This window comes from Peribacillus sp. TE19612 (assembly GCF_056279465.1).
In genome coordinates, this window is record NZ_JBWCCL010000007.1 from 115,344 (window position 1) to 230,686 (window position 115,343).

General features: G+C 38.5%; 97 protein-coding genes and 3 pseudogenes (2 of these 100 cut by a window edge). 75 read left to right on the forward strand and 25 right to left on the reverse strand.

The annotated features are described in order from the left end of the window. Both ACZ9AO_RS14125 and ACZ9AO_RS14130 read left to right on the forward strand, forming a co-directional pair. Positions 1–231: the 3' end of a glycosyltransferase gene (locus ACZ9AO_RS14125; protein ID WP_476109283.1), read on the forward strand. The gene continues 570 nt to the left of window position 1, outside the view; the window shows 231 of its 801 coding nt (coding positions 571–801); its start codon lies off the left edge, out of view; it ends in the stop codon at positions 229–231. A 51-nt stretch (positions 232–282) separates the two neighbouring features. Continuing rightward, positions 283–1,164 carry a GT-D fold domain-containing glycosyltransferase gene (locus ACZ9AO_RS14130; RefSeq protein WP_476109284.1) on the forward strand — a complete coding sequence of 294 codons (882 nt, stop codon included), beginning with the start codon at positions 283–285 and terminating at the stop codon, positions 1,162–1,164. Positions 1,165–1,745: 581 nt separating this feature from the next. On the opposite strand, the gene ACZ9AO_RS14135 is transcribed toward ACZ9AO_RS14130, so the two are convergent. Continuing rightward, complete coding sequence (locus tag ACZ9AO_RS14135) at positions 1,746–2,546, reverse strand: hypothetical protein (RefSeq protein ID WP_476109285.1); 801 nt, start codon at positions 2,544–2,546, stop codon at positions 1,746–1,748. A gap of 616 nt (positions 2,547–3,162) precedes the next feature. On the opposite strand from ACZ9AO_RS14135, the pseudogene ACZ9AO_RS14140 reads away from it, so the two are divergent. The 6 genes and pseudogenes from ACZ9AO_RS14140 to ACZ9AO_RS14165 form a co-directional block, all read left to right on the forward strand. Next, positions 3,163–3,645, forward strand: a pseudogene (locus ACZ9AO_RS14140) (transposase); the annotation flags it as partial. Positions 3,646–3,917: 272 nt separating this feature from the next. Next, entirely contained in the window at positions 3,918–4,361 is a 444-nt protein-coding gene (locus ACZ9AO_RS14145; RefSeq protein ID WP_476109286.1) for a CoxG family protein, read from the forward strand. A gap of 167 nt (positions 4,362–4,528) precedes the next feature. Further along, on the forward strand, positions 4,529–4,792 hold the full coding sequence (locus ACZ9AO_RS14150) for a metal-sensitive transcriptional regulator (protein ID WP_034307218.1): 264 nt from the start codon (positions 4,529–4,531) through the stop codon (positions 4,790–4,792). A gap of 229 nt (positions 4,793–5,021) precedes the next feature. Beyond that, a complete protein-coding gene (cls, locus tag ACZ9AO_RS14155; RefSeq protein WP_476109287.1) occupies positions 5,022–6,479 on the forward strand; it encodes a cardiolipin synthase in 1,458 nt (485 codons plus the stop codon). Positions 6,480–6,920: 441 nt separating this feature from the next. Next, entirely contained in the window at positions 6,921–7,670 is a 750-nt protein-coding gene (locus tag ACZ9AO_RS14160; protein WP_476109288.1) for a (S)-benzoin forming benzil reductase, read from the forward strand. 184 nt (positions 7,671–7,854) lie between these two features. Then, positions 7,855–9,117, forward strand: coding sequence for a LysM peptidoglycan-binding domain-containing protein (locus ACZ9AO_RS14165; protein WP_476109289.1), 1,263 nt, complete (start codon positions 7,855–7,857; stop codon positions 9,115–9,117). A gap of 339 nt (positions 9,118–9,456) precedes the next feature. Here ACZ9AO_RS14165 and ACZ9AO_RS14170 read toward each other — a convergent pair whose 3' ends face one another. After that, complete coding sequence (locus ACZ9AO_RS14170) at positions 9,457–10,539, reverse strand: MFS transporter (protein WP_476109290.1); 1,083 nt, start codon at positions 10,537–10,539, stop codon at positions 9,457–9,459. 217 nt (positions 10,540–10,756) lie between these two features. Here ACZ9AO_RS14170 and ACZ9AO_RS14175 point away from each other — a divergent pair, with 217 nt between their 5' ends. The 3 genes and pseudogenes from ACZ9AO_RS14175 to sat all read left to right on the forward strand — a co-directional run. Beyond that, a complete protein-coding gene (locus ACZ9AO_RS14175) occupies positions 10,757–12,466 on the forward strand; it encodes an ABC transporter ATP-binding protein (RefSeq protein ID WP_476109291.1) in 1,710 nt (569 codons plus the stop codon). A 554-nt stretch (positions 12,467–13,020) separates the two neighbouring features. Beyond that, positions 13,021–13,206 (forward strand): annotated as a pseudogene (locus ACZ9AO_RS14180) (UDP-N-acetylglucosamine 2-epimerase (non-hydrolyzing)); the annotation flags it as partial. Continuing rightward, a pseudogene (gene sat / locus ACZ9AO_RS14185) lies at positions 13,189–13,542 on the forward strand (sulfate adenylyltransferase); the annotation flags it as partial. The pseudogenes ACZ9AO_RS14180 and sat, both read left to right, overlap by 18 nt. 755 nt (positions 13,543–14,297) lie before the next feature. On the opposite strand, the gene ACZ9AO_RS14190 reads toward sat, so the two are convergent. Both ACZ9AO_RS14190 and ACZ9AO_RS14195 read right to left on the reverse strand, forming a co-directional pair. Next, positions 14,298–15,185, reverse strand: coding sequence for a glycosyltransferase family 2 protein (locus ACZ9AO_RS14190; RefSeq protein WP_476109354.1), 888 nt, complete (start codon positions 15,183–15,185; stop codon positions 14,298–14,300). Between the two features lie 172 nt (positions 15,186–15,357). Beyond that, the gene (locus ACZ9AO_RS14195; protein ID WP_476109292.1) at positions 15,358–19,899 is read right to left on the reverse strand and encodes a hypothetical protein; all 4,542 of its coding nucleotides are present in this window, start codon (positions 19,897–19,899) and stop codon (positions 15,358–15,360) included. A gap of 649 nt (positions 19,900–20,548) precedes the next feature. Here ACZ9AO_RS14195 and ACZ9AO_RS14200 point away from each other — a divergent pair. Both ACZ9AO_RS14200 and ACZ9AO_RS14205 read left to right on the forward strand, forming a co-directional pair. After that, a complete protein-coding gene (locus tag ACZ9AO_RS14200) occupies positions 20,549–21,790 on the forward strand; it encodes a hypothetical protein (protein ID WP_476109293.1) in 1,242 nt (413 codons plus the stop codon). Between the two features lie 43 nt (positions 21,791–21,833). Further along, the gene (locus ACZ9AO_RS14205; protein ID WP_476109294.1) at positions 21,834–22,577 is read left to right on the forward strand and encodes a GT-D fold domain-containing protein; all 744 of its coding nucleotides are present in this window, start codon (positions 21,834–21,836) and stop codon (positions 22,575–22,577) included. Between the two features lie 101 nt (positions 22,578–22,678). On the opposite strand, the gene ACZ9AO_RS14210 is transcribed toward ACZ9AO_RS14205, so the two are convergent. From ACZ9AO_RS14210 to ACZ9AO_RS14220, 3 genes are all read right to left on the reverse strand, one after another. Beyond that, positions 22,679–23,113, reverse strand: coding sequence for a M67 family metallopeptidase (locus tag ACZ9AO_RS14210; protein ID WP_476109295.1), 435 nt, complete (start codon positions 23,111–23,113; stop codon positions 22,679–22,681). After that, positions 23,097–23,240 carry a hypothetical protein gene (locus ACZ9AO_RS14215; RefSeq protein WP_476109296.1) on the reverse strand — a complete coding sequence of 48 codons (144 nt, stop codon included), beginning with the start codon at positions 23,238–23,240 and terminating at the stop codon, positions 23,097–23,099. Before ACZ9AO_RS14215 ends, ACZ9AO_RS14210 begins: the two co-directional genes overlap by 17 nt. Positions 23,241–23,433: 193 nt before the next feature. After that, positions 23,434–24,588, reverse strand: coding sequence for a BMQ_0737 family morphogenetic spore coat protein (locus ACZ9AO_RS14220; RefSeq protein WP_476109297.1), 1,155 nt, complete (start codon positions 24,586–24,588; stop codon positions 23,434–23,436). 180 nt (positions 24,589–24,768) lie between these two features. Here ACZ9AO_RS14220 and ACZ9AO_RS14225 point away from each other — a divergent pair, with 180 nt between their 5' ends. The 4 genes from ACZ9AO_RS14225 to ACZ9AO_RS14240 all read left to right on the forward strand — a co-directional run bounded on the left by ACZ9AO_RS14225 (position 24,769) and on the right by ACZ9AO_RS14240 (position 28,289). Then, entirely contained in the window at positions 24,769–25,107 is a 339-nt protein-coding gene (locus tag ACZ9AO_RS14225) for a DUF1360 domain-containing protein (RefSeq protein WP_476109298.1), read from the forward strand. Between the two features lie 767 nt (positions 25,108–25,874). Next, positions 25,875–26,861: an NAD(P)-dependent alcohol dehydrogenase gene (locus tag ACZ9AO_RS14230; protein WP_476109299.1), complete on the forward strand. Its 987-nt coding sequence runs from the start codon at positions 25,875–25,877 to the stop codon at positions 26,859–26,861. Between the two features lie 147 nt (positions 26,862–27,008). Continuing rightward, positions 27,009–27,533, forward strand: coding sequence for a GNAT family N-acetyltransferase (locus ACZ9AO_RS14235; protein WP_476109300.1), 525 nt, complete (start codon positions 27,009–27,011; stop codon positions 27,531–27,533). A 195-nt stretch (positions 27,534–27,728) separates the two neighbouring features. Next, positions 27,729–28,289 (forward strand): HPP family protein, encoded by a 561-nt coding sequence (locus ACZ9AO_RS14240; protein ID WP_476109301.1) that lies wholly within the window; start codon positions 27,729–27,731, stop codon positions 28,287–28,289. 412 nt (positions 28,290–28,701) lie between these two features. Here ACZ9AO_RS14240 and ACZ9AO_RS14245 read toward each other — a convergent pair whose 3' ends face one another. Then, entirely contained in the window at positions 28,702–29,118 is a 417-nt protein-coding gene (locus ACZ9AO_RS14245) for a DUF2690 domain-containing protein (RefSeq protein ID WP_063594989.1), read from the reverse strand. 411 nt (positions 29,119–29,529) lie between these two features. Between ACZ9AO_RS14245 and ACZ9AO_RS14250 the strand changes: the two genes are divergently transcribed. From ACZ9AO_RS14250 to ACZ9AO_RS14270, 5 genes are all read left to right on the forward strand, one after another. Beyond that, on the forward strand, positions 29,530–31,788 hold the full coding sequence (locus tag ACZ9AO_RS14250) for a metallophosphoesterase (RefSeq protein ID WP_476109302.1): 2,259 nt from the start codon (positions 29,530–29,532) through the stop codon (positions 31,786–31,788). An 893-nt stretch (positions 31,789–32,681) separates the two neighbouring features. Beyond that, positions 32,682–34,130, forward strand: coding sequence for a sensor histidine kinase (locus ACZ9AO_RS14255; protein ID WP_476109303.1), 1,449 nt, complete (start codon positions 32,682–32,684; stop codon positions 34,128–34,130). Beyond that, on the forward strand, positions 34,127–34,813 hold the full coding sequence (locus tag ACZ9AO_RS14260; RefSeq protein WP_476109304.1) for a response regulator transcription factor: 687 nt from the start codon (positions 34,127–34,129) through the stop codon (positions 34,811–34,813). The genes ACZ9AO_RS14255 and ACZ9AO_RS14260 overlap by 4 nt, the downstream gene beginning before the upstream one ends. Positions 34,814–35,080: 267 nt before the next feature. Continuing rightward, a complete protein-coding gene (locus tag ACZ9AO_RS14265; protein ID WP_476109305.1) occupies positions 35,081–35,785 on the forward strand; it encodes an ankyrin repeat domain-containing protein in 705 nt (234 codons plus the stop codon). A gap of 79 nt (positions 35,786–35,864) precedes the next feature. Further along, entirely contained in the window at positions 35,865–36,824 is a 960-nt protein-coding gene (locus tag ACZ9AO_RS14270) for a DUF4822 domain-containing protein (protein ID WP_430114282.1), read from the forward strand. 76 nt (positions 36,825–36,900) lie between these two features. Here the strand turns inward: ACZ9AO_RS14270 and ACZ9AO_RS14275 are convergent, their stop codons facing one another. Together ACZ9AO_RS14275 and ACZ9AO_RS14280 are read right to left on the reverse strand one after the other, a co-directional pair. Beyond that, on the reverse strand, positions 36,901–37,686 hold the full coding sequence (locus ACZ9AO_RS14275; protein ID WP_476109306.1) for a methyl-accepting chemotaxis protein: 786 nt from the start codon (positions 37,684–37,686) through the stop codon (positions 36,901–36,903). A gap of 414 nt (positions 37,687–38,100) precedes the next feature. Further along, on the reverse strand, positions 38,101–39,018 hold the full coding sequence (locus ACZ9AO_RS14280; RefSeq protein WP_034307115.1) for a DMT family transporter: 918 nt from the start codon (positions 39,016–39,018) through the stop codon (positions 38,101–38,103). Positions 39,019–39,404: 386 nt separating this feature from the next. Between ACZ9AO_RS14280 and ACZ9AO_RS14285 the strand changes: the two genes are divergently transcribed. The 8 genes from ACZ9AO_RS14285 to ACZ9AO_RS14320 all read left to right on the forward strand — a co-directional run bounded on the left by ACZ9AO_RS14285 (position 39,405) and on the right by ACZ9AO_RS14320 (position 47,541). After that, positions 39,405–40,361, forward strand: a complete 957-nt coding sequence (locus ACZ9AO_RS14285; RefSeq protein WP_476109307.1) for a sugar kinase — start codon at positions 39,405–39,407, stop codon at positions 40,359–40,361. 26 nt (positions 40,362–40,387) lie between these two features. Beyond that, complete coding sequence (allD, locus tag ACZ9AO_RS14290) at positions 40,388–41,398, forward strand: ureidoglycolate dehydrogenase (RefSeq protein WP_251539919.1); 1,011 nt, start codon at positions 40,388–40,390, stop codon at positions 41,396–41,398. Between the two features lie 9 nt (positions 41,399–41,407). Then, the gene (locus tag ACZ9AO_RS14295; protein ID WP_476109308.1) at positions 41,408–42,427 is read left to right on the forward strand and encodes a zinc-binding alcohol dehydrogenase family protein; all 1,020 of its coding nucleotides are present in this window, start codon (positions 41,408–41,410) and stop codon (positions 42,425–42,427) included. Between the two features lie 13 nt (positions 42,428–42,440). Continuing rightward, complete coding sequence (locus tag ACZ9AO_RS14300) at positions 42,441–43,061, forward strand: bifunctional 2-keto-4-hydroxyglutarate aldolase/2-keto-3-deoxy-6-phosphogluconate aldolase (RefSeq protein WP_057277499.1); 621 nt, start codon at positions 42,441–42,443, stop codon at positions 43,059–43,061. A 12-nt stretch (positions 43,062–43,073) separates the two neighbouring features. Beyond that, a complete protein-coding gene (gene uxuA / locus ACZ9AO_RS14305) occupies positions 43,074–44,150 on the forward strand; it encodes a mannonate dehydratase (RefSeq protein WP_476109309.1) in 1,077 nt (358 codons plus the stop codon). Next, positions 44,147–44,983: an SDR family oxidoreductase gene (locus ACZ9AO_RS14310; RefSeq protein WP_476109310.1), complete on the forward strand. Its 837-nt coding sequence runs from the start codon at positions 44,147–44,149 to the stop codon at positions 44,981–44,983. The genes uxuA and ACZ9AO_RS14310 overlap by 4 nt, the downstream gene beginning before the upstream one ends. A gap of 159 nt (positions 44,984–45,142) precedes the next feature. Then, positions 45,143–46,144 (forward strand): LacI family DNA-binding transcriptional regulator, encoded by a 1,002-nt coding sequence (locus ACZ9AO_RS14315; protein WP_476109311.1) that lies wholly within the window; start codon positions 45,143–45,145, stop codon positions 46,142–46,144. A gap of 155 nt (positions 46,145–46,299) precedes the next feature. Continuing rightward, on the forward strand, positions 46,300–47,541 hold the full coding sequence (locus ACZ9AO_RS14320; protein ID WP_476109312.1) for an MFS transporter: 1,242 nt from the start codon (positions 46,300–46,302) through the stop codon (positions 47,539–47,541). Positions 47,542–47,609: 68 nt separating this feature from the next. Here ACZ9AO_RS14320 and ACZ9AO_RS14325 read toward each other — a convergent pair whose 3' ends face one another. After that, positions 47,610–48,479, reverse strand: coding sequence for an AraC family transcriptional regulator (locus ACZ9AO_RS14325; RefSeq protein ID WP_251539914.1), 870 nt, complete (start codon positions 48,477–48,479; stop codon positions 47,610–47,612). Between the two features lie 194 nt (positions 48,480–48,673). On the opposite strand from ACZ9AO_RS14325, the gene ACZ9AO_RS14330 reads away from it, so the two are divergent. The 4 genes from ACZ9AO_RS14330 (at position 48,674) to ACZ9AO_RS14345 (ending at position 53,822) form a co-directional block, all read left to right on the forward strand. Further along, on the forward strand, positions 48,674–50,179 hold the full coding sequence (locus tag ACZ9AO_RS14330; RefSeq protein ID WP_476109313.1) for a UxaA family hydrolase: 1,506 nt from the start codon (positions 48,674–48,676) through the stop codon (positions 50,177–50,179). Positions 50,180–50,224: 45 nt separating this feature from the next. After that, positions 50,225–51,238 (forward strand): zinc-binding alcohol dehydrogenase family protein, encoded by a 1,014-nt coding sequence (locus tag ACZ9AO_RS14335; RefSeq protein ID WP_251539912.1) that lies wholly within the window; start codon positions 50,225–50,227, stop codon positions 51,236–51,238. Between the two features lie 67 nt (positions 51,239–51,305). Next, positions 51,306–52,793: a tagaturonate reductase gene (locus ACZ9AO_RS14340; RefSeq protein ID WP_476109314.1), complete on the forward strand. Its 1,488-nt coding sequence runs from the start codon at positions 51,306–51,308 to the stop codon at positions 52,791–52,793. 324 nt (positions 52,794–53,117) lie between these two features. Further along, positions 53,118–53,822: a TerC family protein gene (locus tag ACZ9AO_RS14345; protein ID WP_053535188.1), complete on the forward strand. Its 705-nt coding sequence runs from the start codon at positions 53,118–53,120 to the stop codon at positions 53,820–53,822. Positions 53,823–54,013: 191 nt separating this feature from the next. Here the strand turns inward: ACZ9AO_RS14345 and ACZ9AO_RS14350 are convergent, their stop codons facing one another. Beyond that, positions 54,014–55,495, reverse strand: a complete 1,482-nt coding sequence (locus ACZ9AO_RS14350; RefSeq protein ID WP_251539910.1) for an aldehyde dehydrogenase family protein — start codon at positions 55,493–55,495, stop codon at positions 54,014–54,016. A gap of 493 nt (positions 55,496–55,988) precedes the next feature. Here ACZ9AO_RS14350 and ACZ9AO_RS14355 point away from each other — a divergent pair, with 493 nt between their 5' ends. The 8 genes from ACZ9AO_RS14355 to ACZ9AO_RS14390 all read left to right on the forward strand — a co-directional run bounded on the left by ACZ9AO_RS14355 (position 55,989) and on the right by ACZ9AO_RS14390 (position 69,114). After that, the gene (locus tag ACZ9AO_RS14355) at positions 55,989–57,821 is read left to right on the forward strand and encodes a sigma-54-dependent Fis family transcriptional regulator (protein WP_063593683.1); all 1,833 of its coding nucleotides are present in this window, start codon (positions 55,989–55,991) and stop codon (positions 57,819–57,821) included. Between the two features lie 240 nt (positions 57,822–58,061). Further along, on the forward strand, positions 58,062–59,207 hold the full coding sequence (locus ACZ9AO_RS14360) for a histidine kinase N-terminal domain-containing protein (protein ID WP_251539908.1): 1,146 nt from the start codon (positions 58,062–58,064) through the stop codon (positions 59,205–59,207). A gap of 799 nt (positions 59,208–60,006) precedes the next feature. Next, positions 60,007–61,425, forward strand: a complete 1,419-nt coding sequence (locus ACZ9AO_RS14365) for an amino acid permease (RefSeq protein WP_251540202.1) — start codon at positions 60,007–60,009, stop codon at positions 61,423–61,425. Between the two features lie 779 nt (positions 61,426–62,204). After that, entirely contained in the window at positions 62,205–62,957 is a 753-nt protein-coding gene (locus ACZ9AO_RS14370; protein WP_318292483.1) for a hypothetical protein, read from the forward strand. A gap of 265 nt (positions 62,958–63,222) precedes the next feature. Further along, a complete protein-coding gene (locus ACZ9AO_RS14375; protein WP_048679638.1) occupies positions 63,223–64,218 on the forward strand; it encodes a cation diffusion facilitator family transporter in 996 nt (331 codons plus the stop codon). A 167-nt stretch (positions 64,219–64,385) separates the two neighbouring features. Further along, positions 64,386–65,129, forward strand: a complete 744-nt coding sequence (locus ACZ9AO_RS14380; protein WP_176474892.1) for a Cof-type HAD-IIB family hydrolase — start codon at positions 64,386–64,388, stop codon at positions 65,127–65,129. 172 nt (positions 65,130–65,301) lie between these two features. Next, a complete protein-coding gene (locus tag ACZ9AO_RS14385) occupies positions 65,302–66,300 on the forward strand; it encodes an NAD(P)H-dependent flavin oxidoreductase (RefSeq protein WP_054395689.1) in 999 nt (332 codons plus the stop codon). 417 nt (positions 66,301–66,717) lie between these two features. Further along, on the forward strand, positions 66,718–69,114 hold the full coding sequence (locus ACZ9AO_RS14390) for a YhgE/Pip family protein (RefSeq protein ID WP_476109315.1): 2,397 nt from the start codon (positions 66,718–66,720) through the stop codon (positions 69,112–69,114). A 532-nt stretch (positions 69,115–69,646) separates the two neighbouring features. On the opposite strand, the gene ACZ9AO_RS14395 is transcribed toward ACZ9AO_RS14390, so the two are convergent. The 3 genes from ACZ9AO_RS14395 to ACZ9AO_RS14405 form a co-directional block, all read right to left on the reverse strand. Next, positions 69,647–70,246 (reverse strand): exonuclease domain-containing protein, encoded by a 600-nt coding sequence (locus ACZ9AO_RS14395; RefSeq protein WP_251539903.1) that lies wholly within the window; start codon positions 70,244–70,246, stop codon positions 69,647–69,649. 423 nt (positions 70,247–70,669) lie between these two features. Beyond that, on the reverse strand, positions 70,670–71,551 hold the full coding sequence (locus ACZ9AO_RS14400) for a helix-turn-helix domain-containing protein (protein ID WP_476109316.1): 882 nt from the start codon (positions 71,549–71,551) through the stop codon (positions 70,670–70,672). Between the two features lie 287 nt (positions 71,552–71,838). Further along, positions 71,839–72,468: a CAP domain-containing protein gene (locus tag ACZ9AO_RS14405; RefSeq protein ID WP_476109317.1), complete on the reverse strand. Its 630-nt coding sequence runs from the start codon at positions 72,466–72,468 to the stop codon at positions 71,839–71,841. A 337-nt stretch (positions 72,469–72,805) separates the two neighbouring features. On the opposite strand from ACZ9AO_RS14405, the gene ACZ9AO_RS14410 reads away from it, so the two are divergent. The 10 genes from ACZ9AO_RS14410 to ACZ9AO_RS14455 all read left to right on the forward strand — a co-directional run bounded on the left by ACZ9AO_RS14410 (position 72,806) and on the right by ACZ9AO_RS14455 (position 82,706). Next, positions 72,806–73,129 carry an FAD-dependent oxidoreductase gene (locus ACZ9AO_RS14410; protein WP_251539900.1) on the forward strand — a complete coding sequence of 108 codons (324 nt, stop codon included), beginning with the start codon at positions 72,806–72,808 and terminating at the stop codon, positions 73,127–73,129. 242 nt (positions 73,130–73,371) lie between these two features. Further along, positions 73,372–74,031, forward strand: a complete 660-nt coding sequence (locus ACZ9AO_RS14415; protein ID WP_476109318.1) for an NAD(P)/FAD-dependent oxidoreductase — start codon at positions 73,372–73,374, stop codon at positions 74,029–74,031. Between the two features lie 64 nt (positions 74,032–74,095). After that, entirely contained in the window at positions 74,096–74,674 is a 579-nt protein-coding gene (locus ACZ9AO_RS14420) for a GNAT family N-acetyltransferase (RefSeq protein ID WP_251539898.1), read from the forward strand. A 155-nt stretch (positions 74,675–74,829) separates the two neighbouring features. Next, complete coding sequence (locus ACZ9AO_RS14425) at positions 74,830–75,264, forward strand: DMT family transporter (RefSeq protein WP_098865135.1); 435 nt, start codon at positions 74,830–74,832, stop codon at positions 75,262–75,264. A gap of 686 nt (positions 75,265–75,950) precedes the next feature. Beyond that, on the forward strand, positions 75,951–77,585 hold the full coding sequence (locus ACZ9AO_RS14430; RefSeq protein WP_251539897.1) for a peptide ABC transporter substrate-binding protein: 1,635 nt from the start codon (positions 75,951–75,953) through the stop codon (positions 77,583–77,585). Positions 77,586–77,718: 133 nt separating this feature from the next. Further along, positions 77,719–78,648: an ABC transporter permease gene (locus ACZ9AO_RS14435; protein ID WP_048679446.1), complete on the forward strand. Its 930-nt coding sequence runs from the start codon at positions 77,719–77,721 to the stop codon at positions 78,646–78,648. Next, positions 78,648–79,577: an ABC transporter permease gene (locus ACZ9AO_RS14440; RefSeq protein ID WP_048679430.1), complete on the forward strand. Its 930-nt coding sequence runs from the start codon at positions 78,648–78,650 to the stop codon at positions 79,575–79,577. The genes ACZ9AO_RS14435 and ACZ9AO_RS14440 overlap by 1 nt, the downstream gene beginning before the upstream one ends. A 49-nt stretch (positions 79,578–79,626) precedes the next feature. Further along, entirely contained in the window at positions 79,627–80,640 is a 1,014-nt protein-coding gene (locus tag ACZ9AO_RS14445; RefSeq protein WP_476109319.1) for an ABC transporter ATP-binding protein, read from the forward strand. A gap of 13 nt (positions 80,641–80,653) precedes the next feature. After that, positions 80,654–81,646, forward strand: a complete 993-nt coding sequence (locus ACZ9AO_RS14450) for an ABC transporter ATP-binding protein (protein ID WP_048679436.1) — start codon at positions 80,654–80,656, stop codon at positions 81,644–81,646. A gap of 205 nt (positions 81,647–81,851) precedes the next feature. After that, entirely contained in the window at positions 81,852–82,706 is an 855-nt protein-coding gene (locus ACZ9AO_RS14455; RefSeq protein ID WP_197281826.1) for a crotonase/enoyl-CoA hydratase family protein, read from the forward strand. A 220-nt stretch (positions 82,707–82,926) separates the two neighbouring features. Here the strand turns inward: ACZ9AO_RS14455 and ACZ9AO_RS14460 are convergent, their stop codons facing one another. Further along, on the reverse strand, positions 82,927–83,127 hold the full coding sequence (locus tag ACZ9AO_RS14460; protein WP_029714163.1) for a cold-shock protein: 201 nt from the start codon (positions 83,125–83,127) through the stop codon (positions 82,927–82,929). Between the two features lie 184 nt (positions 83,128–83,311). Next, positions 83,312–84,268 carry a D-2-hydroxyacid dehydrogenase gene (locus ACZ9AO_RS14465; protein ID WP_251539895.1) on the reverse strand — a complete coding sequence of 319 codons (957 nt, stop codon included), beginning with the start codon at positions 84,266–84,268 and terminating at the stop codon, positions 83,312–83,314. Between the two features lie 120 nt (positions 84,269–84,388). Here ACZ9AO_RS14465 and ACZ9AO_RS14470 point away from each other — a divergent pair, with 120 nt between their 5' ends. The 5 genes from ACZ9AO_RS14470 to ACZ9AO_RS14490 all read left to right on the forward strand — a co-directional run bounded on the left by ACZ9AO_RS14470 (position 84,389) and on the right by ACZ9AO_RS14490 (position 89,821). Continuing rightward, entirely contained in the window at positions 84,389–84,937 is a 549-nt protein-coding gene (locus ACZ9AO_RS14470; protein ID WP_476109320.1) for a GNAT family N-acetyltransferase, read from the forward strand. A 221-nt stretch (positions 84,938–85,158) separates the two neighbouring features. Continuing rightward, complete coding sequence (locus ACZ9AO_RS14475; RefSeq protein ID WP_048687107.1) at positions 85,159–86,616, forward strand: CoA-acylating methylmalonate-semialdehyde dehydrogenase; 1,458 nt, start codon at positions 85,159–85,161, stop codon at positions 86,614–86,616. A 71-nt stretch (positions 86,617–86,687) separates the two neighbouring features. Beyond that, positions 86,688–88,028 carry an aminotransferase gene (locus tag ACZ9AO_RS14480; protein ID WP_476109321.1) on the forward strand — a complete coding sequence of 447 codons (1,341 nt, stop codon included), beginning with the start codon at positions 86,688–86,690 and terminating at the stop codon, positions 88,026–88,028. A gap of 286 nt (positions 88,029–88,314) precedes the next feature. Next, on the forward strand, positions 88,315–88,929 hold the full coding sequence (locus ACZ9AO_RS14485) for an NUDIX hydrolase (RefSeq protein ID WP_053535163.1): 615 nt from the start codon (positions 88,315–88,317) through the stop codon (positions 88,927–88,929). 94 nt (positions 88,930–89,023) lie between these two features. After that, positions 89,024–89,821: an endonuclease I family protein gene (locus ACZ9AO_RS14490; protein WP_476109322.1), complete on the forward strand. Its 798-nt coding sequence runs from the start codon at positions 89,024–89,026 to the stop codon at positions 89,819–89,821. Positions 89,822–89,883: 62 nt separating this feature from the next. On the opposite strand, the gene ACZ9AO_RS14495 is transcribed toward ACZ9AO_RS14490, so the two are convergent. The 3 genes from ACZ9AO_RS14495 to ACZ9AO_RS14505 form a co-directional block, all read right to left on the reverse strand. Next, positions 89,884–90,942, reverse strand: coding sequence for a lactonase family protein (locus tag ACZ9AO_RS14495; protein ID WP_476109323.1), 1,059 nt, complete (start codon positions 90,940–90,942; stop codon positions 89,884–89,886). Between the two features lie 142 nt (positions 90,943–91,084). Next, positions 91,085–92,848 (reverse strand): adenine deaminase, encoded by a 1,764-nt coding sequence (ade, locus tag ACZ9AO_RS14500; RefSeq protein WP_476109324.1) that lies wholly within the window; start codon positions 92,846–92,848, stop codon positions 91,085–91,087. Positions 92,849–92,873: 25 nt separating this feature from the next. Next, positions 92,874–93,326 (reverse strand): nucleoside deaminase, encoded by a 453-nt coding sequence (locus ACZ9AO_RS14505; RefSeq protein WP_057277922.1) that lies wholly within the window; start codon positions 93,324–93,326, stop codon positions 92,874–92,876. Between the two features lie 258 nt (positions 93,327–93,584). On the opposite strand from ACZ9AO_RS14505, the gene ACZ9AO_RS14510 reads away from it, so the two are divergent. From ACZ9AO_RS14510 to ACZ9AO_RS14555, 10 genes are all read left to right on the forward strand, one after another. Further along, complete coding sequence (locus ACZ9AO_RS14510; RefSeq protein ID WP_034307016.1) at positions 93,585–94,487, forward strand: AEC family transporter; 903 nt, start codon at positions 93,585–93,587, stop codon at positions 94,485–94,487. A 251-nt stretch (positions 94,488–94,738) separates the two neighbouring features. After that, the gene (locus ACZ9AO_RS14515; protein WP_081088609.1) at positions 94,739–95,149 is read left to right on the forward strand and encodes a hypothetical protein; all 411 of its coding nucleotides are present in this window, start codon (positions 94,739–94,741) and stop codon (positions 95,147–95,149) included. 424 nt (positions 95,150–95,573) lie between these two features. Next, a complete protein-coding gene (locus tag ACZ9AO_RS14520) occupies positions 95,574–96,302 on the forward strand; it encodes an amino acid ABC transporter ATP-binding protein (protein ID WP_048687119.1) in 729 nt (242 codons plus the stop codon). Positions 96,303–96,321: 19 nt separating this feature from the next. Continuing rightward, positions 96,322–97,149 carry a transporter substrate-binding domain-containing protein gene (locus ACZ9AO_RS14525; RefSeq protein WP_251539890.1) on the forward strand — a complete coding sequence of 276 codons (828 nt, stop codon included), beginning with the start codon at positions 96,322–96,324 and terminating at the stop codon, positions 97,147–97,149. A 107-nt stretch (positions 97,150–97,256) separates the two neighbouring features. After that, positions 97,257–97,895, forward strand: coding sequence for an amino acid ABC transporter permease (locus ACZ9AO_RS14530; RefSeq protein ID WP_057277535.1), 639 nt, complete (start codon positions 97,257–97,259; stop codon positions 97,893–97,895). 14 nt (positions 97,896–97,909) lie between these two features. Then, on the forward strand, positions 97,910–98,560 hold the full coding sequence (locus ACZ9AO_RS14535) for an amino acid ABC transporter permease (RefSeq protein WP_034307000.1): 651 nt from the start codon (positions 97,910–97,912) through the stop codon (positions 98,558–98,560). A 654-nt stretch (positions 98,561–99,214) separates the two neighbouring features. Continuing rightward, positions 99,215–99,496, forward strand: coding sequence for a DUF4190 domain-containing protein (locus ACZ9AO_RS14540; RefSeq protein WP_063577730.1), 282 nt, complete (start codon positions 99,215–99,217; stop codon positions 99,494–99,496). Positions 99,497–99,606: 110 nt separating this feature from the next. Further along, on the forward strand, positions 99,607–99,927 hold the full coding sequence (locus tag ACZ9AO_RS14545) for a hypothetical protein (protein ID WP_137020179.1): 321 nt from the start codon (positions 99,607–99,609) through the stop codon (positions 99,925–99,927). Between the two features lie 286 nt (positions 99,928–100,213). Then, the gene (locus ACZ9AO_RS14550) at positions 100,214–100,657 is read left to right on the forward strand and encodes a nucleoside 2-deoxyribosyltransferase (protein WP_260088850.1); all 444 of its coding nucleotides are present in this window, start codon (positions 100,214–100,216) and stop codon (positions 100,655–100,657) included. A 111-nt stretch (positions 100,658–100,768) separates the two neighbouring features. Beyond that, entirely contained in the window at positions 100,769–100,897 is a 129-nt protein-coding gene (locus tag ACZ9AO_RS14555; RefSeq protein ID WP_255256757.1) for a hypothetical protein, read from the forward strand. Positions 100,898–101,291: 394 nt separating this feature from the next. Here the strand turns inward: ACZ9AO_RS14555 and ACZ9AO_RS14560 are convergent, their stop codons facing one another. Further along, entirely contained in the window at positions 101,292–102,035 is a 744-nt protein-coding gene (locus ACZ9AO_RS14560; protein ID WP_476109325.1) for a L,D-transpeptidase family protein, read from the reverse strand. A gap of 225 nt (positions 102,036–102,260) precedes the next feature. On the opposite strand from ACZ9AO_RS14560, the gene ACZ9AO_RS14565 reads away from it, so the two are divergent. Further along, positions 102,261–102,713 (forward strand): YueI family protein, encoded by a 453-nt coding sequence (locus ACZ9AO_RS14565; RefSeq protein WP_251539888.1) that lies wholly within the window; start codon positions 102,261–102,263, stop codon positions 102,711–102,713. Positions 102,714–102,963: 250 nt separating this feature from the next. On the opposite strand, the gene ACZ9AO_RS14570 is transcribed toward ACZ9AO_RS14565, so the two are convergent. Continuing rightward, a complete protein-coding gene (locus ACZ9AO_RS14570; protein WP_476109326.1) occupies positions 102,964–104,031 on the reverse strand; it encodes an AI-2E family transporter in 1,068 nt (355 codons plus the stop codon). A gap of 550 nt (positions 104,032–104,581) precedes the next feature. After that, on the reverse strand, positions 104,582–105,850 hold the full coding sequence (locus tag ACZ9AO_RS14575) for an L-lactate MFS transporter (RefSeq protein WP_251539886.1): 1,269 nt from the start codon (positions 105,848–105,850) through the stop codon (positions 104,582–104,584). Between the two features lie 596 nt (positions 105,851–106,446). On the opposite strand from ACZ9AO_RS14575, the gene ACZ9AO_RS14580 reads away from it, so the two are divergent. Further along, on the forward strand, positions 106,447–107,535 hold the full coding sequence (locus ACZ9AO_RS14580; RefSeq protein ID WP_251539885.1) for a branched-chain amino acid aminotransferase: 1,089 nt from the start codon (positions 106,447–106,449) through the stop codon (positions 107,533–107,535). 38 nt (positions 107,536–107,573) lie between these two features. On the opposite strand, the gene ACZ9AO_RS14585 is transcribed toward ACZ9AO_RS14580, so the two are convergent. Next, positions 107,574–108,260 (reverse strand): response regulator transcription factor, encoded by a 687-nt coding sequence (locus ACZ9AO_RS14585; RefSeq protein WP_251539884.1) that lies wholly within the window; start codon positions 108,258–108,260, stop codon positions 107,574–107,576. A 138-nt stretch (positions 108,261–108,398) separates the two neighbouring features. On the opposite strand from ACZ9AO_RS14585, the gene ACZ9AO_RS14590 reads away from it, so the two are divergent. Together ACZ9AO_RS14590 and ACZ9AO_RS14595 are read left to right on the forward strand one after the other, a co-directional pair. After that, on the forward strand, positions 108,399–109,286 hold the full coding sequence (locus ACZ9AO_RS14590; protein WP_251539883.1) for a R2-like ligand-binding oxidase: 888 nt from the start codon (positions 108,399–108,401) through the stop codon (positions 109,284–109,286). A 121-nt stretch (positions 109,287–109,407) separates the two neighbouring features. Continuing rightward, positions 109,408–110,619, forward strand: coding sequence for an iron-containing alcohol dehydrogenase (locus tag ACZ9AO_RS14595; RefSeq protein ID WP_251539882.1), 1,212 nt, complete (start codon positions 109,408–109,410; stop codon positions 110,617–110,619). A gap of 123 nt (positions 110,620–110,742) precedes the next feature. Here the strand turns inward: ACZ9AO_RS14595 and ACZ9AO_RS14600 are convergent, their stop codons facing one another. Further along, positions 110,743–110,997 (reverse strand): alpha/beta-type small acid-soluble spore protein, encoded by a 255-nt coding sequence (locus ACZ9AO_RS14600; RefSeq protein WP_054395714.1) that lies wholly within the window; start codon positions 110,995–110,997, stop codon positions 110,743–110,745. A 135-nt stretch (positions 110,998–111,132) separates the two neighbouring features. Between ACZ9AO_RS14600 and ACZ9AO_RS14605 the strand changes: the two genes are divergently transcribed. The 4 genes from ACZ9AO_RS14605 to ACZ9AO_RS14620 all read left to right on the forward strand — a co-directional run. Next, positions 111,133–111,867: a YqcI/YcgG family protein gene (locus ACZ9AO_RS14605; protein WP_251540199.1), complete on the forward strand. Its 735-nt coding sequence runs from the start codon at positions 111,133–111,135 to the stop codon at positions 111,865–111,867. 172 nt (positions 111,868–112,039) lie between these two features. Then, a complete protein-coding gene (locus tag ACZ9AO_RS14610; protein WP_251539881.1) occupies positions 112,040–112,666 on the forward strand; it encodes an FMN-dependent NADH-azoreductase in 627 nt (208 codons plus the stop codon). Between the two features lie 117 nt (positions 112,667–112,783). Beyond that, a complete protein-coding gene (gene pepF / locus ACZ9AO_RS14615) occupies positions 112,784–114,580 on the forward strand; it encodes an oligoendopeptidase F (protein ID WP_251540198.1) in 1,797 nt (598 codons plus the stop codon). 232 nt (positions 114,581–114,812) lie between these two features. Continuing rightward, positions 114,813–115,343 carry the 5' end (the start) of an AAA domain-containing protein gene (locus ACZ9AO_RS14620; protein WP_476109327.1) on the forward strand. The gene runs 1,716 nt beyond the window's last position, so 531 of the gene's 2,247 nt are visible here — the first part of the coding sequence; the start codon lies at positions 114,813–114,815; its stop codon lies beyond the right edge, outside the window.

The following is a 115,343-nucleotide window of genomic DNA, read 5'->3' on the forward strand; positions in this document are numbered from 1 at the left end:
GAGGCAAAATCACTAGTTGGAAAATATTTTTCCATGGAGATTAATAAGGCGAAAATGTTTTTTACCGATGATTCTAGATATAAGTTTCCCATTGCCAAGTATTTTGAAGTTCCAGCAAGCAAAACGCTTTTGTTGGCGAGTGGATCAAGAGAACTGGAGGATTTAGGGTTTATTGAGGGAGAAACATTTGTCGAAATCAACGAGGATAATTACCTAGAAAAAGCCCTTTAGTATTTAGAGCATGAAGAAGAAAGAAATGCTATTACAGAACGAGGCTATCAAATGGTGAGGGAAAAACATACATCTACCATTAGAGCCGGGCAATTCATTGAGTATATCAAAGATTATTTAATGGATATTGAGTGGAGCTATGAGGAAAGTCGAATTAGTTTGCGCACACAAATGCTAACCAGCGGGGAAGTATTGGATAAGGTTTCATTTGCTTTGAAAAATAAAATTCCTTATTCCGTCATATCAGTCGGTGCGACAGAGGCATTTGTTATGGCTCAATATCATCTATTGTCACAAGCAGAAATAATGAGAAATCCAGAAGTGATAACCTCACGTGCTAGAATTGGGAGGGGGCATTACCATCGAGGTATCATCTTCCCGAATACGGATGCCCGGGATATGGCTATCGATGCAGTCAATGTGTCTGATATCGTTGGATATAATACTATTTTATGGGAAAATGATGCAGGTGAGTTTACAGAAAAGGTCTTTGATACGCTTGATATTTGGAGGAAGTATTGTTTTGAAGCATATACCCGGAGAGTAGTTATGTTTTCACAAAGAGAAAAATTCCGCAAAATGTTAGAAGGGAAGAAGTTATTGATTGTTTGCGGTTATGCAGACGAAGTGAAGGAAGCACTTAATAGTAGCTTAAAAGCCGAGCTAAACTTTGAAGTGGCTGGATCCGTAATCGTCAACCAATTTGAAGATATACCACGAGCAAAGGATGAGATCGCGAATTATGATTTTGACTTAGCTTTATTAGCAGCTGGAACAAATGCGATCATATTAGCTGGTTACATTAAAGAGATGCTAGGAAAAGTCGCTTTTGATTTAGGTCATGGTATGGAGAGTCTAGCAAGAGGATATTTTTTTGATGAAGGTGATTTTTTAAAGAAATACGTGGGACTTGATAAATTGATGGGGATGTAGAAAATAGAAAAAGGAGCCCGTTCATATTCTTGTTTAGCTGATTTTGAAACAAGCAATTTTCCTTTCAAGAAAGGATTGTTCTCAATTTTTTCAACAACGGCATGATGTTTTTTATAATTTTGCCTTAAGCACGCTGCACGAACTTTATCCTGGACTTCATTTGGATGTGGAAGAATTTTTTATAAAGAACTAGCATTAAAGATTGCAAAGGCAGGTAAAAAGGCTGCTAAAGAGTTGGGGGCAGTACCCAATAAGAAGCCTCACAAGTAAATATAGTAGTATCTTAGAGTCAGAATACTATAATTCCATAACCACAATCAAAATAGCACCTGAAGTAAGGGTGCTTTTCCACTGATCATCCTTATTTTTCTCTAGATTTTCCAATAAGTTTCAATATGAGCTCTTCCGGCATAAAGACTCACTTGTGCTCTACAGACGTCAAAACAATCGACTAAATCTTGCTCATCACAATTAGCCGATTTTTAAAACTCCTGAAAAATTCTAATACTCAACTTTAATTAACAAATATGATATCTAGGTGCTCAATGTAAGAATTAAGCAAATAAAAGCAAAAAAGATCTTTACATTGGAGAGGGAAATCTAGCAGCTTGAAAATTTGTTAGAAGTGTCTCTGCTAAAATTTCTCCGTTTGCATCTGCGCTAAATATTACTTGTACCCAATCTCCTGCTTGTAACTGAAGGATTGTAGTAACCGATAGTCCAATAGGTCTTGATTTACCAAAGAAGTCATTTACAATATCTAAATCATCTCCGTTTACGTTAATTGCAATGGATGCGACATATCCTTCTTTTAAAAAGTGCTTTTTTTTGTCTTTTGAAGAATGATTTTTTTTACAATAATCACATTTGCAATTAGCTTTTTTGTTTTTTGAGGAATCATTGCTTTTACTTTTTGACGGACAAAACGAGACTTTTGCTGTTATCTCATAAATTCCATCCTTAGTTGGAATAAATGTTGATATGTGCGGATTATATTCATCTGCTAAATCAAACTGTTCAGTTTGGAATAAAACTTTTACAGAGGGAGTTAACGCTGCTTCGTAAAGTTGTGGTGTGTTCTTATTAGCCCTGAACGCAGATGCTCTTACTAGATTATGTTTCTTATCGTCACAGTGACAGTCATTATGTTTCTTATGGCACAAATTACAGTCATCGGTTTTCTTTTGATCACAAATACAGTCATTGTGTTTCTTATGACAAGAATGGCAATCATCCGGTTTCTTTTGATTACAAATACAGTCACTGTGTTTCTTATGACAACAATGACAATCATCCGGTTTCTTTTGATCACATTTCTTATAAAGATATGTGGTGTCTACAAAGGAATTACAATGTGAAATAGGATAACGATTTTTAATCATAATCACCTTTTTCTTTTTTTATTTTCGGGTTATTTTATTCATTAAAAGAAAAGATGTTTGTACAATATGGTACAAAAGTGAAAATAAATCTAACTCAAACAGCAAAAATCTATGGGTTTATAAACCGTTTTTAAGAAGGTTGGTTGTTAACAAAAAGGAAAAATTAACTTCTCAAATTTTTTTAACACTAAATAGCGGGTAAGCTACTTCATTAAGAAACACTAAAGAAGAACATAATAAGTGGTCTCTTTTATTTGTTCAAAAGTCAACATCAATATTAACAAAGCCAAAAAAAGAATTGCTGACCCTAATTAGCACTTACCTAGCATGTGTTGACCCTTGAGACCGTATTTTTTATAAGAGATGAATCGTTAGACGGCTTAGACTTCTCAGAGGTTGACTCAGGGATTCAACCTCTAGTGTGCTTGCCTTGCTCTATGGGTGTTTAGATTGTGTAGACCCTTTTCAGTTTCTCTTACCTGACGTAAACAATGTTACCTTGCTGTACTCGACGTTCAATGTATTTATAAGGAAGATATCCAAATGTCGATAAGCTTCAATTCGATTACTAATGAGGAAATGTTCATTCAAAAAAAACATTCTATACAAAGAAATTAAACCGGTTTTAACTTATACACTCCCTCGCACAAAAGAAGGATTCTTCCGCAAACAGGACTATGTATACGATGAACATTTTGATTGTTACCTTTGCCCAACGGGTTAGCTATTAAAGTACTCAACAACAAATAAAGAGGGCTATCGAGAGTACAAATCGCCCAAACACATTTGTACAACTTGCTCATTTTTATCTCAGTGTACAGAAAGTCTGGGTGTCAAAAAGTGGTAACACGTCATATCTGGCAAACACATGTGTAAGAAGCAGATCATCTGCGTCATCATCAAGATGTAAAACCTATATATGCGAAGCGTAAAGAAGCGATTGAGCGTGTATTCGCAGATGCAAAAGAAAAGTATGGTATGCGTTGGACTACTTTAAGGGGACTTAAAGAATTGTAGATGCAAGGCGATGCTTACTTTCGCTGCCATGAATGTAAAGAAGATGGCCAATTGGACATGGCAAGGTCCGAAAATGGCCTAACATGGTGGGCTCGTAGAGCCCCCATCTCTTAACTTTAGGCGAAAAATCAAAGGGAATTTCAAAAGGGGTTCGGAATTTTATAATTCCGAGCCCCTTTTGTCTACATACTGGATCGTCCCTTTTTTACAGGGGCGATTCTTTGCTGTTATTATCTTTAAATGGTTTCTTACACCGGTAGACTTTTGTTAAAGAATCTAATCTTACCGTTCTATTCAAAATTGTTCAGCCATACATTACAAAGATGTAAATAGAATGTTTAAGGGGGAACTGCTTTGTCAGAAGGTGTGCATAGTATTATATTACCTGTTTCCAAAAAAACGGTATGGGGTTTTGTAAGTGTCATAGATCGTTGGGCACCTCTAGTCCCAGGATATATCAATCATGAGATGTTAAATGAGCGGACTCTTATTTGGGAGTTTAAAAGCGATTTGGGATTAATGAAGAAGAAAATTAAACTGGAAGTGAATATATTGGAATGGATTGAACCCGATAAGGTAACATTTAAGCTTAATGGATTAAATGAAAAATTTGATGGGCATGGCTATTTTTTAGCGGAAGAGTGCGGAATTGGACAGACTAAAATGACTGGCTGCCTGGCGATTACGGCAAAAGGCGCCAAAGCCCCTATCGTCAATGCTTTGTTAAAAAATTACGTTCCCCAAATGACGATTGAGTTCTCAGAGTCAGTTGCACAAAGTCTCATTGTACAAAAATAGGAATTACATATTGGCGTTTTATTGGATATTGGCACTTGACAATTATACCTAATTGGTATGTATTATAAATTGTAAGATTTTTATCAAACCTTCATTTCGACTGAAAGGGTTTTATGATGGATATCTGGATAGGATACATAAGTAATAGGCAGGGTAGGAGGCCTCACATGGAATACGATAAGCAGGTTAAAAATAGAGTGAAGCGAATTGAAGGACAGCTTCGTGGGATTTTGAAAATGATGGAGGATAATAAAGATTGCAGGGATGTAGTTACGCAGTTATCTGCGACAAGATCTGCAATCGATCGGACAATTGGGGTAATAGTAAGTTCCAATCTTGTTGAATGCGTCCGGGAGGCTAATGAATCCGGAGAAAAGAATCCCGAAGAGCTAGTGAAAGAAGCTGTGAATTTATTAGTGAAAAGCCGGTAAGCAATTATATTATTGTTAAATAGGAATTTTTAAGACAAAAAATTATTAAACTGCCTGGCCAATCTGAGGAATTTTAGTGTCCGGGGTGGATGGATTTTTTAAAATGGGCCTCTACAAGAAGAGGTCCATTTTTGTGAATTCTCTGTTTTCATTTCTGATAAGCAAATCCTTTGATATAAAGAATTTGCATGGTATCCTTAAAGGGATAAAAATTTAGTGAGGGTATGCTATGGAATTTACGCATGTTACATCGGTTTTGCTCGGCCTCGTCATCATTCTAAATATTTTATTTGCAACGATTGTCATATTTTTCGAAAGAAGGGAAGCGAGCACGACCTGGGCTTGGTTATTGGTTTTATATTTTTTGCCTGTAGTCGGTTTTATTTTATACCTACTTTTTGGAACAAGTTTAAGGCACGCACACTTATTCCAATGGGAGGATAAGAAAAAGATCGGGATCGAAGAAATCATTGATAAACAGATGGACGAGCTTTCAACGAATCATTTTCCTTTTCGTAATGCTTCTTCGAGTAATTATCGTGATTTGATTTATATGCATCTCCGAAACAATGATGCCGTACTTACTGAAGATAATCACGTCGATATTTTTACGGAAGGGAAAAATAAGTTTGACCAGCTTTTTAAAGATATCGAAGCGGCCGAAAACCATATACATATACAATATTACATCATTCAAAGGGACGGCCTGGGTAAACGATTCATTGAAGCTTTGACTAAAAAAGCGAATGAAGGCGTTAAAGTTCGGCTGCTTTATGACGAACTGGGATCTAGAGGGATGACTAAACGTTTCTTCAGGGAATTTAGGCAGGCTGGAGGACGGGTGGAGGCATTCTTTCCATCCAAATTAAAATTTATAAATTTACGACTGAATTTCCGTAACCATCGAAAGCTCGTGATCATAGATGGAAAAGTAGGGTATGTTGGAGGCTTTAATGTTGGTGATGAATATTTAGGGCTTAATCCAAAATTCGGTTATTGGCGTGATACACACCTTCGTATAGAGGGTTCGGCTGTCAAAGCCATTCAAACTCGGTTTATCCTGGATTGGAATCAGGCATCAAAGCATCATGATATAACTTATCAGCCTCATTATTTCCCTATTGTAGAGACTCAAGGGAATATAGATTTGCAAATAGTGACAAGTGGGCCGGATTCAGAATGGGAACAAATTAAAAATGGCTATATTAAATTAATTTCATCAGCAAAGAAATCGATTCTCATTCAAACACCTTACTTCATACCGGATGCCAGTTTATTGGATGCACTCAGGATTGCCAGCTTATCAGGGGTAGATGTGAAAATCATGATTCCGAATAAACCTGATCATCTTTTTGTTTATTGGGCAACGACTTTCAATGCAGGGCAGTTATTAAGAGCGGGTGCTAAGGTATACATCTATGATAACGGCTTTATTCATGCGAAGATGATCGTGGTGGACGAAGAGGTCTCCTCGGTGGGGACAGCAAACATTGATGTCCGTAGTTTTAAATTGAACTTTGAAGTCAATGCCTTCATTTATGATGAAGGAATGGCCGAAACACTGACCAGGATTTTTTATAAGGATGTCGAAGTATGCAGGCAGCTTACAATTGAAGAGTTTGAAAAGCGATCAAAGTGGATTCGTTTTAAAGAGTCCATTGCAAGGCTGGTATCACCGATATTATAATATTTTAAATAAGCGAACCATTACTACATGGTCTGTTCAGACTGTAGACAAATTCGAAAAATCGAGTTTGCCTGCAGTTTTTTTCCTTGAAAAATAGTACGGAGCTTGATTTCAGAAATCCATTCCCTTTCAGTTTTAGACCATTGTTATTCATTGAGTTTGCAAAATCGTTGACTTCCTCTCCAGGCACTCGCTTTCCGCTGCGGGGTCTCCCTAGGACGCGCTTTTCCCGCAGGAGTCCCGCACACCCACTCCAATCAACTTTGCTTTATTTTAGATGGAATTTCTTTTGTTTCAATTGAGGCTTCCTGCATGTTTAAAACAAGTACGGAGCTTGATTTCATAAAACAGTAGTCTTATCTTAAAACCACGGTATGTGGTGAGACCATTCCGAACTCGATTTTGATACAATAGTTTATATCCAGAAAAGGGGGAAAAGCCGTGAAAACGTTTATAATCACAGGAGCTTCAAAAGGTTTAGGTGCTGCCATCGCCAAAGGGTGTTTGCAGACGAGTGATCATTGCATTTTAGTTTCCCGTACGGTCCATCCTGAAATGCAGCGGATGGCTGACCGTTCCGGGACGAAACTTACATTTATTTCGCTGGACTTGAATGAAACAGAAAAGTTACCTTCCTTAGTCAATGAGATTCTTACTGCCGTCGATGATACAAGTGACATTTATTTCATTAATAATGCAGGTGTCATTGAACCTATTAAGCCGGTAGGAAACCTTGGTATAGTAAATTTGGAAACGAGCATGCGGGTGAATTTCATGGCACCCATCGTATTGGCTGATGAATTCGTTAAACAGACAAAGCACTGGAACAGAAAGAAGGTATTGGTCAACATATCTTCAGGAGCAGCAAAAAATCCTTATCATGGCTGGGCAGCCTATTGCAGTACTAAGGCGGGGTTGGAAATGTTTACACGGGTTGCAGGGTTGGAACAGGATAAAACGTCTTTTCCTACGTCTCTCATTTCTTTTTCACCAGGTGTAATGGATACGGAGATGCAAGGGACAATCCGATCAGCAGACGAACGGGACTTTGCCGATCGAGACAAATTTCATGAATATAAAGAGAAGGGCATATTAAGAAGCCCCGAATTTGTGGCAGATAAACTTTTGCAGCTGCTTGAAGCAGAAGATTTGGAGAATGGGAAGTTCTACGACATTAAGAATTTACTTTGATGTATAGGAGAATATGGCTTATAGCGTGGGGGTGTCCCTTTGGACAGCCTCTTTTTTTGTGATCCTTTATTCCATTAAAAAACGACTGTAAAACCAGAATATCTTCATTAGGAAATGTGATAATTCGTTCTATCCAAATACCTGAATAACATAAACTTTTTTTAGGGAGTTTGGAGGGTTTTGAATGACGATCATTATTGTGAAAAAAGGTGACAGCCTTTGGGAAATTGCCTCGAAAAATAAAGTTACCCCATCGAGGATAATTGAAGTCAACGGATTGGAATCAACAACTTTGGTTCCTGGTCTGGCATTGTATATACCTAATGAAAAAGCGGTGAATCGAAGGTATCTAATTAAAAGTCAGGATACCCTTACTAAAATCGGCAGTCGTTTTGGTACGAGTGCAGCGGCAATCAAGGAGGCAAACCCAGGAATCTCTGAAAACTCGCTAAAAGTCGGTACGGAAATTTTGATACCATCTCCTTACAAAAATCAATTGATTACGCTGGGTTTTGCCTTCCCGACTTCAGGTGGAGTCGTATTTGAAACACTTGAGCAGAATGGTGATAAATTATCCTATTTAGCCATTGTCGCTTATTCGTTTACAAGGGAAGGAAATGCGTACGTTGATGGAGATGATCTCCCGCTTATCGCGAAATGCGAACAGACAGGGGTGAAGCCGCTACTGATGATCCGAAACTTTCAAGATGGTGATTTTGATGCTGATTTGGCTGGTGATGTCCTTGCTAGTTCAGTATACAGAGCGAATTTAATTAATAGTATGCTGACTTTCGTTAGGGAGAAAGGCTATGGGGGTGTCAGCATGGACATCGAATTCATCCCACCTGCCAGGCGTTCCGATTATGTGCTTTTTTTAAAAGAATTAAAGGAGGGGTTGAACGAACTGATCCTGCATGTGAACGTACATGCAAAAACAGCGGATAATCCTGATAATCGAATTGTAGGCGGGCATGATTATCGGGGGATCGGAGAGGCAGCTGACCTTGTTGCCGTGATGACCATTGACTATGGGTATCCGACTGGACCGCCTGAACCCATTTCCCCACTTTGGTGGATGGGAGAGGTTCTTCGTTATGCTTTGTTGAATATTCCTGAGTATAAACTGCAGTCGGCATTTCCTATGTATGGATACGATTGGATAGTACCAAGCCACGAGACGAAAGCTTTATCAGCTCAAAATGCCCAAAATCTTGCCATTGCAACTGGTGCTGAAATAACTTTTGATACCTCAGCCGCTTCACCTTCCTATTCCTATCGAAGAGAGAATTCGAATCATGTCGTTTGGTTTGAAGATATACGATCGATAAGTGCAAAATATGAAATGATTGATGCATATGAACTGATAGGTGCAACTTATTGGCAGATTGGTTTGGAATTCCCGCAGAATTGGGAGTTTATAGATAATAATATCTGGATTATCAAATAGAATGAATGGGTGCAGGCGGTTTATATATTTACTTCCCTTGTTTGGTTGTACAGCTTTTAACAGAGGCAAGCCAATCATACCGAGCAAGATTTTAAAGAGAGGCAATATTGTTAGACGGGTCTTGAAACGATAAAAAAGGAGCCATGGAAAAACCAAGGCTCCTTTTTTTCGTGAATCGAAATCATCTAGGAAGATTAGATGACTTACTTGACAGCGATTGATCACATTGCTTCCATTTTAAGTCGTTCCTTTTAAAAGTTGCATAAAGAAAGGCAAGGAATATCAGGGTGGAGGAAAATTGGAACGTTGTTTTGACACTGTATGTTTCCGTTATAAAGCCTAATAGTAAGACAGAGCCGGCAAATGTAAGATTGATGACTGCTCCCCAAACGGCATGAATTTTTGCAAGAGTCTTTTCCGTAGATGGTCTTGGAATAGCTTGGTATAGATCACTTCCCGGATTTGTTCTGGGAGACCGTACAGGCATGCCAGCAGCAAAGCTAATGCAGGAATACTGGTAGTTCCAAAAAACAGGATCAGCAGTGAACTGAGAAATAGCCCGAAAGTGATGAAGAATCCAATATATTTTTCTAGTAACTTGGCAAAACGGATGACGATCAATCCACTGAAAATCATGCCGACAAAGTAGCTTGTGTTAATGTACCCCCACCATTCCTCACCCAGTTGCAGGTTCTGTTCTACATACATATAGATAACGGCAGCCACCCATACGCTTGAAGCTAAAGTGGTTATGAAATCAATGGGAATGAGGGTACGGATAGTTGGGATTTGACGAATCGCAACCCATCCGGATTTAATCGAACCCCAGTTTGATGGAGCAACAGGGTCCGTCGTTTGTTCTGGGACTTTGATTCTCCCTGTATAGATCGTTGAAACGGCATAAAGCATGACCGTAAGCCAAATGATGAAACTGCTGTTGGTACCTATCAATAAGACGGAACCTAGTGGCCATCCTGCTACAAAGATGGTCTGGGTGATCACATTCAAGAAACCATTCGCTTTCATCCGCTCTTCTTTTGGAACTAATTGAGGAACTAAAGCTGCACTAACCGGGGCAGCGACTCCGTCCAATAATGAAATCAAGGCAATGAAGAAAATGACGGCAACAGAAAAACCATGATCGAAACTTATTATAAAGATTCCAAGGCAAACGAGTAAGATCGTTTTCCACCATTGAGATTGTACAAGGATTCTTTTTAAAGGAAACTTGTCGATGACAAGGGGGGCAAGTAAACTGCTGATGAACCGAAAAATCGTTGTAATGAACGGGAGCAAACTCAAATAGAAGGCAGACCCCGTCAAGTTATATAATAGTGAAATCAACCCGACTACATAAAAAAAATCCCCTAGATTTGCAAATGCCTGACCAATCCAAAGGCATCGAAACGATGTGTTTTTCATGAATACCATCCTTTACGAAAATAAAGTTCATGGATATTTAGAATGGTTATTTTTTTACACTGGATTCACTTCCTTAATTCAATAGATTGCATGTGCCGGGTAGGGGTGTTTTATATGATGAATTTACCAAATATGATTATGGGGGTTCTGAAATGCTTGCCGAATAATGAATATGGAATTATACTCCTTAATATATGTAAAAAAGGAGAAAAATTTGATGATTCGACGTTTTGCTTCATATTACCTGCCGCATAAGCGGTTATTCATTATTGATTTCTTCAGTGCAGTGGTCGTGGCTGTACTTGAACTTGCATTTCCGCTAGCTGTTCAGTGGTTTATTGATACACTGCTGCCTGGCGACGATTGGTCTGCCATAGTTTCGGTAAGTGCCGGTTTGTTCCTGCTTTATATCATTAGTACCTTCTTACAGTTCATAGTAGGGTACTGGGGCCACAAATTGGGTATAAATATCGAGACTGATATGCGTGAGGAATTATTTGAGCATGTGCAGAAACAATCTTTTCGTTTTTTTGATAACACGAAAACCGGCCATATCATGAGCCGCATAACCAATGATCTGTTCGATATTGGTGAACTTGCTCACCATGGTCCCGAAGATTTATTCATTGCCTTCATGACTTTTATAGGTGCATTTTGGATTATGTTGACAATCAATGTGAAACTGGCACTCGTATCGGTTTGTATTTTACCGTTCCTCGTGCTATTGATTGTCATAAGTAATTTAAAGATGAATAAAGCTTGGAAGAAAATGTATACAGAGGTTGCGGATGTAAATGCCCGTGTGGAAGATAGCGTCTCAGGAGTGAGGGTTGTACAATCCTTTACGAATGAAACATATGAAATGAAAAGATTTGCTACTAATAATCGCAGATTCCGTAAAGCGAAACTACTAGGATATAAGGTTATGTCCTTTAGCTTATCAGGCATTTACATGATGACGAGATTTATGACCCTTGCCGTGTTGGTGATTGGAGCTTGGCTAACTTTTCATGGGCAGCTCTCTTATGGGGAACTGGTTGCATTCGTCTTATATGTTAACGTATTATTTAAGCCGATCGACAAAATCAGTGCGTTGATGGAACTCTATCCAAAAGGGATGGCCGGTTTTAAGCGTTTTACGGAACTATTGGATGTCGCGCCTGATGTAGTGGATAAAAAGGATGCAATTGAGGTGACCACCCTATTAGGGGATATTTCCTTTAAAGATGTTTCTTTTAACTATGAAGACAAAAAGCCAGTTTTAAAAGGAATTGATCTAACAATTAAAGCTGGTGAAACCATCGCTTTTGTCGGGCCTTCAGGAGCTGGGAAAACGACCATATGTTCATTGATCCCACGTTTTTATGATGTTAAGGCCGGTTCAATATCCATTGATGGAATTGATATTCGTGAAATGACGAAAAAGTCATTGCGCTCACAAATTGGCATAGTCCAGCAAGATGTATTCCTTTTCACAGGAACAGTAAAAGAGAATATTGCGTACGGAATGCTTGGAGCATCGGATGAACAAATTCAAGAAGCCGCAAGGAAAGCCCATTTGGAGACTTTCATTGAAGGACTTCCAGAAGGCTATGAAACTCAAATAGGTGAACGAGGCTTGAAATTATCCGGAGGACAAAAACAACGAATTGCCATAGCGAGGATGTTTTTGAAGAATCCGCCAATATTAATTCTCGATGAGGCAACCTCTGCACTCGATACGGAGACGGAAAGAATAATCCAGCAGGCTCTTACGGAACTAGCTGAAAACAGAACGACGTTAATCATCGCACACCGATTGGCAACCATTCGTAACGCTGACAAGATCGTGGTTGTTACGGAAGAAGGAATTGCTGAAGAAGGCGGTCACGATGACTTACTTAAGCAGGGGGGCATTTTTGCCAATCTGCATCAATTACAATTCTAAAAATGATAAAAAGCTATTTGTCCTAACAAGGAAAGCTGAGTTTGTTGACTAAAGGGGTTTTACCTAAAATTTCAAAACAATGTTGATTGTAGCGGGTGTGCGAGACTCCTGCGGGAAAAGCGCGTCAAGGGGAGACCCCGCAGGCGCAAGGAGCCGAGGGAGGACCGCCCGCGGAAAGCGAGTGCCTGAAGTGGAAATCGACGTTTGAGGTTTTATAAAACCACTTAAAAAACTGAGACAAACTTGATTTCATCTAGTTTGTCTACAGTCTGAGCTATATGTCCTTACAAGGACATATAGCTTTTTTAATAGCATGGAAAGGAGTTCAATCAATATTAAGTTCGATATAACATCATGTCTGATTAATATTTCAATAAGGAATAAAAGTCTTTTAATTAAATCCGGGTTGAGGGGGAATGGCGGCTTATTAATCGGTTATTCGTTCAAATTGAGGCGAAATCTAATAGGTTAGCCTATAACAATAGAATTGGCTGTGCATACAATAAGGGTAGACGGTGAGGCCATAAACCAGAAAAGATTAAGGAGTGTAAATCGTGAAAGTAATGACTATTTTAGGGACTCGACCTGAAATTATTAGATTAAGTCTAATCATAAAGAAACTGGATCAATATGCCAATTCACATATTCTAGTGCACACTGGACAAAATTTCACCGCATCCTTAAGTGAAATATTCTTCCAACAGCTAAAGGTACGAACCCCTGATTATGTCTTGCTGAATCTCACTGCCGCTATGCGTTATGCAGGTCCAAGGAAAGCGGTATTTCATGCGCTTGTTCGAAAGAATTATGGTTGTACACACTTTATTGTCGGCCGTGATCATGCTGGGGTAGGGAAATATTATGGAACGTATGATGCGTAAAAAATATTCAGCCAGTTTGACCCTAAAGATATAGGTATTAAACCATTGTTTTTTTAACATAGCTTATATGGCTTCTTTGAAGACATGCCCTCATTCTGCTGACGAAAGGTTCATTTTAAGTGGAACGAAAGTCAAGGAAATTGCTGCCCACCGGAATTTACTCGCCCTGAGGTGGCAGAAGTACTTATTAATTAAGGGCATGAAGCTAAAAGGGAGGGTTAACCAAAAGGCACAACTACTATCCTAACGGGTATCATAAGTGGAAGCCCCTACAAGGGGGTTATTAAGCCTTTGTTACAGTGCTTATCCAGCTTTAAGTCTGAAAAGCCGACTTTATTTAAAATATCCACACCATCCCGGCTAACCTCATTATACAAATGACTTTGTACAACCTGTATCTTTGATTTCTTGGGAAATTTGATATATATCCCCTTTTTTAGGCATAATAAGATCTATTCAAGTAGTAGTTTAACATCATGTTATTTAAATGGACTTTTTATTTAGTCTAACTAAGGTGATAATATCATGTGCAAGCGGAAGTAGAGCAATATATGTTAAAAATTGATGATATCCAAATCCCATATAACTAGTGATTTATCAGTATAGTTGTTACTGCGGCAGGTAAACTTTTCTAATGTCCATATGAAAAAACTGTACATTGTTTAGTGGATATTCTTCTTTATCTCTTTTTATTTTCTCATCGACGATATCAATCCCCATATTTAATTCTGTATTTTTGGATATTTCCTTCATTACCACATGGTATATCTATCCTTTTTTATCTGAAGTTGTTTTTATTATGCCTTGGTAATTCCTGAAATGTGTGTTTTGGTTTGAGTAAGTGATGAACCCGTACCAGATACAGACTCCGTGTTTCCCCATGTTGTTTATTTAGAAAGGAATTTTAAAAACGACATGATTTTCTTAAGGGGATGGGGGATCTGTAAAATCTAGAAATCTATATTGAATTTGTCAAAGTACCAATCATCATCATATTTTCGTTTTTGAAAGTAGGCCCGTCGCTGCTTTTTAACTCCATCAAGGAGCACTTGGGATTCAATCGGGTTTGCTTTTACATGTATCATGAGTTTTTTGCACTTTTGTATGCGATGAGTATTAAAATGAGAGTAGGCCATCCTTAATAAATTATAATAAACTTCATCATAGCTAACTTCATACGGGTGAGCTTTTCTGAACAAGTGGATTATTTTAACATTAGGCAGGGCGTGGCAGCGGAATCCAAATAGCCATAGCTTAATAGAAAGCTCTACATCTTCATGTCCCCAAGTTTTAAATCCCGTCTCAAATCCGCCCACATCTTCAAACACTTTTTTTGAGATAATAAAACATCCTCCGGGTAATACGGCAGTTTCAAAGAGGCCATTTTGTTTAGAGTTCCATTTAATTCTGAGGTTTGATTTTAAGGTCTGACCATAGCCAATGAAATCGGAATTGCCAAACGAAGCGATTGCTGGGGTTACTGCATCAGATTTTCCTGTAAGCAGGGGTTCTACAATATGATCGATCCACAAATCTTCAAACTGTAAATGGGCATCGCAAAAAATCAGGAATTCTCCAGAAGCTTTTGCTGCTCCTAAATTTCGTGCGCTGGCAGCTCCTATGCCATCTGTTTCAAAAAGCTTAACCCGGTTTGCATGATTATAGGCATTAAGAAAATCGCAGCAATCATCTGATGATCCATCGTTTATAATAATCACTTCAAAGGAATAATTTGTATCAACAGAAAATAGGGAATCGAGAGTGTTTTTCACATTTTCCCCTTCATTTTTAGCTGGAAAAATTATTGAAATTAAAGGATGAGTTTTCACTTCATTTATCTCTCCTTTTGTAACGATTTTTCATTATTAAGAAAGATGCAAGGACTGTGATATTGTTTTTAATGGAGGATTATCACAATCCTTGATCATAGGTTGAAAGTGGTAATTAAGTTTCAGTTTGTAGTTCAATGAGTTAAAGTGAGGGTACATATTCTCTAAATAATGGTCATTATTAATGCTTTCTAAAATTCTTAAAGGGATCTATCGCTGTTTTTTGCGCTCCAGAATGCAAATTATATAAAGGATGGTTTTTATAAAACATATCTAATGAAAATGAATCTGCATTATTGTTTTTAAATTTAGTATTTTGGTAATCTTTTTTCTGATACGATGACATGATCCCGGAATTATAATTTTGTTGTGTTCTATCAATTTCTGTGTAACTCGGTTTACTTAGGGTAAAGTGTGTTTGACAATGTGATGTTTGCATATTAAAATTTTGGGTTGTATTTTTTTGTTGGTTTGTTTCTTTCGTGAATCGAAACGCACTTGGTTGATTAATTACTTCTTTGTTATTTGGCGAATTGAAATTTCCCATATTAACACGAGTATTTTCAACTTGCTGTTGTTTTCCATTATTATTAAAAGGTTTTTCCATTTTTCCTGTTGCTTGCAAATGATTTTTTTCTCGTTGTTTAATATATTTTGTTCGTTCATCTTTACCATGTATTTCATTTGCTTTTTGATCATTTACCGTTTCACTTGTAGTTTCCATTTTTTTCAAATAATTAATTTCTTTATCTTTTAAATCTATTATGGAACCGGTTAAGTCCCTAATTTCCTGTTGATGTTGACTTTCATTTTCCATTAAATTGATAATCGTCTTTTTTAAATGATCAATCTCCACTTTATATTTATTTTCTTGCTCTGAAACAAGAGCAATCGATTGATTCAAATGATCGATTTCTTGTTGATGTTGATTTTCATTTTCCTTAAAATTTATAATCATTTGCTCTAGGTTTTCAATTTCGGCTTTATATTTATTTTCTTGCTCCGAAACAAAAGCGATCGTTTGATTTAACTGATCGATTTCCTGTTGACGTTGATTTTCATTTTCCTTTAGATTGTTAATCGTCTTTTCTAAATTATCAATCTCAGTTTTATATTTATTTTCTTGCTCCGAAACAAGAGCAATCGATTGATTTAACTGATCGATTTCTTGTTGTTGTTGAATTTGATTTTCCTTTAAATTGATAATCGTCTGTTCTAAATTATCAATCTCGGCTTTATATTCATTTTCTTGCTCTGAAACACGAGCAATCGTTTGATTTAATTGATCGATTTCTTGTTGATGGTTATCTTCATTTTTCTTAAAATTAATAAGCATTTGCTCCAGGTTTTCAATCTCGGCTTTATATTTATGTTCTTGCCCTGAAAAAAGAGTAATCGATTGATTTAATTGTTCGATTTCTTGTTGATGGTTATCTTCATTTTCTTTAAAATCAATAATCATTTGCCCTAGGTTTTCAATCTCGGCTTTATATTTATTTTCCTGTTCGGATAGGTGGTCGATGGTTTGGGTATAATTTTCAATTTCCTGGTTAAATTTGTCGATAACTTGTATATGATGATTTTCCTTTTCGGAAAGTTCAATCATGGCTTTTTCTAATTTTTCAATCTCCACTTTATATTTATTTTCTTGTTGGGATACAACGCTAATCGTTTGATTTAACTGATCGATTTCTTGTTGATGGTAGTTCTCTTTTTCCTTTAAATCTATAATCATCTGTTCTAGATTTGTAATTTCCACCTTATATTGACTTTCCTGTTCCGATAGTTGGCCGATCATTTGAGTATAATTTTCAATTTCCTGTTTAAAGTTGTCGATAACTTGTTTTTGCTTTTCTTCCTTTTCGGAAAGTTCGATCATGGCTTTTTCTAAACTTTCAATCTCGGCTTTATATTTATTTTCTTGTTGGGATACAACGGCAATCGATTGATTTAACTGATCGATTTCTTGTTGATGGTAGTTTTCTTTTTCCTTTAGGTTGGAAATCATCTGTTCCAAATTCTCAATGTTCACTTTGTAATGACTTTCCTGTTCGGATAGGTGGTCGATCGTTTGATTATATTTTTCCATTTCCTGTTTAAAGTTTTCGATAACTTGTATATGATGATTTTCCTTTTCGGAAAGTTCGATCATGGCTTTTTCTAAGCTTTCAATCTCCACTTTATATTTATTTTCTTGTTGGGGTACAACGCTAATCGATCGATTTAACTGATCGATTTCTTGTTGATGGTAATTCTCTTTTTCCTTTAAATCTATAATCATCAGTTCTAAATTTGCAATTTCCACCTTATATTGACTTTGCTGTTCGGATAGTTGGCCGATCATTTGAGTATAATTTTCATTTTCCTGTTTAAAGTTGCCGATAACTTTTTTCTGCTGCTCTTCCTTTTCGGAAAGTTCGATCATGACTTTTTCTAAACTTTCAATCTCGGCTTTATATTTATTTTCTTGTTGGGATACAACGCTAATCGTTTGATTTAACTGATCGATTTCTTGCTGATGGTAGTTCTCTTTTTCCCTTAGATCGGTAATCATCTGTTCCAAACTCTCAATGTTCACTTTATATTGTCTTTCCTGTTCGGATAGGTGGCCGATTATTAGAGTATAATTTTCAATTTTATGTTTAAAGCTTTCGATAATTTGCTTATGATGATTTTCCTTTTCGGAAAGTTCAATCATGGATTTCTCTAAATTCTCAATTTCGGCTTTATATTTATTTTCTTGTTGGGATACAACGCTAATCGTTTGATTTAACTGATCGTTTTCTTGTTGATGGTAGGACTCTTTTTCCCTTAGATCGGAAATCATCTGTTCTAAATTTGCAATGTCCACCTTATATTGACTTTGCTGTTCCGCTAGTTGATCGATCATTTGAATATAATTTTCATTTTCCTGTTTAAAGTTTTCGATAACTTGTTTCTGCTGCTCTTCCTTTTCGGAAAGTTCGATCATAGATTTCTCTAAATTTTCAATCTCCGCTTTATATTTAGTTTCTTGTTGGGATACAACGCTAATCGTTTGATTTAACTGATCGATTTCATGTTGATGGTAGTTTTCTTTTTCCTTTAGATCGGAAATCATCTGGTTTAAATTTGCAATGTCCACCTTATATTGACTTTCCTGTTCGGATAGGTGGCCAATCATTTGTGTATAATTTTCAATTTCCTGTTTAAAGTTTTCGATAACTTTTTTCTGCTGCTCTTCCTTTTCGGAAAGTTCGATCATAGCCTTTTCTAAACTTTCAATGTCCAATTTATATTTATTTTCTTGTTGGGATGCATCGCTAATCGTTTGATTTAACTGTTCGATTTCTTGTTGATGGTAGTTCTCTTTTTCCTTTAAATCGATAATCATCTGCTCTAAATTTGCAATGTCCACCTTAAATTGACTTTCCTGTTCCGATAGGGTGCCGATCATTTGAGTATAATTTTCAATTTCATATTTAAAGTTTTCGATAACTTTTTTCTGCTGCTCTTCCTTTTCGGAAAGTTCGATTATAGCCTTTTCTAAACTTTCAATGTCCAATTTATATTTATTTTCTTGTTGGGATGCATCGCTAATCGTTTGATTTAACTGATCGATTTCTTGTTGATGGTAGTTCTCTTTTTCCTTTAAATCGATAATCATCTGTTCTAAATTTGCAATGTCCACCTTAAATTGACTTTCCTGCTCCGATAGGTGGTCGATCATTTGAGTATAATTTTCAATTTCATGTTTAAAGTTTTCGATAACTTGTTTCTGCTGCTCTTCCTTTTCGGAAAGTTCGATCAGGGCTTCTTCTAAACGTTCAATCTCCAATTTATATTGACTTTCCTGTTCGGATAGGTGGCTAATCTTTGAAATGTAATGATCAATTTCATTCTTATATTTTTTTATATCTTTTTTATGATGCTCTTCCTTATCTGAAAGTGCTTTTTCTAAATGATTCATCTCCACTTTATATTGCTTTTCTTGATCGTATAAAAGATCAATGGTTTTAGTAAGCTGATTCATTTCATTTTTATAATTCATTTCTTTTTCGTTGAGAGAATGAATGGTTCCTTTTAACTCTTGAATTTCATTTTTGAAAATATTTTGCTCGTGAAAATAAAACATAACTTTTTCAACTAATTTCTCAATCTCTAAATTTATGCTTTGTACATCTAAATTAGTTAGTTTTTTATTGACTGGAGCAAGAAGGGATTTCACCTCTGTAAGCCCATCCGCCATTTTTTGAAAACCATCATGGCTTTTAAATTCCTCATTTTTAACATATTGTTTTTGAGCAGACTCATAATCTTTAACTTTCTTTTGGAGAGAAGCAATTTCACTTTGTAATAATTTATTCTTATCTCCAAGAGTTTTTATGTCGTTATTTTTCTTTTCGTCGTTTGTTTTGGTTTCTTTAAAGTACTGTAGTTCAGCCTTGTATTTCTTAATTTCTTCTTCCAATTTCTGAACCTTGGTTTCTGCACTTTTTCTTTCATGTTCCTTCCGATTGATTAGTTCTTGATATGTTCTTTGTTCATTTACCATTTCTTCATTGTGTTTTATTAGTTTTCTTATTTTCTTTTTACTATAATCGACTTCGTATTCATTAACTTTTGATTTGTATAGGGAAAGTTCAGATCTAAGATGAATGATCATTTGCTGAAGTTGAACTGGAGTTATTTTATTCAATTTACTTTTTTGTATTTCATTGCCTTTTTCATCATCTGTGTACAAAATAACCACTCCTTATTTTTGATCACGTGTGACAGGCGGCAATCTCCGGCCAGTACTAATAAGAAATCAATTAGACAGGATGAGATTGAGCGACTGTAAATGACCAAGAAGTTCCTATGCGGAGATGTTTATCAAGATTTTTATGGGTGTGGAGTACCGTTTATGAGAGTGTTCGTGTTGCTTCATATTAGGAACACAGCGACATCCAAATCATTGAAGGGGTAGGGTAGACAAAAGAAAATTCTTCCTCATAAAATGATCATCTTGACCGAAAAATCTTTGATTTCAATTTTTCAATATTCATGTGACTGGTTTTAATCAAATACTGATCCCTTTATAAATGATTCCATAATAGTTATATGTACCGTATTTCAAATTGGTGATTATATTTATCCCCTTTTTGAATCCCTCATAAAATCCTTAAGAATTTAAATGGATGGAGGCACTGCATTTCCTTTTAATATTGTATATACAAATTTACATAAGCAATTAGAGACTGCTAAGTGTATTCTTTATCATTTCTTCATTTCTCTTACATATTATAAATATTGGGTGGTATAAGGGTTGTGAGAAAAGAGCCATATGGTATTATTTAATCCTTTTGAATAGTAAATCTGTAACCAGGATTAATATAGAGGGGGATACATAAATGGATATTAACGTAGAAGTTGGAGATAAAAGGGCAGGAGCCATCCCCTATGAGTCTCTCCCGGCATTTACTTATCTTTTCAGGGAATTGGGTTTTGATGTGCAGCCAGACACTGAAAATAAGAAGGTACACTTAAGTTCTGCATTGCATGGTAAAAGAATTGTCATTTCTTCCGACTATGATGTTAAATATAACACCTTTAGAAAGCACCTTCTAGAAAGGAAGGTGCTGGAGTATATTCAAACTTTCCTATCTGCATGTGGGGCAAAGGTGATACTTATAGATGAAAAGAAGGAATCAGAAAGGGCTGATTTTCATGTATGCTTTTCACTCTTTGAAATTCCAAGAATAAAAGAGCCCATTCTTGAATTAGTTCATAATTCGAAATCAGCTAATAAAAAGTTATTGGATATTTTTCATTATGAATGTGCCAGAACTGGAACAAAATTTAAATCTAATGAGGTAGTCAGAAGCTCAAGTAACCCTTTTATTAATATACAGATTATGTATCCTGTTATTACGGATGAAGATTTTTGGAAAAAACTTGGTGAGAAATATGCGATGTCCATAACAATAGGAATATTGGCTAGATTTCACGAAAGTTCACCTTTATCTGTTTTGTCATTAGTTCCAATTGAAATTTTCTCAAACATGTTTGTTCATTCTGAAAATACTGGGATAAATTTAGAGCCTGTCATGGAAAAAGAAAAAAGTTTACCAGAAAAGAAAAAGTTTTTATTAAAGAAACCAACTATTACTAAAAGAAAAGAAGCAGAAGTGTTTTTAGATTATCATATTTTTATTGAAGAACTTGAAGAACGTAACAAAATCAAGCTTATTGGAAATCTTCATATTAAAAATATAGGTACGGAAGTTTTGCGGAATCCCGTTATCTGTCTGCGTTCCACCCCTTCAGAAAGTATAAAAATATCTGGGCAAATATTGCCGCCGAATGTTGCCGAAACGTTGGGGGTCATGAAAAATGAAGAAACAAAAGGGTGGAAATATATGAATGATGAATGGTTTGAAGAAATGGAGAATGGAGAAACCTGGATATGTCCAATTCAAACTAAAAATATTAACCCTAGGCAAACAGAATCTTTAACTAACTTACAAATAAGCGTCCTTCAACCTGTAGAAAACAGCAATATTCGTGTAGAAGCTTTTGTGTTTTTTAAAGAACAAGATCTGGAAATCAGTTCAAGTAATCAAATTTCCTTATTATTAACGAAGAAACAATAGTGTAAAAGGGTAAATGGCAGAGCATATTGGGGGTGGGAGTGAGGTGTTTGAAGGGAATTATCACTTTGAGAACCAGTTATTAGATAATATGAAAGTGATAAAATTATTGGACCAAGCGATAAAACAGAAAAAGGGCTTTTCTCTTGCCCGTTTTGGAATAGGTGAAATAAGCTATTTAAGCTGGCCTGCCAATGGATTATTGGTTCAGGAGTTTAAACGATATGAGTCTTATGCGGGAGTATCCAATTCACCAGAGATAATGAGGAGGGAATTGGTCAGGTCATTGCGGGATACAGACATTGCTGGTTTGATAGCTCCTTGGCGACTGGAACCTTGGGCAAAACAAACCCGAACTGTACTTAAACAACTGAAGTTCATGCCTCCGAAAGCTTGTTGTGCTTGGATCATGCAGAGCCTCTTGGATGAGGGGACATTATGGCCATGGCTGTGGGATAAGAAGGTATTTCTTGTTGGACGCCGTTCAAAAGAAGCAGAAATCGTTTTTAAAAAACAAGGCGTACAAATTACTGGCAGTATAGATTTAAATGGTTATGAAGAATTAAATAAAGTACAAAATGAGCTAAAGTCTAAACGGAAATGGGAAATAGTGTTAATTTCTGCCGGAATTCCGGCAACCATTTTAGCTCCAAGAATTGCAAAATTCACCCAGAAGGTTGCCATTGATTTCGGGCATGCCCTTGATATGATTCTTGATGGAAAAGAATACAAACATTCCGACCTAGTAAAAAAGTGGAATGATCAGTTTAAAGAAGACAACAAAAATTAAAAATATAAACATTGTAGGGAAATAAAGGATATAAAAGAATACTCGCAGATTCAACCTTGAATGCATAAGGAAGAGGTGCGAGTATCGTAGTTACACTAAATTCAGTTTACGAATTTTAATTGAATCGGAAATGCTTTTTTTCCTGTTAGTTGGAAACATTTTATATCAGGGGTCGAGTTTGCAAACGAAATAATAAGGTGGCCTACCTCTGGGTAGTTATTTAAGGTAATATCTCCTTCTGACGGATAAGCACTATCTGTTGGGTGGGAATGGTAGATACCAATAAAATCTTCATTCCTCCTATCGATAAGTTCAAATACATGACGAATTTGATCTAAATCCATCGAGTAAGAAAAGGAGCTTCTATTGACATTTTCCATTGGCCAAAATGTTTCAGCGACCCCATTGCCCCCTGAAAGCAGTCCACAGGCTTCATAAGGAAGTTCGCTTTTGCAATGGGAAATCAATTTTTGCCTAACATTATTTGTGATGTAAAAAGTACCGGATGTTAAACCTGGATCATTTGTTTTTACCACAGCAGCCTTTTGCTCGTACTGGCCGAACCTGGAGGGCAGAGGGAGTGATTTGTTGTTTTTGAGCGGGTTGCAGGTTTGACATTCCTAATTTTCTTCTTACTTTACGTCTTAGCTTATCAGATGCCATTTTTTTCTCTCCTTTTATAGGTATGCTCTATAAATATGAAAACATGAATCTTTATGTAACCTAATAATTAATAAATGGGTCGCCTAAAATGTGGGATACATTTACTAAGTGTTGAAGTAAATAATGGAAATGGACTTTCCAAGTTTCTTTACAAAAAAAAACCGAGAGATTAATATCCCTCGGGTTTTTAGTATTATACAGGGAAACGATCGCAATCTCCTACTTCAACCTCTAATCCAGGGTTAGCTAATTCTGTCAGAGCAATTCTAACTGTTATAGTTGCACCATTTATCGTGAGGGTAGCAGTATCTACACCCGGGTCACCATCAACTAAGTCTAGAGTGAAATCAGCATTTTCTGGAACGCCCCCGGCAGGTGTTAAAATACCAGTACCTGTTACTGTAAGCCCAGTTACTAATCCAGCAGCATTTGTTCTACATTCAGGCTGTCTAAAATCATTGGCTGTAAACGTAAAGCTTTGGTCAAGATCATCATCTGGTGTTCCGATAGGTGTCGGTCCTAGTGTATCGATGAAGGTAACTTGTATTCTGCTTCCAGAAAGGGTACATTGGTCACAAACTATAGCCGTGAGATCCAATCGTCCTGTTGCATTAGGCCTAAGAACTCCGATTAAAGGACTTTCTACTACACTAATAGTTGCTTCGCCACTAAAGTCAGCTGCACCTTGGCAGTCGCAGTTCAATGTCGGGAAGAAGGTTGGGCATTGTTGAGGGAATCGTGGTGTTGGGCAAATGAACCCATCTTCTTCAATTGGAATGACAGGACGTGGTCCACAGAACTTAGCTTCGACTTCTAACTTAACCTCAGCCTCAACTTGAACATCTTTACACATGGTCACATCAAGTACAACCATATCACCAAGCATTTGATTTAAAACAACTGTACATTGAACATCGAAAATATTACAGTTGATTTCTGTTCCCTCTGGGAAACATAGGATTACTTCATCCATGAAACTAACAGGTACTACGAAATTACACCCTGGAATTGGTTCTCCATTGCAAAAGAATTGAACCCGGATATGGACATGGAAGGCAAGAGAAACAATTTGGGCCCCTGGAACAGTAGGAATGTTAGCTGGAATGGCTCCGATAAAATCACAGCTTCGTGTACCAACTACTTCCGAACAAGTAGCGGTTATTGTGTTACCATCATGACGTGCATCTTCAATTGCCGCAAAGCATTCCTCAGGTATTTGAACTTTATTGCGGTCACGATTTGTTAGAACAACCCAGTCATATACTTTAGTAACTCGAATACATTCAGGTCCGATGGGGTTCGGTACCACTTGTCGGCCCTGAATAGATTTGACGTTCCTTTTTTTCATCAAACATCTTTCCCTTCAGTATCAGGTTTTGAACACATTAACATACTATGGGGATATCTTTTTATGGGTACATTTTTCTTAGAAAATGGGCTAATAAATTATTATGAATTTATAAATGTATATTTATATAATCAAAATTCTAATCATAAAATCTTAAAAGAAAGATTAGGAGGTGAATAGGTGTTGGCTATTGAATGGCTTGATTTTTTTATTTTAATATTGGCTACCTTCCGGTTAACTCATTTAATTGTATTTGACGAAATTACTTCATTCATCAGAAAACCTTTCTTGACTGCCACCATCCAAGAAAATGCCTCTGGACAACTGGAGGAAATCATTGAAATAAAAGGATCGGGACTTCGTTATTTCATAGGTTCGCTTTTAAGTTGCTATTGGTGTGTAGGGTTTTGGTGTTCCGTCATTACTGTACTTATTTATTATTATTTACCAGCCGCTTTTCCACTCCTATTGGTCTTTGCTGTTGCGGGAGCTGCCGCTTTTATTGAATCAAAATCATGAAAGCATAATGGTGTAGGTGGTAGAAGCATAATGAACTTTATGTATCGATATTCAGACTAAAAGTATATGCTGAACATCAAATAAGTGCTTAATGGACAGAGAGGCTTATATATTCTTGGGTTTTAGATCAAAATTAATCCAAAACTGTTTTAGATTGATAGCAAGTACGAGAGAGACATTAAACTTTATTATTAACTATCAGGGAGCAAGCGATTGATTAAAATCCATTCGGTACGAATGGATTTTTTCTTATAATAATAGGAATTGAAATGGAAATATAAATTGGAGTAAAACTTCATTAAAAATGCATGTTGGCCGAGATCATGGGGGTGAGCCGATTATTAGGCATATGATGCCGAAGAAATCCTTAGCCAGTTTGACCCGCTAAAAATAGGAATAAAACCTGTTCTTAGAACACAGTTTCTCCTGCAAAAATGTAAGAACTCAAAGATGAAGATAGATTAATATGTACGGAATTAAGCCAGGAAATGCTCAGGGAGGTACTTATCGCGACTTGAGTTTACTCGTCCTAAGGTGGCTGAGTTCTTATTAGAGGCATGAAGATAAATGAAGGCGAGTAAGCTAATGTATACGCGTTTAGATTATTCAAAAATTGATTGCTTTTTTGGGAGTATGTATCCGGAATTATCAATTTTCCATTTCTGCAATTCGGTATTCTTTATTCAACGAATGGAGCAGGATAGTTCAAGTACAGTTATTGATGGTTAATAAATTTTAAGTGAATATAACGAATTGAAGGAGGATTAATGAAAGCAATCGTGTACACTAAGTACGGTCCCCCTGACGTTCTTCATTTGAAAGAGGTAGAAAAACCGGATCCTAAGGAGAATGAAATACTGATAAAAGTAAAAGCGGCAACGGTAACAATGGGGGATATTCGGTCACGGAGCTTTACAGTTCCCCTCTCTGTTTGGCTGCCAGCTCGGATTATTATGGGATTAATACGTCCCAAGAAAACCATATTGGGCTTGGAGTTATCTGGAGAAGTTGAATCAGTGGGCAAAGATGTCAAGCTGTTTAAAGCAGGTGACCAGATTTTTGCAGCTTCCCAAGTGGGTTATGGTGCTTATGCCGAGTATAAGTGCTTGCGTGAAGACGGGCCCGTTTCCATAAAACCTAATAATTTATCTTTTGAGGAAGCCGCAGCCATTCCAATCGGGGCACGTACAGCATTGTTTTATCTTAGAAAAGCTGACGTTCAGAGTGGTCAAAAGGTTCTTGTCTATGGTGCTTCAGGGAGTGTAGGAAGTTATGCAGTACAAATTGCCAAGTATTTCGGAGCAAAAGTTACAGGGGTTTGCAGTACCGCGAATGTAGAATTGGTAAAATCTCTTGGAGCCGATAAGGTCATCGATTACACTTCAGAGGATTTTTCCAGAGATGGTGAGACCTATGATGTTATCTTTGAAGCGGTAAACAAGAGTACGTTTTCAGCTTGTATGAAATCGTTGAAGAAGGACGGAACCTATCTAAATGTCACTGTACCGGTACCTGGTGTTCGAATGCTATGGACTAAATTGACAACCGGCAAGAAGCTGATATTGAGTCAAAATTCACCAGAAACTCCCGAAGCTCTAAACTTCCTCAAGGAGCTTGTTGAAGCAGGGAAGATAAAAGTGGTCATTGACAGATGTTATGCGTTTGAAGAATTAGTTCAAGCCCATAGGTATGTAGAGAAAGGACACAAGAAGGGAAATGTCGTAATAACTATGGAACATAATGGGGAATCCTGATGGGTGAAACAATGAAGCCCTTAAAAAGCTAAGGGGTGTGTTCTTAATTATAAGGCAGCCGGGTTATATGGAAGTATTGGGTACGGGTGTTATTGAGGTGCGCCGCTGGTCCGATATAGATCTAATTATAGCAAAGGGAGTGGAAAAATGTTTCCGATTTTAGAAACAAAGCGGTTGGTCTTGAGAGAATTGTTTGAAGGTGATGCAGCAGATCTATTAAAATGTTTTTCCAATCCAGATGTATTAAGATATTATGGGCAAACTCCATTAACAAATACAGATCAGGTGAAGCAAATCATTAGGAATTTTTCAAAGAGTTTCGAAGAAAAACATGGAATTAAATGGGGAATTGAATGGAAAGGAAAGGAGGGCATTATTGGAACGATTGGATTTCAAGAATGGTCTCATGAACATAAAAGAGCAGAACTGAGCTATGCACTTTTCCCAAAATATTGGGGTAACGGTTATGCAACAGAAGCTGTCAGTAAAGTGATTTCTTATGGTTTTAAAGAGCTTGAATTAACGCGTATTGGAGCAATTGTTTTTATTGAAAATAAAGCATCCAACAAATTGTTGATTAATTTAGGTTTCAAAAAGGAAGGGATATTAAGAAATTATATGTACCAAAATGATGTTTCATTTGATACTAATCTATACTCTCTTTTACAGTAAATCCTTAATGATATGCCAAGGAATATTGAAAGGTTCACAGACAAAAAAGTGGGGGATGGTAACTGTTTTACAGGAATCAATAAATGAATATTCAGATATATATTTAAAAATTCATTGTTTTCCTGTAAGATAACAATATATAAAAACCCTGTCGACTTGTCGACTTACTTAGAAAACGTGAGGAAAATAGTAATTATGGAATTCGAAAAAAGTGTTGAAAAAAGTTGGAGCAATCAACAAAGCATAGGTTTAACAGCATATTTAAAGAAAATGAAGGGCGAAGCTAGGGAAAAGGATAGGATTGATTATATCGATTCCTTTGTTTCAGCTATAGGTGGGCTCATTGCTATAATCATTATTAGTTTTATAGCTGTCTATTTAGGATATCCGATGGCATTAGCTCCTCTTGGGGCGAGCTGTGTCATTGTTTTTGGTGCGCATAAAAGTCTCTTGTCACAACCCCGTAATGTTATTGGAGGTCATATAATCTCTACAACAATAGCTCTTATCATTTGGAGCATCTTTGGTAAAAGCTTATTCATTATCGGTCTCGTATTGGCCATTGTATTAATTATAATGAATTTTACAAAAACTGTTCACCCGCCCGCGGCAGCTAGTGCCCTTGTTTCGATCAATTCTCAAGCTGGTTGGGGATTCCTGACTTCAATTGTAATAGGTACCTTATTATTAGTTTTTATATCGATGATTTATAATAATTTATTTCAAACAAGACAATATCCAAAACACTGGTTATGAAAATTTATTACATATTTGACTGTTTTATAGCTGCTCCCTTATTAAAGGGGTTATTGCCGAATTATCGGGTATTCTTTATCAAAAAGGGCTCAATATAGCCCGTATGGCCAATGAACGTTCCAAAATCAATGGTGCTGCCATAACGGTTTGTGAAATCGACAATATAATCGAAGACACTTTCTTATCTTTATTAAAATTAAAAAGAGAGATTCCGATTTTTGACGAAATTGTCTTGGTTCAAACTAAGTAGTTACCTGCAATCGTATTTTCGCTGATGCAAAAAAGCATGGTATGCGATTAAATTCATAAAAGGCATTCGGAATAAATTCTTTCCGAATGCCTTTTGTCAATAAACTGCATGGAATCGACTGTTATAGACGCTTTTTCTCTGTCAGGACCCCTTTTATACCTATTAATAACGACCGGTGTTCGCAGAAATAATGAGAGCCCCACTTGAAGAATAAATACCTGCTTTGGCCAAAGCATTATACGGATCTAAATTCCATAATTGTGCAGTATAACAGGACGTCTGACCTTTCATGATCCAACCGTTACCACCGGAACTGGCACAACTTGTAAATGCTCTCTTTGTCGTGCCATTAAAACTATCCACCCAAACATTTGCATAATAATCATACGGAGCAGCCGAATAAAACTTTAAGTATCCCCAAGCCGTATGACAATACGCACTTCCTTTTAGCTGAACATATCCAATTTTCACACCGTTTTTATAAATATATTCTGTTTCATAGGTGATTGGACTTTTATTCACACAGCCTGTCGAATAAGGATTTGTATTATCATAGGACAGGGCATACGTTTTATTCATGGGTGCAATCGCAAAAAACAGTCCAAAAACAAGTGTTACTGCCAACCCAATATTTAATAATTTTTTTATAACATTCTCTCCCCTTTCCTTCTTCTAGACTTTAACATACAAAAATTGGTGTTTCTATGCACTTTGGAATCATTTACCACCTGTATAAATCTTACCATTTTATGGGTACGTACGTAGTGAAGGGATAGTACCCCATTCCCATTAATGGAACGAATACTGGCCATAGGCCTTTTTTTGATTTATTAATAGATAAATTACATTGTGCTTATATTTTATTAATAATGCAAAGGTAGTATTTTAATTGGTAATTACCTAAAAATTTAAAAATGAGGAGGCTATTTGTCATTTTGTAAAATGATTACATAATGTATGGGGCTAAACGATAAGTAGGAGGAATTGATTTTGAAAGCGAAAAATAAATTTGCTGCAATGTTGACAGTTGTAACGGTAGGATTAACAACTTCTTTATCAAGTGTACAAGCATTCTCGGAATCTTCAAATTCAGAAAATAAACGTAAACCGGAGCTCGTTTTTCCTGTAATCAGTGATGTACATATTGATGATGGATCAACTGCTGATATGAACAAGTTTAGAACAGCCATGGATCAATTAAACAAAGCTGCGCCTAAACAGGATGCTTTTGTTGTCGTTGGGGATTTAACGGACTATGGATACGCTACTGAATATGATAAGTTCTTCTCCATTTATAATGAGAAGAAACAAGCTGATGTCCAACCCATGTTTACAATGGGAAACCATGATTATTGGAATGGACTTTCCGTTGAAAAAGCACAAGATCGTTTTCTCGAGAAATCAGGAATGGATTCACTTTACTATCATAAAAAAGTAAATGGATATGATTTTATTACGTTAAGTCCCGAAAATGGTAATACGCATGGTTTATATTCTGTTAATCAAATAAACTGGCTGGGTGAAAAGTTAGCTGCAGCAGAAAAAGAGAATCCGGACCAACCAATCTTTGTTTTTCTTCATCAACACATTAAAGACACTGTATATGGAAGTGACTTGTGGGGGACTCAGGAAAATAAAGAACTTTTATATGATACATTAAAGAAACATCCACAAGTTATTACTTTTTCAGGCCATTCTCATTATCCACTTGAAGACCCCAGAACGATTCATCAAAAAGACTTTACGTCTGTTGGCACGTCTTCTGTAAGTTATTTGGAATTGGAACCGGGCAAACTTCAAGGGTTTCATCCAGAAGGATATCGTGATATTAGTCAAGGAATGATTGTAGAAGTTTATAATAATGAAGTTATCATTAAAAAACGTGATTTTCATAAAGACGATTGGACAGGAAAACCATGGGTAATAAAAAATCCTTCTAAAAAAAATAAATTTAAATATACAGACGACCGAGATCAGTTGCCACCGTCTTTTGCAGGTAAAGACAAGGCTTCGATTGTAAAAGAAAAATCGACACTAAGAAGTTTAAATGTGACATTTCCACAGGCGAAAGATAACGTGCTCGTACATTCTTATCACATAACGGCTAAAAACAAGGTAACAGGGGAACTAGACGCAGATTTCACCGCATTTTCTGAATTCTATCAAGATCCTGTGCCAAAGAATTTAGAGTTCCCTGTAGCCGGACTTAAGCCAGGTACAGATTATGAAATTAAGGTACAAGCACTGGATTCATTTAACAATAGCAGTAAAAAGGCGTTACTGGCTGATGGTCAGACAAAAGCACTGGAAATGGTCTCTGCACAAGCTTCGCCTTCTTTAGTAACGACAGGTGAATCGACTACACTCCAAGTGAAGATGAAAAACTTTGGAAATGATAGTGTAAAAGGAAAAATTAAAGTTGATGCACCTGAAGGGTGGAGTGTGGAGCACAATGAACTTGAATATGAGCTTTCAGGATCTGAAGAAAAGAATTTGCCAATAAAAGCTATACCTAGTAAAGAAAGTTCCGGTTCTTCACAATTCACGATTACTGCTTACGAGGGAGGCCAAATAATTGGCTCCAAGAATATAAATATATTCGTCAACATGATGCTTGGAGAAAGTTTTGACCAATTGGACTCTGCATTAAAGCCAGCAGTGAATGAAAACATTCCAAGTTCCATTCTCGGTTGGAGCCATAAAGCTCCTAACGGCTGGTCGGTTACAAATAGCTCGAATATGCCAGCTGGTACAGAGGAGTGGCAAGGGTGGAGCTTCACAACAAAGGAATTTTGGACAAAAGCGGAAGACCAAGATCGTAGCAAATTTGAACTTGGACAAGGTGTTATAGCAGTAGCGGATCCTGATGAATGGGATGATAACGGTTCACCAGCATCAAAAGGCTTTTTTGATAGTACATTAACTTCCCCTTCTGTAAAAGTTGAGGGTGCAAAAGATCTATACGTAGGATTTGCTTCTCACTATAAACAAGAAGGAACACAAACAGCTGAAGTAACTGCTGTCTTTGATAATGGGGAAAAACAACAAGTTCTCGTTTATGATAATAAAGCAGCTTCGGATAATAAAAATGGACATGTTTTGAATAAGTATGAAGTTAAATCGATTAAGGTTCCTGAAGATGCATCTTCTATGAAATTACAATGGAGAATGCATAATGCGAAAAATAATTGGTTTTGGTCGATTGACGAAATTAGATTGGATGACCAAATGATCGTCTCGCCAAATTAATGAGAAGAACAGGTGAACTTTTCTTGAAATTTGTAAAAAGCGGACTTTCCTTAAGGGGAAGTTCGCTTTTTTCTATGTCTCACAAATCGGGACAAATAGTAAACTAATAAACCTGCAAGATCTTTTCCGTGTGCTTGATAAAGGTTTCGTCTAATTAATTTCGTATCTTTAATGATAAGTACTGAAGTGCAGCTATATATAATTTTTGGATAATTTATAAATAATATCATTATTATAAAAGGTGTTTAAAAAATATTTTAACAAAAAACAAGCTTAGCCGGGACCCCGCTAGATGCTTGCGTCGAGGAAGCTTGATAAACAGTCGGCGAAAAGGCGCTGATTTCGTAAATCATCTGAAACTTTCATAAATTAAAAAACCACAGGTAAACTAAATGAAGACTTGGTTATACAGCATGATTTTTTATTGTTTAATACTGAAAACCCAATGGGATTGAAGAAATATGCTACACTCCTGCCGAAAAAATGGCTAGCCGAGACGGCGGAAAGGGAGCGGATTTCTGAAATCAAGTTGTAACGTTTTCTCGCTCTTCATGGTTCTTATTGTTTTATGAAACCTCAAAAAAATTGAAGAAATATGCGTCACCCCTGCCTAATAATTGGCTATTCGATACCCCGCTAGATGTTTGCGGCGAGGAGGTTTGACAGACAGTAGGCGGTAAGAAAGCGGATTTTAGCATTTAGTTTTTCAAATAAAAAAATATAGATCTAAAATAGAATAGGATTTTTTCCAAGTATTTTAGAAAATTTTAAGATTTGTGTGATATGTTTTTTTAAGTTCTAAGAAAATTATTCATGGAAATGCAGTAACAGCAGATAAACGGTGAACTCTTCTATAAAAGAGAAAACGGGAGATCGATACGGGGTGAAAATATTTGTCAATTAAAATGAGGTTTCTGTTGTCCTATGTTGGCGTAATTCTTATTTCCATCACTTTATTTTTAGCGGCTGGATTTTTACTTATTTTTGCAATAACAGGTGATGTAAAATCGATAGAGCATCTATATAAAAACTCTTATCTCCAAAAACCTTTGACTGCAGCAGAAGAAAGTGTGTTTCTCGATTTAAAGCTTTTGGCAAAAAATAACCCTGAACAGCTTCTGAACGAAGAGCAGCTGAAGAAGATTGAACATGGGGATATTGAGATTGTCGTTAGAAAAGTTAATGACATTGAGTATGCGTCCCCCGCACTTGATAAGCTAGGCTTGGTTCAATCACTTCCCATGTTCGAAGAAACGAACATCAATACACGGGACACAATCAAAATGAAAGACTCTTTTTTCACTTATGTGAAATTTGATTTTTATTTTTCGGATAAAAGTGAAGGAAGCATTTTTGTCATGAGAAAGGCAAGTTCCTATGCCGAGCTGATTCGGGAGTCATTTCCCATTTTATTCGGCCTATTGTTATTACTGTTTGTAATGATTATTGGACTTTTAAATTATTTAGTTTCAAGAAGCATCATCAAACCTATCTCAATACTTAAAGAGGGAGCGGAGCGGATAAAATCAGGAGATTTAAACTTTGAAATCAAAGCGACTTCGAATGATGAAATCGGACAATTGAATAGGGAATTTGAGGAAATGAGAAAAAAGTTAAAAGAGTCCGTAAACCTTCAGCTTCAGTATGAGGAAAATCGCAAAGAACTTCTTTCCAATATTTCCCATGATTTGAAGACACCCATCACTTCGATTATGGGATATGTTGAGGGGATAAAAGACGGAGTAGCAAACACCCCGCAGAAAATGGAAAAGTATTTATCGACGGTATACCTGAAAGCAAGGGATATGGATTCATTGATAGATGAATTGTTTTTATTTTCGAAGTTGGATTTAAAAAAGGAACTTTTCACTTTTGAGACGGTCAGAATGGATAAATATTTGAAAGACTACGTAGAAGAGCTTCAACTGGATTTACTTCAACAAGGAATACAAATTGAACTTCAACAGCTGTATAAACCGATATACGTGTCTGCGGATAGAGAGAAACTGAAACGCGTATTGGCCAACCTGATCAGCAATTGTGTAAAGTATATGAATAAAGATGAAAAACACATTTCCATTTCTCTGCATGAAGGACTATATGATGTAGTAGTACAAGTAACAGATAATGGCTATGGAATAGAATCTTCCGCTTTGCCTTATATTTTTAACCGCTTTTATCGGGCTGAGCAATCTAGGAATTCCCTGACAGGTGGAAGTGGTTTAGGACTTGCAATCGCAAAAAAAATTATCGACGAGCATGGAGGAGATATCTGGGCTACCAGTGAGATAGGAAAAGGTACAAGTGTATTCTTTTCCATAAAGAAAGGTGAGGAAATGTGAAAAAGATATTACTTATTGAAGACGAAGTCAGTATTGCTGAATTACAAAGGGACTATTTGGAAATTAGTGATTTTAGTGTCGATATTCAACACACTGGTGATGCAGGTCTCCAACAGGCCCTTCAAGGAAATTATCATTTAATCATTTTGGACATCATGCTTCCAGGATTGAATGGATTTGAGATATGCAAACAAATACGTGCTGTCCATAATATTCCGATATTGTTTGTATCCGCCAAAAAGGAAGATATTGATAAAATTCGGGGGCTTGGTTTAGGGGCAGATGATTATATTACAAAGCCCTTTAGTCCAAGTGAACTAGTTGCAAGAGTGAAAGCACACTTAGCGCGTTATGAACGTTTATCAGGAAGTCACCCCAAATCTAATTCAATCTATGTCCATGGAATTTCAATAGATAAGTCAGCACGCAGGGTTCACATAAACGGGGAGGTGGTCCCGTTTACAACAAAGGAATTCGATACTTTAGTGTTTTTTGTCATGCATCCGAATCAAGTATTAAGTAAAGAGCAGCTTTATGAAAATATTTGGGGATTGGAATCGGCTGCGGATGTTTCAACTGTCACTGTCCATATCAGGAAACTACGTGAAAAAATTGAAAGAAATCCTGCACATCCTAAATTTTTGGAAACTGTTTGGGGAGCAGGGTATCGCTTTAATGTTTAATTAGTATATTTTATGACCCGTCACGAAGGTGACGGGATTTTTTTATAAAACCTTAAGAAACTTTATGAATAAGTTAATCAATTTTTAAGAAATTTTTTAGAGGGAGTTTAAGATTAAGCACTAATATAATGGAGACGGATCGGTAACTAAAAAATATAAGGGAGAAAAATACTCATGCTACCTCAAACACATTTATAGCACAAGTCATTTATGGTGCATCAAGATGACGGAAAATCCATTTGGGCAGATGAAAGGATGGTGTGTTTCATGTGGAGACGGCTAACGATTGTCATCGGATGCCTATTCATCCTTCAAGGGTGTGTCTTAGATAGCGAAAAAGAGCCAAATAAACAGCAAAAGGAGTCAGGAAAGGGAATGAATGAATTACTGATTCAAGTAGTAGAACGAAAAGAAACGGAAAGAATAAGGAGTTTGGTTGAGGAAGGTGCAGATATTAATACACAGGACTCGGCAGGGCGAACCGCCACTATGATTGCGACTTATAACAACGATGCAGAGTCTGCAAAAATCCTTATTGAAGCGGGTGCAGACGTCAACATTCAGGATGACATGAAAAATAGCCCCTTCTTGTATGCCGGTGCTGAAGGTTATCTAGATATACTTAAACTTGCGATTGAAGCAGGTGCCGACCCGTCCATAACCAACCGTTATGGAGGAACGGCTTTAATCCCTGCTTCGGAACATGGATATGTAGAGGTTATTAAAGAACTCCTAACTAAAACTGATATTGATGTGAATCATGTAAATGATCTTGGTTGGACAGCTTTGCTAGAAGCTATCATTTTGAATGATGGTGATGGAAAACAGCAGCGAACAGTGCAATTGTTAATAGATCATGGTGCAGGTGTCAACATTCCTGATAATAATAATGTGACCCCTTTACAACATGCCCGCGAAAAAGGATTTAAAGAGATTGAACAAATTTTATTAACAGCAGGAGCAAAATACTAGATTGCGATACTTTCATTTTGTAATGTCAATTGCACCGCTAATTAATTAAAATCACAATAAGATATGAGGAGACGAAAAAATGAACAAAAAAGCAAAAATTTCATCATCTATACTACTTGGATTAACATTGGCTCTAACAGGATGTAACACAAACGCACAAGACAGTCATAGTGCACAGAAGCAGGAACAAACTGCCAAAGAAAGTAAACAAGAAAATAAGTTAACAGCAGGCCAGGAATTGACTAATATTCTTAGTGGCACGAATTGGCAAGGTACAAAAGTTTATGATAAGAATAATAATGACTTAACAAAGGAGAATGCTAACTTTATTGGTCTCGCAAAATATGACGATGAAACATCCAGATATGAATTTTTTGATAAAAATACAAAAGAAAGTCGTGGTGATAAGGGAACTTTCTTTATTACCAATGGGAAGATGCGAGTGTTAATTTCAGAATCGATGGGTTACCAGGCCGTTGTTGAAATAACAGAACTGAATAAGGATATGTTTACTTATAAAAGAATGGGTAAAGATGCTAATGGAAATGACGTAGAGGTGTTTGTTGATCATATTCCTTATAAGGAAACAGAACTTTCCTTTACAGATCCAGACAAAAATTTGGAAACTTACACAGGAGACGTAGAAACAGATGTTGATGGAGATAAAATTTTATCAAGCACCCCATGGCAAGGAACAGTGGCATTGGATGAAAAGGGAAATGATGTATCAAGCTATAACTCGAATTATTTAGGTCTTGCAAAATATGATGATAAAACAAATAAGTATGAATTTTTTGATGCTAAAACCGGTGAAAGCCGTGGTGATTACGGCTATTACGATGTTGTTCACGGAAATAAGATAAGAGCACATGTTTCACTAGGGGAAAATAAATATGGCGCAGTTCTTGAACTTACAGAGCTTAATGAAAATAAATTCACTTATAAACGAATCGGTAAAGATAAAGAGGGAAAAGATATAACGATAACAGTGGAACATATACCTTATGAAGGTGATTTGAAACTAAAATCAACTAAGTAAAATAGTAAGAAAGGGATTTTGCATGAATAGCAAAATCCCTTTCTTGTTATAGTAATAGAGTGGTGGTTAGAGATGTTTAAGCGTTAAACCGTTCAACAGATGTTTCCAGGTCATTAGCGAGCTTTACCATTGAGGAGGTGGAGAAGGAAATGTCCTCCATGGATTTGGCTTGTTGATCGGTTGATTGTGCCACTTGCTTTGAAGCCACTGCCGTTTCCCTTGTCAACCCTGCAAAATCTTCTATCGAAGCATTGATTTCCTGAGAACTTGCTGCCATCTGCTCTGTAATGGCTGATATTTCTTGAATCTGATCACTAACATGCTCAAAAGATTTTATAGTCTGTTTAAAAGTTTCTCTTGTATTCAGCACAAATTTTGTCCCTTCTTCTACCTCATTAGTTCCAGTTTCCATCATTTTCACTGATTCATTTATGATGGATTTAAAATGAAGCAGGGACTCTTGAATATGGATTGCAGATTCCTTCGTGCCCACTGCCAATTTCCGTACCTCGTTTGATACCACTGCAAAACCTTTACCTTGTTCACCGGCTCTAGCAGCTTCAATTGCCGCATTTAGTGATAGCAGGTTTGTTTGCTCGGCAATTCCTGTAATTACATGTACAATATTCACAATCTCATTTGCTTGTTCGTCCAAATTCTTTATTCTTGAACTTGTTTGCAGCATCACATCTTTTACTTGCAGAATTTGATTTGAGAGTTCATTTATATCTTCATTTCCAATGGACATCCTAGTTGAAACATGATTTGTCTGTTCGCTGACTTCTGAAGAAGCTTCGGCAATTCTTTGTATACCTATGGTCATTTCCTCGATGACCCTCGATGATTCTTCACTTCTGTGCAATTGTACTTCCGCAGCTCAAATGTCTAAGCTGCTCATAGCGATTGTTTTCTCAACCGTATCATTTGTACTTTTATACATTAATAATAAACTTCCAATTAATGTAATGATCATGCCTGTTAAAAGAACAAAACCTATTTTTGTACTGAGTTTATTCATCTTTATTTATTCCTTCCCCGTGTTATATATTAACCATGTTTTATATATAGGTAATAATTAAATTTATTTAATGAGTCCTTTTTAAAACCTCCGGGTGGAGTTTTAAACTTTTTTGTTAAAGCAGAATCTTAAAGGAAGAAGGGATGGACAATAAAAATAAGACCCCATGATACTGCCATTTTTATAAGAATGGCAGTGTCGTAGGATCTGTTAGTATGTTACATAGAAAGTCGCGAAATCTAGGTTCTGCTCCAGCCGCTAGGCAGATAAACGTTTATTTTTCCTTTGGAGAATCCATATTTCAATTGCACCAGAGCCAAGCAATACTCCTGAAACAATGAAGATAAGTCCGATGAAATGTGCAGGCACAAGGGCTTCATTAAGGAAAAATGCTGCCCCTAACAAAGAGAATAAGGTGTTTAAGTTAAGAAATATGGATGATTCGGCTGCGCCTACCTTACCAATGGCATAATTATAGCTCATGTGCCCGAGGGCGGTGGCAAAAATAGCGGAGAAAAAGAAAGCTCCCCAGATGGATGGCGGTGCGGTTGCCAGGGAAGATAAGCCCTCTGGTTCCTTCCATAAGCTGATAGCAAAAAGAATAAAAGACCCGATCAGCATCATGTAGCCGGTTAATAATCGTGGATCCATTGTTTTTGAGGCTTTATTAATGAGGATAAAACTCAATGCCTGTGAAAGAATGGAAAGCAAAATATCCACATCCCCAAGATTAATAGAATGAATTCCTCCGCTTCCTGCCATAACGGTAAAACTCACACCCAGGGAACCGCATATAAAGCCAAGCAGCTTGATTAACGTAGGTTTTTTTCGAAAGAAAATCATGGTCAAAATGACAGTCAATATTGGCCCCATGCCCAAAATCAATCCAGCATTCGAGGCGGAAGTCTTCGTCAATCCCTCAGCTAAAAAATAATGATGAAAAACGACACTCAAAAGTGCTCCTCCAAAAACGTAAAAAAGTTCACTTTTTTTAGGAAGGCGTATTAGTCCAAAGAAGAAAAGGATAATAATGACGATAAGAGAAGCAGTAAAAATTCTCATAGATGTTATCGTTACGGGCTGCGTATGCGCAACTAAAATTTTAATAACTGAGACATTTAACCCCCATGTAATCATTATTCCGGTAAGTAAGATGTATATTTTCAAAAAACTCATTCCAAACAACCTTTCAAACTTATTTAACAATTGATATATTATACAACTTTCTCCCAAATTAATAGCAAAGAGTAAATTTGATCGAAAAAAATCTGAAACTGTCAATCATTTAAAGATGAAACAGTTCTTCTTCGTTTTCCATAATATGGTCTTTTGTCGTAAATTTAGCTGAAATATCATATGAAAAAGTATGGAATAAAAATAAAATTAAAAATTATCAAACTTTTTTATTGTTTTTGATAGGGTTTTCATTTACAATTTCCTTATGATTTACCAAACCGGTTTAGTAAATAACTAAATCGATTTAGCTAATAAGCATAATGAAAGTGATATGATCAAATGTTTTTGTTTCCATTTGTGAATGTTCGCAAGAAGGAGGTACTGTATTGTCATCAAAATATGGTGTTTTAACGCTGGGCGACGCCATGATCACGCTAAATCCGGAAGAGACAGGACCTTTAAGATTCGTTAACCGTTTTGAGCGAAAAGTAGGAGGCGCTGAACTGAATTTTGCGATTGGCTGTGCCAGGCTAGGCTTGCGGTCAAAATGGATAAGCCGTTTAGGCAAGGATGAGTTCGGTAAAGTTATTTATAATTTCGCTCGTGGGGAAGGCGTGGACATGAGTGATGTGGCCTATGTAAATGGATATCCAACATCTCTTAACTTTAAAGAAATTCGGGAAGATGGTTCCGGAAAGACATTTTATTACCGCTATCAATCTCCCATTTTAACTTTAAAGCCTGGAGATATAACAGAGAAGATGTTTGAAGGGATTGATATAGTCCACCTTACTGGAGTATTTTTGGCTATAGATCCGAAAAATGTCAACATTGCCAAGAGGGTAATGGAAATTGCAAAACAAAAAAATATACCTGTTTCTTTTGATCCGAATATCCGCTTAAAGCTATGGTCCATCGAGGAAGCAAGATCAGTTTACTATGATATTTTTCCATATGTTGATATTTTGCTTACAGGTTTAGATGAAATAAGATTGATCATCGGTACTGACTCAAAAGAATCTTTGGCTGAATTCGCGAAGGTGAATGCTATTGATCAGCTTGTCATTAAGGACGGGAAACAAGGTTCAAAACTATATACCAAAAGTGAATGGCATGAAAAAGAAGCTTTCCCTGTAATACCTGTAGATACAGTTGGTGCGGGAGATGGTTATGATGCCGGTTATATTTACGGATACCTTAATGGTTTATCAATTGATGAAAGATTGGCATTCGCAAATGCTGTAGGAGCTCTTGTCACCACTGTTGCAGGGGACAATGAAGGATTACCATATTTGGATGAAGTAATGCCATTCATACAGAATGAGACTGTAATAGAAAGATAGTAGACTGAAAGAAATGGGGAGAGAAAATGGCAACAGTAACGATACAAGCCGAGGAAGCAAAACGATTAGTTATACAGCAGCTGACCAAAGTGGGTTTGAATGAAGAAACTGCCGGGAAAATTGCGGAAGTATTGGTTCATGCTGATCTCAGAAATGTCAATTCCCATGGTGTTTTGCGAACAGAGCATTATGTGAACCGTTTACAGGCAGGGGGTATAAATCCCGAAGCCCAGATTTCCTTCCAAAAGACAGGGCCCGTTACCGGTGTAATTGATGGAGATGATGGATTTGGGCATGTGATCAGCGACGTGGCCATGGACCATGCAATCGATATGGCTAGAGAAAATGGCGTGGGCATGGTGACTGTTTTTAATAGCAGCCATTGCGGAGCACTAAGTTATTTCGTTCAAAAAGCCGCTGATGCAAAGTTGATTGGCATCGCGATGTCACATACCGATAAAATTGTGGTCCCGTTCGGGGGGAAAACATCATTTCTTGGTACCAACCCAATCGCTTACGGAGTTCCTGCCAAAACGAAGAAACCCTATATTCTTGATATGGCAACATCCAATGTTGCATGGGGGAAAATTCTCCAGGCACGCGAAGAAGGAAAGGAAATCCCTGAAGGGTGGGGTGTCGATGAAAATGGAGCTGCAGTCACGGATCCGAATAAAGTCGTTTCCCTTTCCACTTTCGGAGGCCCGAAAGGCTATGGTCTATCGATAATTGTAGATGTGTTTTCTGGATTATTGGCCGGTGCGGCATTTGGCCCGCACATTGGGAAAATGTATGACGATCTTGATAAGAAACGGAAGCTGGGGCATTATTTTTGTGTAATTAATCCTTCATTCTTTACAGATACTGATATATTTTTAGAGCAAATGGATCAAATGATTGAAGAGCTGAAACAGGTTGAACCTGCTCCAGGGTTCGATCGCGTATATGTACCGGGTGAGATTGAACAAATCAATGAAGAAAAAAACCTGAAACATGGTATTACGATAGCATCAAGTGTTTATGAATTTCTTACAAAGTAGGTGGGAGAAATGAAAGCGGTTCAAGTACGGAAAGCTCATGAACTTATCATACAAGAAGTTGAAAAACCACGGATTTCGAACTCGACGGATGTCCTTGTAAAAGTAAAAAGAGTCGGGATTTGTGGATCGGATATGCATATTTACCATGGTACGAATCCTCTTGCTACGCTGCCGCGAGTCGTCGGGCATGAAGTAGCGGGAGAAGTTGTGGAGATTGGACAAGGCGTCGTGGGCATAAAAGTTGGGGACCATGTTGTTATTGAGCCCATCAGTTACTGCGGGAAGTGTTACGCCTGCCGCAAAGGCCGCCAAAATGTTTGTGAAAAACTGTCCGTTTTTGGCGTACATGAAGATGGTGGTTTGAGAGAATGGTTCGTCCTTCCCGAGAAACAATTACATGTTGTGGATTCCGCGTTGGCTTGGGAAGAAATAGTATTGGCTGAGCCATATACAATCGGAGCACAGGCCGTTTGGAGAGGTGAAGTGGAGGAAGGGGAAACAGTGCTTATCCAGGGAGCTGGGCCTATTGGGATTTGCATATTAAAGATGGCAAAGCTTCAAGGAGCATCAGTGATGATCACGGATTTAAGTGAGGAGCGTTTGGAATTCGCTAAAGAAAGCGGCGCCGATATCACCGTCCATGCGGGAAAAGAAGATGTTCAAAAACGAGTGGAAGAATGGACGAATGGAGAAGGTGCCAACGTCGTCATTGATGCAGTATGCTTGCCGATGACATTTGAATTGTCCTTTGATGTCGTATCAACGGCGGGCCGGATTGTCGTACTCGGTTTTGATGAACGGGCAGCATCAGTTTCCCAACTCCCAATCACTAAAAAGGAAGTCTCGGTTAAAGGATCTAGGTTGCAAACCAATCAGTTCCCAAAAGTAGTTAAACTTTTAAATGAAGGAAAACTCAGACAAGAAGGTTTAATTACCCACACATTTTCGCTGGATGATATCCAGGAAGCATTTAATTTTGTGGAAAATCATCCCGAACAAGTTCGAAAAGCGATCATCGTTTTTAATTAAAGGGGGGCAGTTTATGGACAAACATTCAATCATTCATCGAATAAAGGAAACGAAAGTTGTAGCTGTTATCCGGGGACAGGATGCAAAGGAAGCGGCACAACTGTCTAAAGCAGCTGTGGAAGGCGGTGTTCGGGCAATAGAATTGACTTATACAACACCGGGAATTGAAGAAGCTTTCAATGAACTGCAGAATACGGATGCACTCTTAGGAGCAGGTTCGGTACTTGATTCTGAAACGGCTCGACATGCGATTTTAGCTGGTGCCAATTTTATCGTCAGTCCCTATTTTGTCAATGGAGTAGCCGAACTTTGTAATCGATACGGCATTCCCTATATGCCTGGTTGCATGACAATCAAAGAAATGGCTACGGCAATGGAAGCAGGTTGTGATGTTTTGAAGTTATTTCCGGCAAACCATTTTGAACCTTCCTTCATCAAGTCGGTTAATGGTCCACTGCCTAATGTAAGAATCATGCCAACCGGCGGAATTAATTTGGATAACATGAAGGACTGGCTGAATGCAGGTGCGGTAGCAATCGGGATTGGCAGTGATTTGAACAAAGCCTATCAAAATGGCGGCTATGAAGCAGCAGTGGAATTAAGCGGAAAATATATGCAAAAGATTTCGGAATGACGGAGGTGCATGATGAACATTACATTTAGATGGTATGGGAAAGACAATGATACCGTTACATTGGAGCACATTAAACAGATTCCTGGTGTGAAAGGGATTGTTTGGGCACTACACCAAAAACCTGTTGGTGAGGTATGGGAAAAGGAAGAAATTAAAGAAGAAATCGAATATATCCAATCATTTGGTTTTCACACGGATGTTGTAGAAAGTGTAAATGTCCATGAATCGATTAAATTGGGTAACGAAGACCGCATGATATATATTGAGAAATACAAAGAGACGATCCGAAATCTCTCGGAAGCTGGAGTGAAAGTCATTTGCTATAACTTCATGCCGATTTTTGATTGGACTCGTACGGAAATGTTCCATCCTTTGGAAGATGGCTCAACTGCCCTATTTTATGAAAAGGCGAAAGTGGATACGTTAGAACCGCAAGATTTGATTCGTACTGTGACGGAAGCTTCCGATTTAACTTTACCAGGTTGGGAACCAGAAAAAATGGATCGAATTTCTGAATTATTCGAAGCTTACAAAACTGTCGATGAAGAGCAACTATGGGTCAATCTTGAAATATTCCTTAAAGAAATATTACCTGTTGCCGAGGCTTGCGGCATTAAAATGGCTATTCATCCGGATGATCCACCATGGTCCATTTTTGGCTTGCCAAGAATCATCACCGGTGAATCGAGCTATGAAAAACTGATATCGATTTCGGACTCACCGTCGAATGCATTTACCATGTGTACTGGATCGATGGGGGCAAACCCTGAAAATGATATGGTCCAAGTGGCTAAAAAGTATGCAAACCGTTCGCCTTTCTCCCATATTCGAAATGTGAAGATTTATGAAAATGGTGACTTTGTGGAAACATCCCATCATACCCAGGATGGATCCATCAATATACAGGGCGTCGTGGAAGAATTGAATAAGCAGAATTATACTGGTTATGTCAGACCAGATCATGGCCGCCATATTTGGGGTGAAGATTGTCGCCCAGGTTACGGTTTATATGACCGAGCATTGGGCATCATGTATTTGCTCGGATTATGGGATGCATATGAAGCTGGTAAATCAGGTGGGAAATCATGATTCCCATCCATGAAAACTTATCGAATAGGGTGGCAGTGATCACTGGAGGCAGCGGTGTTTTATGTTCGAAAATGGCTGTGGAATTGGCCCGTCATGGTGTCAGGATAGCTATATTGAACAGATCGGCCGAAAAAGGGCAAGAAGTGGTGGAACTCATTGAACAAAAAGGGGGCACTGCGATATCCATAGCAGCAGACGTTTTGGATAGAGCCTCATTGGAGAATGCAAGAGGAAAAATAATAGAATCGTTCGGAAGAGTGGATCTATTAATAAATGGAGCTGGAGGCAATCATCCTGATGCCATTATAGCTCCTGAGAAATATGGGGAAGAAGCGGAAGGGAAATCCTTTTTTGATTTAGACGAAAATGGTTTCTCCCAGGTTTTTGCCAGTAATTTCACCGGTACATTTTTGGCCAGTCAGGTTTTTGGGAAAGAGTTATTGCAAGTGGAAGCACCGGTTATCGTAAATGTATCTTCCATGAGTGCCTACGCTCCGATGACTAAAGTGCCAGCATACAGTGCGGCCAAAGCTTCGATAAATAATTTTACGATGTGGATGGCTGTACATTTTGCCGAAGCAGGTTTACGGGTGAATGCCATTGCTCCAGGATTCTTTTTGACGAAGCAAAATCGGGATCTTCTGCTTAATGAAGATGGCAGTCTGACAGCAAGGTCTAATAAAATCATAACTTCAACACCCATGAAGCGTTTTGGGCAGCCTGAAGACTTACTTGGAACGTTGCTTTGGCTCGCTGATGAATCCTACTCGGGCTTTGTCACAGGAATTACGGTACCGGTCGATGGTGGTTTCATGGCATACTCCGGCGTCTGAATTCAGCTCCTATAAAAAGGCAAACAAGTTAACGTGATAAATTAGTTCCATGGTATGGGAAATTGACTTTTTTACTGCATCAGAAGGTGATTGTCAAGCTTTACTTATTATAATAGAATATTCCTTATATATTGAAATCACACGACAGGGATGAATGAAATGAAAACCATTACAATTACTGATGTCGCCAATCACGCGAAAGTATCAAAAAGCACAGTTTCCCAATACCTGAACAAACGCTATGAATATATGAGTGAAAAAACCAGGAAAAAAATTGAAGAAACAATCGAAGAGTTAAACTATCAGCCTAATATAATAGCTCGCAGTTTAAAACAAAAGTCCACTTTTACCGTTGGGGTAGTGGTTGCCAATATCCTTCACACGTTTTCAACGCAAGTTATTAGAGCGATAGAAAACTACTTTTATGAACAAGGGTTCCATATTATCGTATGCAATGCGGATGACAATCCTGAAAAGGAAAAGAATTATATTGAAATGCTAAGAGCTAAACAAGTGGATGGGATCATCATTTTCCCCACAGGGGACAATCTTGATTTATATCAACGGATGAAGAGTGATCAATTCCCGATTGTATTCATGGATAGGACAATACAAGAATTGAATATTGCTACAGTCATGCTCGATAATCACCTTGCTTCCAAGTTAGCGGTAGATCGGTTTATTGAAAAGGGTTTTGAAAACATTGCAATCATAACCACTTCAATAATACGCGATATCAGCCCTCGAATCGAACGGATCCAAGGGTATAAGGATTCACTCGCGTCACATGGGATACCAGTCAATTCTAAATATATAAAAACCGTGAATGCAGATGAAATTCCGCTTGCGCTTTCAGAATTTTTCGAATTGGAAAAGCCGCCTCAAGCCATATTGGCAGGAAATGATATCGTACTTAATGAAGTATTGCGTTATATGAAACAGCATGAAATCCATATACCTGATGACATAGCGGTCATAGGCATCGATGATGTACCATATGCCAGTTTCTATACACCGACCATCACAACGGTTAATCAGCCAGCCATTGAAATGGCCAACTTGGCAGCGGAGTTACTGCTTAGTCAAATCAATAAAACAGGAAAAGAGGATACAAGCGTGCATCGCTTGAAACCGACTTTGCTTACAAGGAATTCTTGCTAGAAATGTATGTAAGATTCCTGTAAAAAAGGAAGCGCTTTTTTACAGGAATTCTAAACCGATTTAGTTAAAGATCTTTAGGTTTTACTCTTGGTTATTAAATGGAAACGTTTCCATAAATGCTGCTGCATTTTCAGAAATGTATAGGGGGGTACTTTATGTTTTCAAATGGTAGAGGAATGGTTATCGTATTCTTGTTCTTGGCAGGCGTAATAAATTATCTGGACCGATCTGCACTGTCCATTGCAGCTCCGTTCATTCAAGATGATTTATCTTTAACAGCCACACAGATGGGAATTATCTTTAGTAGCTTTTCCGTTGGTTATGCCGTATTTAACTTCCTTGGAGGAATGGCATCCGATAAATGGGGAGCTAAGCTTACGCTTTTCGTGGCGATGATCGTTTGGTCTTTATTCAGTGGTGCGCTTGTACTTGCTGTCGGTTTTGCCAGTATGATCGTCATCCGCATCCTGTTTGGGATGGGCGAAGGCCCTCTTTCGGCAACCATCAATAAAATGGTGAATAACTGGTTCCCGGCAAATCAACGGGCATCTGTCGTTGGTTTGACGAATAGCGGGACGCCGCTTGGTGGCGCCATTGCAGGTCCGATAGTTGGATTCATTGCCATCTCATATGGATGGAGAGTTTCTTTCATTGCCATAATGGTAATTGGTCTTATATGGGCGATTTGCTGGTGGAAGTTTGTTAAAGAAAAACCAGAAGAGTCAAAAGAACAGAAGCATACAGGAAAATCTTATGTAGCGGCAACATCGGAAGAAAAAATGAAATTCACCTTTTATTTAAAACAAAAAACGGTTTTATTTACAGCTCTAGCCTTTTTTTCTTACAACTACATTCTCTTCTTTTTCTTAACTTGGTTCCCAAGCTATTTGGTGGATGCACGCGGGCTAAGTGTAGAAAATATGAGTATCATTACAGTGATTCCTTGGATTTTTGGATTCATCGGACTAGCTTTGGGTGGATTCGTGTCGGATTTCTTCTATAAAAAATTCGCACAAAAAGGTGTTTTATTCTCACGTAAGCTCGTGCTAGTAACATGTTTGTTCTTATCTGCGGTATGTATCGGTTTTGCTGGACTTGTGTCCACAACGGTCAGTGCAGTAACGCTTGTCGCACTTTCCGTCTTCTTCCTATATTTGACCGGTGCCATTTACTGGGCAATCGTCAACGATGTCGTCGACCCTGGTAATGTTGGTTCTGTTGGAGGTTTTATGCATTTCTTGGCAAATACAGCAGGAATCATCGGACCGACGTTAACAGGATACATTGTCGATACCTCAGGCACATACACAGTTGCATTCTTGCTTGCAGGTGGATTGGCAGTTGTTGCATCGCTAGCGGTCATCCGTTTTGTACGACCGATAGTAAAGCCTGCGTAATAGATTGTTAGAATGGAAGTGTCTCCCAAAGGGAAGACACTTCCTTTTTTCATTTGTATTAGGCACGCCTAGCGAATCCGATTTTCTTTTCGAAATGTAGCTGGTGTCATTTCATTGTATTTCTTAAAGGTACGATAAAATTGGGGCATGCTTTCAAAACCACACATTTCGGCAATATGGGCAATGGTGTGATTCGTTTCTAGTAAAAGTTCCTTTGCCTTGATGATCCTTTTCGTGTTTAGATACACGACTAACCCAATTCCAGTCGTTTCCTTAAAAACCCTGCTAAAATGTGCGGGACTGACCAATGCTTTTTGTGCAAGTATCGTCAGCGTCAATGGTTCATCCATATGTTCATTAATATAGATTAAAATATCTTTCATCCATTCTGAACTATAGCTCTTGCCCTCGGATAATTCTTGTTTGCCATTTTTCCGGATACGGTATAAATCAAGTATGATCTGATGAACGATCAGCAAACAAGCATGCCTCGAGCCTAATAATTGGCTAGTTGTTTCTTGAAGGATGAGCTGTAGCTGTTCTTCCAACTTTTCTTGTTCCTTCTGCGGCAATGATATTTTGTAATTCTTACTCTTTTTTGTCAGATCAAACAAGTGTAAATATGAAAAAGAATCATCAACCATATCTTTATATATTAATGTGGGACTGAAAAAGATAATGGTGGAGGTGACAGGGTCGTCCTTATTCGGTAATGCCCTATGAATGGTATTATTCGGGATCAGGAATACATCCCCTTGCTGCATTTCATAAAACACATCACCGATAAAAAAGGTCCCTTTACCGTTATAAACATAAACAATTTCATAATGGTCATGCATATGATCGGACAATTCATTCTGGGGACTTTTCGTATCTTGATAGACAAAAGAAAATGGGAAGAGTAAATCATGGTTTAATGCATTATGAATTTTTTTCATTTGTTCATCTCCTGAAAGTATAATACAACAAGAATGAGTATATTTATAGCAAAAAACGCAATTTATATATCATAAATTGATGTTAAAATTAAAATAGATTTAAAAATTAAAAAATTCAAGGGAAAAATGAAAGGGCTTTCGGAATGAATTGACGTTTGGTTCTTAACGTCTTACTCATGATAAGGAGGGATAAAATGAATAAATATGTTCAATTGCATTCAAATGATGATGTTGTTATTTCCTTGGAGGGGATTCATAAAGGACAGAGCCTCCAGTTTCAAACAGAAGACAGTGGAATGATCCATATCAAGGCAAATGACGAAATTCCTAAAGGGCATAAAATGTTAGTGAAACCGGTTAAACGAGGGGAGGACGTAATCAAATTTGGCTACTCGATCGGAAAAGCTAAAGAAGATCTCTCCATTGGAGATTGGATTCACACTCACAATCTGACATCCGGTTTGCATGGCATATTAGATTATTCCTATCAACCTAGCATACAAAATACAAAAGAACCCAGTCAAAATCATACCTTCCAAGGATATATCCGTGAAAATGGGGAAGTGGGTATCCGGAATGAAATCTGGATCATCAACACAGTAGGCTGCATCAATAAAACATGTGAACTTCTCGCTAAAATGGGAAATGAGCAGTTTAAAGATCGACAAATTGATGGGGTGCATCACTTTTCCCACCCCTACGGTTGTTCTCAATTGGGAGATGATTTGACCCATACACAGAAACTATTGGCAGCCTTGGTTCAACATCCAAATGCAGCAGGGGTTTTAGTAGTTGGATTAGGATTTGAGAACAATCAAATCGAAGCATTTAAAGAAGTCATAGGCGAATTTCCTCCAAGTCGGGTTAAATTTTTAAAAGCCCAGGAGGTTCAAGATGAATTGGAGAGCGGCTTACGCTTAATGGGTGAACTAGTGGAATATGCGGAAGGGTTCATACGCCAGACCGTACCAGTTTCAAAGTTGAAAATAGGCTTGAAGTGCGGGGGTTCAGATGGTTTTTCAGGCATTACCGCTAATCCATTGGTTGGTGCGGTTTCCGACTTAATCGTGGAGAATGGCGGGACCACGATATTGACAGAGGTTCCTGAGATGTTTGGAGCGGAAACGATATTGATGAACAGGGCAAGGGATGAAGAAACCTTTAAGAAAATCGTTGGCCTTATTAATGATTTCAAACAGTATTTCATTCGCCATGATCAAGAAATTTATGAAAACCCTTCACCTGGAAACAAGGAAGGCGGCATAAGTACACTGGAGGAAAAATCACTTGGATGCACGCAAAAAGGGGGCCATGCCACTGTAGTGGATGTAAGCCCATATGGAGAACGAGTGGTGAAGCATGGTTTGAATTTGATCAATTCCCCTGGAAATGATCTGATTTCGGTGACGGCTTTGGCAGCAGCCGGCGCACATATCGTTCTATTCACTACGGGAAGAGGAACACCCTTCGGCGGACCGGTGCCAACTGTAAAAATAGCTACGAATTCAGAATTAGCCAATCGTAAAAAGCACTGGATTGATTATAATGCCGGACGGTTGATTGAAGGTCAAAAGATCGATGAATTAAAGGACGAGTTATTCCATTACATTCTTGAGCTTTCATCCGGTAAAAAGAAAACGAATAATGAAAAATTCGGATATAGGGAGATAAGCATCTTTAAAGAAGGTGTCATTCTCTAATAGTACACGGTTTCTATTAAGCTATAAAAAAAGGAGTGATATTCAGTGAAAAGTATCGTTTGTGAACAACCTTTTGAATTTAAGATGATCGAATCGGAAAAACCTATTCCAAACTCAGGGGAAGCTTTGATTCGTGTGCGACGTATAGGTATATGCGGTACGGATATCCATGCCTATGGAGGTAATCAGCCCTTTTTTAGCTATCCTCGAATACTTGGCCATGAATTATCCGGTTTAATTGAGTCCATACCGGAAAATGAATCAGGGCTTAGTGTCGGGGATCAGGTATCGATCATCCCCTATATGGAATGTAGAAAATGCTTGGCTTGCAGAACTGGAAAAACGAACTGTTGTACGGATATGAAAGTGTTGGGTGTACATGCTGAAGGAGGCATGAGTGAGTGGATTACGGTTCCTTATAATCATTTGGTGAAAACAGAAGGTCTCACACTTGATCAATCCGCAATGATAGAGCCTTTAAGTATCGGGGCTCACGCAGTCAGGCGCGCCGCTATTCATAAAGGGGAATTTGCACTAGTAATTGGTGCTGGTCCCATTGGTTTGGGAGTCATGGCATTCGCTAAAGAACAGGGTGCGAAGGTGATCGCAATGGATGTAAATGATGAACGCCTTGCGTTTGCTGGCAAATGGGCAAATGCCGATTATACTTTTAACGTTATGGAGAATCCAATGGAGAAATTGGCCCAATTGACGAATGGAGATATGCCAAGCGTGGTATTTGATGCTACAGGTAATGCTAAGTCAATGATGGAGTCATTTAAATATCCTGCTCACGGGGGAAGATTGATTTATGTAGGTTTAGTTAAAGCGGATATTACCTTCAATGATCCTGAATTCCACAGTAAAGAGCTTACATTGATGGGAAGCCGTAATGCAACAAAGGAAGACTTTGATTATGTCGTGAATACGCTGAAGAATGACAAGCTGGATATGAGCCAGTATATTACACACCGCACACATATGGATGAAATGATCAATCAATTTGAAGGGTGGTTAACTCCTGAAGCTAAAGTGATCAAGGCGATTGTCGAAATATAAGCATTAGGTATGCTTTTAGTTCGCACTCTGAATTGGATATTTCAATAAGAAAGGAGTTCTTTTATCATTGAACATAAATAAAAGTCAACTAAAGCGTTTGAGTAAAGATACAAAAGCTGTCCAATCCTCACTTAAGATGGATTTCCCCATAAAAGTATTGCAGATTGGTGAGGGGAATTTTCTTCGGGGCTTCTTTGATTGGATGATTCATGAGTGTAATAAACAAGGTCATTTCAGGGGAAGCATTGCAGTTACCCAGCCTCGGCCCGCCGGTAAAGGGAAAATAGAAGAAGTGAAGCGGCAAGATGGACTGTATACATTAATGTTACGTGGTTTTCACCAAGGGGAGAAAGTGGAAAGTACAGAGATCATTTCCGTTTTTTCGAAGGCAATTGATCCATATGAAGAATGGATCGAATTTTTAGCACTATCAGAAAATCCTGAATTGGAATTTGTAGTTTCCAACACGACTGAAGCAGGAATCAAATATCAGCCGATACCTTTGGAAGAAGGAAAGCCGATGGAATCTTTTCCAGGAAAACTGACTGCTTTTTTGTATCACCGTTATCTGCATTTCAATGGAGATGCGAAAAAAGGATTGATCATGCTTCCATGTGAGCTTTTAGAGAGAAATGGTGATTCTTTGAAGCAATGTGTTCTTAAGCATGGCAGGGATTGGGATTTACCCAAGTCATTCATTGATTGGGTGGACCGGGACAATCTCTTCCTAAACTCGCTTGTAGACCGAATCGTTACAGGGTTCCCAGCCAATGAGTCAGAAAAACTATTTGCGGCATGGGGATATAAGGATACTCTGCTAAATACGGCAGAACCCTACCATTTATGGGCTATTGAAGGTGACCCTAGTATTGATCAACGTCTTCCTTTACGAAAATCCGGATTGAATGTGCGTTGGGTAAAAGATTTAACGCCATATCAAATGAGGAAGGTACGGATACTTAATGGTTCACATACCTTGTTGGCTCCTTTAGGGATTTTATCTGGATTGGAAGAAGTGAAACAGGCAATCGATCATCCGGAATTCAACCAATTTCTGAGCAATGCCATCGAAAAGGAAATAATTCCTTCATTACCCTTTGATCAAAATGAGATGAAGCTATATGGGGAAAGTGTTCTTGAGCGATTTAAGAATCCTTTTGTACATCACCTCCTGACCGATATTTCGCTGAATAGCATTTCTAAGTTCAAAGTTCGTCTCCTGCCTACCTTAGAGGAATATCAAAGGTCGAAAGGCACGCTGCCCGACTGTATCGTAAGAGGTTTTTCGGGCCTGATCCGATTTTATAGGGTTAATGAAATGAAGGGGACTTATCTTGGTAAAAGCTTTGCGGGTAAAGATTATGTCGTTAGAGAAGATATAAAGACAATTGAATTTTTCAGTGAACAATGGCTTAATTATGAGAGGGGGCTAATCCCGCTTAGACAATTGATAGAGGCGACCTTAAGTAATCAATATCTATGGGGGAAGGATTTGAGCGGTATCCCGAACCTAGGAAACGAATTATGCCAATATCTAGAAGGGATGATCGACTGAAATTAGCCTTTGAAAGGATTTTAGTAAAATTAATTTCATGAATATTCTCCCTATCTCTTATTTTTTTCTTTATTTTATTTGTATTTTTGGTATACTGGATAAGTGATATTTTTTCTTGTTAGTTTCCTAATGAAAAGATATTAAAAGAATTACATATTCTTATATTCCCGTGAAGGGGAGTAGCGTCAGGGATAACCTGAAATAAAGTCGTCATTACGTGGGAATCCCACCGGCTTTATTGGCCTAATTCATTTAGTGCTTAGCGAGACCTTTGCCATATTTGGCAGAGGTCTCTTTATTTTTGTGAAAAAGGAGGAAATTGTGTTGGATTTTTTAACAGGTGAATTCATTTCAGGACTTTTAGCGATCATTATGATAGATTTGGTTCTAGCCGGTGATAATGCAATCCTTATTGGATTGGCTGCAAGAAAGCTTCCGAAAGAACAGCAAAAAAAGGTGATAATTTGGGGAGCGGTCGGGGCAATAGTGATAAGGATCATCGCAACGCTGTTGGTTGTTTGGCTATTAGAGGTGCCAGGACTGCATTTAATAGGGGGATTACTTCTTGTATGGATTGCTTATAAGCTCCTTATCGATGAAGAAGAACATGATGTGAAGCCTGCAGACTCGATGTGGGCTGCTATAAAAACCATCATTATTGCAGATGCATTGATGGGATTGGACAATGTCCTAGCTGTTGCAGGTGCTTCTCATGGTAACTTCACTTTAGTGGTAATCGGTTTACTTGTATCAATTCCAGTAGTTATGTATGGAAGCACTTTGATCCTGAAACTGATTGAACGCTTCCCATTCATCATAATAATTGGTGCGGGAATACTAGGCTGGACAGCTGCTAAAATGATCGTAGCTGAACCTTTCATGCACGACTACTTTGCAAATCCATTCATTAAATATGGATTTGAAGCGATAGTGGTTATTGGAATCCTGTTTGCCGGGATTTCAAGACAGAAAAATATCGAAAAAGAAAAAGCAAACAGAGAAAAAATGCAAATTGAACGTAATGGATGATGGATATAAAGAGACCTTTCGAAAATGAAAGGTCTCTTCTTTTTGTCTATGCCATATAAGTACAAAACAAGAAAAGGGACGTACCAAAGTCCGCACTTTGGTACATCCTTTTGCGAATTAGCAAACGATAACATGCACTTCAATCATGATATCTTAGCCAAATGAGCATATGGAGCGTTCACTCTGTTATTTTAGTTTAAGTTAATCCAGACACTTTTGACTTCCGTATAATTATCCAAAGCATAACTGCCCATTTCCCGACCGATTCCACTTTGTTTATAACCGCCAAATGGAGAAGCTGCATCAAATGCGTTATAGCAGTTTACCCAAACTGTACCTGCTTTTAATTCATTAGCCACATAATGGGCTTTTTTTACATCTTGTGTCCATAAACCTGCAGCCAATCCATATTCTGAGTTATTTGCACGGTTTATCACATCATCCAAATCGTCAAAAGGCATGGCAGCTACAACAGGACCGAAGATTTCCTCTTTAGCGATTGTCATTTCGTCTTCAACGCCTGCAAATATTGTAGGCGTTACAAAATAACCCTCTCCTTGTCCGTAATTACCCCCGGTAACCACTTCAGCTCCTTCAGACTTTCCTTTTTCAATATAACCGCCGACTCTTTCCATTTGTTCACTGGATACCAAAGGCCCTATCTGGGTAGATGGATCAAGACCGGCACCTTGTTTAATGTTTTTTGCATGGGACACTAAGTCAGCTACCACGTTATCATAGGATTTCTTTTGAATATACAGGCGGGAACCGGCACAGCAAACTTGTCCTTGATTAAACATGATGCCCATTAAAGCTCCAGGAATGGCTTTACTCATATCTGCATCCGGTAAAATGATATTAGGTGATTTCCCGCCTAATTCCAACGAGATTTTTTTCACGGTTCCCGAAGCTTGGCGCATGATCATTTTGCCTACTGAGGTTGAACCGGTAAAGGCAATTTTATCGACTTCTGGATGGTCTACAAGCGGTGACCCTGCTGTTTCACCAAATCCAGGTATGACATTGAGAACGCCAGGAGGAAAACCTGCTTCAAGCGCCAATTGTCCTAAATATAAGGCTGAAAGCGGCGTTTGCTCCGCTGGTTTTAAAACGATCGTACATCCGGTGGCAAGGGCTGCGCCTAATTTCCATGCGGCCATAAGGAGAGGGAAATTCCAAGGGATAATCTGTCCTACCACTCCCACCGCTTCATGACGGGTATAATTGAAGTAATTCCCAGCAACAGGTATTGTTTGTCCTACTATCTTAGTGGTCCATCCCGCATAATAACGGAAGTGATCGATTGCAAGGGGGACATCGGCATTAGTGGTTTCGCCAATTGGCTTGCCATTATCCAGGGTATCCAATTGCGCTAACGCCTCTTTATGTTCCTCCATGAGGTCCGCTAATTTATAAATGAGACGACTACGTTCCGATGCACTCATTTTTTTCCAAGGACCTTTGTCGAAAGCCGTACGGGCTGCTTTGACTGCTTTATCTACATCTTCCGGACCCGCTTCACTCACAACCGCTAAAACCTTGCCGTTTGAAGGATCGAGAGTCTCAAAGGTTTTTCCTGAAGCAGCTTCCACCAACTCCCCATTTATCAAAAGCTTTTTAGTGCCCTTCAAGAATTCTTGCACACGTGGATTGAGTTTTATAGTTTGTTCCATGTATAATACCCCTTTTCTATTGGATTATATGTTCGATATCTGTTTGGACAATGGCTCTAAGTAAAAGGATCAGGCATACTATTATGTTTTTTATCCAATTCCCCTTGGCAGACTTGCAGTAATTCTGACTATCTTGATTTCTTTCTTTCCCCCCTTTATCAAAAGGAATCAATATCTCGACTTGTAATTATGCAAGACTGATGCCATAAAAAAAAACCGATGAAATCAGTTAAGAAGGTGATGGAGGGAAAAGGGAAGGTGCCTCACTGTTCCATATTGGAACAGACAGGTGTTCCAATATGGAACAAAAAAGTTTAGTAGTTCACATATGCTTGTTTTCATTTTGGTGGATATCTGAATTTTCTGTTATAATTAAATTGAAGGAACGAACCCTTAATGCTCTGAAACTTTGGATCTCTTAAAGTTTCATTAATGAAATTGAATAAAAAAAAGAAGCCGATTTACTTGATTATACATACGGGAGGATTATTCAATGTCTGTTAATATAAGCGCGGATAAAGGAACCATACCGGCATTTATTCAAGAATCATGGCAGCGGTGCATTTCGAAGGGACTTCAGCCAAGCATGATGGATAAGGAAGATATGCTTGGTGCTTTTGAGTTGGCCGAATACCACGATCGATATGCGGAACTCCTGTACCATTCTTCTCCCATTTTAGAAGAAGTTTATCATTCGATTAATGGTTTGGAGTCCATTTTATTACTTGCTGCTCCTGAAGGATATATCATCGAAACAGTTGGGGATCCAGCTTTCATCCGCCATGCAGATAATGTTTCCTTAAGAAAAGGGGCCAATTGGCTAGAAGAATCAAAAGGAACAAATGCAATAGGAACAGCCATAGTGGAGAAGAACCCTGTATTGATTCATGGCAGTCAACACTTTCATCAGGATAACCATTTCCTTACTTGTGCCGCATCGCCCATTTATCACCCTGATGGGCACCTGCTTGGAGTTTTGAACTTAAGCAGTCATCAACAGAATTATCATCCTTTTTCCATTAGCTTAGTTCAGAGGGTGGCTGATAGCATCAAACAAGCACTCTTGTTGTCCCATACACAAAAAAGGGAGAAAAACCTTTATTTTATATATGACTCATACCCTGATCCGTTAATTACCCTTGATAAAGAGGGGAAAGTTACAGATCTCAATTCAGCGGCGTCACATGTTATCGGCACATTGGAAAAACAGGTATCGAATATTGTATCAGGAACAGACCCACTTGTTCTAGAGCGGAGGGTTTCGATTAAAGACCAGGAATTCTTGGTTCAAACCCTTGGCAAAAATATGGAACATCAATCATCCGTGATAGTACGGTTAAAAAAACAGAAATTGATTGATGGATTAACAACCAATCGTTATCAATTTACCGATATAATAAGTAATGATCCGCAAATGAATCAAACCATATCCATTGCTAAAAGAGCTTCAGCGCTTGATATCAGCCTGCTAATCACTGGAGAAAGCGGAACGGGAAAAGAACTGTTCGCCCAATCCATTCATGGGTATAGCTTAAGAAGTGATAAGCCTTTCATCGCCGTCAATTGCAGCGCAATTCCTGAAAACTTATTGGAAAGTGAGTTATTTGGGTATGAAAAGGGTGCCTTTACTGGAGCAAAAAGCGGCGGGCATAAGGGGAAGTTCGAAGCTGCAGATGGAGGAACCCTGTTTTTGGATGAAATCGGGGACATGCCGCTTCAAGCTCAAGCGTCTCTGCTCCGTGTGCTTCAGGAACGAAGTGTGACGCGTGTCGGCGGACATGCTTCCATTCCAATCGATGTCAGGGTCATTGCTGCCACCAACAAAGACTTACAAAAAGAAATGGAAGCTGGAGAATTCCGTGCAGATTTATTTTTCCGCCTTTGTGGATTATCTTTAAAACTTCCAAATCTGAGGAGTCGTAAAGATTTATTGCTCTTAGCAGAATACATTTTAGCGGATTTACCTTATAAGAGCGAATATACCGAACTAACAGTCGAAGCTAAAACATTCATTTTGGAATATTCGTGGCCAGGAAATTTCCGTGAATTGCAAAACGTTCTCGGACAGGCTGCATTCCTAGCTGATAAGGGCCCGATTACAAGGGACATGCTTGTGGCACTTTGTCCTGTTTCTTCCATTACAAATGAGGAAGGGGCAATTGCCGATCGAGAACCAAGAAACTTTCAAGAACAAGAAACCCAGCTTATCAGAAATGCATTGGAACGAACAAGTGGAAATATCAGTAACGCCGCGAAACAACTCGACATCGGCCGAAATACGCTTTATAGAAAAATGAAAAAATATGGAATCAACTTTCAAAAGTAAGAGTTCCTTAGTATATAAAAAACATGAATGATGAGTTTCCTTTGGAAATCTCAGATTCCCGACCTGATTTGGTCGGTTCTTGTTATTGCAAGTAACTATATGCGAACCAGCATACCTTGTCTCCTTATAAGCTACATTTCACTACTATAAATAATGAAGTGCAGGAAATCAAAATCTCATATAGAATGATATTATTGATATAGTATCTAAATTTCCGTAAGGGGATGTGTGGTCAATAGTATGAAGTTGTCATCTGAACATAAGAAGTATAAATTTGTATTGATTCAATATTTGGAAGAAAAAGAATCTGAGTTTTTAAATGAATGGAACGAGACTATTAAGATCAATGAAATAGACCCCTACAAAGAAAAGATTAAAGAAAATGGTTATGGAATGTACTCACTGGTGATCCAAACGTTCAAGGAAGTACTGTCTGAAGATGTGCTGGTTAAATTGGCTTACCAGGTTGCAAAAGAACGTCTTGAAGCGAATATCAACATTGGGGATTTTCTATATAATATCAATTTGGGGAGAAATATCATAATCAGAAATCTTTTTGGGGCAAATATCCCGATTAATTATATGCAGAAATTCATTAATGACATCAACTTGCACTTTGATACGTTCAGCTACCATGCAGTAACGAGATATACGAATCTTACAAATGAAGTGATTGAGGAAAAAAAGTCTTATATAAGTGAAAACCACAAAGATAAATTAGCGGTATTGGGCCAGATATCATCAAGCTTTGTACATGAATTCCGAAATCCTCTTACAGCTATCATGGGGTTCAATAAATTACTGAAGAGGGAGAACCCAGATTTGAAATATTTGGATATCATTGATTATGAGTTAAATCAGTTGAATTTCAGGATAACCCAATTCCTCCATACCTCTAAATCAGATTTTAATGAGGAACAAAGAGAGGAAATTTCAGTGTTAAAGCTAATTGAAGAAATACAAGAACTGACTTATGCAAATATTGTGGATGCCAGTGTTAATGTGGAAATAGATATTTATCCAAACTTCGTCATGACAGCGAGCAAGGATGGATTGAAACAAGTGTTCTTGAATCTTTTTATAAATTCGATTGATGCCTTAAAGGATAAGGAACATCCAAGAATTTTGAGGATAAACTCTTTAATCGAGGCGAATGAGAGAATAATTAGAATTTCAAATAATGGACCGGCCATTGCCAGTGAATTGATTGAATCTATTTTTGAACCTTTTGTCACGACGAAAGAGTTAGGAACGGGAATTGGGTTATACGTATGTAAAAAGATCATTGAAAGTAATGATGGATACATGAATTGTGTCTCCAATGAAAATTTAACCACATTCAGCATCCATTTCCCTAAAGTCCAGAATGAGCTTATAAGGGTTTAATACATATCATATAGTGACTTTTCATATAGCAATATAGTATACATATCGTTATTTTTCATGTACAGATTTTTGATTAATAGGAAAGACCGTTTCGGATCTGCCGGTATTTTACATAAAATCATTCAATGAAAATAAATATATTTGGAAGATGCAAAATCATAATTTGGTTTTTGGCATCTTCTTTTTATCTCTGTTATTTTTCGGTATATAACGGTGTCGAAATCTAAAAAGAAATCAGTTAAATTGTCATTTTTTTAATTCAATTGTGAATCGAAAAGGGGTCAATAATTAATATATGAATCAAAAAATGCATTTATGATGCAACAATGAATCGTTTTTAATCCATAAAAGCGTTAAACCCTAATTAAATAACTATCCTTTTTTTGGCATGGATATTGCTTTTATTTTTATATAGGTAAGAAATTTTAGTGAGGGAGGGTGCTTTTATAAAAAAAGAAGAGTGAGGAAAGAAAGAATAAGAGCTGGTTTTTTTTCATAAAAGAACTTCACTCAACAAAAAGCGAAAGTGAAAAATCAACAACCATTGTACTTTCCGTGTAATTCATTGAGGGGCTGATGGTAGTAAAGAGAGAGTATAAATAGAAATGCATTACCGGTCAATAGAATATACGCTGCGCAATATACATATAACGATTGTGAATTTGGCCTCATTAAAACTAATGATGAAACGGGGATAGGACTGTAAACATTGTTTTTTTGAATGAAAGATTTCTACTAGGGTACCCATGAGCAGTGGTTTACTGCTTACAAAACGGTAAATTGACAGTTTTAAAGGATGGTGACAATAGTGGCACTTCAAACAAATGAATTGAAACATGGTCTCAAGACCAGGCATGTCACAATGATTTCTATTGGCGGGGTAATTGGGGCAGGACTATTTATCGGAAGCGGAACCATAATTGATTCAGCAGGACCTGGTGCGATTTTATCGTATATAATCGCAGGATTGATGATCGTGCTTATAATGCGTATGCTGGGTGAAATGGCTGTTGTAAATCCTGATAGCGGATCCTTCTCAACATATGCACATCAAGCATTCGGTCCTTGGGCCGGGTACACAATCGGCTGGCTATACTGGTTCAACTGGGTTATCATCATTGCTATTGAAACTACGTTATTGGGAACTATGATTCATGATTGGTTTCCTGGTATACCTATGTGGGCTGCCAGTCTATCCTTCCCTATATTAATGACGATTACGAATATCTATTCAGTCAAAGCTTATGGGGAATTTGAATACTGGTTAGCTTTCATGAAAGTGGCTGCCATTGTAATATTCCTCTTCCTTGGTGCCGCCATGATTTTTGGATTGGTTCCGGGATTTGATTCACCAGGCCTTTCAAACATTACTGGAGAGGGAGGATTTTTACCAAAAGGTTTTCTGCCTGTCCTTCTTAGTGTGATATTCATCACTTTCTCTTTATCGGGAAGTGAGGTAGCTGCCATTGCTGCAGGAGAGTCTGAAAACCCTGAAAAAAACATTATTAGAGCCATAAACAGTGTCGTATGGCGTCTTCTTCTTTTCTTTGTTGGTTCAGTGACCGTGTTGGTTCTCGTAATCCCCCAAGGTGCTGAAGATTTACTGAAAACCCCCTATGCCAGCGTATTTGACATGGCAGGCCTGCCGGCAGCGGGTCAAATCATGAATATCGTAATCTTCACTTCATTGCTTTCTGTTTTGAATTCTGGCCTATATACAAGCTCTCGTATGTTATATTCTTTATCAAAAAAAGGTGATGCACCCAAAATCCTTTCCCGAGTGAATAAGCGGGGAATCCCGATTTGGGCGTTAATGGCAAGTGTTTTCTTTGCTTATGTGTTCACGACATTTAAATTTGTTTCCCCTGATAAATTGTTTGCTTTTCTCGCAAACAGCTCGGGAGGAGTCACGATGATCATGTATATCTTTATCGCCTTTTCTCATCTATATTTACGGAAAAAGACGGAAAAAGAAAATCCCGGGACACTCAAAGTGAAAATGTGGCTATTCCCTTATTTAACCTATGCGACCATTGCCGTCTTATTTATTATATTCGTTGCTCAGGCGTTTATTGATTCCATGAGATTGCAATTCTTTCTTACAACCCTTCTCACGATTCTAGTTATTGGGTCATACTTTCTGTTTTATCATAAGAAAAACGTAATTGCTGCTGAACAAGAAGGAAAACTAAAAAATATCCACGTTAAGGAAGGGTGAGGAATGTAGTCATTTTGTCCGTATAGAGAAAAAAGATTGCCTATTCTAATAAAAGACTGCCTTTAGTGGGCAGCTCCGTTTGTCGACTATAGGGGTTTCGAAATAGTCTCTTCCCAAACCATGATTTTAAAAGTAGACTAAGTTATCCTTCATGTTTTTTACTTTTTTTCGGGGTTTGTACACTTTGAACGTTGATTTCCACTCTAGGCACTCGCTTTCCGCGGGCGGTCCCGGGAGCCTCAGCGGCGCTCTTTGCGCCTGTGTGGTTTCCCTTGGACGCGCTTTTCCCGCAGGAGTCTCGAACACCCGCTCCAATCAACTGGATTGTTTTTTTAGAAAAAACTGTAGGTTGGTCTCATCCCGAACCATGTTAAAGACTAGTTTTACTTCATGGTTTTTACTGTTTTATGAAACCATCCTCACTTGATAGAAGGAATTTGCAACAATCCTGCCGAATAACTGGCTTGCCGAAATCCGACAGGCGCCTGCTTTGATGAGGCTTGGTGGAAAGGGAGCGGATTTCTGAAATCAACTGGAACTTTATTTAAATATAAAATTGCAGGCAAAGGCTCATTTGAATTTGTCTACAGCCTGGGCTGCCCTTAGTGGGCAGCTTTTTTTCTGGTTCCAAAAATGAATGCATTCATTTCATGAGGGCGTTTATGTATGATCGTAACCATGACTGCCACCCGCTCTGATCAATTATGATACTCATTCATTTGCAACTTTGAAATCCTTTGCTAGAATATAATCTATAGAAAAGATTAGGAGTGGTGACTGTGGCTGAAACTCCAGCTGAAGGTTTGATTCATTATATTGCACCAAAAGGAGAGTATATCCCTTTTTTAGATGATACGGACTATATCGCTAAAGGATTGGAATGGAAATTATTCACTGCCCGTTCGGTTAAAAGAGAACTATTATATAAAAGCGGAAGTTTTCAAGCAAAAGTCAAATTGGCAGGTTATGAACAATATGGCAACGGACTTGACACTGTAGTCGTTCAATTTGAAAATGGTAAGCTTAGCTGCATTAACCCTTCCTATTTAAAGGAAATGCAAAGCTCCAGTTTCGGAAAAGAACTGTTGAGTGGCCCGGTTTCCGAAACAGCTGCAGTTTCAAGTGAAACTGAGCAGGTGGATGAAGCACCAATTACGGAAAACGCCGATCAGCCAAGTGAAGAACCAAAAAAGGCAAAAACCAAAACTAAAAAAACGACAGCAAAACCTAAGCTGGACTTGCCTGGGGAAAAAGTGCATTTCACCGCGACCGTCAAGGAGTTCGCGGCAAAAATGAACCATTTCACTGGTGAAGAAGATGAAGTCATACTCTTGGAGAATGTCAAAGTGACAACGGAGCCTGAATTGACTATCGGCGATGCTTGGTGTGGATATAGCAAGACATTAAAAAAAGCTGAGCTCGAAGAAGGAGACGCAATCGAATTTGATGGAAAAGTGGTCGACAAAAAATACAATAAAGAAATACGCTATAAAGTAAATAATCCATCCAAGTTAGTGAAAAAAGAAGGATAAACACACGAAGTTATTGGATGATATGGAGTAAGCCGCCGCTTACTCCTTTTTTTTTGCCGTATTCAGGCATCTAAAGAAATGAATGATTACCTGAACTTATTAGAATAGATGCGTCCACCACTGGAATATATTCGTTTGTGGGAGATACAACTTATAACCTTTCTCCAATCGTATTGGTTTTGGGTTTGTGGTTTCATATTTTCCAGTGTTGGGGATAATACATTATGATCATGCATTTATAAAAAAGATAAGGGGGGATTTTTATATGAAAGAATTATTTAGATTATTGAAACAAGGTAATAAATCGGCGTTCATTGCTGCCTGTGTGAATAGTATCATCGCAGTGCTAAAGGGGATTGCCTATTTCATGACAGGAAATGTCGCTATGTTCGCAGAAACTTTACATACTTTGGGCGATGCTGCGAATCAGTTTTTCGTCTTCATTGGTTCCGCACTAAGTAAAAAGTCACCAACTGATCGATTCCCTGATGGTTTTGGACGTTTGGTTAACCTTGTATTACTAGGGGCAGTATTGGTTGTCGGGATCATGTCTTATGAAACGATTAAAGAAGGGTTCCATCACATTTTACACCCTGCAGAATCAACTGGTATCCTTATTAACTTGTCCGTCCTTTCGTTAGCGGTTGTGTTGGAATCATATGTATTATTTAAAGCGATGAAAGAAGTGGTCCATGAGACTGGCATCGAAGCTAAAGGGGCAGCCGTCATATTCAAGAGCTTTTCTGGTTTAAAAAGGGCAAAACCAGCGACGAAATTAGTATTTATGGAAGATATGGTTGCGACCGGTGGCGGCGTACTTGCGATAATTGCCATTTTATTAGCAAACTTCACGCCTTTTATCCAGGCGGAAGGAGTTGCTTCCGTCATGATCGGTCTTGGTATGTTTTATGTGGTTGGAAGGGTTTTTCTTGACAATGCTGCAGGTGCTCTTGGGGAAGCCGATATTGAAATGCGGCAAAAAATTGGAACGATGGTCATGGATGATGCAGACGTAAGGGATATACAGAAACTGGCCGTAATAAAAGAAGGGGAAGACTTTCATGTTGAACTTGAAGTTGAACTGGATCCCCATATTTCAATCGCACAGGCGGACGACATTAAAGATCGGCTGTTTAATCAGATATTAAAGGAAAGAGGGGTAACGGATGTCATTATAGAATTTGATGAAAATGATGGTATCCCAAAATGGGAAGGTCAGATAAAAAAAGAATTGAATGAAATGAAAAAAGACAGCGAGTAGAAATATTGGCAAAATACTAAGTGTCATGATCAGGATAATTGTGTGATTATAAATCATGACACTAATGATAATGCCTGTTCAATTCATCACGTACTTTCCTTGGGTATGCATTATAAGCTATCATGGACTTAGTTACATAAAGAAGGTCTATGGAAGGGTGAATAAGAATGGAGAAACAAAATATTAAGCTAGTTGCACTTGATATGGATGGCACGCTTCTCAATAAGGCTGGAGAGATATCTGAAGAAAATCGGAGAGCGATAAAAGAAGCCGAAAATCAAGGGGTTTTTGTGGTATTGAGCACAGGAAGATCCTATGCGACGTGCAGTGATTTTGCAAAGTCAATGGAACTCCAATCATACCTCATTACAGTAAACGGAAGCGAAATTTACGATAACCAAGGAAAACTGGTTGAAAGGAATATCGTCGATAGTGAATCCATACAATGGATGTGGGAATTAAGCCAAAAACATGGTACACATTTTTGGGCCATTAGCTGCGATAATATTTACAGGGCTGAAATGCCTGAAAAAATCCATGATTCGCAATGGCTTAAATTCGGTTTTGATACAAATGATGAAAGCATCCGCCAAATCATCATGGATGAACTGGTATCAAAAGGAACCTTTGAAATAAGCAATTCAAGCCCAACGAATATTGAAGTGAATGCCATGGGCGTCAATAAAGCGAAAGCGATAAAGCTCGTATGTTCATTGCTCGACATTACCATGGAAAATGTAATGGCAGTGGGTGACAGCCTAAATGACCTTGCGATGATTTCTGAAGCAAAAGTGGGCGTGGCAATGGGAAATGCCCAAGAAATTGTGAAAGAAAAAGCAGATTGGATTACAGCGACAAACGAAGAAGATGGTGTAGCTAAGGCCATTCGGAAATGGGTGCTTTCAAATTGAATCGAAACTGTATATGGGACGTATTCCATATACAGTTTTTTTATTTAAATGGCGCTGCATGACAATTAAATTTTAGCTGCTGAATTAATTTCTTGAAAATTGTGTCTTTTAGAAGTATGATAATCTTGTAGTGTTATATTTTGGTAATATATTAATAATGGGAGGTATAAGGATGACAAGTAGTTTGCCTGAACAGTGGTGGAATCAATTAACTTTACCAGTTATCTCAGCACCTATGTTTTTAATATCCGGTCCTGAGTTAGTGAAAGAATGCTGTTTGAATGGGGTGATCGGCTCTTTTCCAGCACCGAATGCGCGGCCGATAGAGGTACTAGATCAATGGATGGGTGACATAAACGATACATTGTTTGCAGCAAAGGATAAAGAACCAGGCTCAAAGATAGCCCCATGGGCAATGAATATGGTTGTTCACCGTACATATAGCCGGCTTGAAGAAGAGTTGGAATTGGTTAAAAAGCATCAGCCTCCCATCGTCATTACATCATTAGGTTCACCAAAACATGTGGTGGATGTCGTACATAGCTATGGCGGGTTGGTCTTTTCGGATGTCAGCTCTGTGGATTTTGCAAAGAAAGCTGCGGAGTCAGGTGTGGACGGATTGATCTTGGTTGCTGCGGGAGCAGGCGGTCATGCTGGTGACATAAATAGCTTTGCTTTCGTGGACAGCGTTAGGACATTCTGGGACGGAATCATTTTGCTCGCCGGATCGATCAGTACTGGTCACAGTATTTTGGCAGCTCAGGCGGCAGGAGCGGATCTTGCATATATGGGTACACGTTTTATCGTGGCGAAAGAGAGCAGGGCAAATGATGAATATCGTGAAATGCTTGTCGATTCTGACCATGATGACATCATCTTGACTGATGCATTTTCAGGCGTTAATTGTAATATGCTTAAACCGAGCATAAGGAAGGAAGGATTGGACCCAGAACAATTAGCCAAAAAAGAAAAAGTCGATTTTGACAGCATGTCCAAATCGTCTGAATCTAAAGCGTGGCGTGATATTTGGTCAGCGGGTCATGGTGTGGGGGCGATTAAAAAAATAGATACCGCTGCAGGCATCATAAAACAATTAGAAAAAGAGTATCAGGAGTCCTTGAATAAATTGACCGGGCAGGCGGAAAAATTAAAAGGAATTATATCGAAATGATATGAAAGCGCTTTATTTAATTATGCTAATATAGCTAATAAAAAGGGTATCCATTATGGGTACCCTTTTTTGCCATGTAATATCAGAGCTAATTCATAAAGTATTTTCAGCTTAAAAGGCAATCTAAATAGATTTAAAGATAAAAGCAGCAGAATATATAGGATGTATCGCTGTGAAAAAATATTGATAAAAAGATGGATAAATGTTATATTATTTTCGTGATAATGACCAAATGAACAATCTAGTCATATATTATTAATTGTTTAAAAAGTAATATATATTTAGGTGAAGATGAAGAATTTTAATTTTAAATTTACATTGCAGAAGCATATGACTTAATTTTGTATTCTTTCATCCGTTTTCACCGAGATAGATTAAATAAACGGCATATTCGTCGTATAGGAGGGCTTGGTAGGCGTGTTAAAATCTTTAAAGGGTGAATTTTTAGCCATAATAAAACATCCTATGATACTCATTTCCATAATAGGGATCATACTGATTCCTTTATTATATAGCGGCACATTCCTTTGGGCATTTTGGGATCCATATGGTAAGGTGGATCAATTGCCTGTAGCCATTGTCAATTTGGATGAGGGTGCGGAGTTCAATGAAACGGAACTTACAATAGGAAAAGATTTAGTCAAGGAGTTAAAGGAAAAGAAGGATTTCGATTGGCATTTCGTCAGTCAAAAAGAAGCCAATGAAGGCCTGGAAAATCAAGATTATTACATGAAAATAGAAATTCCGAAAAACTTTTCGAAGAATGCAACGACCTTGCAGGAGGACAGTCCGAAAAAACTTGATTTAATTTATACGTCCAATGAAGGGTTCAATTATATATCCACTAAAATAGGTGATGCAGCTTCGGAGAGAATCAAAGGGGAGGTTTCGTCGGCGGTTACGAAAACCTATGCGGAGTCAATGTTCGATAATTTGAACGAAGTGACTGACGGACTCAAAAGTGCCAGTGATGGAGCTGGAGAATTGAAAGACGGAACAGATACAGTGAAAAACGGCTCCAGTGAACTGGGTGAAGGGATTATCTCAGCTAAAGAAGGTTCCAAAAAAGTGGATGAAGGAATTGACTCCCTTCATTCAGGTTCTGTCGAAATCCATGAAAACCTGGAAAAATTAGCTGAAAAATCATTGACCTTTTCGAATGGGGTCGGTTCGGCAGCTGCAGGATCAAAGGAACTTAATCAAGGGTTACAACAGTTCAGCTCTGGTGTTGGGCAAATGAAAGATGGTCAATCCGAGCTTTTGCAAGGGGCAAAGAAATCTGAAGCGGGAACTGGTGAATTGGCCTCTGGATTGCAGCAGTCATTAGAGGGCTTCAATCAAATAGATGAAAAGCTGCCCGCTTTGACTGAGGGGGCAAATGGTGTAGCGGCTGGTGCCGCCCAGCTTTCAGGTTCATTGTCTGAATGGATTGCAGCATCGAACGAAGCAAAAGCGGGGGCATCTGAAGTTTCGGCAGGTTTGGATGAGGTTATTTCCGGATTGGAACAACAATCTGAAGCTACGGATGATCCTGCAGAGAAAGCGCGTTTGGAGGGAGTGATTTCTTCTCTAACACGCATCAGTGAAGGTAGTAAAGGAGTATCTGAAGGAGTGGGAAAACTATCGGCCAGTGCAACCGAAATTGCTAAAGGCTCAAATAGCCTTAGTGATGGAGCCAATCAGTTAAGTGAAGGCACTAGTGCGTTAAGCGGCGGATTCACGCAATTGAAGCAAGCTCAGGATAAACTCGCCAATGGGGCGAATGAACTGAAAAATGGCCAAGGTCAATTGGTGTCTGGTTTGACAACATTTGGCGAAAGTATAGATTCAGCGCAGAGTGGACTTGGACAATTAACGGAAGGCAGCAATAACTTGGTAAGCGGGCTTGATCAGCTTGAAGATGGCTCCAAGCAATTATCAAGTGGAACCTCACAGCTTTCCGAAGGTTCGAAAGGTCTGGTTACAGGAACGGATAGATTGAAGGAGGGTTCAAACAGCCTAACTAGCGGTATGGGAGAACTGGCGAATGGAGCCATTAAGTTACAAGATGGAATCGCCAAACTTTCAGATGGATCTGCAGAATTACATGACGAATTGAATGACGGGGCAAATGAAGCAGGCAAGATCAAATCCAATGAAGAAGTTTATGACATGTTTGCAAGCCCAGTTAAAGTAGATAAATTACCAATTAATAATGTACCGAACTATGGCACTAGTTTTGCACCGTATTTAATTTCATTAAGTTTATTTATCGGGGCTATCGTTCTCACGATCATTTTCCCGTTAAGAGATCCTGCTGTTATACCTGCGAGTGGATTTAGCTGGTTTATTAGTAAATACAGCGTCATGGCACTCATAGGAATCTGTCAAGCCATATTGGTGGACTCGATTTTAATTTTGGGCCTTGGAATCAATGTTACGAGCCTGCCGCTGTTTTTTGCAGTAAGCATTCTTGCTAGCTGCACATTCATGGCAATCATTCAGTTCCTGGGTTCAGCCTTTGACAATCCAGGCCGGTTCATAGCATTATTGATTTTGATTCTCCAACTGACCAGCAGTGGCGGAACATTCCCCAATGAATTAGTACCTGGTTTCTTGCAAGGATTCACACCGTTCCTGCCGATGACTTATTCCATTAATGCTTTTCGTGCTGTCATCTCAACAGGAGATTATAGCTTCATGTGGCATAATCTTGCCATATTGGCGATATTCCTCGTTACGGCATTAATCTTATCACTTCTTTACTTTATTTATCGGTATAAGAAAATGAACGGCACATTGAATGAAAATCAGGAAGAAGCAACTGCACAATGATCAAAAAAACAGCGACCCATCTGGGTCGCTGTTTCAGACTGTAGACAAATTCGAGGAAAGTGAGTTTGTTTACAGTATTTTATGGGTGTACAATTTAGACGTTGATTTCCGCTTCGGACACTCGCTTTCCGCGGGCGGTCCAGGAGCCTCCTCGGCGCCTTTACGCCTGCGGGGTCTCCCCTAGACGCGCTTTTCCCGCAGGAGTCTCGCACCCTCCGCTCCAATCAACTTTGTTTTAACTTTTAGATAGAACCCTTTGCCTAAAGTCTTTATTGTTTTAAAAAATAATTTTAAAAGCTGAGGTGAGGAGGATCCTTTCTAAACATATTTCAAAGGGGGTTCTGAATTTTTTAATTCCGAACCCCATTGTCTACAAACTGAAACAGGTACCCGTCATGAGTCGCTATTAAAAACCTGAATATATGTGCCAAGCGCTTCCTGTTCACAAGGAAAGGGAAGATGTCAAAAAACGATTATAGTGACAAAACTATGGCGCAACCTGTAAAAGAGCGTAAAAGTATTTAAACAGCTTTTATACCCTTGTCTTTTGGGAAGCAGGTGCATATTTCTTCATTGGATTTTTTGCAATGACATCCTTTAAATAAGGATCACCAGAAGGACCTGGTTTTCTCATAAGCTCCATTAGGTAAGATATATCGTCCATGGCCCTGTGTGTTTGAAAATTAGTGATATTATGTGCCTGCAGTAATGTTAAGAGTTTACTATTCTCAAATCCATATTGCTTCCAAGGTACATTACGCATCGTACAGTACCACTTTTGATCATTGATTTCCGGATACATTTGGTAGAGAAAACTTCTATCGAAAGAAGCATTATGTGCGAAAATCGAATCGGTACGGTCAATGAAGGTTTTAATTTTTTCATCATGAAAACTCTTTCCTTCTACGGAGCTGTATGGAATTCCATGAATTCTGTATGCTTGATCATAATTCCTTCTTGCTCCATAGGAGAGAGGCTCCCTTAAAAATGATTCTTGATCAATAAGATTAATGATTTCCCCTGTTTCACTGCTGTATGTAAAGAGTATAAGGGCAAGCTCGATAATTTCATCTGAAGAGGGACGTAAACCAGTTGTTTCTACGTCCAGTACTAAACCTAATCTATTAGTCAATTTTTTTTCCTCCAGTTGGGTTACATTCTTCTATTATAGCTGACATAGAATGGCTATTGAAAGCATTATGATCGTTTTAAAGGATTTGAAATATTGAAGGGAAGGGTGAACTAACGATACTAAAAAAAGATAGAGATTTTTAAGCAATCTCTATCTTAGACAGTAGACAAACTTGATGAAAATCGAATTTGTCTACTGTTTTTTTGCTTATACAGATTTGGACGTTAATTTCCACTTCAGGCACTCGCTTTCCGCGGCCGGTCCGCCCTCGGCGCACTTGCGCCTGTGGGGTCTCCCTTGGACTGCTATTCCCGCAGGAGTCTCGCACACCCGCTCCAATCAACTATGTTTAAAAATTTAGATAGAACCCCTTTTGTCTACTGAGATAGAGATTATAAGCATCTCTATCTTTTTTATCCATATTCATATGCAGTGCAAAATGTTTTCCAATTCATTTTCGGCAATTTGTACGAATTCTTCGTTTTTTTGAAGACTGAAAATGTTTTTGGATTGCTTTATATAGTGCAGTCCTTCTTCAGGTTGTTGCAGCTGAACCAGATTCTTACCAGTTAAAAGATGGAGTTCCGCATATAAATATAATGATTCTATCGAATTACAAATGTTGATCCCTTTAAGAGTATAATTTAATGATTCCTGATAATAATGGAGTTCAGTCAATGTTTGTGCTAATCCATGAATGATCTTCACGATAATGGTACCTTCCTGATTCACATGGGGAATATTCTCGATAAATTCCAGTGCTTCATTGAAGATGGTGATGGCCTCTTCATAATTTTTCGTTTTAAAATGGATGATCCCGATACTATTTAAAACTTCTATTTCCTGTTGATGAAGAATGACCCGTTTACCCATGGTAATCTGCATGGCCTCATTCAACAATTCTATAGCCTTTTGTTTGTCATTGTACAAATGAAAAAAAGAGATACCTTCATGCCATTTTAAGAATTGATAAAATGATATCGATTTTTCCGGTGCAGTTGCCATTTCTTTTTGGACGATTTCATAAATTGCTTCATAATTACGTGTCCGTTTGTATTTGTTAATCAAAAGTTTAATGGTTTCTATGTAATTATAAATCGGTTCATTTTTAGTAGTGAAGAAATACGGCAGATCAACTTTAAGTTTATCCGCAAAAAGTGCCAATTCATCAATGGTTGGAGAAGTGATGCTTCTTTCATAATCTGTCAGGGCATTAGGTTCACATATATCCTTAGCCAGTTCTTCTCTTGTAAGATTTTGTTTTATTCGTAATTCGTTGATAACAGAGCCAACCTCTATTTTCATTACAATTGCCCCTTTGTACCTATATCTAGAATTCTATTTTAACATAATTTAATTTTTATCAGTAAGATAATTGAAAGATAGTATGATATAACTACTTTACGTGTATTCCTTGGGTACCATCCAACTAAAAAATAACGAAGAACGTTTTCTTATTGAAGCGATCAAACTGAAATTACGTCTTTTCGATATAAAGTGAGAAAGGTATATAATCATTGATAATAGCAATCATGAGACTTGGAATATAAGAATAAATAAAAAGAGGCGGCAATCTGCCGCCTCTAAAGCTTTTAATTTCCAATGAATTGTTGGGTCCAATAGTGGGCGTATTTCCCTCCAGTTACATGCCCGATTCCAATGTGCGTATAGTTTTTGTTAAGGATATTCGCCTTATGTCCGGGGCTGTTCATCCATGATTTCATGACAGCATCCGCACTAGGTTGACCTGCTGCGATATTTTCCCCTGCATACTCGTAACTGATTCCAAAGGATTTCATCATATCGAAAGGCGATCCATAACTGGGGCTTGTATGATTGAAATAATTATTATCACGCATATCTTCAGATTTTAGAACGGCTACGTTGGAAATGGCTGTATCCATTTTAAGTGAAGGGAGGCCCGATTTTACACGTTCTTCATTAACTAAACTAAGGACCTGCTGTTCAACTGATTGACTTTCTTTGCGATTAACCGTGGTATTGGATGATTCGGGAAGATTTATGGTTTGTCCGATTCGAATTTGATTTGCATCGTTTATAGCAGAGTTCGATTTAAGTAATTCGTCAATGCTGACATCATATTCAGAAGCGATTTTCGTTAAGGTATCTCCTTCTGCCACCTCGTAAGTATTGGCTCCCAAAGCGACTTTTGGAGATAGAAGTGATAGTGACAGTGCGGATAAAAGGATGATTTTCTTCATTTTAATTCCTCCTAGTAGAATATCTGGATTGGAAGTATAGTATCCTATAAAAATAGTTTTGTGTAAAATTAGCTCATTCTCATTCTTTATAGGACTAGGAAAAAGGGATAGTATGAGAATATACATAATACGGGTACATATGACTTGGCAGATTATATGGTAAATCCAAATCATAGGTCTATTTGATAAATTGGAATGATGGATTTCTGGAAAAAAAGAATCATTTTACGTTTGCAGGCTATGTTTGTCAGGGTAAATAATAAGTACATCAAAACGATATAGTTATATGGAACTAAAAAGGATGAAACTAATTAATTATTACAAGAGTGGAGCTTGTATGGATTTAAAGGCAGGGAAAGTGTTTTGGAAATATACATTTGAAGCGAGAAAATATCCCATGTTGGAGGAAGACCTTTCATGTGATGTTTGTATAGTAGGGATCGGTTCATCAGGGGCACACTTTGCCTATTTTTTGGCAGAGACTGGTCTGAATGTCGTCCTGATCGATAAACGGGATATAAGTGAAGGAAGTACGGTTGCGAATACTGGACTTTTACAGTTTTCAAATGATAAAACATTAACTTCCCTCATTCATAAGTTTTGGGGAAGAAGCTGGGACCGGCATGTTCAGCTTCGTTTGGACGCCATTCGGACACTTTAGAAAGAGGTCGTTCCAAGTTTAAAGGAAAATCCGGACTTTAAAATTAGAAAAAGCTTGTACTATGCATCCAATTCCATGCACGTTTCTAAGCTTAAAGAAGAATATAGGAATCTTAAAACCCGCAATTTCCCTGTTGAATATCATTCTGAAAAAGAGATTAACCGGAAATTTTCGTTTCCGAAAGCAGGAGCGCTGGTCCAGATAATGATGCTGAAATCAATCCTTATAAACATGCACATTTATTGATTGAAAAGGCTGTTTCGAAAGGCGTACGTGTCTATGCAACAACAAAAATCAATGAAAAGATAGAGAATCAAACCCAGTTATTTACCGAAACGGGTCACACGGTACATGCACAGACGGTCTTCTTCGCAATTGGTTATGAAGCCCAAGAAGAAGTGAAGGATAAAAATGCAGTGATTCTCAGTTCATATGCCATAGCAACAAATCAAATAGCCGATCAAGCTAAATGGCATGATAATATGATGATTTGGGAAACGGCACGGCCTTATTTATATGCAAGAAAAACTCCTGACAATCGAATTATCATTGGTGACCTTGATGAATCGACCGGTTATCTGGAGAAAAGGGATTCAATGATTTTGAACAAAAGAGATAAATTAATAAAGCAGCTTGTCAATCTGTTTCCAGAATTAGAGAATCGGATCTGGGCTGATTATTATTGGGGAGCTTTTTTTGGTGAGACCCATGATGGTTTACCGACAATAGGAATGTATCCTGACCATCCTAATTGCTACTTCTTATTGGGTTATGGCGGGAACGGGACGGTTTACAGTGTCATCCTTTCCCATATCATCAGGGATTTGATTACAAAGGGAGGACATGAGGACTCTGCATTGTACGTTAAGGAAAGGCATTTTTCAAAAAGTATTGTCCATTAAGACAGGTATCTCTTCATCATGAATCGAATTAAGTAGACAGCTGAATATACGGAGGGATTCTTCGATGTGGTTTAAGGAATTGGAAACAGAAAGGCTGAATTTAATCGAAATAGGTCACCATCATGCCGAGAGTCTGTTTGAAATCCTCTCTAAAGATGAAGTGACCCAATATGATGGGATTGAAAGTTTAACTCTAGTAGAAGATGCCCGCCGCTTAATCGACTCGTTTAAAAGTGCTTATATAAACAAACGAGGGATGCGGTGGGGAGTCATTCTAAAGGATTCAGGCAAATTCATCGGTACTGTTGGCCTGCATCAATTGAGCCTAGCCAACAAACGCGCCGAAATAGGATATGAAATCCATCCTGAATATTGGAGGAAACACTTTACGTCTGAAGCTGTCAATGAAGTATTGCGCTATTGCTTTGAAGAATTGAGACTAAACAGAATCGCCGCTTTAACTTTCAAGGATAATATTGCATCCAGAAACCTTCTGAAGAAATTTGGATTCAAAGAGGAAGGCAGCCTCAGAAGTTATCTATTTCTTCGTGATCAGTCGCATGATGCCCTGGTATTTTCCTTGTTGAATACGGAGTATTGCCAGTTAAGGCAACAAAGTGTTCAGGAATCATATAGATTTTAGTTTGGTATAGAAGATTGCAGCTGGCCCAAAGTGCCAGTTTTTTTATTTGCAGATGATTTTATATCAGTAAAGGACAATATACATATTTTTCATGTTAAAATGGTATGCGAATTCATTAATCAGTCCGGATGGACATAAAAAGGAGCAAAATCATTGTGAAGATATTATTTCCGTTGCTTGCGGTCCTGGGCGGAATCACCATTGCCATACAAGGACAAATCAATGGTGGATTAGGAAAAAAAGTGGGGGTCATTGAAGCTTCCTTCATTTCGTTTGGAATCGGGACTCTCGCTTTATTATTTATTGTTTTGTTTGCGGGAAATGGAAATATTTCTGCCATCGCGTCTGTACCCAAATGGCAATTAACAGGCGGACTGTTAGGGGCTATTTATGTCATTGTGATCGTATTGGTCGTGCCTCGGATTGGAGTGGCACCGGCATTGGTCGGGGTTATAGCAGGCCAGATAATTATTGGGGCAGTCATTGACCATTTCGGTTTATTTGGAGGCGTACGCATCCCATTGGATGCGAAAAAGGTGGCAGGAATTTGTTTACTTTTTGTGTCATTATATTTGTTTAATCATAAATGAAGAAGGGGCACTTTTCATTGAAACGACGGGTATATATAGGGGAATATTTCTATTCTCCTATAGTTAATGCCTATTATTTGGAGATTGATTAAAGAGAACTAAATATTTTAACGAAGTAATGCATTATCCTGCTAAAATATTTTATTTGAGAAGGGATGGTTTTGCTAGGAAAGTTGTCTTAGTAATCAACCTGATATGAATTATTAGAATATTTAGAAATAAATAGACAAGAGAACCTATATGAATACTGATTTAGAGGGGTTTGTAAAAACACCTGGAAGTCGGAAGTCCTTTTAGGTGATCATTTCTATTTACCTAGTATCTAGATCGAATTGATTAGCAATTAATTACTATATTGTGAAAAAGTACTCACCGGTTTATTGATTTTTTGATTTATTCGTAATATACTTAAAATTCAACATCTTTAATTCGAGGTATAGTATCCTTGGCGAGGTGAAAAAAAGGTGATTTTTTACCTAGTAAACTGCATTAATTGCTATTTTTAGGTAGAAATTAAGATTTATGCAAACGGTTCGCTAATTGATTTGGGTGAATTTCTGCAATGAATGCTTCTACTTTTCCTCGCAATCATTATATGTACTATACGGAAGATTAATAGGTGTTAGAAGGATAATCTCTTAAATGGGAATATTCTAAGAAAGATTAAAGATGAGGGGGAATATTTTTTGAAAAAGTCTAAATTTTCAGTGCTTGCTCTTCTTATGGCCATCATGCTTATGCTTGCGGCATGCAACGGCGGTTCGAAGGAAACTTCGAATGAAAAAGAAGGAGGCTCGGGTGACTCATCCGGATCAAAAGTATTAAACGTAAACAATTCGAGTGAACCTGGTTCGCTTCACCCTGCAAATGCACAAGGTACTCATGAATCATGGATCCTTGAACATACGTTCGAGGGGCTGACAAAGAAAACAGAGGAAGGCAAAATCGTCCCTGGTTCTGCAGAATCATGGGAAATCAGTGAAGATGGATTAACTTGGACATTCAAATTGAAAGATGGTTTGAAATGGTCAAATGGAGATCCGCTTACAGCCAATGATTTCGAATACGCTTGGAAATATGCTTTGAAACCGGAAACGGCTGCAGATTATGCTTACCAACTTTATTATCTTAAAGGCGGGGAAGCATACAACAGTAAGAAAGGGAAGGAAGAGGATGTAGGGGTTAAAGCGACAGACGAACATACATTAGTCGTTACTTTGGAACAGCCTACACCATATTTCCTTGACTTGACTTCTTTCTATACTTTCTATCCAATCAATAAAAAGGTACAGGAAGAAAATCCAAAATGGGCTTTGGATGCAAAAACTCACGTTTCAAACGGGCCGTTCAAATTAACGGAATGGAAACATAAAGAAAGCCTGAAAATCGAAAAGAATGAAAATTACTACGATAAAGATAAAATCAAATTGGATGCGGTTAACTTTGCTCTAATTGAAGATGAAAATACAGCATGGCAAATGTATCAGAGTGGCGAATTGGACCTCGCTTATCCACTGCCAGTGGATATTCAAGGTCAAATGGTCAATTCTGATGATAAAGAATTCAAAATGGGCAAAGAACTTGCTGTTTACTATTACAACTTTAATACAGAAGTGAAACCTTTCAATAATGCTAAAGTAAGGAAAGCGCTTTCAATGGCTATCGAGCGTCAAAAAATCACCGAAAATGTTGCTCAAGGCGGACAAAAGCCTGCTTTCGGCGTAGTCCCTCCGGGTATTCCTGATGCATCTGGAGATTTCCAGGAAAATACAGGTAACCTATTTAAGGAAGATGTTACCGAAGCTAAGAAATTGTTAAAAGAAGGACTTGCTGAAGAAGGCATGAAAGAATTACCTGAGTTTTCAATTTTGTATAACACTTTAGATTCACACAAGAAAATTGCTGAAGCGGTTCAAGGAATGTGGCGTGATAACCTGGGTGTTGAAGTGACACTTGAAAATGCAGAATTCCAAGTTAAGCTTGACCGTGAAAAAGCTGGTGACTTTGAAATTTCCCGTGCAGGATGGGTTGGTGACTATGTTGACCCGATGACATTCATGCTTTGGGAAACGGACGGCGCCTATAATGATGCAGGTTGGTCAAACAAAGAATATGATAATTTATTAAAAGAAGCAAAATCTACAATGGATCCAAAAGAACGCATGGATGCTTTGCATAAAGCAGAGAAAGTCATGATTGACGAAATGCCGATCGTTCCGGTTTACTTCTATACAAAACCATATATGGTTAAATCGAATGTTACTGGAGTTTTTGCTCCAATTAACGCTTATCCGAACTTCATTTACGCGGATAAAAAATAATAGAAGGATAATAGTGAAATGGGAGGTATGTCCGATTAAGGTCATACCCCATTTTTCAATTGCGAATTTGAATATTTCATGCATTCATTTCCGTTTTCAACTTCTTAGAAAATCGATGATTGGGGTGATTACCATGTTGAGATATACATTAAACCGTTTTAAATGGGCGATTATTACTTTATGGGCTGTTATTACATTAACGTTCATCATAATGCATACGATTCCGGGAAATCCATTTGCAAAAGAAGGAGCCATGCCTCCTGCTGTTTATGAAAACCTTCAAGTCCACTATGGATTGGACAAGCCGTTGTTGACCCAATATGGGAATTATTTATTGGAAGTCGTTCAATTTGATTTTGGTCCTTCATTGAAATCTTCATCCATTACCGTGAATGATTACATTTTGAAGGGGTTTCCGGTGTCATTGCACTTAGGGGCACAAGCTTTGGTGATTGCCATCTTCTTTGGCCTCATTTTGGGTGTCGTGGCATCACTGAAAAGGAATAAATGGCCCGACTATTTATCAATGATCATTGCCATCGTAGGGATTTCCGTTCCTAACTTTATCCTTGCGACTATTTTAATCAATTATTTCGCAATTAAATGGAATATATTCCCTGTTGCTACATGGGCGACATGGCAGCATACCATTTTACCATCCATTGCCCTTTCCATGATGCCGCTTGCTTTCATCGCGAGACTGATGCGGACAAGCATGCTTGAAGTAATGGGGCAGGATTACATTTTGACAGCAAAAGCCAAAGGATTGAAACGGAGCGGTGTCATAATCAAACATGCGATTCGGAATGCGTTATTGCCGATTATCACGATTCTGGGCATCCTTACGGCTAATATCGTGACAGGAAGCTTCATCATTGAACGTATTTTTGGTATTCCGGGCATGGGAGATATGTTCGTAAAGGGAATATCCAACAGGGACTACCCGGTGATTCTTGGTTCCACAATTGTGTATAGTGCGGTGCTTATTCTATTGATATTCATCGTTGATATAGCCTATACGTTGATTGATCCTAGAATTAAAGTGACGGGGGAGAAGAAATAATGGCAGATAAAGTGCATTTAACCGAAGATATGTTCCAACCCGCCGAAGGCAACTTTAAGGAAGCTGAAAAAATAGCAAGACCTACAGTTTCATATTGGTCTGACGTCTGGCGTCGATTTAAAGAAAATAAGCTGGCGATGACGGGGTTTATTCTAATAATCCTCTTGGTCTTGATGGCAATTTTTGGTCCGTATATTAACGGATATACTTATTATGGACAAGATTTCGAGAAAAAGAATCTTAGCCCAAATAGCGAGCATTGGTTTGGAACGGATTCATCAGGAAGGGATCTATTTACGCGAGCTTGGTACGGTGCAAGGATATCCTTGTTCATTGGATTGATGGCAGCGCTGATCGACTTTTTAATTGGTGTCCTTTATGGAGGGATTTCTGCCATTCGCGGCGGACGCACGGATAATATCATGATGCGTTTCGCTGAGGTGATCTATGCGATTCCATACCTATTGATGGTTATCTTAATGATGGTCGTATTAAAACCTGGTATTCTGCCGATCATCATTGCAATGTCGATTACGGGGTGGATTCCGATGGCGCGACTGGTACGTGGACAAGTTTTACAACTGAAAGAGAATGAATATATCCATGCTGCAACAATCTCTGGAGCCAATACGAGCTGGACTTTAAGAAAACACATGATTCCAAATACAATGGGACCGATCCTTGTCAATTTAACGTTGACTGTACCTACTGCCATTTTTGCCGAAGCTACACTTAGCTTTTTGGGACTGGGAGTACCGGCACCTCAGGCAAGCTGGGGAACATTGACAAGTGATGCACTGGGAAGCATTCTGGTAGGGAATTTCTATCAACTGTTAATCCCGGCAATTTTGATTTCCTTAACGATGTTCGCGTTCAATGTGGTTGGTGACGGATTGCAGGATGCCTTAGATCCAAAACTACGGAAATAAATGAGTCCTAACATAATGATTTGATATTACTAGAATAGGAGGGACGATGATGGATAACCTATTAGAAGTCAACGATTTACAAATCACCTTCCATACTTATGCAGGTAAAGTGCAAGCGGTTCGCGGTGTGAACTTTGGCGTGAAAAAGGGGGAAGCCGTTGCGATTGTTGGGGAGTCCGGATGCGGCAAAAGTGTTACAGCGAAATCTATCATGAGATTATTGGAAACACCCCCGGCAGAGTATGGAAAAGGGTCGATAAACTTTGGCGGTAAAGACCTTCTTAAAATGAGTGAAAAGGAAATGCAGAGGATTCGCGGGAATGAAATCAGCATGATTTTCCAGGATCCGATGACTTCGCTCAATCCAACGACAAAAATCGGCAGCCAGATCATGGAAGGCATTTTAAAGCATAATAAAAACATGTCCCGAAATGATGCATACGAACGGGCGTTGGAAACACTGAAACTAGTAGGTATTCCACAGCCGGAAAAAAGAATGCAGCAATATCCGCATGAGTTTTCAGGTGGTATGCGCCAAAGGGCAATGATAGCGATGGCCCTTGCTTGCGAACCGAAATTGCTGATTGCCGATGAACCTACAACTGCATTGGATGTAACGATACAAGCGCAAATATTGGAACTGATGAAAGATATCCAACGAAGAATGGATACTTCCATCATTTTAATCACTCATGATTTAGGTGTGGTTGCGGAAACTTGTGAACGGGTAGTCGTCATGTATGCAGGCAAGGTTGTGGAGACGGGTACGGTAGAGGCTATATTTTCAAACCCGCAGCATCCTTATACAAGAGGTCTGCTTAAAACGGTGCCAAGGCTGGATATGGAAAAAACGGCTCCGTTGGTTCCGATTATCGGATCACCACCGGATTTATTGGATCCGCCAAAAGGATGCCCATTTTACCCAAGATGTGAATCAGCAATGAAAGTGTGCAAAGACCATGATCCGGAGCTTGAAGTAGTGGAAGAAGGTCAGACTGCCGCATGCTGGCTGCACCACCCGATGGCCAAGGCAGCACAGGTACAAGCACCGACTAATGTATAAAGGAGGAGAACCAATGGTTTCACTGAAAAATAAGGCCGTAAAAGAAAAGACATACAACGAAAATTCTCCTCTTGTTGAAATAAAGAATCTGAAGAAGCATTTTCCTATTGGTTCTCAATCGCTGAAAGCGGTAGATGGTTTGGATCTCAAAATCTATCCAGGGGAAACTGTCGGTCTTGTTGGGGAAAGCGGTTGCGGTAAGTCGACTGCAGGTCGTACAATCACTCGATTATATGAACCGACAGATGGAGAAGTTCTTTTTCAGGGGAAAAATATTTTCGATTACAAACCCGGGGAAATGTCACATATCCGCCGTGAAATACAAATGATTTTCCAAGATCCTTACGCATCCTTGAACCCAAGGATGAAGGTGGAGGAATTGATTGGGGAACCACTTGCCATTCATGGGATATCAAAAGGTAAAGAGCGAAGAAAACGGGTGGAAGACCTGTTAAAGCTGGTTGGTTTAAGTCCGGAACATATCACTCGTTTTCCGCATGAATTCAGTGGCGGACAACGCCAGCGTATTGGAATTGCAAGGGCCTTGGCTTTAAATCCTAAATTCATCGTTTGTGATGAACCAATCTCTGCCTTGGATGTTTCGATACAGGCCCAAGTGGTCAACTTATTAAAAGAACTGCAAAAAGAAATGGGATTGACTTATTTATTCATCGCGCATGATTTATCGATGGTCAAGTATATTTCAGATCGCATTTTAGTCATGTACCTTGGAAGAATGATGGAACTTTCGGATAGTGATTCTTTAACGAAAGATCCGCTACACCCATACACACAGGCCTTGCTATCCGCAGTGCCGATACCAGACCCGACTATTAAACGGGAAAGAATCGTCCTTAAAGGCGATGTACCAAGTCCGATCAATCCGCCGAGCGGCTGTGTATTTCGGACGCGCTGCCCTAAGGCGATGGAGATATGCTCCAGTGCTGTACCTGAATGGAAAGAACAAAAACCAGGACATTTCGTTGCTTGTCATTTATATTGGTAAACAAAAAAACCAGTTGCATTTGCGACTGGTCTTTTTTTACACATTTATGTAAAATATTTTTAGAATAGAAACGATTATCAAATTATTTATCAGCATGTCAAAATAAAAAACTAGGAATCTGAAAATAAAACATATAAAATGTAATTATATGTAAATATAAAATTCTGTTGAATGTTTCAATTTGTGAGAGAAGGAGGGACTGTTATTGTATTCCACGATAACTAGTGAGATCGTCGATCGTGTCATGATTGTTACTCTTAATCGTCCAGAGAGAATGAATGCTTTCAATGAAAAGATGTGTGAGGAGATGATTCGCGCTTTTAATGAAGCGGATGAAAATGATGACGTAAGAGCCGTCATATTAACTGGCGCTGGGGATGCTTTTTGTGCTGGAATGGATTTGGAAAAAGGTGCAGAAACGTTTATGGATCACACTCCTTTGGTTGAATATCGCGATGCAGGAGGAATGTTGTCATTACGGATTTTTGAGATGAAGAAACCTATGATAGCAGCCATTAATGGAGCGGCAGTCGGGATTGGGATAACGATGACTTTGCCCATGGACATTAGAATTGCTTCAACAGATGCAAAGATGGGTTTTGTATTTGCAAGGCGGGGGATAACGATGGAGGCATGCAGCGGCTGGTTCTTGCCTAGACTTGTCGGAATGGGCAAAGCTTCCGAATGGATTTTTACCGGCAGGATGATTACGGCCAGTGAAGCATATGAGGGAAGGCTGGTAAACAAGATCGTCGAGCCAGAAGAATTGATGTCTGCAGCAATGGAGATTGCGACAGACATTGCGGAAAATACATCTTCCGTCTCTGTGACGCTATCCCGGCAGTTAATGTGGTCCATGCTCGGTGCGAACCATCCTGTTGAATCACACAAAATAGAATCGAAAATGATTCATTGGACCGGAAAACAAGCTGATGCACTAGAAGGAATCGAAGCTTTTCTCGAAAAAAGGAAAGCCGATTTCAAAATGAAAAGCAGCACGGATATGCCTCCGTTTTATCCGTGGGGAACGGATCGAACATATGAAGCGGATAAGAAATGAATGAATGGTAAGGTCGATATCGAGGGCTTCGGAAGTGCTTGATAATTTTTACTTTTCGGATAAATTAGGGTTTCTTTTCTTAGTGTGTTATACTAGGTTTACCATTTACTAAACTTGTTTCATGTTCCCTATTCCCTGTGAATAGGGTTTTTTTATGATTGCTTTTTCGATCAAAAAAACAGACCCTACAAGTAGGGTCCGTTATATATTGTATTTAAAATTATGCTTTTTGAACGTTAGTAGCTTGGGGTCCGCGTTGACCTTGCTCAACTTCAAAAGTAACTTCTTGACCTTCGTCTAATGATTTGAATCCTTCGCTTTGGATAGCTGAGAAATGTACGAATACATCGTCTCCGTTTTCGCGTTCGATGAAGCCAAATCCTTTTTCTGCGTTAAACCATTTTACTTTACCTTGTTCCATTGTTGTTGCCTCCTAGTGTGAATCCACACATTGTGTTACTACCCTTGCTCAATCATTAGACGAAAAGTTTTTCACTTATCAATCTTCCCGAACAAAAATAATTCTTTTTAAATATAACAGATAATGTCGGAATCTGCAAGCTAACAAGGGAAGATTATTAATGTATACAGAAAATGAACAATTCTTAATACCCTTTTTTGTAATCAAGTAAATTTGTTGAAGGGGTTTTACCATTTAGATAGTCCTTTAAATTTGGGATGAAAATATCCTGAATTAGCCTTTGGTCGTAAAATTCCGTATTTCCGGATGTGTGCGGCGTGATGATTACGTTGTTCAACTCCCATAAAGGGCTATTCTCAGGAAGTGGCTCCGTTTCAAACACATCAAGACCAGCACCTGCAATATCTTTGTCCTTAAGCGCTTGAATCAATTCGTTTTGAATGACGAGGTTTCCCCTTCCTATATTAATGAAATATGCGGAGCGCTTCATTAAATTGAATTCGTTTTTACCAAACATATTCCTTGTTTCTGGGGTCAAAGGTAATGTCACGACAATATAATCACACTTAGGAAGAAGATCAATCAATTGTTTTTGTGTGAACATCTCATCTACAAATTCTTCTGATTCACCGGAATGGCGCATCCCTAATACGGTCATGCCAAAAGCCTTGGCAATTTTGGCGGTTTCCTTTCCGATTTTCCCGACACCGATGATTCCTATGGTCTTTTCATGAATTTCCTGCTTCATATGTGCGTGATGCCAGGTCTTTGTATGCTGTTGCTTAATATAAGTATCTATTTTTCTTGTTAAGGCAAGCATTAACGCGAAAATAGTCTCTGAAATGGGATACGCATGAACGCCGTTTGCAGTTGTAATCTGAACATTCATTTGCTCTAAATTTTCCAGGGGTAAAGCATTCACTCCTGCGCTCCATGTCTGGATCCATTTAACATCGCTTGCAGCGATCGATACAGACATTTCCGCTTTCCAGCCTGCGATCACTTCTGCATCGGCAATATGATCTCTCCATTTTTCCGGAGATCTCCCAGTGATCACAGTCCACTCGGGAATCAATTCTTGGATCTTCTGTAATAAGATTTCATTCAAATTTTGGCTTATTATGAGTTTTCTTTTTGGCATAATTATCCTCCTGGATATTTTTTCTGAATTATACGTAAGTTTCGATAATATTTCAATTGGAAAGGCGATTGCTTACCAATCTTGCTATAATACTAATAATCAATGGAATGGGGTGTAATCATGAACGTGAAAGAGATATATGGACAGCTGCCTGCTCTAGAATCAAAACGATTGATCATGAGGAAAGTCACCATGAATGATGCCGAAGACATGTTCGCTTATGCATCCAACAATGAAGTTTCCCGTTACGTCACATGGGAAGCCCATCGTTCCCTAAGTGATACAAAAGATTTTATCCGATTAATCCTTCAAAATTATGAGGATAAGAAAATCGCTCCATGGGGCATAGAACACAAGGAAAGCGGTAAGTTGATTGGTACCATTGATTTTGTTTCATGGCAGGTTGACCATCATATTGCGGAAATAGGGTATGTGCTTGCACCAGAATATTGGGGGAGTGGCTTGATGACGGAGGCAGCCCAAAAGATAATCGCCTTTGGCTTCGAAAATATGAACCTAGTTCGAATACAAGCAAGGTGCTTCGTTGAAAATTCAGGTTCAGAGCGAGTCATGCAAAAGGCTGGTATGTCTTTTGAGGGAATCATAAGAAAAGGAATGTTCGTCAAGGGGAAGCATCAAGACCTAAAGCTATATTCCATTATAAAATGATGGCTGCGAAGTCAGCTGATTAAAGGGAAAGTAATAAGAAAAATATACATCGTTTGCGAAGCGTGAATTTCTGTTGTTGATTATGATGGATATGGGAAAGCCAGAAACAAACAATATGTGCAAATATTGAATCAAAAACTATACAAAACGTCTAATGTAAAAAGTCGTTTTAAAAAATATAATGAAACTATGAAATCGTGTTGAAATGGAGGGTTTATTTAATGACAGTTATCAATGAAGTAGAAACGTTGAAAAATTATATCGGTGGCAAATGGGTTGATTCCACAACTTCGAAACATGAACAAGTGCCTAACCCGGCAACAGGAGAAGCATTGGCAATCGTACCCCTTTCAACTAAGGAAGATGTAAACCAAGCGGTGGAGGTTGCTAAAAAGGCGTATAAAGAATGGAAAAAGGTCGCCGTTCCAAAAAGAGCTCGCTTCTTATTCCGTTACCAGCAATTACTGATTGAACACTGGGATGAGCTTGCAAAGCTGGTCACTATCGAAAATGGAAAAAGCTATACAGAAGCATATGGTGAGGTTCAGCGCGGGATTGAATGCGTGGAGTTCGCAGCAGGTGCCCCTACCTTGATGATGGGAAGTCAGCTTCCTGATATTTCCCCAGGCATTGAATCTGGCATGTATCGTTATCCAATGGGTGTCGTTGCCGGGATTACGCCGTTTAATTTCCCGATGATGGTGCCATGTTGGATGTTCCCGCTGGCAATAGCTTGTGGAAATACGTTTATCTTAAAACCTTCAGAACGGACACCGCTTTTGGCCAACCGTCTCGTGGAATTATTGACAGAAGCCGGTGTTCCGGATGGTGTTGTCAATATTGTCCATGGTGCCCACGATGTCGTGAATGGGATTTTGGAACATGAAGACATTAAAGCGGTATCATTTGTGGGATCCCAGCCTGTCGCAGAGTATGTATACAAAACCGCCGCTGCCAATAAAAAACGTGTCCAGGCTTTATCGGGTGCGAAAAATCATTCGATCGTCATGCCTGATGCAGATTTGGACAATGCGGTAACGAACATAACGAATGCAGCTTTCGGATCTGCAGGCGAGCGCTGCATGGCTGCGTCAGTGGTTGTTGCGGTGGGAGAAGTGGGAGATACGCTCGTTGAGAAATTAAAGGCTGCAGCGGATAACATCAAGATTGGAAATGGAATGGATAAGGACGTTTTCCTGGGACCTGTAATCCGTGATACTCATAAAAAAAGAACAGAACAATACATTGAAATCGGGGAAAAAGAAGGAGCTGTCCTCCTTCGTGATGGTAGGAATGAAGGCGATCAGGAAAAAGGCTATTACGTTGGACCGACATTATTTGATCATGTAAAAACAAACATGAAAATATGGAGTGATGAAATTTTTGCTCCTGTCTTATCCATAGTACGAGTTAATACTCTTGAAGAAGCAATTGAATTGACCAATCAATCCGAATTTGCCAATGGTGCCTGCCTCTATACGGATAGTGCAAAAGCCATCCGGGAATTTCGCGAAGAAATTGATGCAGGTATGCTTGGCATTAACCTTGGGGTACCCGCGCCAATGGCATTCTTTCCATTTTCCGGATATAAAAGTTCGTTTTATGGGGACCTTCATGCCAATGGGAAAGACGGCGTGGAATTTTACACGAGAAAGAAAATGTTAACGGCAAGATACTGATAGGAAAAAGGGGGTCGGCGCAATTTGTGGTCGGCCTTCCTTTATACATTATTTTAGGAGGAGTATAGCTTATGCAGGTTGAAAAACAGGGTCAGGATCTTAAAGCGATGGATGGTAAATATGTGTGGCATCATATGAAAGGGGCTGAACCCACCCCTGGTGCAATGGTGATTAAAAACGGGCAAGGAGCATGGATTACGGATGTTGATGGGAATCGTTTCCTGGATGGGATGTCTGGTTTATGGTGTGTCAACGTCGGTTATGGCCGCACGGAACTGGCTGAAGCAGCTTACGAGCAGCTGAAGGAACTTCCTTATGCCCCTTTAACGAATAGCCACATCCCGGCTATTAAGCTAGCGGAGAAATTAAATGAATGGCTTGGTGGGGATTATGTGATTTTCTTCTCTAACAGCGGTTCAGAAGCCAATGAGGCTGCCTTTAAAATTGCGCGGCAGTATCATCAGCAAAAGGGTGAACATGGACGCTATAAATTCATTTCGCGTTATCGCGGCTATCATGGCAATTCAATGGGAGCCCTGTCAGCTACCGGGCAGGCACAGCGAAAATATAAATATGAACCTCTCGCCCCAGGGTTTCTTCATGTATCACCGCCAGATTCTTACCGAAATCCAGAGGATGAAAGCGGTGAAAAAAGTGCAGCGGAAATTGAACGTACCATTACATGGGAGCTGAGCGAAACGGTGGCTGCGGTCATCATGGAACCAATCATCACTGGGGGCGGAATTTTGATGCCACCCGATGGATATATGAAACGTGTCAAAGAAATTTGTGAGAAAAATGGTGTCCTTCTCATTTCGGATGAGGTCATTTGCGGGTTTGGCCGTACTGGTAAGAAATTCGGATTTATGAACTATGATGTAAAACCAGACATCGTAACAATGGCTAAAGGAATCACGAGCGCTTATTTGCCATTATCCGCTACAGCCGTCAAACGCGAAATTTATGAAGCGTATATTGGCTCAGACGTTTATGACCGCTTTCGGCATGTAAATACATTTGGCGGCAATCCTGCTGCCTGTGCCGTCGCTATGAAGAATATTGAAATATATGAAAATGAAAAACTAATAGAACGGTCCAAGGAGTTAGGGCTACGCTTTCTGCAAGAATTTGAAGAAATCAAATCTCATCCCAATGTTGGGGATGTACGCGGGAAAGGTTTGTTGGTAGGCATTGAACTAGTGGAAGATAAACTGACCAAACAGCCGATCGAACTTTCCAAAATCAATAAAGTCATTGCTTCATGCAAAGAAAAGGGGCTGATCATAGGGAAAAATGGCGATACAGTAGCAGGCTTCAATAATATCCTGACTCTTGCTCCCCCACTTAGTATAACTGAAGAGGATTTTGCATTCATCATAGCGACGGTAAAGCGAACGCTAGCTGAACTATGAAAATAAAAATAAAAAACTGAATATTCAATGATTTCACGCATGTGCCTGTTGATACACATAACTTGCTTTTTAAATGAGGCTGATGCGTCAGTTTTAGCGCCGTTCGGAACTTTGAACGGTGCTTTTGTCTATGATCAAGGAAGAATAAGAGGTAAAGGAATCTAATAGAAATTATAGGCGTATTTTGGAATCGTTTTCCTTGCTTAGTTAAAGCGGATGTTCGAAAATGGAATGATAAGGAGTAGTGATAGAATATCTATATTATCCGGCAGAAGAGGTGAGGGACATGAATAATGAAGATATAACAAAAAAATTAACATTACATATCCCTGAAATTTTAGGGAGTGGGAACTTTTCAAAGTATGCTGTATTGGTACCGCTAATAGAGAAAGAAGATGGAATTCATGTTCTTTTCGAAGAGCGTTCACACAAACTGAGGAGGCAGCCGGGGGATATATGTTTTCCGGGCGGGAAAATAGACAAGCTGGATCATGATGAACAGGCTGCTGCCCTAAGGGAAACATATGAGGAACTTAATTTGCGAAAAGAAGATATCGAAAACGTCTTTCCGATCGATTATTTGGTATCTCCATTCGGGATGATTGTCTATCCTTATGCAGGATTTGTTCGTAACCATCAACGGATAATACCTAATCCAGCTGAGGTAGAAACCATTTTTACGGTCCCACTTTCCTTTTTCATGGAAAAACCGCCAGAAATTTATCATGTGGAATATAAAGTGGAACCGCATGCAAACTTCCCCCATGATTTAGTCGTTGGCGGGGAGAATTATAAATGGCAGCCAAAACAGATGGAAGAGTATTTTTACTTATATAATGGTCGGGTAATCTGGGGAATGACAGCGAAAATCCTTACCCATTTTATTGAAATACTTCGTTAGACACTTCTAAAGCACCTTTTTTTTTCGGTCTATTTCTATTAAGCTTTGATTATGGTAAAAGTTAGGTTTTTAATAGAAGCGGGGGGATGAGTGGATGAAGTATAGTTTTGAAGTACTTGAAAAAGAACGGGAAATGGCAATGGCTGCGCTAGTCAACTTCAATGAAAACCGCGAATACTATGATGAAACCAAAGATCAGGAACTTAAGCTGGCATACTACAAAGATGGTTCCTTGGACCGGGAAGGATTGAAGGACCTACTTGTGGCAACCCATAAAAACCAGCTGAACTACTCACCGCATCGTCATGTTTACCCATGGGTGGACTTACAGGAAAATGGCCAGCTGAAAAGTCTGTATTCCGGTAAAGGGATGGATCCTGCACAAGTGATTGAGGAAGATATCCGTATACTGGAAGTGTTGTCAAGAGGTATTGAATCAACAAATTCGGAGAATATTCTCGTTAATTGTGAACATGTAGTACCTCAATCATGGTTCGATAAAAAAGAACCGATGAGGGGGGATTTGCATCATCTGTTCGCCTGTGAACCAACGTGTAATAGCAGCCGGAGTAACTATCCATACCATGATTTTGAGGATTATATCCCTGAAAGATCGGCTGCCGGTATAAAAGCGGGTTGCGGGAAATCAGACGAAAGTAAATTCGAGCCCGAATACGGAAAAGGGATCGTGGCGAGGGCAACTTTGTATTTTTTACTCAGATATGAGGGAATCATCGATACCGGCAAAATCGACTTGGCACTGCTTTTGGAATGGCATCGGCTTTTTCCCGTCAACACTTATGAAAAACATAGAAACCTCGCTATACATGAAATGCAGGGTAATCGTAACCCGTATATAGATTTTCCCGAAATGGCAGAGAATTGGAATTAAAGAAGGGCATAAAAAAGAGGATTGAAGCTGCAGTGCAAGCTTCAATCCTCTTTTATTATGGATTATAAGAATTTTACGCAAACAGGGAAGGGAACTTGAACATCCTTTTGCAATAATGTTAATTTTCCGTCATCTTCATTCCGAGCATATAGTGTCAAGTTTCCTGATTGTTCATTAGAAGCGATCAGAAATTTCCCGCTAGGGTCCAATGAAAAATCACGCGGCCAATGTCCTTCGGTGGAAACCAGCTGCACGAATGCCAGTTTGCCTGTTTCTTGATTGGTTTCGTAAACGGCAATACTATCATGTCCGCGGTTTGCGGCATATATGAATCGCCCGTCATCAGAAATATGAATGGCGCTTCCTTGGTTATTTTCCTTGAAATCTTCCGGTACGGTCCGTACCGTTTGCAATTCAGAAAAACTACCGGTTTGACTATCGAAGCTCAAAACAATGACTTCTGGTACAAGTTCTGCCATGACATAAGCAAATTTACCGTTTGGGTGGAAGGTCAGATGCCGTGGTCCGCTGCCGGGAGCAACAGATAAGCTGTTTACTTCTTCCAAAACCCCATTATGTAGTTTATAGGTTATTACTTTATCTATTCCGAGGTCGACAACAGCAATGAACCTTTCATCCGGCGTGAAACCAGCGAAGTGAGTGTGTGCTTTTTCCTGACGTTCTTCATTCGGTCCTTGCCCTTCATGTTGAACAGTTGATGATACAGGCAAAGGGGTCGCATCGTCATGAAGCGGATACGATTCAATCACGCCTTCTCCATAACTGGAAGTGACCAAAACCTGTTTCTTGCTGTCGACACTTATATGGCAGGAAGAGCCATTTGGTGTCAGTTGTTTGCCTAAGAAGGTAAGCTCACCTGAATCTTCACTAATCGAATAGGATGAAACTCCACCGCTGCCAGCTTCTTTTAAAATGGCGAAGAGATTCTTTTTGTCCTGGCTGATGGCGACATAAGTCGGATCGGTCAATTCTGCTGCAAGAACCGGTGTGCTGAGCTTTCCTTCTGCTGTATCTAAAGTAAATCGGTAAATACCTTCGCTGTTTCCTTTTGTGTAAGTGCCTATGTATCCAATGATGTTCTGTTGACCATGTTTTGCCATATTTATCTCCTCCAAGAAAGATTTGTGTTTATTTTTATTTTAACATAGATGATGCCCATATATCCTTTTCCCGTTTTATGTTGAGTCGGAACCTTTTTCTTTTTGAATTTTTTTAGATGATAAAAAAAACCCGACTAGCGGGTTAATTTAAATCGACTGACTTTGAGGCTTCGAGGGGGATATGCCTAAACTCAGAAACGGAAAATAAACCCTGATCCGTCAGTTTGATTTCAGGGATGACAGGTAGCGCCAAGAAGGCAAGTGTAAGAAAAGGGTTGAAATGCCTGTTAGCCCCGAGTTTCAATAAGGCTTCATCGATGTGCTTCAATGAATGGACCACATCCATATAATTGCATTCACTCATCAAACCAGCTATTGGAAGGGGAAGGGAGGCTAGTATTTCCCCATTTTGGATTACAGTCAATCCACCCTGCATTTTTTTGATTTCCTTAGCTGCCAGAAGCATATCCTGGTCATTCGTTCCGGCAATGATCAAATTATGTGAATCATGGGCTACTGTCGTGGCAATGGCTCCTGATTTCAACCCGAGCCCTTTGACGATACCCAGGCCCATTTGTTTGGTCATATGATGCCGTTCAATAACAGCAAGTTTTAGATGATCAACATGTTCGGAGAACTGAAATAGTCCATCATGATTAAGTGTGACCGGTTCAATCGAATGCTTTGTAATCAAGCTGTTTGGAGTTATCTCAATAATATTAGCGAACTCATTTTTAAAAGGTATCGCGAAATCATCTCCGGTAATTTCATGAAATTGAACAGAGTGCTTCAATCCGTCGATAATAACCTGTTTCTCATCAGCTGGATAGTTAAGCAAACGATTATTTTGAACCATAAGCTTTCCATCTTTGAAGACCGAATGGAGGATGACTGAATCAAGATCATCCAGTAGAAGGAAGTCTGCCTTGTATCCAGGTGCAATTGCACCATGTTCCTTTAATCCAAAGCATTCCGCTGCATTAATGGTCGCCATTTGAATGGCGGTAATTGGCGGGATACCTGTTTCTATGGAAAGTCGAATGTTGTGATCGATACTTCCTTCAGAAACTATATCATCTAGGTGCCTGTCATCGGTGACGAATAAACAACGGCGGGAGTTCTTCTCGTTAATAACTGGAATCAGGTTAATTAAGTCTTTGGCGACGGTGCCTTCCCTGATCATAAGATACATTCCTTTACGCAGTCTTTCTTTTGCCTCTTCCGCTGTAGTGCATTCATGATCCGTTTTAATGCCTGCACTCAGATAAACATCGAGCTGTTGTTCGGATAATCCAGCTGCATGGCCATCAATGCTTTTGCCCAGTCTATTTGCATCGTATATTTTTTTCAGCATATCCTCATCTGTATGTGAAACGGCGGGAAAATTCATTATTTCGGCTAAACCAAGCACTCTTGGGTTTTGATAAAAGGAAATTAAATCTTCACTTCTTAAGACTGCACCAGAATGTTCAAACTCCGTAGCAGGTACACAAGAGGGCATCATGAAGTAAAAATCAAAAGGAAGTTGATCAGATTGTTCAATCATATATTCCATGCCCTTTTTGCCAGAAACATTGGCAATTTCATGAGGATCCGCAACGATGCAGGTCACACCATGTAAAAGGAGGATTTTTGCAAGTTCATAAGGCCTGACCATCGATGATTCTATATGAACATGGCCATCAATGAAGGAAGGGCATACGAATTTTCCTGCAGCATCGATTTCCGAAGTACCCTCATAACGCCCAATTCCAGCAAAGTAACCATCGGCGATCGCAATGTCGCCTGTATAGATATCGCCATTGAAAACATCTATGATTTGCCCGTTCTTAATGACGCAATCTGCAGGTGTTCTTCCTGTTGCAACGTCAATTCTCCTTTTAAGCAAGTTTTTTTTCATATTCATAACCCCTTTGGCCATATATAACCGGTTAATATTTCACTTTTTCCGTATTGGTTTCCCATGTTCGGAATGGTAAATCGTGGTCATTAAAAGACAATTGTTTCATTTTAATCGTGCGGTTTTCCATTGGCAGGGCAAGTTCTTGGTAGATAAAGTGATCATCAAAGCCAATAACTGCAGCGTCTTCTTTAGTGCATGCGTAATAAATGGCTTTTGGACGTGCCCAGTAAATAGCACCGATGCACATGGGGCATGGTTCGCAGCTAGTGTAAATTTCACAATCTGTAAGCTGGAAGCTGTCGAGATTCCTGCATGCATCACGAATCGCCTGTACTTCGGCGTGCGCTGTAGGATCGTTGGCCGTTGTCACATTATTACATCCTCTGCCTACGACTTTGCCATCTTTTACGATAATAGCACCAAAAGGACCTCCGTTCTTAGCCAGTACATTTTCATTTGCAAGTCGAACGGCCATTTCCATGAATTTTACATCCACTAAAAAAACACCCCTTCATATATTAATAACCCAAAAGTGTTAATGTTACGTTTTTTAACGTAAATATAATAAACAATATATCATATGTCTAGGGAAATTGAATATTGTTTTCTGAAAATAAAGAAAAATCAATTTATGTTGGGGTTTATGAGTGTAATCAAAAGAATTTAAAAGAATTTTTACAAATAATTATAAAACTGATATTGTTAGAAGAAAATCATTAGAATTATGAAGGTGATATGCATGGGTTTTTTGGGAGTTCTATTACCGATATTCGGTATATTTGTTTTAGGTTTCATCGGTCAGAAAAAGTTTAATCTTGATACAAAATCGATTTCCACGATGGCATTATATTTAATGTCACCTTTTCTCGTGTTCCGGACTTTTTATTCCGCAGAATTTACGATTAATTATTTTTACCTGTTCTTATTCACGATAGTACTTTGCCTTTCTCTCATACTGGTAGTCTACATTATATCTTTTTTTCGCAATTATACAGTCACTGAAACAAGCGGCATGATATTGGCATCGGCATTCATGAATAACGGGAATTACGGTACACCCGTCATTTTCCTGTTATTCGGAGCCGCAGGACTCGATTATGCAATCATCCTTATGGTGGGACAGCAGTTAGTGATGTGCACGATCGGCATTTATTTCGCAGCAAAGGGCAGTCCTGAAGGAAACGGAGTTCAAACAGCAATTAAAGCGGTTTGTCGAATGCCAATTGTTTATGGAGCTATTGCAGGAACAGTATTTCAGTTCGTGAACATACCTTTAAGCAATTCGGTTATGGAAGCTATTAATCTTGTTGCAAACGCAGCGATCCCAACAATCATGATTACACTGGGAATGCAGCTGGCCAACATTTCCCTGAAAAAAATTGCTTATCGAAAGCTATCAGTTTCACTTCTTCTTAAACTTGCCGTTTCACCAGCAATTGCCTTCCTGTTATCACTCGCCTTGCCAGTGGGTGAAATGGTCAGGCATATCATGATCATCGTAGCTGCCATGCCAACAGCGGCCAACACTACGATGTATGCGCTCCAATTCAACACGGAGCCTGAATTCGTTTCAAGTGCTACATTCATCAGTACATCATTAAGCCTGATTACGCTTCCCATCATCTTTTTCTTTGTATTATAGAAGATTATGATTCTAATTATGTGGGCAAACTTATTATAAGCACTAATCGGAGGTCGTGATCCGGCCAAATTATCGGCATTGCCCTTTATGACCAAATCTTGGGCTAGGTACCCATCGCGGTTTATGAACTTATGCCATTAATTTAGGTGTTGATGAAAAAATGATTTCAACAATTTCATTTTAATATTAAATTGTAGCTTATTAAACTGGCGTTTGGTATTTTAATGCCAGTATTTGATTGGAGGGGTTTTGTGTTCCAGACTGAAATTAAATTGATTAATCCTGGAAAGATTGATGCCATACTAAAGGAAATCGTCCTGAAAACCTTTGAAGAAGCACTGGAAGAAAAACTCTTGCTATGCATGGAGTGCGGAGATGTCGATTTTTATATCGCGTATTCAAATAATGAGGAACTTCAAGATGCGATTAATGAAAACTTTGAAATTGATGAATGTGGTGAAATCATGAAAATAGATGAACATCAGGAACTTATGGATGATTTATACGATTATTTCTTGATCATACATAAGGAAAGTGATTTGTTTGACTTTTTTCCAGCAGGTCCATATACCCACAATGGGGAAATTCATGAATCAGATACCGATATGCTGGCGCCAAGGGGTTTGTATTCAGCACCATTTGAAGATGCGATAAAGGAATAAAACGAAAAGACAGCAAATGCTGTCTTTTTGTATTATTAAAAGCATATTCAGTTTTCGGGAAATAAAAGATTTTTTTACAAAAAGAGGGATTTTTTTTATAGGATATCAGTTTAAATTTACCAGTTTTATGAAATATAGCAATAATATCATAAAATATGATATTGTTTTTAACAATTTAAAGTTTATATGGTAATTTTAAGAAATATTATATATAATAAAAAATGTGAATATTGAATATATTATTTGAATTACTAGTTTAAAATAATAATAAAAATGGACTTTTCACAATGAATTATGAAATATTGGGAAATAATTTTTGAAGAAAGGATTATACATAAGATTTGTTTCGAGTTAAAAGAGTGATATATTACGCTTTTAGAATTCTGATTATTATAAATTTTCAGTTTTGGGCAGGGGGCTAATTATGATAGTTTTTGACAGAGTGAATAAGTATTATGGCGATTTCCATGTATTGAAAGAAATTAATCTAACAATCAAAAAAGGGGAAGTGGTAGTGGTCATTGGACCTTCCGGATCAGGAAAAAGTACACTGCTTCGATGCATTAATCGTCTAGAGACCATTTCGCAAGGTTCCCTTTCAATTAATGGTCTAAATGTAGCGGATAAAAAGACGGACATAAACAAACTTCGTCGGAATATCGGTATGGTTTTCCAGCATTTTCACTTATATCCCCATAAAACAGTGCTAGAGAATATCATGCTTGCTCCCCGGAAAGTCCTGGGGCAATCCGAAGAGGAAGCGAAAAAGATTGCACTGAAGTATTTGGACAAAGTGGGGATTGGAGATAAAGCGAATTCATTTCCTTCTCAGCTTTCAGGTGGACAGCAGCAACGGGTAGCGATTGCCAGAGGTTTGGCAATGGGGCCTGAAATCATGCTATTTGATGAACCTACCTCAGCCTTGGATCCAGAAATGATTGGCGAGGTACTGGATGTAATGAAAGCACTTGCCCATGAAGGTATGACGATGGTGGTGGTCACGCACGAAATGGGATTTGCCCGTGAAGTAGCGGATCGAATCGTATTCATGGACGAAGGCAGGGTTTTAGAAGAGGCATCACCGGCTGAGTTTTACGCCAATCCTCGTGAAGAGAGGGCTCGTTTATTCCTTAGCCGTATATTAAATCATTAAAAAAACAGGGGTGAATTACATGTTGAAGAAAAAGAAATGGTTAAAATTATCTTTGCTATCCTTACTGGCTGTCATTTTATTAGCTGGATGCGGCGGGGGGAACGATTCAGACAAAGCTGAAGAGGGTGGAGGTAAAGGCAAAGAAAAAGATGTTCTCGCACAAGTGAAGGAAAAGGATAAGATCGTTTTTGGGGTGAAAAATGATACAAGACTATTCGGATTGAAGAATCCTAGTACTGGAGAGGTTGAAGGCTTTGATATTGATATTGCCAAAGCTCTTGCAGCAGAAATCCTTGGTGATGAGAATAAAGTTGAATTTAAAGAAGTGACTTCTAAAACCAGGATGGCATTATTGAATAATGGTGATATCGACGCAATTGTAGCAACCATGACAATCACGGAAGATCGTAAAAAAGAAGTTGACTTCACTGATGTTTACTTCGACGCCGGACAATCTTTGTTGGTCAAAAAGGGCAGCGATATCAAGGGTATTGATAGTCTAAAAGGGAAAAAGGTATTGGCTGTCAAGGGCTCTACTTCTTCCATAAATATCCGTGAAAAAGCTCCTGAAGCACAAGTGCTGGAATTTGAAAACTATTCCGAAGCGTTCGCTGCACTTAAATCCGGACAAGGGGATGCATTGACAACGGATGATTCCATCCTTTATGGAATGGCAGATGAAGATCCAAGCTATGAGCTTGTTGGCGGTACATTTACGGAAGAACCTTATGGTATTGCCGTGAAAAAAGGAAATGCTGAATTTGTTGAAGAGTTGAATAAAGCCCTTAAGTCTCTTAAAGATTCAGGCAAGTACGATGAAATCCATGATAAATGGATTAAACATTAAACATTTCAGCAAATGGATAAGGGAAGCTGACCTTAAATAACATTTGTACATTTGTCTGTGAGGATGAGCGTTTTGCTCATCCTTACTAGTTAAAGGAGTTGAATGCCGTGCTTGATTTCTCCATTTTAACAGAGAATCTGGATATGTATTTATTAGGCTTTAAAAATACGATCATGTCGAGTTTGGTCGCGTTGGTATCGAGTTTGATTCTTGGGGTGCTAATTGCCATCATGCGGATTGCGCCAATAAAGCCATTAAACTGGCTGGGTACCGCCTATGTCGAGTTCATTCGGAACATACCGTTATTGATCATTACCTTTTTCTTCTTTCTTGGTCTTAAACTAAGCGGTCTATATGCAGGGACATTAGCCTTGACCATTTACACTTCATCTTTCATAGCTGAGGCAATTCGGGCAGGCATACTCTCCGTGCCTAAGGGTCAAATGGAAGCTGCACGTTCTTCAGGCCTGACATATGGGCAGGCCATGAGGCTCGTCATACTGCCGCAGGCCGTTAAAATAGTCATTCCTCCTTTAGGGAACCAATTTATCAATCTAGTAAAGAATTCTTCCATTTTGGCCGTCGTTGCAGGACTCGATCTTATGTACCACGGGGATTTGATTTCTTCAAGGACATTTGTCGTGTTTGATGTGTACATTTTCGTGGCAGCGTTTTACTTAATTCTTACCATTCCTTTAAGTTTTGGCGTTGGTTATTTGGAAAAACGTCTGGCTAAGAGTAATTGAGGGAGGTATAAGATATGGATTTTGCAGGTGCCTATACACCAGATAATCTTAAGTTTTTATTAGAAGGATTTTGGGTAACGCTCCAGGTAGCTTTTATATCCATTATTCTAAGTTTCATTATTGGCGGTCTTGTAGGTATAATCCGATACGCAAAAGTGCCGGTGTTATCACAAATATTAGCTTTGATTGTAGAAACTGTACGTAATTTGCCTCTGTTATTAATCATATTTTTTACGTATTTTGCTTTGCCGGAGATACGGATTAAACTGGAAATCATTCCAGCAGCCATAGTTGCCTTGACAATTTTTGAGTCAGCCATGCTTTCTGAAGTCATTCGAAGTGGATTGAAGTCCATTGATAAAGGCCAAATGGAAGCTGCCCGTTCATCAGGTTTGAGCTATACACAGGCATTGATACATATTATTCTGCCCCAAGCGCTGCGCCGCATGGTTCCTCCTATTGTCAGCCAATTCATTTCTTTATTAAAGGACACCTCTTTAGCTGTTGTCATCTCTTTACCGGAGCTGACCCATCATGGTCAAATCATATACGGACAAAGTCAAAAGTATTTAATACCGATTTTGATCCTGGTGGCTCTCATGTATTTCATAGTTAACTATAGCCTTTCTTTGGTAGCCCAGAGACTTGAATTGAAACGAACCTAAAAAAACGACTCAGAAATGAGTCGTTTTCTATTTGTCTAGGAGATTCGGAAGTGTCTCACCCTCAACCTTGTTTTAAAACTTGTTTATACTCCATGATCCATACAGTCGGCGGAAAAGGAGCGGACTTCTGAAATCGATTGGAATAATATTTTAAGAAGCAACCGTAGGCTGGACTCATTCGAACCGAGTTTAAGACTAGGTTATCCTTCATGATTTTATAACTGTAATCCTTAATGGATGGAAGAAATTTGCGACACTCCTGCCGAATAACTGGCTAGCCGAGACCCCACAGGCGCTTGTGCCGAGGAGGCTTGGCAGACAGTCGGCGGAAAGGGAGCGGATTTCTGGAATCAACTGGAATGTTATTTTAAGAAAAAACCGTAAGCTGGACTCATCTCAAACAAGTTGAAACTAAGTTATCCTTCATGGTTTTATACTGTAATCCTTAATGGATTGAAGAGATATACGACACTCCAGCCGAATGGCTAGCCGAGACCCCGGAGATGTTTACTTTGATGCGGCTTGGCAGATAGCCGTCGGAAAGGGAGCGGACCTCTGGAATCAACTCGAATATTAATGATGAATGAGTACACAAAAAATGAATCTTTTGCTTTTAATAACCGTATATATAAAGGAAGAAAGAAGGTGGAATATATGTCGGAAATTAAAAGAAGCAATAGCAAAGCGATTGTATCATTGATCATGGGGGTATTATCCCTGTTTATTCCAATCATCGGCATCATATTAGGTATTTTAGGGTTAATATTTGCATCGAAAAGTAAACAAGAAATGAACCTTACTGGTGAATCTGGAAATGGTTTAGTGACAGCTGGAAAAGTGTGCAGCATTATAGGAATAATCTTGAATGTTCTCATGATTTTGATTTTCATGGTGTTTTTTTATTTCGTAGTCAATACGGACATATCAACCTATTGAATGTAAGTATTAACTTGACAAACAAAGAAATGTAATTTAAACCTATATAAAATGGAAATTCATGTTATAATTATTATAAATATCTAAATATTGTATGAAGGGATGATATTTTGACCATTCAAATCTTTGAGTACCCAGCCGTATTCTATTATGAAAAACACCCGTTGATTATCGACTCTTTTTCCGTTCAAGTTTGTTTCCCGGATTTTAGGCGAGAAGGAATTATTTCTTCCGTTAGTGGTAGGAATCGGGTAGATGCCTTAGCTTGTGCTCAAGAACTGCTGGAATCCATGGTCGAACATTTTATTCACGATAAAAAAAGAATCCCGGATGCAAGCGAAATGGAAAAGGTGAATCTGGATCGGGGAATTAATATATGCGAGGCTGCACCCTTCAGAATTGAAATAGAAAATATCACTTATGAAAAATAAAAAAACCTTGCCGGTTAAAGGACAAGGTTTTTATTTTGGATGTCTTGAATTTGTAACCCGGAATGTCAGACCAGTACATAATATATTATTTTCTGAAGTCGATAGTGATAATAGTGCCACTTCATAAAATATAAAAAACCATCATTACCTGTAAAAGGAATGATGGTTTTTAGTTTCGCTAAAAAATTCCCCATTTAATTATTTTTTATTTTTGGGGAAAGGATATTGCGTTCTTTATAACGAATATGTATAGTATAGGTAACATAGGTAAAAAGTATCAATAGTTATATATTTTGGAGGTGTGTGTGTGAAATATTATATAGCATCAGACGAAAAAAATTTGAAGCAAGTAAAATCATTGATCAAGAAATTGACTTCAAAAGGATTTACTTGTGTGAATGACATGAATTTAATAACGAATGATGAGAAAAACCAAATAACGGACGACATTGGAGAATATGAAAAAAAGGGGATAGAGGAAGCCGATTTCATGCTGATCTTCCTAACCGCTGGAAAAGGTAATCTATATGAGCTTGGCTATGCTTTATCTTTAAATAAGAAAATAATTGTGTATTCGCCTGAGAAAGACAATTATCATATTAATAAAAAATCAATATTTCATAATCTGCCCGAGGTAACAATCTGCAGCGGGACCTTTTATAAGCTGGTTAAATTGATACATACGCTTTCTCCGGAAGGATCTGAACAAGATTCATTGCATCTTAAATAAAAGTCAAATGTAAAATTTTAAGGATACCCTCTAATAAAATTTCTTTTGAACGAATTGTTTAAAGTATTTAAAAATGAGGGTAAAGACCATAAAAAAAGGGAGAGGACTGTTTTGGCCATTATTGATATCGACCAATTATTGTTAGCCACTGAAGCGATAGCAGAAGAGTCAGTTCCATTCCATCTTGATACATTTGACATCGATCAACTTTTAGATAATACGGATAATTGGAACTGGTAAAGAAAAGCATGCCCATTGAGGATATGCTTTTTTTTAAGAGAAAATAGCCTGATTACTGTATGAAATAATACAAGAAACCAGGCAGGTGGAGATATTTTAACGATTGGATAAAGTTAAAACCTGCGTCCTTTTACGAATCCTAAAATCACAAACATTGAAATGGTGCCGATAACAAAAATTGCTTTAATGGAATTCACGAGAATTTCATCGTACATTTGTAGTACCTCCTTGTATGTAATGACAGTGCGATTATGATTAGCTGTTGATGTATAAATTATAACATAAAGTCAATATCTGATGGTGGAAAATTAAAGACGATATGGGTAATAATGTATAGTTTGTACAGTTAATATAAAAAAAGATATCCTCTAATCAGTGGATATCAGTGAGAAAATTATTTAAGTCCTAGTGCTTTTTTTGTTTTTGGTCCGACGATTCCATCAGAAGTAAGTTTTTTTGACTTTTGGAATTTCTTTACGGCTGTTTCGGTGTTTTTTCCAAATGACCCATCTACTCCTTTAGTGCTGAATCCAAGTTTAGTTAATCTTTTTTGCAGTTCGACAACTTGAGGGCCACTGCTTCCTTTCTTTAGGGAAGCGTTTGAATTTACGGGCAGGCTCACAGATCCGCTCACTTTAAATCCATTCGTGGCAGCTATGTTGGCAAATGATTTATTCGAATTGGCAATCAAGACTACAGTGTTCATTCTCACCCTATCGTAAAGCCATTGTACATCATTGTTATACATACGAATACAACCGGCACTTATATATTTCCCGATGGTTGTAGAATCATTATTGCCGTGTATTGCGTACGTATTTCCTGGTGTATTCCTTGCATTGATCCCCAGCCATCTTTTACCTAGAGGGTTTTTTGGGTCTCCGCCTCTGATGTTGCCTTTATAATAGGGACGATTCACAATCTTTGTCACTACTTTAAACTTTCCTTCAGGAGTGTAGGAGGCTTTCTTACCTGTAGCTACGATGAATACCCTCACCAATTTATCATTTTCGTAATAGGCAAGCTGATTATTGTCTTTATTGATGATAATCAGTTGTCTTGCTGCCGCACCTGAAGTATTACTGAACCCCAAAAAACTAAAGGCGAAAATCAATACAAATACAATTAATTTTTTCATGTTTTTCCCCGTCCCTCATTTAAGCAACCTACATTTACACATATACTATCCTATGCTTGAAGTGAGGCTAAAGTGACAATTTTTTAAAATAAGGGTAGACTAATTAACTATGGGAAAAGTCAAACTTAGATCCAATTTCACTTTTATGCATATCAAGAGAATGATGGGCACTATTTTTGACCATATTACATACATTATTGAAGTGAAAGCGGAGGTGGGTAAGAATTGTCACGCCTAAAGGTGGAGGACTATCTAGAACAAGGCATCCATGGTCCAAAAGAAATCAAGGCTGGTGAACGAAGGGAATTTCTGGGCACATTACGGGAACGCGTAGTCATCGTCTTAAAAAGAAGCCAAGTCTTTGAAACGAGTGTATACCCGGAGATAGAGCAAATGATGAAGCAGTATCCCCATTCAAATTTGTTTTTAAATGGTCAGATGGACTATCAATATCTAGGAAAATATATTAAATTGGCAACGAATCATGATATTCCTTACAAAATCGTCCTAAACAAAGATCATAACTCCGATTTGGGTCTGGTGTTAGCGGAAAGTAACGCCATAAACAAAGAAGAAATTTATATAAAGAAGCAAATTCATACCCAGCAAGTCATCAAAAAGAAAAGCTTCACAGCGTTTTTCAAACGCTGTGTTAAAAAATTATTAAAAAAACGTTGATGCAACTATCAACGTTTTTAGTTTGTCTACAAAAGAGGTCGGAAAGGACTATCCCTAACCATGATAGTAAGACTAGGTTTTCCATAATGGTTTTCTTATGGTTTTTATGAAATAAGCTGGAACTTTTTTTGAAAGAAAAAACTATAGGCAAATTCTCTTTCTTAAGAGTTGGTCTACAGTCTGAAACGAGTGATTTTTGTTTTTATTTTTAATCGTTCTTTTAATTAAGTGTGTAGACAACTTTTCCTGTTTATGTAATCCTATTCCGTAACCTGTAAAACTTCCTGAAATTCCCTATAATCGTTTTTACTACGGAATAGGTTGGGATAGCGATTAAAATGCCAATGAATCCGTATATTGATCCAGCAGCAAGCAGCAATAGGATAATGGTAAGAGGGTGAATGTTAAGCCGTTTCCCCATAATATTCGGTGTAACCAAGTGCCCTTCGACCTGTTGAACGACAGTAAGGACAATGAGTACTTTCACTGCCAGCCCAATGTCTTGCTGTAAGGCAATGAAAAGGGCGGGGATGATGCTTATTAATGGACCAAGGAATGGTACAACGGTAAAAATCATGGCGAATAAGGCTAATACGAGTGCATAATCGAGACCGATAATAAGGTAGCCAACATACATCAAGGTCCCTATGACAATTGATATGATGAATTGACCGATAATATAAGTTGAGAGGGCTTTATCGACGTCTTTTAAAATCGTGTTCCCCTCTGATTCTACATCGTTCGGTATGTATTTTAATAGAAATGGTCGTAATTTATCTCCATCCTTCAAGAAATAGAATAAAATGAATGGTGTAATGACCAATACTGTTAATACACTAGTGATCGTGGATAAAATGGTATTGATATTCACAATGAGTTTTTCCGAATAATCTTTCAAATGAGTGACCGCTTTTTCTTTCAACTCTTCCATATTTACCAGGCCAAAATCATTTTTTTCAATCATGACTTCCGATTCTTTAGAGAATTCCTTGACTTTGCTGGGGAGGTTTTCAGATAATTTTTGAAATTGGTCCACGATTACAGGACTTCCAAAGTAACTTACCATCCCAATCATGCTAAATATAATCAAAAACACGGTAAAGATGCTAGCTGACATCGGGATAAACTCAGTTAACAAGTTAACGACCGGCCGTAATATATAGTATAAAAGCCCAGCCACAATAATTGGAAAAAACATGGCAGCAATGATTTTTTGCAGCGGCAGCAGAACATAATCAATCTTACCCAGTAAAAAAATAATTAAAATGATCAAAATGATCGCGCAAGCATATTTAAAAAACGGTTTATTGATCCACAAGACAATCCCCCCTAATTCCATCTCTTACTTGATTCCCTGATTTAGCTTAATGTTAAACTAAATAACTTGTTCAATTTGTTTGGTGTAAAATGATCATTCAACTTTTTTCGATAGTGCTGTTTTATTTTTGAACATGAAAGGATTACTAGCTGACCAGAAGGAAAGTGGAATATAGCCTGTTAATATAGCGGCAAGCAAACGAAAACAAGACTTTCACTGCAAAATGAAGGTCAAATTAAAAAAATATTTGGCACTTTGACTTTTACCTGTCCTCACATTCATAAGTCGATAATCCCAATAACACCATTTCCATAGACTACTGGGGTTAAGTTTAAGCAATGCTCAAAAATTCACCAGCAAAGAATCCTGCTAGGATGATAAATCATAAAAAGTTTCACAAAAGATATCGAATTATCTCAATCCCGGAAGATATCCGAAAATTTATTATGAGCAGCCGCTGTTATGGTCATATACAAACTAAAAAGGCATCATCAAGGTAAATTCCGGTTATGGAAGTTTACTTGATAATGCCTTTTTACAGGGTTTTAAATTATGATATTTTACTGAATGTGTTCGTTGCACCTTGTTTCTGTTCTCTTTGCATTTTTTTGATGTCTAGACGCAACCAGATGGAAATGGCGAATGCTATTGCAATTAATGCTGCGAAAACGTAGAATACCGGGATGTAACTGTTCGTACTTTCCCTGATTGCAGTAACCAACATTGGGCCGCAAACCCCACCTAGAGACCATGTAGTTAAAAGATAACCGTGGATGGCCCCAATTTCCTTAGTTCCAAATAAATCCCCGGCAAATGCAGGGAGATTAGAAAATCCTCCTCCATAACAACTAACGACCAACAAGATGAGTCCTTGGAACAATAGTGTATTTGTAGTGGTAGGAAGTAAAAGGAACGCACCGATTTGAATGATAAAGAAAATGACGAAAACATTTGGACGGCCTATATAATCAGATGCTGCTGCCCAGCCAAGTCTTCCTCCGCCATTAAAGATTCCCATTATACCTACTAATGTTGCTGCACCTGCCACTGACAGACCGACAACGTCTTGAGCCATAGGAGATGCAACCGAAATCATCATGATCCCTGCACTTGTATTGATTAATTTCATGGACCATAACATCCAGAAGTGTTTAGTTTTAACCGCTTCTTTTGCAGTTAATTGCCTTAGGTCTTTCTTCAGTTCTTTCTTACCGGACTCAATATCTTTCTTCATTCCTTCAGGCAGCCAGTTGGCTGTTGGAGGTGCAATATATGATGCCCCTAAGAACATCAGTATGAAATAGCCTGCGCCTAAAATATAATATGTAGTATAAATGCCAACGGATTCCATAAGGCTTGCAGCGACTGGGGCTGTAATGAGAGCTCCGGCACCGAAACCTAAAACTGCCATTCCTGTTGCCAATCCCCTGCGATCTGGGAACCATTTGACTAAAGTGGATACTGGTGAAATGTACCCGATTCCCATACCAAGTCCACTTAACACCCCATAAGTCAATAGGTAGAGCGGAAGTGAATCGACCATTACCGCTAAACCGGAACCAGCTTGTCCTAATCCGAATAATACAGCCGCGACCATAGCTGACTTTCGTGGTCCATTTTTTTCTACGAACTTGCCAAAGAAGGCAGCAGAAGTTCCTGCAAGCGCCATCATTATTGTGAATGCTAACGTTACTTCAGTTTCTGACCACCCCATGGTCTCAACTAATGGTTTTTTGTAAACGCTATATGCGTATGCACCGCCAATGGATAGGTGAATGGCGATAGCGGATAAAGCGATTAACCATCTATTTTTTGTCATGTTGTTACCCCTTTTCGTCAAAATTAAGAAAGTAGCATGCGTTTTATCTATAATAGAAGGTTTTGCATGCTATTTATCTATCTTGTGGAATAAGTATATAAGAATATTATTTAGTAGTAAACTACTAAATTGAAATTCATGAAAATCTTTCCTCCTCATTCCATTGGATTAAATTTGGGAATGGAATAAAGAAAAACAACTTAAGGAAGTGTTATGGAGAAGCTGTGATCACGAATTTGCGAAATCTTTTTAATTTTCGATCTTGCAGGTTAGTATGAAATTGCTTAAGGTACCATGATGGAATAACCAGAATTATTCTCATTGGCTTTATAGTGATTATTTTGATAAAATTAATCTAATATTCAAGACATATTAGCGTACCACTCGGAATTGATATTTTTAGTGGTTTCAGGAATAATTGATTCTTTTTTCAGGAATCATAGTCTGGAAATCAAAGAAAAACCCATTTATTTTAAAAAATTCCGAAAATTTCGTCTTAAAGGCTTGAACTATGATTCCTTATAGGAGTAAACTAATGAAAGATAGATTTTATGGAAGTGAAATCTTGTAAATTTAATCAACAAGGGGTTTTGGTAATGAAGGAACATGACATGCAAATCACGCTTAGTACAACAAAGAAAGAAAAACCACAAGCGGACCAGCTTGAGTTCGGTAAGCAGTTTACCGATCATATGTTTATTATGGATTACACACAAGGGCAAGGGTGGCATGATCCAAGAATTGTTCCTTATCAACCGCTCTCATTGGAGCCGTCAGCTATGATTTTTCACTATGGTCAATCCGTTTTTGAAGGATTGAAGGCATATGCAACACCTGAGGATGAAATTATCTTATTCCGTCCGGAAAAGAATTTCCAACGCTTAAATAGTTCGAATAGCCGATTATGCATACCGGATGTCGACGTTGATTTCGCGTTGAAGGCCTTAAAGACTTTAATTAGCGTTGATAAGGATTGGGTTCCCCAGGCAGAAGGGACATCTTTATATATCAGGCCATTCATTATAGCTACTGAGCCTTATCTTGGAGTATCTCCATCGAATAAGTATCAGTTCATCATTATCATGTCACCAGTGGGTTCGTATTATAAAGAAGGCATCCATCCAGTTAAAATTGCAGTGGAGTCAGCTTTTACACGTGCAGTTAATGGAGGTACAGGTGAAGCCAAAACGGGCGGTAATTATGCATCGAGCCTAAAAGCCCAGGAAGTATCCGAAAAGATGGGTTATGCCCAAGTTCTTTGGTTAGACGGAGTGGAGAAAAAGTATATCGAAGAAGTTGGAAGCATGAATGTTTTCTTCAAAATTAATGGTGAAATCATCACCCCTGCTTTAAATGGAAGCATTCTTCCGGGTATTACTCGTGATTCCATTATAGAATTGCTGAAACATTGGGGTCTTCCCGTGTCGGAAAGACGCATCTCGATGGAGGAAGTCCATGAAGCCCATAAATTAGGTCACTTGGAAGAGGCCTTTGGAACGGGAACAGCCGCGGTCATATCACCAATTGGTGAATTTTTGTGGAATGGTGAAGAAATGCTTGTTCAAAGCGGAGAAACGGGCGAACTTTCCAGAAAGCTTTATGATACACTGACAGGTGTCCAAACAGGTAAAGTCGCAGACGAGTTGAGCTGGACTACGAAAGTTGAAGAAAAAGTGACTCAATGATACTAAAAAAAACCTTCTTTGAAGGTTTTTTTTTGCTTTCAAATAATCATTTTGTGCCTTATGGCTACTGCGACGGCCTCGGTCCGGTGATTCACTCCCAATTTCCTGATAGCAGAAGAAATATGATCTCTGACAGTAAATTCACTAACGCTCATTTTTGGTGCCATTTGCTTTAATCCCATCCCATTGGCTAAATATTGAAGGACCTCCACTTCACGTTTGCTTAGAAGGTAAGTGGGAGGGGCGGAATCGAATGTTGAACAGACAGCCAGTTTCAAATAATGGGAAAGCTTCATTAAATCATTCTTGGTAACGGGCTCGTTGGCGTGAATGGGGTCAACCAACACTAAACCGATGGCCAAGTCATTGACAATTATCGGAATGATTACCAATGAAGAGATGGAAAATCTTTTAACATATTTTGCAGGGATGGAGGATTTCGCATGCTGGATGGTTAAGTATATGGGTTTGTTATGGATGACTGCTTGGTGGATCGGGTATATATCATGAATATTTTCTCTAACATTATGTAATGAAAAAGTATCTTCACTTGTACATGCACAAATTCCTTCACCCATTCCTGTTAAACATGAGTAACTGAATAAAGATGCTCGTTGAAATGAAAAAAAATCCACACAGCCCTTTACGATCATTTGTGATTTATTTGCCATATCTTTTTGTTGGGAAATATTTTTTACATGATTCATCAGAGTTTCCTCAAGCATTCGACTTAATTCCTCCCTACATTTTCAGTACTAGGATAAATGCTACTAATATCTTACAATATAATGAAAACTCTTACAAATTTAAAAATCCTTAGAGATTCAAAAGTTTAAAGTTCATAATTTCAAGGAGGCATTACCATGAAAAGAAAGAGTTTAACGACCACAAGCAGGAGTTTTAGAGAAGATACCCTACCATTTAAACTTTACCAAAAGGCAAAGAAATTCGGAATATGGAATCCTCGTGACATTGATTTCAGCCAGGATAAAGAAGATTGGAAGTCATTTACTGACATTGAAAGGGAAGTGTTATTACGGATCATTTCCCTTTTTCAGGGCGGGGAAGAAGCCGTGACTTTGGATTTACTGCCGCTCATAATGACGATAGCCAAAGAAGGCCGGATCGAAGAAGAAATGTACTTAACGACATTTCTGTTCGAGGAAGCGAAGCATATGGAGTTCTTTCGTTATACATTAGATCAAATTGGTGAAACGGGTGATTTGACGGTGTATCACTCAGACACTTATAAATCGATTTTTTACGAAATATTGCCTGAAACGATGGAGAAACTTTTAACCGATCAATCACCAGAAGCCTTGGCAGAAGCAGCCACTGTTTATAATATGTTTACCGAAGGCGTTCTTGCAGAAACTGGATATTTCGGGTTCTATCAGACTCTCGAAGCTAATAAAATGATGCCTGGTTTATTAAAAGGTGTGGGTTTTTTGAAGAAGGATGAATCACGCCATATTGCATATGGGACTTTCCTGCTGCAGCGAATCATCAGTAAACATCCACATATCTTTAAACAGGTTGAAAAGAGGATGGAGGAGCTTTCACCACTGGCCATCACGTTAAATACGGAGGGATATGATCGGTTAGGAAATCCTTTTGGTAATGACCAACAAGCTGTATTGAATTTCACCCTGCAACAATTATCAGTGCGGATGGAGATATTAGCCAGGGCAAAAGGGAAAGGGATTGAAGAAATCTATCAAAGTAATGAAAAGGAATATGGGGTCTTGTAATGCCGAAATAAGATACAAGCATACTGTGAGTTAACATTTGTTAATGGATGGCCGTCAGGAACTTGAATGCAACGTATGAACGATCCTTGAATATAAACTATTAAATCCGAGGTGAAATGATATGAAGGTAAATGCTCATTCGAATTTTTGGTTAAGGTCTTCGGTTTACAGTGGCACTAACACTCGTTCACTCATACCGGGCCTATTCAATGGCCTGGGGGCAAGAAGGATTCTGCTCGTGAGTGATGCTGGCTTGGAAAATGCAGGCGTCGTTAAAAAAGTTGCCGAAACTTTTGAGCAGCAGAAATTAGGTGCCAAAGCAGAAATAGTTGGACAGTTTCTGGGTGTTACACAAGACGCTGCGAGTAAATGTGTAAACGAAGCATTGAAATATGCACGCGAAGTGCATGCCGATGCCATCCTTGCCATTGGTGGAGGGAGCGTCATCGATACCTCAAAAGCATTGAAATACGGATTATATAAAGGCATTACGGATATAAATGATTCAATATCAAGCGGTTTTCTATATGAGGGTTTTCCAAAAGCACAATCCATGAATATCCCGCATATTTCCGTAGCCACAACAGCAGGAACCGGTTCTGAAGTATCCCCGATCGCAGTCATATATAATGAACATAAAAAAGTAAAAATGAATATTTACAATGTTTTTTTAAGTTCGGATGTTGCGATTCTAGATCCCGAGTTAACAGTCGGACTGCCGTCTGACATTACGGCGTTTACTGGTGCCGATGCATTGACACATGCAATTGAAGCGATCATTTCACCTGCAGCGACATCAATAACCGATGCATATGCATATCAGGCCATTCGAGTTATTGAAAGAAATTTACCGAGGGCTGTAAAGGATGGAACGAATATTGAGGCTAGAATGGAAATGCTGCATGGAAGCATGATGGGAATCACTGCATTTTGTAGTGCATTGAATGCGATTCCGGTTCATAATTTTGCCCACGCATATGGAGCGTTATTCCGTATTCCGCATGGACTGGCCAATGCCGTATTATTACCGGTCGTCATGGAATCAATCCCGGATTTATATCTTCAAAAGGCCCATTTGATAGCTGAAGCCTTTAGTGTGAAAATACAGGATGAAGATTCAAAAAGGATCTTAGCGAAAGTGGTAGAAAAGCTACGTGTTTTCCTATATGATCTTGGGCTGCCATCCGACTTCAGCGCCTATGGAATTAACCAGTCGGATATGGAAAGAATTCTGAAAGCAGTAATGACCGATCCAGCTGCCGCTAATTACCCGATGTCGGAGGAATTAATAATGTCAGTTGTTTCAAGAGTTTCACCCGTGAAAATTAACTGATACTAAAAAAGCCAGCCCCTAAAGGTTGGCTTTTATTGCGTTGTAACCTGTTAAGCCCCAAAATTTTTCATTCAAACAGTTCATTTCGTTATATTTATTAAGAACAACAGTGATAAACTCTGGTTAATGTTTTTTTCCTAAGTTTTCCTGTGCCATCTTTATAAGTTCCTTGACCATGCCTCCGCCTAACTTTCCGCCTATTTTTCCATTCTGCTTGGATGTCAGTTCACCGTTATAGTCTTTTTTCAACGGTACGCCAATTTCTTTTGCTACTTCAAACTTTGCCTCTTCGGGATTCTTTGTACCAGCGATTTTGGCTTTTAAATCATCAAGGCCTTGTCGCGCTTCAGATACTAATATTTTCCTTCTCCTTGCCATTCAGCAACACTCCTCCTATTTTTTTCTTAGGTTATCCTAATGAAATGAAAATGATAAACCTGATTTGCAATTCGAAGAAGTTTTAGTTTATTTAAAGCGGGTAACATATAATAAAACGATTTAAGGAGAAAAATGATGCTTACTGTGAATTCAAGCTTGTTAACAAAAGAAGATATGACAAATCCCGATCGAGTGCCGCAATGGCTAATCAAGGAATATCAAACATTCCATGAAACAGTGACCGATAAAACCTTTCCTTGTTATTTTGGTATGAAAGCTGAAAATAAAGGGGAACTTCGTTATGCTTATATCACACAGGAAGATTGGTCCAATCTCCCAAAAGCAGTGGAAAGCTTTCTTGATTTATTTCAGGAACCACCATATATAAGGCATGGACTTTTCGTTTTTATGGAGCCTGAATCGATAGAGGGTGATATAGAATTTTACCGTAAAAGGTTTTGGGAGATCCTGCAATACCTGCATCAAGCGGATGTAAAGCCTTGGCCAATTGAAAAGCCGAAAGATCCGGATCATTATTTATGGGACTATCATTTTGCCGGGGAACCAATCTTTGTCTTTGGTAATGCACCTGCTTATAAAAAGCGTAAAACTCGCGATTTAGGAAATAGCCTCGTCCTTGGATTCCAGCCCCGGATGATCTTTGAAGGCTTGGAAGGAACGGAAAAAGGCGGAATCATGTCGCGTGAAAAGGTCCGGGAACGAGTGGAGAAATGGGATAATCTCCCGAAGCATCCTGATATCAGTCACTTTGGCGATGTAAATCATAATGAATGGAAACAATTTTTCATAGGGGATGATATAGAACCGATAAAAGGTAAGTGTCCCTTCCATCATAAACAATTAACGTAACCGTGAGCAAATTGCTCTCGGTTTTTTTGCGTTTGAAAATAAAAAACATAATCCTTGCCTTATTGGATTTTCAGTTTTATAATGTGAAAGTAGCAATTGCAGTTAATTCGAGATATATGGATTAAATGCTATTTTTATAAAACATACAACATTAACAATTGGGGGAACGAAAATGTCTAAAGTATTGTTTGTTAAATCAAATGACCGCCCAGCGGATCAAGCTATCAGTGTCAAAATGTATGAAACGTTTTTGAACGCATATAAGGAAGCAAATAGTAGCGATGAAATAACTGAATTGGATTTATTTGAACTGAACTTGCCTTACTACGGAAACACTGCAATCACTGCCTTATATAAACGCAACCAAGGCTTTGAATTGACTGAAGAAGAAGTGGAAATTGCTGATATCGTGCAACAATACTTGAATCAATTCCTTGCTGCCGATAAAGTAGTATTTGCCTTCCCGCTATGGAACGCAACGGTTCCGGCACCATTGGTAACTTATATTTCTTATCTTGCCCAAGCGGGAACAACATTCAAATATACAGCTGAAGGCCCAGTTGGCTTAGTTGGAGATAAAAAAGTGGCTTTACTTAATGCACGCGGATCCGATTATGCATTGCCTGGAATGGAAGCTGGCGAAATGGCTGAGAAATACGTAACGATAAATTTAAACTTATGGGGCATTAAAAACCCAGAAACGGTGGTAATCGAGGGACATAATCAATACCCAGATCGCTCACAGGATATCGTTGCAGAAGGATTGGCGAAAGTTGCTGAAACTGCAGCAAAATTCTAATTTTTAAAAAGGAAAACCAGTATGTATTTTTAGCATACTGGTTTTTCTATGCAGATTTTTCTGAAAGTCGATTATAATAAAGGGGAAGCTATAAGCATGAAAGGAAGTGCAGACGATATGCAAACGTTTAAATCACGTGACGAAATAAAGATAGAAGAAACTTGGAATTTAAAGGATATTTACGAAGATCAGACTAATTGGGAAAAAGATTATCAAGAAGTCCTGAAGATGACAGAAAAATTAAAAACTTACGATGGGCATATTCAGTCAGCTCAAGATTTATTCGAGTATTTACGGTTAAGTGAGGAAGTTGGGTACATTTATAACAAGCTATATGTATTTGCCATGCTTCAAGCCGATTTGGATACACGGGTCACCTCATCACAAGCATTGCTGGATCGAGCTGGTAAGTTAGGGCAGAAAATAAGTAATGCTTCTGCATTCTTCATGCCGTTTCTTCTAAGCCTGGAAGAACAAACATTAAAAGGGTACATAAATGAAGTCGAGGGTTTGAAATATTTTGAAGAGGATTTACTGGATTCCTTCCGCTATAAAGCCCATGTATTAACGAAAGAACAGGAAGAGGTGCTTTCCCAAATAGGCGAAGCCTTTTCAGCTCCACAAAAAACGTTCGGAATGATCAACAATGCGGATATAAAATTTGGGGAAGTTACGAATGAAGACGGCGAGAGGGTAGAGCTGACGCGAGGAATGTATTCCAAATTGATTGAAGATGATGATCGGGATAAAAGAAAAGAGGCTTATTTCGCATATTATCAGCCATATGTACAATTGAAGAATACAATCGCTTCCACACTTGCCACGGCAATCAAAAATAATGTGAATCTTTCAAAGCTGAGAAATTATCCATCTGCCTTGGAAAAATCCTTATTTGGAGATCAGGTTCCAAAAGAGGTTTATGATAATTTAATTATGTCTACTAAGCAAAATATCGGACCCATGCATAAATACATTCATTTAAGAAAAAAATTGCTGGGTGTAGAAGAATTGCGTGCTTATGATTTAAGTGTACCATTAGTCGAAGGGGCTAAAGAGGAAATTTCTTACGATGATGGTTTTTCTTTGATGGTGGAGGCTCTAAAGCCACTTGGCGAAGAGTATATCACAATCCTTAAAACCTTTAAGGAAAACAGATATATCGACGTCAGGGAAACACCTGGAAAACGATCAGGTGCTTACAATTTAGGACTTTATGGTGTTCACCCTTTCATCCTATTAAATCACCGTGATGATTTAGACAGTGTATTTACACTTGCACATGAATCTGGACATGGCATGCATTCATACTATAGTTCAAAATACCAACCGCAAATAAGTGCTGGGTATTCCATTTTTGTCGCTGAAGTTGCTTCCACTGTGAATGAAATCCTTTTGATTCGCCATTTAATTAAGACAACAAAAGACGTACAAAAGAAAAAACATTTACTTAACCATTTCATAGATAGTTTTAAAGGGACATTCTTCACACAAGTGATGTTTGCGGAGTTCGAAAAGATTGTACATGAAAAAGCTGAAAATGAAGAACCTCTAAATGCCGAGGTTTTTAATACAGCCTATGAATCGATATTTCGTGCATATAATGGAGATGAAATAAGTTTCGATGAAGAAGTGAAGTATGGCTGGTCACGCATCCCGCACTTTTATCGTCCGTTTTATGTCTACAAATATGCTACTGGTTACGTTTCAGCCATTACGATCGCTGATAAGATCCTTTCTGGGGACAAAAAAACACTTGAAAGTTATTTGACTTTCTTGAAAAGCGGCAGTTCCGATTTCCCATTGGAGCTGCTTAAGAAAACAGGCGTAGATTTAACGAAACCTGATCCGATCGAAAATGCAATGAAGATTTTCAGTGATCTTGTCGACCAATTCAGTGAGTTGACTGAAGGCTAATCTAAACCATTTCTTCCAAAAGAGCCCATGGTATGATGTTATAAAAGATGCTATAGTTAAAACATTGGCGTATGAAAGGCCCAATCAATAGATTGGGCCTTATTTCATATGCAAAAGAAACAGGTAATTCGCGAAAAAAGTCATGATGACAGCGTTATTTTCAACATCGGAGCCTAGCCAATGGGCCAGTTTCTTCGTACTACAATGGCATATTTTGTGAGGAAAGTGGAAAATGAATTCGACAGTTAATTATATAAAAGAATGGCAGCAGGCACTTCAACTTGAAATCCTGCATTTGAAAAAATATGGCAGCACAAAATACTTGGTTTCGAACGGCCATCTGCTTACAAGCGACGGTTCCTTCAACTATTATTTTGAAACAGGTTCATCGGTAAAAATCCCTGTCGGTTCCCTCGTTCGACTTGAATGGGGAGGGATTAAACAGGATGGAAGGATCCTCTCATCGGAAGGGAAAAGTATAATCATTGTTTTTGATCGCTCGTTAGGCGATATCATCGGTGAAGCCTTTTTATTCCATGATCCCTGGGAATTGCTGGAGCAATTGATCATCCGCTTGGATGAAAGCAAGAGAAGTAAAAGGAAAAGGCTTCGAATCAAGCGCCTGATGGATCCGTCCATGCCGCAAAAACATCCTTTAACTGAAAAACAAAGCAGTGTGAAAGAATTATATGCCCGCTCGAAGTTCAATCCTGTCACTTATGTTTGGGGACCGCCTGGAACAGGAAAAACATATACTTTGGCT

Excerpts from the sequence above, each read along its gene's own strand:
- uxuA (WP_476109309.1), top strand. The coding sequence starts at position 43,074 with ATGAACATTACATTTAGATGGTATGGGAAAGACAATGATACCGTTACA.
- ade (WP_476109324.1), bottom strand. The coding sequence starts at position 92,848 with ATGAATATGAAAAAAAACTTGCTTAAAAGGAGAATTGACGTTGCAACA.
- ACZ9AO_RS14435 (WP_048679446.1), top strand. The coding sequence starts at position 77,719 with ATGTTGAGATATACATTAAACCGTTTTAAATGGGCGATTATTACTTTA.
- ACZ9AO_RS14480 (WP_476109321.1), top strand. The coding sequence starts at position 86,688 with ATGCAGGTTGAAAAACAGGGTCAGGATCTTAAAGCGATGGATGGTAAA.
- ACZ9AO_RS14170 (WP_476109290.1), bottom strand. The coding sequence starts at position 10,539 with ATGAAAAACACATCGTTTCGATGCCTTTGGATTGGTCAGGCATTTGCA.
- allD (WP_251539919.1), top strand. The coding sequence starts at position 40,388 with ATGGCAACAGTAACGATACAAGCCGAGGAAGCAAAACGATTAGTTATA.
- ACZ9AO_RS14385 (WP_054395689.1), top strand. The coding sequence starts at position 65,302 with ATGACAAGTAGTTTGCCTGAACAGTGGTGGAATCAATTAACTTTACCA.
- ACZ9AO_RS14595 (WP_251539882.1), top strand. The coding sequence starts at position 109,408 with ATGAAGGTAAATGCTCATTCGAATTTTTGGTTAAGGTCTTCGGTTTAC.
- ACZ9AO_RS14280 (WP_034307115.1), bottom strand. The coding sequence starts at position 39,018 with ATGAGTTTTTTGAAAATATACATCTTACTTACCGGAATAATGATTACA.
- ACZ9AO_RS14490 (WP_476109322.1), top strand. The coding sequence starts at position 89,024 with ATGAAGTATAGTTTTGAAGTACTTGAAAAAGAACGGGAAATGGCAATG.
- ACZ9AO_RS14300 (WP_057277499.1), top strand. The coding sequence starts at position 42,441 with ATGGACAAACATTCAATCATTCATCGAATAAAGGAAACGAAAGTTGTA.
- ACZ9AO_RS14610 (WP_251539881.1), top strand. The coding sequence starts at position 112,040 with ATGTCTAAAGTATTGTTTGTTAAATCAAATGACCGCCCAGCGGATCAA.
- ACZ9AO_RS14540 (WP_063577730.1), top strand. The coding sequence starts at position 99,215 with ATGTCGGAAATTAAAAGAAGCAATAGCAAAGCGATTGTATCATTGATC.
- ACZ9AO_RS14590 (WP_251539883.1), top strand. The coding sequence starts at position 108,399 with ATGAAAAGAAAGAGTTTAACGACCACAAGCAGGAGTTTTAGAGAAGAT.
- ACZ9AO_RS14220 (WP_476109297.1), bottom strand. The coding sequence starts at position 24,588 with ATGAAAAAAAGGAACGTCAAATCTATTCAGGGCCGACAAGTGGTACCG.
- ACZ9AO_RS14130 (WP_476109284.1), top strand. The coding sequence starts at position 283 with ATGGTGAGGGAAAAACATACATCTACCATTAGAGCCGGGCAATTCATT.
- cls (WP_476109287.1), top strand. The coding sequence starts at position 5,022 with ATGGAATTTACGCATGTTACATCGGTTTTGCTCGGCCTCGTCATCATT.
- ACZ9AO_RS14355 (WP_063593683.1), top strand. The coding sequence starts at position 55,989 with ATGTCTGTTAATATAAGCGCGGATAAAGGAACCATACCGGCATTTATT.
- ACZ9AO_RS14465 (WP_251539895.1), bottom strand. The coding sequence starts at position 84,268 with ATGCCAAAAAGAAAACTCATAATAAGCCAAAATTTGAATGAAATCTTA.
- ACZ9AO_RS14265 (WP_476109305.1), top strand. The coding sequence starts at position 35,081 with ATGTGGAGACGGCTAACGATTGTCATCGGATGCCTATTCATCCTTCAA.
- ACZ9AO_RS14375 (WP_048679638.1), top strand. The coding sequence starts at position 63,223 with ATGAAAGAATTATTTAGATTATTGAAACAAGGTAATAAATCGGCGTTC.
- ACZ9AO_RS14470 (WP_476109320.1), top strand. The coding sequence starts at position 84,389 with ATGAACGTGAAAGAGATATATGGACAGCTGCCTGCTCTAGAATCAAAA.
- ACZ9AO_RS14495 (WP_476109323.1), bottom strand. The coding sequence starts at position 90,942 with ATGGCAAAACATGGTCAACAGAACATCATTGGATACATAGGCACTTAC.
- ACZ9AO_RS14135 (WP_476109285.1), bottom strand. The coding sequence starts at position 2,546 with ATGATTAAAAATCGTTATCCTATTTCACATTGTAATTCCTTTGTAGAC.
- ACZ9AO_RS14510 (WP_034307016.1), top strand. The coding sequence starts at position 93,585 with ATGGGTTTTTTGGGAGTTCTATTACCGATATTCGGTATATTTGTTTTA.
- ACZ9AO_RS14475 (WP_048687107.1), top strand. The coding sequence starts at position 85,159 with ATGACAGTTATCAATGAAGTAGAAACGTTGAAAAATTATATCGGTGGC.
- ACZ9AO_RS14360 (WP_251539908.1), top strand. The coding sequence starts at position 58,062 with ATGAAGTTGTCATCTGAACATAAGAAGTATAAATTTGTATTGATTCAA.
- ACZ9AO_RS14235 (WP_476109300.1), top strand. The coding sequence starts at position 27,009 with ATGTTTCCGATTTTAGAAACAAAGCGGTTGGTCTTGAGAGAATTGTTT.
- ACZ9AO_RS14505 (WP_057277922.1), bottom strand. The coding sequence starts at position 93,326 with ATGGAAATGGCCGTTCGACTTGCAAATGAAAATGTACTGGCTAAGAAC.
- ACZ9AO_RS14380 (WP_176474892.1), top strand. The coding sequence starts at position 64,386 with ATGGAGAAACAAAATATTAAGCTAGTTGCACTTGATATGGATGGCACG.
- ACZ9AO_RS14320 (WP_476109312.1), top strand. The coding sequence starts at position 46,300 with ATGTTTTCAAATGGTAGAGGAATGGTTATCGTATTCTTGTTCTTGGCA.
- ACZ9AO_RS14485 (WP_053535163.1), top strand. The coding sequence starts at position 88,315 with ATGAATAATGAAGATATAACAAAAAAATTAACATTACATATCCCTGAA.
- ACZ9AO_RS14240 (WP_476109301.1), top strand. The coding sequence starts at position 27,729 with ATGGAATTCGAAAAAAGTGTTGAAAAAAGTTGGAGCAATCAACAAAGC.
- ACZ9AO_RS14310 (WP_476109310.1), top strand. The coding sequence starts at position 44,147 with ATGATTCCCATCCATGAAAACTTATCGAATAGGGTGGCAGTGATCACT.
- ACZ9AO_RS14270 (WP_430114282.1), top strand. The coding sequence starts at position 35,865 with ATGAACAAAAAAGCAAAAATTTCATCATCTATACTACTTGGATTAACA.
- ACZ9AO_RS14325 (WP_251539914.1), bottom strand. The coding sequence starts at position 48,479 with ATGAAAAAAATTCATAATGCATTAAACCATGATTTACTCTTCCCATTT.
- ACZ9AO_RS14420 (WP_251539898.1), top strand. The coding sequence starts at position 74,096 with ATGTGGTTTAAGGAATTGGAAACAGAAAGGCTGAATTTAATCGAAATA.
- ACZ9AO_RS14350 (WP_251539910.1), bottom strand. The coding sequence starts at position 55,495 with ATGGAACAAACTATAAAACTCAATCCACGTGTGCAAGAATTCTTGAAG.
- ACZ9AO_RS14215 (WP_476109296.1), bottom strand. The coding sequence starts at position 23,240 with ATGGCATCTGATAAGCTAAGACGTAAAGTAAGAAGAAAATTAGGAATG.
- ACZ9AO_RS14450 (WP_048679436.1), top strand. The coding sequence starts at position 80,654 with ATGGTTTCACTGAAAAATAAGGCCGTAAAAGAAAAGACATACAACGAA.
- ACZ9AO_RS14165 (WP_476109289.1), top strand. The coding sequence starts at position 7,855 with ATGACGATCATTATTGTGAAAAAAGGTGACAGCCTTTGGGAAATTGCC.
- ACZ9AO_RS14525 (WP_251539890.1), top strand. The coding sequence starts at position 96,322 with ATGTTGAAGAAAAAGAAATGGTTAAAATTATCTTTGCTATCCTTACTG.
- ACZ9AO_RS14585 (WP_251539884.1), bottom strand. The coding sequence starts at position 108,260 with ATGCTTGAGGAAACTCTGATGAATCATGTAAAAAATATTTCCCAACAA.
- ACZ9AO_RS14405 (WP_476109317.1), bottom strand. The coding sequence starts at position 72,468 with ATGAAGAAAATCATCCTTTTATCCGCACTGTCACTATCACTTCTATCT.
- ACZ9AO_RS14535 (WP_034307000.1), top strand. The coding sequence starts at position 97,910 with ATGGATTTTGCAGGTGCCTATACACCAGATAATCTTAAGTTTTTATTA.
- ACZ9AO_RS14295 (WP_476109308.1), top strand. The coding sequence starts at position 41,408 with ATGAAAGCGGTTCAAGTACGGAAAGCTCATGAACTTATCATACAAGAA.
- ACZ9AO_RS14400 (WP_476109316.1), bottom strand. The coding sequence starts at position 71,551 with ATGAAAATAGAGGTTGGCTCTGTTATCAACGAATTACGAATAAAACAA.
- ACZ9AO_RS14245 (WP_063594989.1), bottom strand. The coding sequence starts at position 29,118 with ATGAATAAAACGTATGCCCTGTCCTATGATAATACAAATCCTTATTCG.
- ACZ9AO_RS14520 (WP_048687119.1), top strand. The coding sequence starts at position 95,574 with ATGATAGTTTTTGACAGAGTGAATAAGTATTATGGCGATTTCCATGTA.
- ACZ9AO_RS14560 (WP_476109325.1), bottom strand. The coding sequence starts at position 102,035 with ATGAAAAAATTAATTGTATTTGTATTGATTTTCGCCTTTAGTTTTTTG.
- pepF (WP_251540198.1), top strand. The coding sequence starts at position 112,784 with ATGCAAACGTTTAAATCACGTGACGAAATAAAGATAGAAGAAACTTGG.
- ACZ9AO_RS14575 (WP_251539886.1), bottom strand. The coding sequence starts at position 105,850 with ATGACAAAAAATAGATGGTTAATCGCTTTATCCGCTATCGCCATTCAC.
- ACZ9AO_RS14445 (WP_476109319.1), top strand. The coding sequence starts at position 79,627 with ATGGATAACCTATTAGAAGTCAACGATTTACAAATCACCTTCCATACT.
- ACZ9AO_RS14580 (WP_251539885.1), top strand. The coding sequence starts at position 106,447 with ATGAAGGAACATGACATGCAAATCACGCTTAGTACAACAAAGAAAGAA.
- ACZ9AO_RS14200 (WP_476109293.1), top strand. The coding sequence starts at position 20,549 with ATGGATATTAACGTAGAAGTTGGAGATAAAAGGGCAGGAGCCATCCCC.
- ACZ9AO_RS14230 (WP_476109299.1), top strand. The coding sequence starts at position 25,875 with ATGAAAGCAATCGTGTACACTAAGTACGGTCCCCCTGACGTTCTTCAT.
- ACZ9AO_RS14410 (WP_251539900.1), top strand. The coding sequence starts at position 72,806 with ATGGATTTAAAGGCAGGGAAAGTGTTTTGGAAATATACATTTGAAGCG.
- ACZ9AO_RS14315 (WP_476109311.1), top strand. The coding sequence starts at position 45,143 with ATGAAAACCATTACAATTACTGATGTCGCCAATCACGCGAAAGTATCA.
- ACZ9AO_RS14600 (WP_054395714.1), bottom strand. The coding sequence starts at position 110,997 with ATGGCAAGGAGAAGGAAAATATTAGTATCTGAAGCGCGACAAGGCCTT.
- ACZ9AO_RS14460 (WP_029714163.1), bottom strand. The coding sequence starts at position 83,127 with ATGGAACAAGGTAAAGTAAAATGGTTTAACGCAGAAAAAGGATTTGGC.
- ACZ9AO_RS14330 (WP_476109313.1), top strand. The coding sequence starts at position 48,674 with ATGAATAAATATGTTCAATTGCATTCAAATGATGATGTTGTTATTTCC.
- ACZ9AO_RS14440 (WP_048679430.1), top strand. The coding sequence starts at position 78,648 with ATGGCAGATAAAGTGCATTTAACCGAAGATATGTTCCAACCCGCCGAA.
- ACZ9AO_RS14175 (WP_476109291.1), top strand. The coding sequence starts at position 10,757 with ATGATTCGACGTTTTGCTTCATATTACCTGCCGCATAAGCGGTTATTC.
- ACZ9AO_RS14150 (WP_034307218.1), top strand. The coding sequence starts at position 4,529 with ATGGAATACGATAAGCAGGTTAAAAATAGAGTGAAGCGAATTGAAGGA.
- ACZ9AO_RS14605 (WP_251540199.1), top strand. The coding sequence starts at position 111,133 with ATGCTTACTGTGAATTCAAGCTTGTTAACAAAAGAAGATATGACAAAT.